General features: G+C 32.3%; 95 protein-coding genes, 2 tRNA genes, 2 rRNA genes and 1 other RNA gene (2 of these 100 cut by a window edge). 47 read left to right on the top strand and 53 right to left on the bottom strand.

What is annotated here, in order from left to right:
• From creD to FG167_RS09980, 4 genes are all read left to right on the top strand, one after another.
• Positions 1-280, top strand: the end of a protein-coding gene (creD, locus tag FG167_RS09995) for a cell envelope integrity protein CreD (protein ID WP_203458154.1). It extends 1,091 nt beyond the left edge of the window; only the last 280 of its 1,371 coding nucleotides appear in the window; the start codon falls outside the window, past its left edge; the stop codon is at positions 278-280.
• A 168-nt stretch (positions 281-448) separates the two neighbouring features.
• Complete coding sequence (locus FG167_RS09990; protein WP_203458153.1) at positions 449-757, top strand: hypothetical protein; 309 nt, start codon at positions 449-451, stop codon at positions 755-757.
• A gap of 2 nt (positions 758-759) precedes the next feature.
• Positions 760-1,137: a DUF2809 domain-containing protein gene (locus FG167_RS09985; RefSeq protein ID WP_203458152.1), complete on the top strand. Its 378-nt coding sequence runs from the start codon at positions 760-762 to the stop codon at positions 1,135-1,137.
• Positions 1,130-1,795 carry a DUF1361 domain-containing protein gene (locus FG167_RS09980; protein ID WP_203458151.1) on the top strand — a complete coding sequence of 222 codons (666 nt, stop codon included), beginning with the start codon at positions 1,130-1,132 and terminating at the stop codon, positions 1,793-1,795. The genes FG167_RS09985 and FG167_RS09980 overlap by 8 nt, the downstream gene beginning before the upstream one ends.
• Here the strand turns inward: FG167_RS09980 and FG167_RS09975 are convergent.
• On the bottom strand, positions 1,792-2,574 hold the full coding sequence (locus FG167_RS09975; RefSeq protein ID WP_203458150.1) for an SDR family oxidoreductase: 783 nt from the start codon (positions 2,572-2,574) through the stop codon (positions 1,792-1,794). The two genes, FG167_RS09980 and FG167_RS09975, sit on opposite strands and share 4 nt — an antisense overlap.
• Before the next feature lie 22 nt (positions 2,575-2,596).
• Positions 2,597-3,799 carry an NAD(P)-dependent oxidoreductase gene (locus tag FG167_RS09970; protein ID WP_203458149.1) on the bottom strand — a complete coding sequence of 401 codons (1,203 nt, stop codon included), beginning with the start codon at positions 3,797-3,799 and terminating at the stop codon, positions 2,597-2,599.
• A gap of 324 nt (positions 3,800-4,123) precedes the next feature.
• On the opposite strand from FG167_RS09970, the gene ssrA reads away from it, so the two are divergent.
• Positions 4,124-4,517, top strand: a transfer-messenger RNA (tmRNA) gene (ssrA, locus tag FG167_RS09965).
• Positions 4,518-4,669: 152 nt separating this feature from the next.
• On the opposite strand, the gene FG167_RS09960 is transcribed toward ssrA, so the two are convergent.
• Together FG167_RS09960 and FG167_RS09955 are read right to left on the bottom strand one after the other, a co-directional pair.
• Positions 4,670-5,632: a hypothetical protein gene (locus FG167_RS09960; protein WP_203458148.1), complete on the bottom strand. Its 963-nt coding sequence runs from the start codon at positions 5,630-5,632 to the stop codon at positions 4,670-4,672.
• Positions 5,629-7,938, bottom strand: coding sequence for a hypothetical protein (locus tag FG167_RS09955; RefSeq protein WP_203458147.1), 2,310 nt, complete (start codon positions 7,936-7,938; stop codon positions 5,629-5,631). The genes FG167_RS09960 and FG167_RS09955 overlap by 4 nt, the downstream gene beginning before the upstream one ends.
• Positions 7,939-8,104: 166 nt before the next feature.
• On the opposite strand from FG167_RS09955, the gene avs4 reads away from it, so the two are divergent.
• Positions 8,105-12,859 (top strand): AVAST type 4 anti-phage nuclease Avs4, encoded by a 4,755-nt coding sequence (gene avs4, locus FG167_RS09950; protein WP_203458146.1) that lies wholly within the window; start codon positions 8,105-8,107, stop codon positions 12,857-12,859.
• 13 nt (positions 12,860-12,872) lie between these two features.
• On the opposite strand, the gene FG167_RS17510 is transcribed toward avs4, so the two are convergent.
• The 4 genes from FG167_RS17510 to FG167_RS09935 form a co-directional block, all read right to left on the bottom strand.
• A complete protein-coding gene (locus FG167_RS17510; RefSeq protein WP_370568425.1) occupies positions 12,873-12,977 on the bottom strand; it encodes a helix-turn-helix domain-containing protein in 105 nt (34 codons plus the stop codon).
• A gap of 547 nt (positions 12,978-13,524) precedes the next feature.
• Positions 13,525-14,493, bottom strand: a complete 969-nt coding sequence (locus FG167_RS09945; RefSeq protein ID WP_203458145.1) for a hypothetical protein — start codon at positions 14,491-14,493, stop codon at positions 13,525-13,527.
• Positions 14,494-14,594: 101 nt separating this feature from the next.
• Positions 14,595-14,873: a helix-turn-helix domain-containing protein gene (locus FG167_RS09940; RefSeq protein WP_203458144.1), complete on the bottom strand. Its 279-nt coding sequence runs from the start codon at positions 14,871-14,873 to the stop codon at positions 14,595-14,597.
• Positions 14,874-14,958: 85 nt separating this feature from the next.
• Positions 14,959-15,156, bottom strand: coding sequence for a hypothetical protein (locus FG167_RS09935; protein ID WP_203458143.1), 198 nt, complete (start codon positions 15,154-15,156; stop codon positions 14,959-14,961).
• Positions 15,157-15,255: 99 nt separating this feature from the next.
• On the opposite strand from FG167_RS09935, the gene FG167_RS09930 reads away from it, so the two are divergent.
• The 14 genes from FG167_RS09930 to FG167_RS09865 all read left to right on the top strand — a co-directional run bounded on the left by FG167_RS09930 (position 15,256) and on the right by FG167_RS09865 (position 21,156).
• On the top strand, positions 15,256-15,747 hold the full coding sequence (locus tag FG167_RS09930; protein WP_203458142.1) for an N-acetylmuramoyl-L-alanine amidase: 492 nt from the start codon (positions 15,256-15,258) through the stop codon (positions 15,745-15,747).
• Positions 15,748-15,750: 3 nt separating this feature from the next.
• A complete protein-coding gene (locus FG167_RS09925; protein ID WP_203458141.1) occupies positions 15,751-15,933 on the top strand; it encodes a hypothetical protein in 183 nt (60 codons plus the stop codon).
• Positions 15,934-15,938: 5 nt separating this feature from the next.
• Positions 15,939-16,385 carry a hypothetical protein gene (locus FG167_RS09920; protein ID WP_203458140.1) on the top strand — a complete coding sequence of 149 codons (447 nt, stop codon included), beginning with the start codon at positions 15,939-15,941 and terminating at the stop codon, positions 16,383-16,385.
• A complete protein-coding gene (locus FG167_RS09915) occupies positions 16,382-16,870 on the top strand; it encodes a hypothetical protein (protein ID WP_203458139.1) in 489 nt (162 codons plus the stop codon). Before FG167_RS09920 ends, FG167_RS09915 begins: the two co-directional genes overlap by 4 nt.
• A 1-nt stretch (position 16,871) precedes the next feature.
• The gene (locus tag FG167_RS09910) at positions 16,872-17,393 is read left to right on the top strand and encodes a hypothetical protein (protein WP_203458138.1); all 522 of its coding nucleotides are present in this window, start codon (positions 16,872-16,874) and stop codon (positions 17,391-17,393) included.
• A gap of 9 nt (positions 17,394-17,402) precedes the next feature.
• Positions 17,403-17,906 carry a peptidoglycan-binding protein gene (locus tag FG167_RS09905; protein ID WP_203458137.1) on the top strand — a complete coding sequence of 168 codons (504 nt, stop codon included), beginning with the start codon at positions 17,403-17,405 and terminating at the stop codon, positions 17,904-17,906.
• The gene (locus FG167_RS09900) at positions 17,906-18,400 is read left to right on the top strand and encodes a hypothetical protein (protein WP_203458136.1); all 495 of its coding nucleotides are present in this window, start codon (positions 17,906-17,908) and stop codon (positions 18,398-18,400) included. Before FG167_RS09905 ends, FG167_RS09900 begins: the two co-directional genes overlap by 1 nt.
• Positions 18,378-18,626, top strand: a complete 249-nt coding sequence (locus tag FG167_RS09895; RefSeq protein WP_203458135.1) for a hypothetical protein — start codon at positions 18,378-18,380, stop codon at positions 18,624-18,626. Before FG167_RS09900 ends, FG167_RS09895 begins: the two co-directional genes overlap by 23 nt.
• A complete protein-coding gene (locus FG167_RS09890) occupies positions 18,623-18,946 on the top strand; it encodes a hypothetical protein (RefSeq protein WP_203458134.1) in 324 nt (107 codons plus the stop codon). The genes FG167_RS09895 and FG167_RS09890 overlap by 4 nt, the downstream gene beginning before the upstream one ends.
• The gene (locus FG167_RS09885; RefSeq protein ID WP_203458133.1) at positions 18,946-19,293 is read left to right on the top strand and encodes a hypothetical protein; all 348 of its coding nucleotides are present in this window, start codon (positions 18,946-18,948) and stop codon (positions 19,291-19,293) included. The genes FG167_RS09890 and FG167_RS09885 overlap by 1 nt, the downstream gene beginning before the upstream one ends.
• The gene (locus tag FG167_RS09880; RefSeq protein WP_203458132.1) at positions 19,202-19,621 is read left to right on the top strand and encodes a hypothetical protein; all 420 of its coding nucleotides are present in this window, start codon (positions 19,202-19,204) and stop codon (positions 19,619-19,621) included. The genes FG167_RS09885 and FG167_RS09880 overlap by 92 nt, the downstream gene beginning before the upstream one ends.
• Positions 19,621-20,127 (top strand): hypothetical protein, encoded by a 507-nt coding sequence (locus tag FG167_RS09875; RefSeq protein WP_203458131.1) that lies wholly within the window; start codon positions 19,621-19,623, stop codon positions 20,125-20,127. Before FG167_RS09880 ends, FG167_RS09875 begins: the two co-directional genes overlap by 1 nt.
• 52 nt (positions 20,128-20,179) lie before the next feature.
• Positions 20,180-20,521 carry a hypothetical protein gene (locus FG167_RS09870; RefSeq protein ID WP_203458130.1) on the top strand — a complete coding sequence of 114 codons (342 nt, stop codon included), beginning with the start codon at positions 20,180-20,182 and terminating at the stop codon, positions 20,519-20,521.
• A 110-nt stretch (positions 20,522-20,631) separates the two neighbouring features.
• On the top strand, positions 20,632-21,156 hold the full coding sequence (locus FG167_RS09865; RefSeq protein WP_203458129.1) for a D-Ala-D-Ala carboxypeptidase family metallohydrolase: 525 nt from the start codon (positions 20,632-20,634) through the stop codon (positions 21,154-21,156).
• Between the two features lie 480 nt (positions 21,157-21,636).
• Here FG167_RS09865 and FG167_RS09860 read toward each other — a convergent pair whose 3' ends face one another.
• Both FG167_RS09860 and galE read right to left on the bottom strand, forming a co-directional pair.
• Positions 21,637-22,602, bottom strand: a complete 966-nt coding sequence (locus FG167_RS09860; RefSeq protein ID WP_203458128.1) for a LacI family DNA-binding transcriptional regulator — start codon at positions 22,600-22,602, stop codon at positions 21,637-21,639.
• A gap of 36 nt (positions 22,603-22,638) precedes the next feature.
• Entirely contained in the window at positions 22,639-23,670 is a 1,032-nt protein-coding gene (galE, locus tag FG167_RS09855; RefSeq protein WP_203458127.1) for a UDP-glucose 4-epimerase GalE, read from the bottom strand.
• Positions 23,671-23,872: 202 nt separating this feature from the next.
• Between galE and FG167_RS09850 the strand changes: the two genes are divergently transcribed.
• Genes FG167_RS09850 through FG167_RS09825 form a run of 6 tightly spaced genes read left to right on the top strand, consistent with a single transcriptional unit; the run spans position 23,873 to position 30,727 of the window.
• The gene (locus FG167_RS09850; protein WP_203458126.1) at positions 23,873-24,871 is read left to right on the top strand and encodes a GntR family transcriptional regulator; all 999 of its coding nucleotides are present in this window, start codon (positions 23,873-23,875) and stop codon (positions 24,869-24,871) included.
• A gap of 4 nt (positions 24,872-24,875) precedes the next feature.
• On the top strand, positions 24,876-25,778 hold the full coding sequence (locus FG167_RS09845; RefSeq protein WP_203458125.1) for an aldose 1-epimerase: 903 nt from the start codon (positions 24,876-24,878) through the stop codon (positions 25,776-25,778).
• Positions 25,779-25,806: 28 nt separating this feature from the next.
• A complete protein-coding gene (locus tag FG167_RS09840) occupies positions 25,807-27,426 on the top strand; it encodes a solute:sodium symporter family transporter (RefSeq protein ID WP_203458124.1) in 1,620 nt (539 codons plus the stop codon).
• Positions 27,426-28,586 carry a galactokinase gene (galK, locus tag FG167_RS09835; protein ID WP_203458123.1) on the top strand — a complete coding sequence of 387 codons (1,161 nt, stop codon included), beginning with the start codon at positions 27,426-27,428 and terminating at the stop codon, positions 28,584-28,586. Before FG167_RS09840 ends, galK begins: the two co-directional genes overlap by 1 nt.
• A 1-nt stretch (position 28,587) precedes the next feature.
• On the top strand, positions 28,588-29,607 hold the full coding sequence (locus FG167_RS09830; protein WP_055445795.1) for a UDP-glucose--hexose-1-phosphate uridylyltransferase: 1,020 nt from the start codon (positions 28,588-28,590) through the stop codon (positions 29,605-29,607).
• Positions 29,608-29,623: 16 nt separating this feature from the next.
• Positions 29,624-30,727: a formylglycine-generating enzyme family protein gene (locus FG167_RS09825; protein ID WP_055445680.1), complete on the top strand. Its 1,104-nt coding sequence runs from the start codon at positions 29,624-29,626 to the stop codon at positions 30,725-30,727.
• A gap of 89 nt (positions 30,728-30,816) precedes the next feature.
• On the opposite strand, the gene FG167_RS09820 is transcribed toward FG167_RS09825, so the two are convergent.
• The 9 genes from FG167_RS09820 to FG167_RS09780 form a co-directional block, all read right to left on the bottom strand.
• The gene (locus tag FG167_RS09820; protein ID WP_055445679.1) at positions 30,817-32,397 is read right to left on the bottom strand and encodes an arylsulfatase; all 1,581 of its coding nucleotides are present in this window, start codon (positions 32,395-32,397) and stop codon (positions 30,817-30,819) included.
• A gap of 80 nt (positions 32,398-32,477) precedes the next feature.
• Complete coding sequence (locus tag FG167_RS09815; protein WP_203458122.1) at positions 32,478-34,157, bottom strand: hypothetical protein; 1,680 nt, start codon at positions 34,155-34,157, stop codon at positions 32,478-32,480.
• Between the two features lie 17 nt (positions 34,158-34,174).
• Entirely contained in the window at positions 34,175-35,944 is a 1,770-nt protein-coding gene (locus FG167_RS09810; RefSeq protein ID WP_055445677.1) for a RagB/SusD family nutrient uptake outer membrane protein, read from the bottom strand.
• Between the two features lie 18 nt (positions 35,945-35,962).
• A complete protein-coding gene (locus FG167_RS09805) occupies positions 35,963-39,049 on the bottom strand; it encodes a TonB-dependent receptor (RefSeq protein ID WP_203458121.1) in 3,087 nt (1,028 codons plus the stop codon).
• A gap of 39 nt (positions 39,050-39,088) precedes the next feature.
• Positions 39,089-40,975 (bottom strand): right-handed parallel beta-helix repeat-containing protein, encoded by a 1,887-nt coding sequence (locus tag FG167_RS09800; RefSeq protein ID WP_203458120.1) that lies wholly within the window; start codon positions 40,973-40,975, stop codon positions 39,089-39,091.
• 132 nt (positions 40,976-41,107) lie between these two features.
• Positions 41,108-43,459 carry a glycoside hydrolase family 2 protein gene (locus FG167_RS09795; RefSeq protein WP_203458119.1) on the bottom strand — a complete coding sequence of 784 codons (2,352 nt, stop codon included), beginning with the start codon at positions 43,457-43,459 and terminating at the stop codon, positions 41,108-41,110.
• Between the two features lie 10 nt (positions 43,460-43,469).
• Positions 43,470-44,999 (bottom strand): sulfatase, encoded by a 1,530-nt coding sequence (locus tag FG167_RS09790; protein ID WP_203458118.1) that lies wholly within the window; start codon positions 44,997-44,999, stop codon positions 43,470-43,472.
• 45 nt (positions 45,000-45,044) lie between these two features.
• Complete coding sequence (locus FG167_RS09785; RefSeq protein WP_203458117.1) at positions 45,045-46,667, bottom strand: T9SS type A sorting domain-containing protein; 1,623 nt, start codon at positions 46,665-46,667, stop codon at positions 45,045-45,047.
• Between the two features lie 11 nt (positions 46,668-46,678).
• Entirely contained in the window at positions 46,679-48,055 is a 1,377-nt protein-coding gene (locus tag FG167_RS09780) for a sulfatase (RefSeq protein ID WP_239004367.1), read from the bottom strand.
• Between the two features lie 226 nt (positions 48,056-48,281).
• Between FG167_RS09780 and FG167_RS09775 the strand changes: the two genes are divergently transcribed.
• Both FG167_RS09775 and FG167_RS09770 read left to right on the top strand, forming a co-directional pair.
• Positions 48,282-48,575, top strand: coding sequence for a hypothetical protein (locus FG167_RS09775; RefSeq protein ID WP_055445673.1), 294 nt, complete (start codon positions 48,282-48,284; stop codon positions 48,573-48,575).
• Between the two features lie 119 nt (positions 48,576-48,694).
• The gene (locus FG167_RS09770) at positions 48,695-51,427 is read left to right on the top strand and encodes an outer membrane beta-barrel protein (RefSeq protein WP_055445672.1); all 2,733 of its coding nucleotides are present in this window, start codon (positions 48,695-48,697) and stop codon (positions 51,425-51,427) included.
• Between the two features lies 1 nt (position 51,428).
• Here the strand turns inward: FG167_RS09770 and FG167_RS09765 are convergent, their stop codons facing one another.
• From FG167_RS09765 to FG167_RS09720, 10 genes are all read right to left on the bottom strand, one after another.
• Positions 51,429-52,958, bottom strand: coding sequence for a sulfatase (locus tag FG167_RS09765; protein WP_203458116.1), 1,530 nt, complete (start codon positions 52,956-52,958; stop codon positions 51,429-51,431).
• A 31-nt stretch (positions 52,959-52,989) separates the two neighbouring features.
• A complete protein-coding gene (locus FG167_RS09760) occupies positions 52,990-54,330 on the bottom strand; it encodes a hypothetical protein (RefSeq protein ID WP_055445670.1) in 1,341 nt (446 codons plus the stop codon).
• Between the two features lie 96 nt (positions 54,331-54,426).
• Positions 54,427-55,938 carry a sulfatase gene (locus tag FG167_RS09755; protein ID WP_203458115.1) on the bottom strand — a complete coding sequence of 504 codons (1,512 nt, stop codon included), beginning with the start codon at positions 55,936-55,938 and terminating at the stop codon, positions 54,427-54,429.
• 61 nt (positions 55,939-55,999) lie between these two features.
• Positions 56,000-57,529, bottom strand: a complete 1,530-nt coding sequence (locus FG167_RS09750; protein WP_055445668.1) for a sulfatase — start codon at positions 57,527-57,529, stop codon at positions 56,000-56,002.
• 5 nt (positions 57,530-57,534) lie between these two features.
• A complete protein-coding gene (locus FG167_RS09745) occupies positions 57,535-58,431 on the bottom strand; it encodes a sialate O-acetylesterase (RefSeq protein WP_055445667.1) in 897 nt (298 codons plus the stop codon).
• 3 nt (positions 58,432-58,434) lie between these two features.
• A complete protein-coding gene (locus FG167_RS09740; RefSeq protein WP_055445666.1) occupies positions 58,435-60,249 on the bottom strand; it encodes an alpha-galactosidase in 1,815 nt (604 codons plus the stop codon).
• A 74-nt stretch (positions 60,250-60,323) separates the two neighbouring features.
• Positions 60,324-61,796 carry a sulfatase gene (locus FG167_RS09735; protein ID WP_203458114.1) on the bottom strand — a complete coding sequence of 491 codons (1,473 nt, stop codon included), beginning with the start codon at positions 61,794-61,796 and terminating at the stop codon, positions 60,324-60,326.
• Positions 61,797-61,979: 183 nt separating this feature from the next.
• Complete coding sequence (locus tag FG167_RS09730; RefSeq protein WP_203458113.1) at positions 61,980-64,820, bottom strand: PQQ-binding-like beta-propeller repeat protein; 2,841 nt, start codon at positions 64,818-64,820, stop codon at positions 61,980-61,982.
• A 197-nt stretch (positions 64,821-65,017) separates the two neighbouring features.
• Positions 65,018-65,767 (bottom strand): T9SS type A sorting domain-containing protein, encoded by a 750-nt coding sequence (locus tag FG167_RS09725; RefSeq protein ID WP_203458112.1) that lies wholly within the window; start codon positions 65,765-65,767, stop codon positions 65,018-65,020.
• Between the two features lie 121 nt (positions 65,768-65,888).
• Entirely contained in the window at positions 65,889-70,010 is a 4,122-nt protein-coding gene (locus tag FG167_RS09720) for a hybrid sensor histidine kinase/response regulator transcription factor (RefSeq protein ID WP_203458111.1), read from the bottom strand.
• 872 nt (positions 70,011-70,882) lie between these two features.
• Between FG167_RS09720 and FG167_RS09715 the strand changes: the two genes are divergently transcribed.
• On the top strand, positions 70,883-71,080 hold the full coding sequence (locus FG167_RS09715) for a GIY-YIG nuclease family protein (RefSeq protein WP_203458110.1): 198 nt from the start codon (positions 70,883-70,885) through the stop codon (positions 71,078-71,080).
• Between the two features lie 174 nt (positions 71,081-71,254).
• Here FG167_RS09715 and FG167_RS09710 read toward each other — a convergent pair whose 3' ends face one another.
• The 4 genes from FG167_RS09710 to FG167_RS09695 all read right to left on the bottom strand — a co-directional run bounded on the left by FG167_RS09710 (position 71,255) and on the right by FG167_RS09695 (position 73,332).
• On the bottom strand, positions 71,255-71,644 hold the full coding sequence (locus tag FG167_RS09710; protein WP_203458109.1) for a rhodanese-like domain-containing protein: 390 nt from the start codon (positions 71,642-71,644) through the stop codon (positions 71,255-71,257).
• A gap of 12 nt (positions 71,645-71,656) precedes the next feature.
• The gene (locus FG167_RS09705) at positions 71,657-71,968 is read right to left on the bottom strand and encodes a rhodanese-like domain-containing protein (RefSeq protein ID WP_203458108.1); all 312 of its coding nucleotides are present in this window, start codon (positions 71,966-71,968) and stop codon (positions 71,657-71,659) included.
• 100 nt (positions 71,969-72,068) lie between these two features.
• Positions 72,069-72,689, bottom strand: coding sequence for a thioredoxin family protein (locus tag FG167_RS09700; RefSeq protein WP_203458107.1), 621 nt, complete (start codon positions 72,687-72,689; stop codon positions 72,069-72,071).
• 109 nt (positions 72,690-72,798) lie between these two features.
• Positions 72,799-73,332, bottom strand: a complete 534-nt coding sequence (locus tag FG167_RS09695; protein WP_203458106.1) for a TlpA family protein disulfide reductase — start codon at positions 73,330-73,332, stop codon at positions 72,799-72,801.
• Between the two features lie 421 nt (positions 73,333-73,753).
• Here FG167_RS09695 and FG167_RS09690 point away from each other — a divergent pair, with 421 nt between their 5' ends.
• From FG167_RS09690 to FG167_RS09635, 12 genes are all read left to right on the top strand, one after another.
• Complete coding sequence (locus tag FG167_RS09690; protein ID WP_203458105.1) at positions 73,754-75,160, top strand: anthranilate synthase component I family protein; 1,407 nt, start codon at positions 73,754-73,756, stop codon at positions 75,158-75,160.
• The gene (locus FG167_RS09685) at positions 75,157-75,726 is read left to right on the top strand and encodes an aminodeoxychorismate/anthranilate synthase component II (protein WP_203458104.1); all 570 of its coding nucleotides are present in this window, start codon (positions 75,157-75,159) and stop codon (positions 75,724-75,726) included. The genes FG167_RS09690 and FG167_RS09685 overlap by 4 nt, the downstream gene beginning before the upstream one ends.
• A gap of 241 nt (positions 75,727-75,967) precedes the next feature.
• Positions 75,968-76,960 (top strand): anthranilate phosphoribosyltransferase, encoded by a 993-nt coding sequence (trpD, locus tag FG167_RS09680; protein ID WP_203458103.1) that lies wholly within the window; start codon positions 75,968-75,970, stop codon positions 76,958-76,960.
• A 160-nt stretch (positions 76,961-77,120) separates the two neighbouring features.
• A complete protein-coding gene (gene trpC, locus FG167_RS09675) occupies positions 77,121-77,903 on the top strand; it encodes an indole-3-glycerol phosphate synthase TrpC (protein ID WP_203458102.1) in 783 nt (260 codons plus the stop codon).
• Positions 77,904-78,062: 159 nt separating this feature from the next.
• Positions 78,063-78,698 carry a phosphoribosylanthranilate isomerase gene (locus tag FG167_RS09670; RefSeq protein WP_055443118.1) on the top strand — a complete coding sequence of 212 codons (636 nt, stop codon included), beginning with the start codon at positions 78,063-78,065 and terminating at the stop codon, positions 78,696-78,698.
• Positions 78,699-78,718: 20 nt separating this feature from the next.
• A complete protein-coding gene (gene trpB, locus FG167_RS09665; RefSeq protein WP_203458101.1) occupies positions 78,719-79,900 on the top strand; it encodes a tryptophan synthase subunit beta in 1,182 nt (393 codons plus the stop codon).
• A 40-nt stretch (positions 79,901-79,940) separates the two neighbouring features.
• Positions 79,941-80,225 (top strand): GIY-YIG nuclease family protein, encoded by a 285-nt coding sequence (locus FG167_RS09660; RefSeq protein ID WP_203458100.1) that lies wholly within the window; start codon positions 79,941-79,943, stop codon positions 80,223-80,225.
• Positions 80,226-80,278: 53 nt separating this feature from the next.
• Positions 80,279-81,046, top strand: a complete 768-nt coding sequence (gene trpA / locus FG167_RS09655) for a tryptophan synthase subunit alpha (protein WP_203458099.1) — start codon at positions 80,279-80,281, stop codon at positions 81,044-81,046.
• 8 nt (positions 81,047-81,054) lie between these two features.
• Positions 81,055-81,519 carry a GNAT family N-acetyltransferase gene (locus FG167_RS09650; RefSeq protein ID WP_203458098.1) on the top strand — a complete coding sequence of 155 codons (465 nt, stop codon included), beginning with the start codon at positions 81,055-81,057 and terminating at the stop codon, positions 81,517-81,519.
• A gap of 7 nt (positions 81,520-81,526) precedes the next feature.
• Entirely contained in the window at positions 81,527-81,751 is a 225-nt protein-coding gene (locus FG167_RS09645; protein WP_203458097.1) for a hypothetical protein, read from the top strand.
• Positions 81,741-82,193: a tRNA (cytidine(34)-2'-O)-methyltransferase gene (locus tag FG167_RS09640; RefSeq protein WP_203458096.1), complete on the top strand. Its 453-nt coding sequence runs from the start codon at positions 81,741-81,743 to the stop codon at positions 82,191-82,193. The genes FG167_RS09645 and FG167_RS09640 overlap by 11 nt, the downstream gene beginning before the upstream one ends.
• 144 nt (positions 82,194-82,337) lie before the next feature.
• A complete protein-coding gene (locus tag FG167_RS09635) occupies positions 82,338-82,562 on the top strand; it encodes a hypothetical protein (RefSeq protein WP_203458095.1) in 225 nt (74 codons plus the stop codon).
• 38 nt (positions 82,563-82,600) lie between these two features.
• Here the strand turns inward: FG167_RS09635 and FG167_RS09630 are convergent, their stop codons facing one another.
• The 7 genes from FG167_RS09630 to porU form a co-directional block, all read right to left on the bottom strand.
• Positions 82,601-83,284 carry an SDR family oxidoreductase gene (locus FG167_RS09630; protein ID WP_203458094.1) on the bottom strand — a complete coding sequence of 228 codons (684 nt, stop codon included), beginning with the start codon at positions 83,282-83,284 and terminating at the stop codon, positions 82,601-82,603.
• On the bottom strand, positions 83,277-84,311 hold the full coding sequence (locus tag FG167_RS09625) for a M20/M25/M40 family metallo-hydrolase (protein WP_203458093.1): 1,035 nt from the start codon (positions 84,309-84,311) through the stop codon (positions 83,277-83,279). Before FG167_RS09625 ends, FG167_RS09630 begins: the two co-directional genes overlap by 8 nt.
• A 153-nt stretch (positions 84,312-84,464) precedes the next feature.
• On the bottom strand, positions 84,465-86,057 hold the full coding sequence (locus tag FG167_RS09620) for a pyruvate dehydrogenase complex dihydrolipoamide acetyltransferase (protein ID WP_203458092.1): 1,593 nt from the start codon (positions 86,055-86,057) through the stop codon (positions 84,465-84,467).
• Positions 86,058-86,060: 3 nt separating this feature from the next.
• On the bottom strand, positions 86,061-87,059 hold the full coding sequence (gene pdhA / locus FG167_RS09615; RefSeq protein WP_203458091.1) for a pyruvate dehydrogenase (acetyl-transferring) E1 component subunit alpha: 999 nt from the start codon (positions 87,057-87,059) through the stop codon (positions 86,061-86,063).
• A 195-nt stretch (positions 87,060-87,254) separates the two neighbouring features.
• Positions 87,255-87,737 (bottom strand): cytidine deaminase, encoded by a 483-nt coding sequence (gene cdd, locus FG167_RS09610; RefSeq protein WP_203458090.1) that lies wholly within the window; start codon positions 87,735-87,737, stop codon positions 87,255-87,257.
• A 331-nt stretch (positions 87,738-88,068) separates the two neighbouring features.
• Positions 88,069-89,307 carry a type IX secretion system outer membrane channel protein PorV gene (gene porV / locus FG167_RS09605; protein ID WP_203458089.1) on the bottom strand — a complete coding sequence of 413 codons (1,239 nt, stop codon included), beginning with the start codon at positions 89,305-89,307 and terminating at the stop codon, positions 88,069-88,071.
• A gap of 34 nt (positions 89,308-89,341) precedes the next feature.
• On the bottom strand, positions 89,342-93,220 hold the full coding sequence (porU, locus tag FG167_RS09600) for a type IX secretion system sortase PorU (protein WP_203458088.1): 3,879 nt from the start codon (positions 93,218-93,220) through the stop codon (positions 89,342-89,344).
• 265 nt (positions 93,221-93,485) lie between these two features.
• Here porU and gldJ point away from each other — a divergent pair, with 265 nt between their 5' ends.
• Together gldJ and murF are read left to right on the top strand one after the other, a co-directional pair.
• Positions 93,486-95,165 (top strand): gliding motility lipoprotein GldJ, encoded by a 1,680-nt coding sequence (gldJ, locus tag FG167_RS09595; RefSeq protein WP_203458087.1) that lies wholly within the window; start codon positions 93,486-93,488, stop codon positions 95,163-95,165.
• A gap of 154 nt (positions 95,166-95,319) precedes the next feature.
• On the top strand, positions 95,320-96,600 hold the full coding sequence (gene murF, locus FG167_RS09590; protein WP_203458086.1) for a UDP-N-acetylmuramoyl-tripeptide--D-alanyl-D-alanine ligase: 1,281 nt from the start codon (positions 95,320-95,322) through the stop codon (positions 96,598-96,600).
• Positions 96,601-96,784: 184 nt separating this feature from the next.
• Here the strand turns inward: murF and FG167_RS09585 are convergent.
• From FG167_RS09585 to FG167_RS09540, 10 genes are all read right to left on the bottom strand, one after another.
• Positions 96,785-96,859: transfer RNA gene (locus tag FG167_RS09585), tRNA-Val, on the bottom strand.
• Between the two features lie 467 nt (positions 96,860-97,326).
• Positions 97,327-97,404, bottom strand: a tRNA-Val gene (locus tag FG167_RS09580).
• 122 nt (positions 97,405-97,526) lie between these two features.
• Complete coding sequence (locus tag FG167_RS09575) at positions 97,527-98,744, bottom strand: folylpolyglutamate synthase/dihydrofolate synthase family protein (RefSeq protein WP_203458085.1); 1,218 nt, start codon at positions 98,742-98,744, stop codon at positions 97,527-97,529.
• Position 98,745: 1 nt separating this feature from the next.
• Positions 98,746-99,594, bottom strand: a complete 849-nt coding sequence (locus FG167_RS09570; protein ID WP_203458084.1) for an energy transducer TonB — start codon at positions 99,592-99,594, stop codon at positions 98,746-98,748.
• Between the two features lie 34 nt (positions 99,595-99,628).
• Positions 99,629-100,897, bottom strand: a complete 1,269-nt coding sequence (locus FG167_RS09565; protein ID WP_203458083.1) for an energy transducer TonB — start codon at positions 100,895-100,897, stop codon at positions 99,629-99,631.
• A 60-nt stretch (positions 100,898-100,957) separates the two neighbouring features.
• Positions 100,958-101,350, bottom strand: a complete 393-nt coding sequence (locus FG167_RS09560; RefSeq protein ID WP_203458082.1) for a biopolymer transporter ExbD — start codon at positions 101,348-101,350, stop codon at positions 100,958-100,960.
• An 89-nt stretch (positions 101,351-101,439) separates the two neighbouring features.
• Positions 101,440-102,141 (bottom strand): MotA/TolQ/ExbB proton channel family protein, encoded by a 702-nt coding sequence (locus tag FG167_RS09555; RefSeq protein ID WP_203458081.1) that lies wholly within the window; start codon positions 102,139-102,141, stop codon positions 101,440-101,442.
• A 153-nt stretch (positions 102,142-102,294) separates the two neighbouring features.
• Positions 102,295-103,704 (bottom strand): sodium:proton antiporter NhaD, encoded by a 1,410-nt coding sequence (gene nhaD, locus FG167_RS09550; protein WP_203458080.1) that lies wholly within the window; start codon positions 103,702-103,704, stop codon positions 102,295-102,297.
• A 9-nt stretch (positions 103,705-103,713) separates the two neighbouring features.
• Positions 103,714-104,940 (bottom strand): Glu/Leu/Phe/Val dehydrogenase dimerization domain-containing protein, encoded by a 1,227-nt coding sequence (locus FG167_RS09545; RefSeq protein WP_203458079.1) that lies wholly within the window; start codon positions 104,938-104,940, stop codon positions 103,714-103,716.
• Positions 104,941-105,011: 71 nt separating this feature from the next.
• Positions 105,012-106,070, bottom strand: coding sequence for an anhydro-N-acetylmuramic acid kinase (locus FG167_RS09540; RefSeq protein WP_203458078.1), 1,059 nt, complete (start codon positions 106,068-106,070; stop codon positions 105,012-105,014).
• A 91-nt stretch (positions 106,071-106,161) separates the two neighbouring features.
• On the opposite strand from FG167_RS09540, the gene FG167_RS09535 reads away from it, so the two are divergent.
• From FG167_RS09535 to FG167_RS09520, 4 genes are all read left to right on the top strand, one after another.
• Positions 106,162-107,304: an acyl-CoA dehydrogenase gene (locus FG167_RS09535; RefSeq protein WP_203458077.1), complete on the top strand. Its 1,143-nt coding sequence runs from the start codon at positions 106,162-106,164 to the stop codon at positions 107,302-107,304.
• A gap of 341 nt (positions 107,305-107,645) precedes the next feature.
• Entirely contained in the window at positions 107,646-109,112 is a 1,467-nt protein-coding gene (locus tag FG167_RS09530; protein WP_203458076.1) for an SUMF1/EgtB/PvdO family nonheme iron enzyme, read from the top strand.
• A gap of 11 nt (positions 109,113-109,123) precedes the next feature.
• Positions 109,124-110,530 (top strand): hypothetical protein, encoded by a 1,407-nt coding sequence (locus tag FG167_RS09525; RefSeq protein WP_203458075.1) that lies wholly within the window; start codon positions 109,124-109,126, stop codon positions 110,528-110,530.
• Positions 110,531-110,549: 19 nt separating this feature from the next.
• Positions 110,550-111,356: a T9SS type A sorting domain-containing protein gene (locus tag FG167_RS09520; RefSeq protein ID WP_203458074.1), complete on the top strand. Its 807-nt coding sequence runs from the start codon at positions 110,550-110,552 to the stop codon at positions 111,354-111,356.
• A 51-nt stretch (positions 111,357-111,407) separates the two neighbouring features.
• Here the strand turns inward: FG167_RS09520 and FG167_RS09515 are convergent, their stop codons facing one another.
• The 3 genes from FG167_RS09515 to FG167_RS09505 form a co-directional block, all read right to left on the bottom strand.
• The gene (locus tag FG167_RS09515) at positions 111,408-113,843 is read right to left on the bottom strand and encodes a helix-turn-helix domain-containing protein (RefSeq protein ID WP_203458073.1); all 2,436 of its coding nucleotides are present in this window, start codon (positions 113,841-113,843) and stop codon (positions 111,408-111,410) included.
• A gap of 364 nt (positions 113,844-114,207) precedes the next feature.
• Positions 114,208-114,314 (bottom strand): 5S ribosomal RNA (gene rrf, locus FG167_RS09510).
• A gap of 126 nt (positions 114,315-114,440) precedes the next feature.
• Positions 114,441-115,343 (bottom strand): 23S ribosomal RNA (locus FG167_RS09505); it runs 1,919 nt beyond the window's last position.

The raw sequence follows: 115,343 nt of genomic DNA, 5'->3' as shown, positions 1-115,343 counted from the left end.
CACCTTGCTCGTTTCCATTTCCGAACACAGTAACTTTTTAAAAGCCTATCTCATTGCAGGAATTTCGGTAATTGCACTCATTACGCTCTACTCTAAATCCATCTTAAAAACATTTAAATTCCCGCTATTTATTGGGATATCCCTAACCGCATTATACACGTTTATTTACGTAATCATTCAGTTAGAAAACTACGCACTATTAGTTGGTAGCATAGGTTTATTCCTCATACTTGCAACCGTCATGTTTGTATCTAGAAAAATAGATTGGACTAACGGTTAAGCTTTGATTATAATAATTATGGCGTTACCCTCTTTCGCAAAAGGCTTCAGAGGGTCGCGCTTTCACTACTCGCTTTTTTGTATGTCACATCAAACACTGTCTAAAAGTGTTTTATCACAAAAAGAGCTCAAACAAACCGTTCCATCCCTAACGCAAATAGTAACTACAATGAAAAATTTAATATTAACAGGAAAAATAACAGCAGCATCTAGTTTTGTAATTGGCACATTATTATTGGCTGTATATCTATATTTTGATAATCCGTATAATATAACACAAATCGGTTTAGGTTATATAATTATTACATTTTGGATAAACCTTATATTATTGGTAATCCTTATTATTTCAGCATTTGTATCTCCACGTTTTAAAATAGAAATACTAAAAACTTGTGGCATCATGCTACTAAACATTCCAATAGCATATGGATATCTTCTTTTGGTAATATGGTCTTTAGATTCGGGTAATACTTTTTAATCATGAAACTACAATACAACAAAAACTACTTCATTACTTTTATCCTACTTTTTATAGTAGAAGCTTTAATAGCAATCTTTTTAAAAGATGGATTTATACGTCATACTTTTGGAGATTATCTAGCAGTAATACTACTCTATTGTATGTTTAAAAGCTGCATTAAAACCAAGCCTTTTTATTTAGCAATAGTAGTTTTAATTATTTCTTACGGCATCGAGTTTTTACAACTCACCAATTTTCTAGAAATCACAAACCTAGACAACAACAAACTAGCAAAAATTATTTTAGGAAGTACTTTTAGCATCTCCGATCTAATAGCATACACACTAGGTTTTATTAGCATCCTCATATTCGAATTCAAAACACAAGCCTATGCATAATTTAAAATCCGTTTTATTTAGCCAATACAAAGTCCTTGCGATATTAAGCGCATCAATGTTTTTAAGCATATTCTTACTCATGATACGCATGAAAATCACACATACCTTTTTCTTCATATTCTTAATATGGAATCTATTTCTAGCAGTGATCCCTTATGCCATAACCACCTATCTCAAAAGTAAAGAGAGCACTAATAAATGGCAGCTTGCAATTTGGTTTGGCATTTGGTTACTCTTTTTGCCAAATGCACCTTATATTATTACCGACTTGATTCATTTAAAAATAAGTAAAAACCCATATTTTTGGTTAGATGTTTTAGTAATAACCTCTTTTGCATATAACGGATTAATACTTTTCTTTTTAAGTCTAGCAGATATAAAAGAAGTATTACAAAAGCATATTAGTGAAAACAAAGTAAGCTATGTTATTTATGCGCTCTTTCCACTAACCGCTTTTGGGATTTACTTAGGTCGATTTTTAAGATATAATTCTTGGGATATTTTACAACATCCAACTGCACTGTTTAAAGATATTTTAAACATGATTATACAACCAAACCAACATTTAGAAGTATGGCTATTCACATTTGGGTTTGGTAGTTTTTTAGCAATTAGCTTTCGAATGTTTCAAGTATTTCAAAAAACAGAAAAAAATTAATCCTCTCTATTCTTCTCTTGAAGTTTTCTAACAATAGAAGCTGCTGCTTTTCTTGGCATAAATCGTGGCAATACTGCCAAAAACTTATTAAAAGCACCCGGAATTGCACAAGCTTTCCCTTTAAGCATCGCTTTATAACCATAAGCTGCGACTTCTTTTGCGCAAGCCATATTAAAAGTTATTTTATTGTCTTTGCTATCTTCTGAAACCGTTTCTTGAAAATGTGTTTTCGTTGGTCCAGGACATAAAGCGGTTACCGTAACTCCAGAACCTTTTAATTCGTTTGCAATAGCTTCAGAAAAAGAAAGCATATATCCTTTAGAAGCATAATAAATAGACATTAAAGGTCCTGGCTGAAATGCTGCCAATGATGACATGTTTAATATTTTTCCAGATTTACGTTTTACCATTCCTTCTAACACTAGTTTGGTTAAATGGGTTGTGGTCATGACATGCACATGCAACATCGCAGATTCTCGTTCCCAATTCGTTTCCGCAAAAGAACCAAACAATCCAAATCCTGCATTATTAATTAGCACATCAATTGGCGCATTATCTAAATCATCCATGATTTCTTGCGCTATATTTGGAAGGCTTAAATCTTTTGTTAGTGTTATAACTTCTACTTTAAAATCACGTTCTAATTCGGTTTTAACTCTAGCAAGATTGGCTGCATCGATATCTACTAAGACTAAACGGTATGCATCTTTAGCTAATAAAAGGGTTAGTTCATAACCTAATCCAGATGCTGCTCCTGTTATTAATGCTGTTTTATTCATGTTGTGCTTTTAAATTCTGATACTATTTTCCGTCTACGTAATCTTGTAAATACGAGAACCTTTCGGTAAGTTGCTTGTTTTCTGTAATCTTAGCTCGTTTTAATATGCCTCGCTTATCTTCATTAAAAAATGCAGGAATTACGTGTTCTAAAAACATTTCGCCAAAACCTTCACTTGCATCTTTTGGTAATTCACAAGGTAAATTATCTACAGCCATAACCGTTATAGCGTCTTTTGCATTAAACGCAACTTCGCTTTCGGTTTTAGCATCATATCCGTAAAATGGATCGGCAATAGTGGATGCCTTTAAAGTGGAAGCTACTGGTCCGTCTACATCACAAGAAATATCTGCTATTAAATTAATTTTAAAGTCTGGTGATTTAGCATCTTCTCTGGTAAATAAATAAGGTGCATTATTGCCATAAAAGTGTCCCGCAATAAAGAAATCGGTTTCTTTTGCATACGGCATAAAGTTACTTTCATAACCGGTAGGGTCTTTATAAAAAGCCCATTTATCTCCTACTTTACCATCTTTACGTTTTGCATATTCCATCACATCTGCCATGACATAAACAGGCTCTGTGAATTTAGACGTTAAATACAATGCATCAGTAACTTCTTTTATTTGTAAATGATCCAATATTTCTTTTGCTCCTAAAGCTACTTTTCCTGTTCCTGTTAAAAGGATTTTAATATTTGGAAGTGTTATTTTATCTAGTTCGGCTTTTACAGCATCTAGATCTGCAAGATTTTCTACTTTTGGCAAGTTAAATAATCCGTCACGTAAACCCAATGCTCTAAATCCGTTATATGCTCCAACCAATCCTGCATAGCGTCCGAAACCTATTAATCGAGCACCACTTTGTTTTACAATGGTTTCATGATCATACATCTCGATGTTTTTTTCTAGCATTGCTAAAAGTAACTTTCTATTATATGGTTGTTTTTTTATGGTATGCGAAAAGTAAAAATATTTTTTATTGGGAATTAAATTATCGATTGGCACTTCTTTTACACCAATCATGACATCTGCATCAGACACATCTTCTGTCACCTCAAATCCTAATGCTTTATATGCGGCATCTGGAAACACGCGAATATCGCTAGACTCTACAACAAAGGTTGCTTGTGGGAATTGCGCACGAGCTTCGGCTAGTTTTTCTGGTGAGAAAACCACACGTCTGTCTGGTGGATTTTTGCGTTCTTTAATGATGGCGAATTTCATTGAAAATTTATTTTTTCATTCTCACGAAAGTGGGAATCTTATGGTTATACTATTGGATTTATTCTAATTACGAGTTCACGAATATTTGTCAGGAACATCTTGTTGGAATAATTTTTGCACTAAAGTAATAGGAATTGCGAGGTTATACAAACTTTTTAATAACTTTGCATTTGTAAACCGATGCTTTTGTTTAGGTTTGCGCGCGTTAAGGATTGCAGCGACATCCTTTTGCTTTTTTCTAGCAAAAGATATAGCGGAAAGCCTGACGCATTTTTGCCCTTAAAAGCAAAAATGCGTAACGCACTAATTACCATTACAAATTTTGGGGTCGACTGGTTTTGACAGCGAGATTAATGAAACGGTAAGCACGTCGAGTAATGAGATTATACTCGTAAATACTTATTTCAACTTTTTAAACGGCGAGAATAACTACGCTTTAGCTGCCTAATCCGAATTATAGTAGGATTAAGCCTCGGCTCACTAGGTGAGCGAGCTTTATGTCTCCGGAAAGCCTTAGTTAATGGCGTTCCATTTGAGATATCGTAAAAATTGACTATGACTGTGTAGCGCTTTGATGCACTTTCGAGATAAAAAAGATAAGTTGTAAGTGGGTTGTCTTTAACCAGCTTGCAATCGAAAACCTAAGAAAAGAATAAACGTGTAGAAAGCCCTTTGGTTACTTGTTTGGACGAGAGTTCGATTCTCTCCGACTCCACATTAAAAAACCTCAGCCTATTGATAATCAATTTGTTGAGGTTTCTTTTTTACCACGCTACCAAACATTTACTAAACTTCTCAAAAATAGTTAACAAATTGATTAATATTTGTTGATTAGAATATATCGAACTCCCTTAAAATTATAATTCAATTTTAACTTAAAGATTCTATTTCGTTAAAAATATCTTTCTTCAACTTACTTAAAGGGCGTTTCAATAGCTTTTCATCTTCATAATATGATTCAAAAAGAATGTGGTATGCTTCTTCTCTTGTGATTCCATAATTATCAAATAAACTCTTCATATAAGAATTGGAGTGATTGACACGCTTATTAATTAAGGCTTTAATTAACCCTTTATGATTAGCATTATATGTTCCCACTATATTAAAGTAATCCAAAGAACCTTCAACTAAATCCTTAATGTCTTTAGATGAAGTGTATTTAAGAGTATTAATTGATGTATCAAAATTAGTTGACTTTCCAATTAGACTTGAATAATCCAAAGGTGAAAAATCAAAATTAAAGTGCTTAACTGGGTTTAAAGTTGAATATGGATAAAATATATTATGCTCAGCATCATTCGGGTCGTCATCACCTTTAAAATGTGTATTGCAAACATTACAACTTGGAATTAGATTATAAAATGAAAGTGCTAACAAAGGGTATCTTCGCTGAGGGTAATAATGGTCAAATTCAGGAAATACATTTTTAGTAGTACCTTCTATATTGTGAGAAGTAGTATAATTCCTATTACAGTATGGACAAACATCAATTGAAAGTGCTTTAGCTAATTTAAAGCCATCGTGCTTCCCTTTTTTATATTTTCGAAACCATTTATAATTAATTATGTTTTCCAAATCGCTTCGAAGGTCAGACGAATCACCGAATTCATGAAATAGCTGTTGCTGTATTCCAATAACAGCAGGTAATTCGCTAACCAAAATTCTTGACTCATTTTCTTCCAAAAAAACAATTAATCTACGAAAAGGAATCCTTCCCATGGAATTTTTATGATTTTTATAAATCCTTTTTGCTCTTGCAACAATTTCTCCTTTCAATCCATCTTGATGCAATTTTAACGCATGACCTGTTTGATTAGTTCGAATGTTAATCATCTTTTTTTAATTTTACGTTTTAGACGTTCTATTTCTTTCTCTATTGCTTCTTTATCATTAGTTGCTTCAATGTACATTTGTCGGAGTTTATGACGTACTATTGGCTCATCGATTAACTCGATAACTTTTTTATGATATATTGGATCGTCAATTATCTTATATTCAGAATTGAAATCTTTTCCCATCTGCAAATTTAACCAAGCAATCGTTTGATTAATTTTCTTACTTGCAAAATCACCAACTAATCCACCTTCGATAAAAAAAGAATGAGCTATAAGGTCAGAAATGTTTGCCCCAAATGATTTTCTAGGTCGTTCATCCTCTGCTATATTTCCTAAAATTTTTGATTTTAAATTTTCATCTTTCTTAATATAAATTACATTGTGATTTGGGATATCTGATAACGCCAATGGGTCATGAGTTGCCAAAATGATTTGAATTTTTGGAGATATATTCTCAACCTCAGCTTCCTCAATAGTGGAATGACTATCAAGTTTTACAAAAAGCTGTTTAAAAATGTCAGGTAGAACATTTAAAAGATAACTCACATATCTTCTTTTCCATAATGGGTGAAATCCTAAATCTGCTTCGTCTAACAGTAAAATATAATTTTTTTTACGTCTTTGAAAATCATATTTATTGAGGGTAAAGCTATAAAATGCACTGAATAAATTTAATAGTGACTTCTCACCAAATGATAATCTCGCAGAAGGTGTGAATTGAAGAATTTGCGCATTAATCACAGAGTTTTCATTAAAACAGCCTATCATTTTTCTGTAAGCCTGCAATAATTCTTTGAAAGAATTAAAATTAATAGATATTAAATTCATAGTTAATACACCGTCTTTAATGTCAAAACCTTTTCTTTTTTCCACTTCTTTTAAAACATCGTAAAAATGAACAATAGAAGAAAAAAGTTTAATTGATTGCTTAAATTCACCTACAACTTGAGCTTTAATTTCAGCTCTATTATCTCTATGGCTTTGAAAGTTTAATCTAAGACCTCGTTGTAATTCATCAATAGAGCTTTGAATCTGTTTATTTAGCATTTCCGTTGTCCCAGAAATAGGTGTATTAATTCTTTTGAGCACTTTCTGAACACCATTCCTATAATTTTCAAAATCCTTTTCACCTAATTCTTCATTAATCAAATTTTCTAAAGAACTATATAGAATAGAGACATTATCTGAACTTGAAGAATTAGATAGACTTGTCAATCTAATTTTTTCGAACCTTTCTAAAACACGCATTTCTTTTTTATCCAGCTCATCATTGAAATCTAAACCATCTAATAAATCTAATGACGTATTAAAGTTTAGAACCTTCAATTCGTTCTTTACTCTCTGATAAAGATACTTGTCTATAAAAGCTATCTTGTGACTCAAAAAGTCAATAAGCTTTTCAATAAAATCTTTCTTAACTAAAAATTCTTCAAAAAGAACATCTGGCCTACCATTATATATAGTTTTCATGGAGGTTGCATCAATAACAATGTATGATAAAATATTAACCTCTATATTTTTAAAAAAATCTAAACCATTATTAGTCAAATGGTTTAGATTTTCTTCTTTTATTTCATACGTATCCCAAAGGTCATCCAGATTCTGTTTTTGGATAATTTCAATATCTCCATCTTCCTTAAAACCACCATAGGTGTTACGCAAATCCCTTTTAGACAATGGCTTTGCCGAAATAAATAATTTATTATAAAGCGGTATTTCACTGTACCTCTTTTTTAAAGCCACACTTAAATCACTACTCAAAAACAATACATTTTTTTCAATTTTATCAAAATGGTAATCATCAATAGTTTGGTTGCGTTTTGGGTTAATATTTAAGGCAGATGAAAAACTTTCAAGTTCAACATCAGGTATAGATGTATAATACAGCTTGGGTATATCATCTGTAGCAATAGAGTGTTGTTCTATGGATTTATAATAAATATTGATTTGATTTTTGATCGTAGGGTTCCCATTTTCGCCTCTTACACCTGTCCTATTATCAATGATAGGTTCTTCTCCTCCGTCATCATATACAAATACAGCTCGGCTAAAATCTCTAAATTTATTGACAATAGACATAACCGTAGTTTTCCCTGTACCATTCGCTCCGACTAAAGCAGATATGAGTGAAATATTATCACCAAAGAAATCAGGAATATGTTTTTCATTCTCGGTTAACGTCAATTCGATTTCGGTTTTCTCTTTGTTAAGTAAAAATTCGCAAGTATATTTTCCTCCGAAATTAATAGTTTGTGGCTCATCAAATAAGAAATGTTCTAATATAAAAATTGAAGCTAATACCATGGTTCTTAAAAAAAATATTTAAATTCAGTTAGATAAAATTATAAAACTAACTATAATTTATTCAAAAAAAAAACAGAATTTGTATCAAAGTATAACATCAACTAATTGATTTTCCCTATATTTATTATCTCTCCCTATATTCAAAATAACATTTTTTTAGAGCAATATGATTCAGATAAATTGGAATAATTTTAAAGCTAAATTTAATGGCAAAGAAACCTCTTCATTTGAAAGTCTTGCTTATCAACTTTTCTGTAATGAGTATGGAAATGATACGGGTGTTTTTCGATTCAAGAATCAAACAGGAATAGAAACAGAGCCTATAAATTTCGAAGGTATATATATTGGATTTCAAGCGAAATTTTATGAAACAAAAATATCTGATAATAAAGATGAAATAATTGAATCAATAGAAAAAGGTAAAAGAGAAAACCCTAAACTAAATAAGATTCTATTTTATTTGAATCAAGAATTTTCGGAAAGTTCAACAAAGAAAGTAAAAAACCCAGCTTACAAAAAAGAAATAGAAAAAATCGCTAAAAAACTTAAAGTAGAAATTGAATGGAGAGTTCCAAGTCATTTTGAAAGACAACTTGCTCTTCCAAAAAACAATTACTTAAATGACTTCTTTTTTAGCTTAGATAAGAGCGTAATTGATAGTTTAAATGAAATAAAAAATCACTCTGAAAATCTACTTAGACCTATTCAGGAAAACATTGAATATGAGAAAAATAGAATAATAATTGATAGAATATCAATTATTAATGATATCCGAGAAGAGGTTGACAAATCTGGAATTGTTATTATTAGTGGAGAAGGTGGTTGTGGAAAAACAGCAATAATAAAAGAATTTTATAACGATAATAAAGACTCATTCCCTTTCTATATTTTTAAGGCATCAGAATTTGAACTTAGTGATATTCAATTACTTTTTAAAAAACACCATAATCTATCCTTAAATGACTTTACGGAAGCACATAACAAAGAAGAAAGGAAAATAATTGTTATTGATTCAGCTGAAAAGATATCAGATTTAGAAAACCAAGAACCCATCAAAGAATTCATTTCCGCTTTAATTAAAAACTCTTGGTCTATTTTATTCACAACAAGATTAAGTTATTTAGATGACCTAAGATTTCAATTTATAGAAGTTTTCAGACTTCCGTTTAAACAAATAGGTATAAATAATTTAACAGAGTCGGAACTAATCAAATTATCAGAAGAATTCAAATTTCAATTACCGATAAATGAAAGGTTAAAAAAAATCACACTAAATCCTTTTTATCTTAATGAATATCTTAAAAATTACAATAGTATTGATAACACTATAAATTATTCAGAATTTAAAAATATTTTGTGGCTAAAAAAAATTCAAAATTCTTCTTACAGAAAACAGAATACTCATATAAATAGAGAAGAATGCTTTTTAGCTATCATAAAAGAAAGAAGCGACAGTGGTAATTTTTTCGTAAACCCAAGTGGATGCCAACCTGCAACTCTTTCACTTCTGCAAAGCGATGAAATAATTGATTATAATTCAGCAAATGGTGGTTATTTTATTACTCACGATATTTATGAAGAATGGGGATTAAATAAACTTATAGAAAGAACTTACTTACAATCTTTATCTAATAAAGATTTCGTTTCTAAAATTGGTTTATCCTTAACTATTAGGCGTGCATTTAGAATATGGTTATCAGATAAGTTAATAGAGAACCTTGATGAAATCAAGTCATTTATAGAAAATGTTTTTATAGACAAATCTATTGACCAAACTTGGAAAGATGAGACACTTGTATCTATTCTACTTTCAGATTATTCAGATGAGTTTTTTACACAATTTCACGAGTTAATTATAAATGATGAATATTCGATTTTAAAAAAGTCGATATTCTTTTTAAGAATTGCCTGTAAAGAAGTTGATAATAGTCTTTATAAGTTATTTGGCAAAGAATTAGACCTAAAGTATTTATTTACAAAACCAAAAGGTAATGGTTGGCATTCTGTTATTGATTTAATTAACAAAAACATTGAAAATTTTGACATTTCAGACTTATCATATTTAACCCCTTTATTAGAGGAATGGAATAGTAACAACAACAAAGGAGAATCGACCAAGAAAGCAAGTTTATTTGCTTTACATTTTTACAAAAAGCTACAACTAAGTGACGAGTATTTATACACAGAAGATTCAGGAAAAAAATTAGTGAAAATTATAAATCAAGGTGCTCCTGAATTAAAAGATGAATTATCGATAATATTTGATGAAGTATTAGAAAACAATTGGTCTAACCGTAGTGACCCTTATTATGATTTATGCCTATCTATTTTAAAACCAGAGTTAGAAGCATTACCTACTTTAATAGCTTTACCTGACTATATATTAAAGTTAGCAGACTTATTTTGGTTTGAACCGCCAATAAAATCAGGATTGTATAGTAGCATAGGTATGGAGCAACATTATTCAATATCAAGAAACTCTAAACACGATTATTCTACTGCAAGTGCATTACAAACACCAATCAATTACCTATTAAAATTTTCTTTTAAAAACACTTTAGATTTCATAATAAACTTCACAAATAAAACAGTTGAGTTTTATGCCAATTCTGATTATAAAGATACAATAGAAGAAATCGAAATTCAATTAACAAATGAAATAAAAGTTAAGCAATATATAAGTCAATCCTTATGGCATTTGTATAGAGGAAATGGCTCTCCTGTCACCCCATATCTATTACAATCTATACATATGGCTTTAGAAAAACATCTTTTGGATATAGCCAAAAAACATAAATCAGAAATTATTGAAAGCTGGTTGCTTTATTTAATAAAAGAGTCAAAATCCGCTTCAATAACTTCTGTTGTTGCAAGTGTTGTATTAGCGTATCCTGATAAATTATTTAATGTTGCCAAAGTTCTATTCGGTTGTCAAAAACTATTTCATTACGACACATCCAGAGCCGTTTCTGAATATCACGTTAAAAGTTTATACTCGATAGGTTATGGAATAATGTCTGAAAATGAAATATATGCTGATGAAAGAATTAAAACATGTGATGACCCACATAGATGGAATTCATTAGAAAGCTTAGCCTTAAACTATCAGTTATTCAAAAATGAAGAAATTAGTGATGAAGAATCTAAAAACAGAGCAAGAATAATTTGGGATATCATAGATAGCTTTCACAAAAAACTACCAAAAAGAGATGAGGAAACTGATAAAGACAAAACCACAAGACTTTTATTAGCAAGACTTGACAAAAGAAAAATGAATATCTCTACCGAAGTACAAGGGGACAAAATATTAGTGAGTTTAAATCCTGAAATTGATGCAGATTTAAAAAAACACAGTGAAGAGGCAGTCAAAGAGAGTTTATCTTTTATGAAGCATTCAGGACTAAAATTATGGTCAACGTACAAACTTGAAGGAGATAAAAAACACGAAAAATATGAAGAATATCAAAATGACACTAAAAAAATATTAAATAAAACTAAAGAAATTATAAATGGGTTAAAAAATGGTGATTCCCAATTTCATCTTTTTAACAGTGCTATTCCATCACTTACTTGCTCAACACTCATAAGATTTTATAGTAGTGAATTAACAAAAGATGAAAAAGAATTTTGCAAAGAAACAATACTTGAATATGCAACCGCCCCTTTTCAAGATGGATACAACTATCAAGTATCTGATGGTGTTGAAGTATCAATTTCATCTATCCCGTTTTTAATTAATCTATTTCCTGGTGAAAGTAGCAAACTCAATTCGTTATTGTTTTTAGTCTTAATGGATAATCGAACAATAAGTCATCAAGTTAAGTTTTGTAATTTTGCAATAAAGGCTTTTGCTAATCATCTATGGGATATCTCTCCATTAAATGCCTTAAAAATATTACAATGTTTTTTAAAATTCAAACCTCTATTTAATATTATTAAAGAAGAAAAATCAACAAGAGCAGATATGCCTTATAGCAGAGTAAGGGTTTCATATCAAGAAATTATAAAAGAGTTTTTCAAGCAATATGAAAAAGAATTAGATGAAGCATTTAATAAGGATTTTGAAGATATCGACTTTAAAGTTGATAATTATTCAGTACAAGATTTAGATATCATTTTTCAAATAATCCCTATTAAAACCGAAGATAAAACTTTACTTAATTATGTGTCAGAAATTGTATTGTCACTAAGTGAAAAACTAATAAAGGGTAATAGACATAGAGACCGAGATAAAAGCAGAGACAGAAGCCAAGATATTGATTCTTCATTACGATATAGATTCCTTAAAAAATACTCATACTTTGTATTATACAGGCCTGTAAGTGATATTGATAGGTTTATAAAACCATTTGTTGATAATTTTCAATCAAGTGATGAAATGAAATACTTTTTTGAGCAATTTATTTGGGCAGAAGATAAGATAAATCAGTACGAACAGTTTTGGCTAATTTGGGAACTTTTTTATCCAAAAATAATAGAATTCGGCAAAGATGAAGGAGGACATTACTATAAAAGTATTATTAAAACTTACTTATTAGCTTGGAATCATTGGAGAAAGGATGCAAAAAATTGGGTTAGCTTAAAAGAAAGAGAAAAACTATTTTACAAAAAAACTGTTAGAGATTTGGCTGAGAATCCAGCTGTATTAGATTCTATTGCTCAATTCTTAAATCAAATTGGAAGTGACTTTATAGAAGAAGGTGTATTTTGGATAAGCGATTTAGTTAGAGGAAATGAGCATAAAAAATTAGGAGTAAATACGGTTTACTATACTGCGCAATTAGTTAGAAAATATATTTATCTCAATAGAACTAAAGTAAAACATGAAATAAAAACTAAAACAGAAATTCTAATAATTTTAAATTTCTTAATCAGTAAAGGCTCGGTAAATGCATATTTATTAAGAGAGGATATATTATAACAAATTTGTCAAACTAATCACTGAAATGACCATCAAAAAAATCTTTTGGTTCAATTTCAAAATAAGAGCATATTTTTAAGAGAGTAGTAAAACTAACATCTCGGACTGCTCTTTCTATCCTGCCAAAGTTAATTCCTGTATAATTGTAATAACATGGAAGCTATGAAATAACTAAATAATGTTCATTTATTAATCAGAACTTAGTAGTAGTTTTTTAATCATGATATTTAAAAGGGAAATTGGATTTAAGTTACCCACACCCTCTCCGTTTTATGAGACCCTCATAAAATATTTTGAGTTTTTGTGTCTGTCTACCGTTAGGCCTATCAAATATAAGTCACTCAACGTTAGAACATATTAAAATCAATAGTGTAGCCACTTTTTGCATTTTTTATAATGTAATAGGTATAAAGAAACCACAAAAAACATAAATCACTAACTCTCAGACACCTATTACTCAGCACTTATTTAACTTTCAAGTAATACAATATGAATTGATACTCTTTATTTGTTATGAGCAAACAATTTAAGGGCTTTTATGTTTATTAAAAATCTAACAAAACCAATATTACAATTGAATTCACAGATTTCTCTAATACTTTCATAGGTTTTTTTTTAATGATTTATACTTTAATATACTATTTGATTTAAAACTAAGCCTTTTATTACGCCTTTAAATTACTTGAATTAATTTGTGTGCTTATTTCATCTATATATATACTTAAAACGGCACACTTTTTTAAATGATTAAGTTTGTCAATCATTAGTTTTTTTATTTCTTTTTTCAGATGTGTATCACAAGTATTTAAGGCATTATAATATGAATTTATATTCCTCCTAAAAGTATTTTTACTTTTCATCAGTAATCTATTCCAAGTCAATGGATTTAACTTCTTTTCAAAGTTCCTGAACTTAGTCTCAGATAGTTTAGGTTTTGCATGTTCATCGATTATTAAAACCTCATCAAATTCTTTTAAAATAACTTCACTTAATTTATCATAAACGGGAGTATTAAACAAATCTTGAATTGTAAATATCCCCAAGCTATTAATGTATTTTTTTCGATTACTTTTCGCTTCAAACCTAAATGTATTGGTTGACGTATAATTAGGAAACTGAATGCATTTTGCATAGGCTTTAATAATTTTATAAACATTTGTCATTCCTGATTTATTAACAGAATTACTATACCTACAATGTCTATATTTAGAATGTGTAGCAAATTGATTTTGTCCGTGATAAATAATTTGACATAGTAAATCCCTGATATCAATTAATTGTATAGGTATTACTATATTTATTCCAAATTCGATATTAATAATTTCAAGGTGTTCTAAGTCAACACAGAAAGAATTAAACACGTTTTTTAGCGTTTCTATGCAATTTGCAACACTAAAATCGTTTGCATTGTGTTCATTGCTGTTAAAGTAATAATGTGGTTTAAAACGGATGAATAAGGCGTTTTTTGTAAACTCAAATAACAAACCTCTGTATTGCTTCACCTTTTTTGTTTTGATTGTTTCGTTATCAAACAAGAGCACTTCGCTTTCTGAATGAAAGTAAAGTAATGAATGCTCCCAAAAATAGCTTCTGGTTTGCGCATTTGTAATCTTGATTTTTAGAAAATCTAACAACAGAAGAGTGTATATTTGTGAATAGGTATTACATTGTCGTAATACTGAACATTTGAACAAAATAAAAGAGGGCTTTGAACACCCTCTTTTTTGATTTTATACTATCGTTCTAATGGAATTATACAACTTTCTAGGTCAGCTCTTTTAAAATAAACTCGCTTGCCAATTCCATAAGGCAACAATTTACCTGATTTACACCAATTATGAATAGTTGACAAATCGACTTTTAAAATTGTTGCTACCTCTTGACGAGTAAGATACTCGGTGGGCTCTTTAGGTTGAAAATGAGATTTTAAATCTTCTAATTGTGTTTTTACACCATCAATAATAGCGCTTTGAAGTTGCTCAGGTGTTAATCCTATAAGTTGGACTGATTTCATAATTACGGCTTTTAAATTTGACGCAATTACATTCTATTTCCTTGACACTAAATATTAACACCAGTGTAGAAACAGTGTGTGATATTTAAAAAGACCTATCTAACATGAACTTTTCATTAATAATCTTAACATCCTTTTCTTTACAGTATTCTAAAATACTAGCCAACTTTGTTTTATTATTATAAAAGTTATGCGATGTATCATTATTATTTAAAGTATCACCAACATATTGACTTACAGAATGTTTAGTATTCAGCACATCCTTTTTAATATATTTTGACAACTGACTAACATTAATAAAATCCTGATTATTAAAAAATATCCCGTTTATCGCCTGTTAGGTTTTAGACGCTTATCCCCTATTAACTCTTAATCTAAACAGATGCAAAAAGTAGATTATCTCATAATACAAAGCACCAATACTTCTGAAGCTAAAGATTTTGACAAGGAAGTAATTATTAAACAACATACATCATCCATACGTGATGGTGGTTTTAATTGGAACCGTCCAGGCATCGATTATCTCATTTTACAAGATGGGACTTTGCAGACTATTATCGATGAAGAAAACCCGACGACTATAGATTTATGGGGAATATCACACGGTAAAAATGCAGTTACAGGTCAAGCAAAACACATTGCTTATGTGGGTGGCAGAACACTCAAGGAAGCTTGGGATAAAGACACACGTACCGATGAACAAAAACAGGCGCTTGAAGCCATTGTAAAGTTCTATATACTGCGCTTTCCAGATATCGTTATCGCTGGTTTTAATGAAATTCCAGCAAAGGCAGATGAAGACAATCCTGGGTTTGAAGTCGCAGAATGGCTGAGAGAATTAGAAATTCCTGAGCATAATATTTTCAAAGGATAGCAGATGAAAACGATACTCACTTTAGGCGTAGGTTTTTGGCTTGGTAGACAGATTTATGTCAACTATGACAAACGTACTGCACTTAAAAAAGAAGCAGCTCTTAAAGCACGTCTTCAGCAATTTCTGGAAGACAATAATTTTAGTAAAACCGAAAGTCAAAAACAAAGTAATCGCATTGTAAGATAGATTTAATGGCCATTCAAGTAAACGTAGATAATCGCATATTTTTAGTTCCAGAAGCAGACGACCCGTGTGACTTCTGGACAAGCTATTACGCGAAGCTTAAAAGCGAACTTGGTAAGGAGAATGCAAAAATGATTTGGCTCATTACTTGGAAAACTAACGGTTCTACTTCGTGTACTACAAGTCCTAATTTTAACAAATGGCTTAATCAAAATAACCTTGATGTTTCTAATATGGCAACCAGAACGATATCTGATTTATCTGAAATAGGTGGTAATTTGTTTGGACTTGGGAAGAATTTGACAAAGGTTTTATCTATTGGAGTACCTGTGATACTAGCGGTAGTTCTCGTTGGAATTATCGTATTACTGCGCAATACTTCAAAAAACGCAGACTTATCTGATGTAGCAATGTTGACACCTGCAGGTCGAGGCTTAAAACTTTTAGGCAAATGAATCTAACTCATAAAATAATAGGTGTAAGTGTTGGAACACTTTTGATAGGAACGACACTCTTCTCTGTAAGAAAGCGCAGTCGTGATGGGCGCACAAGCAAATTACTATCTGCTATCAAGGCTCAAATTCAACCTATATCAAATGGATTAATGTCTCAAAGTGCTTTTGATATTCATTTCCTCAATAAAGTATTACAAGCTGTAAATCGAGAAGTTTTGGTTTTAAAAACAAGTACTGCTTCTCGCTATGCAGACCAAATTCACAAGGCCTGGGGAAGCTGGTATCAAGGTGGCGATGATGAAGAGAAAGTGTATGGGATATTTAGGGAAATGAAGGATAAAGTTCAGGTATCTCAAGTAGCAAAAGCGTATCAAGAGACTTATTCAAAAAACCTGATTGATACACTTAAAGATCGCTTTGATAAAGATGAAATAACCATAGTGCTCAACATTATCAAGGCACTACCTAACTACAGAACAGCATAATATGGAAATATCAAAAACAGGATGGTGGATGATGGGTGGCGCTGGTGCAGCGGTTATCGGGATAGGTGTTTTTGTTACGCTTTCGCGAAAGCGTACTCAGAATAATACAAATCAAAATAACACTTCAACTTCTATTGGAAATGGCGTGCAAGTGACTACTGGAAATGTAGGCACAACCAAACAAGAACCTAACTGGAATAGTCCTTTTGATATGAATTATCTGACCGACGTTCAAAAATGGGTTGCGCCAAAAGGTATTCAAGTTTTAGATGATATTTCTGCAAAAAAGTATGCAAAAATAATCAAGGAATCTAAAGGCTCATTTAATGATGATGAAGATGCTGTAAAAAGTGTCTTCGGAAAAAAAATAAGAGATAAAACTCAAGTAGCAAGTTTATCTAAGGCATTTTATCAACTCTATAAAAAGGATATGTGGCAATATTTAAACAGTTTTTTAAGCCAAAGTGAAATGAAAGAATATGTCACAAAATACGTCAATCGATTACCAAATTATCAATCATAAAACGAATCAATGAAACAAACTAAATCTAAAGTCGCGCCATCATTTATGGCTAAGAATAAAGACCTTTTAGTCGTGGGTGGTGCAATTATAGTACTTGCTGGTGCTGCAACTGCTTATTATTTTTTTACTAAAAAGAAAGAGAAAAAGCAACTTGCAAACGCTGGTGGAACAGCGACGGCAGCATCAACTAGTTCGGGAGCTTCGACAACCTATCAATCGCCACCATTTGTTCCTGTAAATACTGGTAGTTCTTCTTCAGGTACAAAGCCAATCATTACAAAACGAGGCTACCCTATAAAAATAGGAAGTCGCCACGCAGATGTAAAAGTGTTGCAACGCTATTTAAAAATTTACAAAGAAGATTTAGGACGTAGCGGACCAAAACGTGATGGTGTAGATGGCATTTTTGGACCTAAAACATCCAGAGCTGCACAGAAACGATTAAAGAAAACAGTATTCACACAAGCTGATATCGCAGGAATGCGTAAAGCACTTGTAAGCCTTGGGAAATAATGAACGAGCAAACTATAAATAAAGGATTTCTTATTGCAGGCGGTTTACTTGGTCTAGGATTGCTGAGTTATTTGTTTTTCAGAGAAAAAGAAGAAACAACTGTAGATGCTGAATTTACTATTGTAGAAGATACTAAGCCTAATAAAACAGAAAGAACTGTAGCTGTTAAGAAAGCCATTCCTATAGTAAAGTTAAAACCAATTGTTTCTGCTCAAAAAGAAACAAAAGTAGTCGCTATTGATACCAAGGTGCTAACAGAACCAAATGATGATTTTCCTTTAAAATTAGGTAGTAAAGGAAAACGTGTAGAGCAACTACAAGTTTATCTTTTGAAGAATTATGGTGCTGCAGGAATTGTTACTGACGAGTTTAACGCAATTACAAACGAGCGTGTATTGAAATTCCTGAAAGTAGATAAAATAACAGAACAGCTATTTGAAGAACGTGATATAGCTAATCTTAAAAATAAAGATGCCAGAAAAAAGAAGTATTAAAGACCTTATAGATGGGCTTGTAGATAAAGATGGGTTAAAAACCGAAGTGACTGTCACTTTAACTAATAACACGCTAACTAAGATTGTCTTGGCACTATTAGCTTCAGGTGCTACCATAGTTATTGTCGCTCATATTACTAAAAATCTATTTCCAAATCATCAATTAACAGCATTGCAGGCAGATATTTCTGCCATAAAATCAACCCTTAAAAAACAACTAAAATGATAGAGATTTTACAACATATTTCAAATTATCTTAATAGCCTTGATTGGGCATATATACTAACCTTTATTGTTATTGCTTACGGTTTGAATCACTATCGCGCTACTGATTTTTTCTATGAAGTATTCAAGATAAAAATAGCAACACGTTATCGTGTGTTTTTCATTGGCTTAATCTATGGGATTGCACTCTATTTCATAAGAGGTTATCAATTAAAAATGATAGAATGTTTATTGCAATCCTTTGCTTTTGCTTTGGTATTCCATAAGTTGCTTTTGGAGAAATTTTTAAACAGATTGTTCCAAACCAAACCTAAAGAATAATGAAGTTTTGGAAACCTTTTTTATTAGGATTATGGGTTGTGATACTCATATTGTTATTGGTGTTCTACATCATCCCACAAGAAGAAGCTTTGAAAAGTGATACCATTGAAAAACTAGAGAAAGCAAACAAAGCACTTGAGTTAAAAAATGAAACACTTGATATAGAAATAACTAATTTAAAAACACAAGCCGATAGTTTGTCTGGACGAATATCAGAAAGCACTCAAACTATACGAAAGTTAGAAAACGAACTCGATGAAAAAATCAATAGGATTAATGTTATGTCTACTATGGACTTGCAAGGTTATTTCGCAAGATTTAAAGCCGATAGTTCAAGAAATCAATAGTACCCAATACTTCTGTTTTGACCTGAAGCAGTCTCGTTTTCTAGCTAAGCGATTAGAATATAGCTTGTATCAAGATAGTATAATAGTTACGCTCAAATTAAGAAGTTTAAAGTGGCGTCAATTAGTTCAGAAAAAAGACACTATTATTTTTAAACTTGAAACAAAGGTTGAAAATCTATCACTTGTTCAAGAAAATGACCAACTACAAATTGGAGAACTAAATCTCACGATTAAGAAACAGAACAAAAAAATAAAAAGAGGTAAGCTGGAGCGCTGGTTTTTTGGCGGTGGCTTACTTGTATTAACAGGAATAATAATAGCACAATAATGAGTATAGTAGGATATCAAAGTACGCTGAGACAGAATCCAATAGACGGTGGTAATACAGCAAATAGTCAAAGGGAAATCGCATTATCTCCCGCTTACATAAATCCGCTGATGTTACACTCTCCAGGACGAAACATCATAGCGGTTCTCAACGAGAATATTGTTATAGGAAAAGACATACGCATCCGTTCCAGAAATGCAAGAAAAGAAATTGCAGGCTGGCAAATTAGCTTGCCTGCACCTATAAACAAGAACCAACAAGGTGAGCATACTGGAACTTTGCTTAGTCGTCAAGGCAAACCATTTTATTATGCGATAGATGATGATGGTCGTGTCTTTGTTTCAGGATTCTTTGACGACCCAGAGGATGAAATTATTTTCAATATAAATCCTTATGTAGCAGAATTACCATTAAAATTCAGACCATTTCTTGATCGTGAAGCACCAACACCAGCAGAGAGAAGAGCATTAAGAAGGGCTAATGCAAATCGAAATGAAGTTAAATAACGCTCTCGCACTGCGACTGCGCTAAGCATAAACTACAGCGTAAATAAAACCTATGGATATACTAAAAATATTAGCTATTGTGTTAGGAGCTACGGGCTTCTGGAAACTTATAGAAATGCTATTGCAATATGGTATGCAAAAACGTCTTAAAAGTGCTGAAATACGTAATCTAAACGTTCAGGCAAATAGTCTTGTAGTTGAAAACTACAAATTGTGGTCTGAAAATATGGAAAAGCGCTTAAAGCAATTGGAGAGTAAGAACGCATTGATGAATAAAACGATAACCAAACAACGAGATCGTATTACAGAATTGGAAAAGTATGTAGATCAACTTGAAGCAGAAATACAATCTTATAAAAAAAGCAATAGAGATGAACGTGGACAAAGGAAATAATACACTGAACTATATTTTTGGAACTTTCATATTATTAAGTGCAGTCAAAATTGGTTCAGATTTATACTTGAGATATAAGAAAAGTAAAGAACCAATAAAAGGTTGCGGTTGTGGTAAAAAGTAACAATCAACATATCTATGTTGGATTAGGCACCTTGTCAGTTTTACTAATTGGTGCTTTTCTTGTTTACAAGAAGCAAAAATCCAAAAAGAAGCCTGTTGCAATTGTTAGTCAAGAATCTATTGACTTATCTGCTTTTGACAGTCCAGATCTACCTGGTTCTGGAAACTGTATGGATAGGCACTTAATCTTTATGCTTCAGCAACTTGAAGCTCTAACAGGTTATCCCATTTTTAGTTGGATTAACTCTGGCGCTCGTAGTCCTTCACACAATCGTAAAGTTGGTGGAGTATCTAACTCTTCCCACAAAATGCCTACTTGCAAAGCGGTTGACATAAAAGCTTACTCTACCTCTATTCGTAATAACCTAGTGCAAGCTGCTCGTGATGTTGGTTTTAAACGCATAGGTGTAGGTAGAACTTTTGTGCATCTTGATACGGATGATTTGAAGTCGCAATATGTGGCTTGGGGATATCCAAGTGGCGTACCAGCAGAAGTTAATCCTTTTGTTTAAACGTTAATGTTTTTTGACTGAAAAATGGCAGATGAAGTTAATTCAACACTAGTTCATTATTCCAAAATTTAATTTAAACTAACCGCTTTCTCAAAATGAGGCATTCCATCAACTTTACGCCCATCTCCAGTTTTCTTATTGTGCCACCATTTGGGTTCAATATGTGTTTCACTTCAAGCCTCTCTGTCTATAATTAACTTTTTTAAAACTTTAGGATGAGACGCACTAAAATTGTTCTTCTCGCTAATATCGGTATCAATATTAAAGAGTTGATAGTTTGATCTTTAGGTTTTTAAAGCTTTTTACTTTCCGTTTCTAAATCTAGTTTAAAGTACTAGAGTGAACCTTTATTTATGGAATATTAAACTATTTCGCAGGTTTTATTGAAAACTTCTTATTACACTTATCTTGTTGGAAAATGTTTTCAACTTGTTGTTTAATATTTAATCGAAGAAATATTTAGATGTTATTAATTCTTGTTTACAAAAAACAAGCTGCAATAGTTTTAGTGAAAAATGTTTTTTTACCTTCTTTTTTAATTCTCTCAAGTGCTAATTTCGCAGCCTCAACTCCAATTTCTTCAGCATTTTGATTAACAACTATTAAAGTTGGGTTGTAATTTGCTTGCTCTTGGTTACAAAAACCTGCTATGGCAATGTTTTTATTTAGCCTTTTTGGTTTTAGGTCCCTAATAACATGTATTGCTTGAACGACAGCTTGTTCTGTAATACCAAACACACCATCGATACTTAAATCATTTTTTAAAATAACTTTTAATTTTTTCTTTAAATCTTCAACATTATCTGCTATTAAACTTATACTTTTTACTTTATTATCTTTAATAGCATCATCAAAACCTTTAGCTCTTAACTTTCCATGTTGCAAACCATCTATAAGCGAAGTCATAATAATATTCTTGCACCCTTTTTCCTCTATTAAATGTTTTGTAGTTACAAATGACGTTTTATAGTCATCTATAATAACTCTATCACAATTTATTCCTTCACAAATTCTATCGAATGTTACAACAGGAATACCTTGATCTAATAATGAATTTATATGATTGTAATCATTCTTAATCTCGGCTTCTTTAGATGGACAAATAATAAGCCCATCTATGTAACCAGCAGACATGTTTTTAAGGCTTTTAGACTCTTTTTCTAAAGATTCGTAAGAAATAGAAGTAATTAGTTTATAACCGTTTTTATCCAATTGCTTTTCGATGCCAGATAAAACATTAGCATAAAATGGATTTATTATATTAGGTATTACAAGTCCAATAGTATTAGTATAGCCTTTTCTAAAACTAGCTGCAAAACTATTAGGAATATAATTACATTGTTTAGCAAAATCTCTAACTCTATCTTTAGTAGGTTTACTTATTTCTGAACTATCAGACAAGGATTTCGATACTGTCGAAATGGATAAGTTTAATACTTTAGACATTTCCGATAAAGTGGTTCTTGATTGCATCATAATATTTTATTTAGTTTCATTTCTAAGATTCTGTTCCCATGTCCATGAAGAGCTAATCATGTCTTCAAGCGTTCTATTTGCAGACCAACCTAACTTTTCTTTAGCCAAATCCGTTGAAGCGTATAGTTGTGGCACATCTCCATCACGTCTTCCCGTTATTTCGTAATTAAGTTTAGAATCTGTAACTTTTTCAAATGTGTTTATTACATCTAAAACTGAATATCCTAATCCTGTCCCTAAATTAAAATACTCGAGAGCAGTTTCTTGCTCTTTTTCAAGTAAACGTTTTACAGCTAAAACGTGTGCTTTAGCTAAATCTACTACATGAATATAATCTCTAATTGGTGTACCATCTTTTGTAGGATAATCGTTTCCATAAACCATTAATTTATCTCTAACTCCGGCTGCGGTTTGTGTAATATAAGGCATCAAGTTATTAGGAATCCCATTAGGCAACTCTCCTATTTCGCCAGATTCATGTGCTCCAATAGGATTAAAATATCGAAGTGATATAGCCGAAAAATCTTGACTCGATTTAGTGAAATCATCTAAAATCTCTTCAGCTATTTTTTTAGTATTTCCATAAGATGAAAATGGACGTTGTGTTTCGTTGTTTTCTGTAATAGGCAATGTATTCGGTGTCCCATATACTGTTGCAGATGAAGAGAAAATAAAATTATTTATATTATTTTTATTCTGAGCTTCTAATACATTTAATAAAGAATATAAATTATTCTTATAGTACATCAATGGTTTTTCTACAGATTCTCCAACCGCTTTATGTGCTGCAAAATGGATAACTCCCAAAGTATCTTTATGAGCCTCAAAGGCTTTACTTGTAGCTTCTTGATTTTTTAAATCTACCTTAATAAAGGTTGGCTTTACACCTGTAATTTTATGGATTCTAGAAATTGTCTTTTCAGTAGAATTTGATAAATCATCAAAAATCACAACTTCAAAATCATTTTCTATTAATTCAATAGCTGTGTGAGAACCAATATACCCACAACCTCCTGTTACAATAATTTTATTTTTCATATGTATTCGTTTATTGTTTTTTAATGGTCACATGCTGTTCGCTATTTATCATTTCTCTTAATGGTGGACTTATAAACATGCTCGTTTTATAATAAATCAATTATATAATCTCAATAGATTGCTAAATTAATAATATTTATTAAAATACACGTACTAGTACCTACCAGTTTGTTTATTAAAAAAATAATTATATATTTGACCAATGGGAATTGTAACTATTAAAGAAAAGTCGGGTATACCTAAGTACAAACAAATTGTAGCTTCTATAGAAGATGCTATAATAAATGGTACCATAAAAAAAGGTGATAAACTACCTTCTTTGAATAGTATTAAAAACCAACACTCTCTATCAAGAGATACTGTACTTACTGCTTTTAACGAGTTAAAAACACGAGGTATAATACAGTCTATAGTAGGTAAAGGCTATTATGTAAATAGTGTAGATATAGACATAAACCAGAAAGTGTTTTTATTGTTTGATGAGTTTAATTCTTTTAAAGAAGATCTATACAATGCTTTCTTAACTGGTATGGGAAAAAATGTTCAAGTTGATATTTTCTTTCACCATTTTAATTATGATGTATTTAATAAACTTATTAATGATAATGTTGGAGATTATAGTCATTATATAATTATGCCTGCAAACCTTAAAGAAACAGAAAACATTATAGATCGCCTTCCAAAAAATAAAGTTTATATTTTAGACCAAACACACAAGGAATTATTAAAATACCCTTCAATACATCAAAATTTCAAGAAAGATATCTACCAAGGTCTTGAATCTGGTTTAGATAAAATAAAAAAATACGAAAAAGTAATTCTATTGTACAGCAAGTCTCGTCAACCAAAAGGGCTTTTAGATGGTTTTAATCTATTTTGTACTCACCATAATATTAAAAATGAGGTTATAGATACTTTAAATGATAGAGTATTATCTGATAAAGAATTATACATCATTTTAGATGATAAAAATTTAATTAGAATAATAAAAGCTATTAAAGAAAAGCACTTGATTTTAGCAAAAGATATTGGCATAATATCTTATAATGATACACTTCTAAAAGAAATAGTCGAAGGTGGTATTACAACAATTTCGACCAACTTTAACCTTATGGGTCAACGTTTGGCAGAAATGATTTTAAAAAATGAATTTGCGCAAGTCGAAAATCCAAATAGTTTAATCTTAAGAAAATCTTTATAATAGTTTGTACACAATAACGCATATAGAAAACAATAATTTAAGTTTTATAGAACTTACAAGCCCAGATAATGTTTCAAAAGTTAGTATTTGCCTTACCCAAGGTGGACGTTTAAGTACATTTTTATTTAATAATATTAAATTGCTTGCAGACTATAAACCTTCATCTTATAAAAATAATTACGCCTCTTCTATCCTATTTCCATTTGCAAATCGCATTAAGGATGGCAAGTATAGTTTTAATAATAAAAACTATCAATTAGAGTGTAACGAAGTAGATAAAAATAATGCATTACACGGTTTGGTTTTCAATAAAACTTTTAGTTCTATAAAAAAAGAAATAACTCCTAACCATGCCTCAATTACCATACAATATAAAAACAAAGGATTAAATGAAGGATTTCCCTATAAATTCAACTTACAATTAACTTATACTTTAAATAAAAACGGGCTTGATTTAGTAGCAAAAATTATAAATGAAGATCAAAAATCCTTCCCTTTTACTTTAGGGTGGCATCCTTATTTTTTGAGTTCAGACTTAGCTAAAAGTACAATTAATTTTAAAAGTAAACTGAAATATACTTTTGATGAACAACAAATTATTAACGGTAAAAAACCTTTAGATTTTAGTCTGCCTTACAACCTTAAAAATGCTAAATTAGATGATGGCTATCCTCTTGAATCTAATAAGGTTGAGTTTATTACACCGGAATACAGTTTTAAAATAAAAACGTCTTCAAAATACACCTTTTTACAAGTTTACACACCGGAAGATACTAATGTTATTGCTATAGAACCTATGACTGGTGCTGCTGATAATTTTAATAATAAAATAGGATTACAGATACTCGAACCAAAAAACAAATATAAAGTTGAATGGAACTTAATTATTGATCCCACAAAAAAATAAAACCTAATACTAACTAAACTAACAAATTATGCAATTCTTAACATTTTTTGGATTTACTGTTCTTGTAGCCGTAATATCTTATCTAAAAACTAGAAATACAGACGAAAGCTCGTCTGATGGTTATTTTTTAGGAGGACGAAGCCTAACAGGTATAGTAATAGCAGGCTCGTTACTATTAACTAATTTATCTACAGAGCAAATTATTGGTTTAAACGGTCAAGCCTATGAACAAGGAATATTAGTAATGGCATGGGAAACCATAGCCGCAATTACAATGGTAATTATAGCTATGTTCTTGTTACCACGTTATCTCAAAGGAGGAATTACAACAATACCACAGTTTCTTGCAAGCAGATATGATAAAACTACAAAAGCAATTGTATCTGGACTTTTCTTATCTGGTTATGTTACAATTTTTTTACCTGTGGTTTTATATACAGGAGCATTGGCAATAAATACAATGTTTGATATTCCTGAGGTATTTGGTATATCCAAAGGTGCATCCCTATGGTTAACAGTTATTGCTATTGGTGTAATAGGATCTATTTATGCTGTTTTTGGAGGATTAAAGGCAGTTGCAATCTCAGACTCCATTAACGCAGTAGGTTTAATTATTGGTGGTTTAATGATTCCATATTTTGGATTGTGCTATATTGGAGATGGAGATATGTTTCTTGGATTAGATACTTTGGTTAATGCACATCCAGAAAAATTTGATTCTACCGGATCAGAAGATTCTTACGTCCCATTAAGTACTTTATTTACAGGTATGTTATTAGTTAACTTATTTTATTGGGGAACTAATCAAGCAATTATTCAACGTGCACTTGGTGCTAAAAATTTAGCCGAAGGACAAAAGGGACTAGTATATGGTGCTTTTCTGAAAATTCTTGGGCCTTTAATACTAGTACTACCTGGAGTTATTGCCTTTTACATTTTTAATGGTAGTTTAGAAAAACCAGATTTAGCTTATGCTGCTTTAGTAGCAAAGGTTTTACCTAAACCATTAGTTGGCTTTTTTGCAGCTGTATTATTTGGAGCCATTTTAAGTTCTTTTAACTCTGCATTAAACAGTTGTGTTACTTTATTTGGTATAGATATTTATAATGAATATATAAATAAAGAAGCAACAGAAAAACAAATAGTAAAGGCAGGTAAATCTTTTGGTATTTTTCTAGCCATATTAGCTATGATGGTAGCACCATTTATAGCAAATGCCGGAAGTGTTTTTGAATACTTACAAGAAATTAATGGTACTTACTCTATTCCAATTTTAACAATAGTTGTTGTTGGCTATACTACAAAATTTGTGCCTGCTATAGCTGCCAAAGTTGGTTTGTTTTCTGGTGTTATTCTTTACTCTATAAGTCAGTTTTTAATAAAACCTACTTTTAATGTTGTAGAAATGGTTGATGGCGTTGAAACAGTAACAGGAAATACATACCCACACTTTCTTCATATTATGGCAATTCTATTTGTATTAAATATAATAATAATGCTAATAATTGGTAAACTTTCACCTAGAAAAGAAGAATATGTATTACAATATTCGGAAGAAGTTGATATTACACCTTGGAAATTTTTAAAACCAATGGCTATAGTAATTTGTACAATTGTTTTAGGAATCTATATATATTTTGCGAAATAATGAATAAGAAATTAGTTAAAGAAGTAAAGCAGAGTTTTAAAGAGCACTTTAGAACAAAACCTCTTATTGTATTTTCACCAGGTAGAATTAATCTTATTGGAGAACATACAGATTATAATGATGGCTTCGCATTTCCTGCTGCAATTAATAAAGGTATAGCACTTGCAATAAGCAAAAGCACATCTAATGTTAGTAGCGTTTATGCATTAAATAAAGAAGAAATTTACGCATTTGATACTTCAAAAATTAAACCTTTAGTAGATGGAGGTTGGAGAAATTATGTTATTGGTGTTGTTGCTGAATTACAAATGCTAGGCAAACAAATTGGAAACTTTGATAGCGTTTTTGCTGGTAATATTCCTGGAGGAGCCGGTATGTCGTCTTCTGCTGCCTTAGAAAATAGTTTTGTTTATGGATTGAATGATTTGTTTGATTTAGGCTTAACTAAACACCAAATGATATTAGTATCCCAAAAAGCCGAACACAATTTTGCTGGCGTAAAATGTGGCATCATGGACCAATACGCAAGTATGTTTGGTATTAAAAAAAGTGCATTGCTATTAGATTGCAGAACAGTAGAATCTGAACCTTTTAAAATAGATTTTAAAGATTATAAATTAATGCTTATTAATACAAATGTTAAGCACGATTTATCTGAAAGTGCCTATAATGATAGACGCGAAGTCTGTGAAAGAGTTTCTGAATTATTACATCTTGATGCCTTAAGAGATGCTTCGAAAGAAGATTTAGATAGAATTAAAACAGATATTTCAGAGGAAGACTATCAAAAAGCATTGTACGTGATTAATGAAAATAATCGTGTAAAACAGTTTTCTGAAGCAATAAAAAAAGATGATATAGAAGCTTTAGGAAATTTATTATATCAATCTCATGAAGGTTTAAGTACAAACTACAAAGTAAGCTGTAAAGAATTAGATTTCCTTGTGGACAGAGCCAAAGAAAACACTAATGTTCTTGGTGCTAGAATGATGGGTGGCGGTTTTGGTGGCTGTACTATTAACTTGGTGAAAAAAGACGAGTTCAAAAAATTTAAAAAAGAGGTCTCTAAAAGATTTAGAGCAACATTCGAATATGATTGTTCCGTTTACAGTGTAAAACTATCAAGAGGAACACAAATTGTTAAAAAAGAAAACAACTAAGATGGATACAAATTTGCAAGACTATTCGCATAAGCGATTTAATATACTTACGGGAGAATGGGTTTTAGTTTCACCACATAGAGCTAAAAGACCGTGGCAAGGACAAAATGAAGATGTGTCCAACGAAAAACGTCCAGCACACGATCCAAGTTGCTACTTATGCGCAGGAAATACTAGAATTAATGGAGAAGAAAACCCAAAATATGAAGACGTCTTTGTCTTTACTAACGATTTTGCTGCCTTACAAACAACCTCTCCAAAATTTGCTGTAAACGAAGGTTTATTTAGAGCTGAAAGTGAGCAAGGTATCTGTAAAGTTATCTGTTTTAGTCCAGATCACTCTAAGAGTTTAGCAGATATGGAAGTTAAAGACATTGATAAAGTTGTAAAAACTTGGCAAAAAGAATATACCGAGTTAGGGTCTAACGACATGATTAACTATGTTCAGATTTTTGAAAATAAAGGATCTGTAATGGGTTGTAGTAATCCACATCCACATGGTCAAATATGGAGTCAGTCTACATTACCAAATGAAGTTGATAAAAAAGACCAACACCAAAAAGCATATTTTAGTAAAAATAACAGCAGTTTATTAGGCGATTATTTAAAACAAGAATTAGAAGCTAACGAGCGTATAATTTATCAAAACGACCATTTTGTAGTATTAACACCTTTTTGGGCTGTATGGCCTTTTGAAACTATGATTGTTCCAAAAACACAAAAAAGGAATATTGCAGAACTATCTAATGAAGAAAGTTTGGCTTTTGCTGATGCCATTTCTAAAATTACAGTAGCTTACGATAAATTATTTGAATGTTCTTTTCCATATTCTAGTGGTATACACCAATCTCCAACAAATGGAGAAGCAAACAACCATTGGCATTGGCATATGAGTTTTTATCCACCTTTATTAAGAAGCGCAACTGTAAAGAAATTTATGGTAGGTTACGAAATGTTTGGTTCACCTCAAAGAGATATAACGGCAGAACAAGCTGCTAATAGATTAAAAGATTTATTATAATACAAAAACATAAACATTGAAAAAAGCATTAAACCCTTTCTTATTTATTTTCATTCTATTATTAATAGGCTGCAAAGAAGACACTAAAACCATTAAAAAAGAGAAAGTAATAGTTACAACAACTAAAGATGCTGCTCCTACGGAAGCTACAGTTAAAACTCCTGAGGGAATGTTATGGGTGCAAGAAAAAATATTTTTGCAAGGAGGTAAAGATTCCGATCAATATGCAATGCCAAGAGAAAAACCATCTCATAATGTAAAAGTTGATGGTTTTTTTATTGATGTTACGGAAGTAACCAACAAACAATTTAAAGCTTTTGTTGATGCTACAAACTATCTAACTGTTGCAGAGCGTGAAATTGATTGGGAGGAAATGAAAACACAATTACCAGAAAACACTCCAAAACCACATGATTCTATACTACAACCTGGTAGTCTTATTTTTAATAAAGATGTAAATGCTGTAGTAAACATGCAAAACTATGGGCAATGGTGGACATGGAAAATTGGAGCCAATTGGAAACACCCGCAAGGTCCTGATTCTTCTATAAAAGGACAAGATAATTACCCAGTAGTCCATGTAGCCTACGAAGATGCACTAACGTATTGCAAATGGGCAAATAGACGTCTACCAACAGAAGCTGAATGGGAGTCTGCGGCACAAGGAAAAAATACAGATGCTATTTTTACTTGGGGAGACGATCCACAGTTATTAAATAAAAATGCAAACACTTGGCAAGGTACATTTCCAACTATAAATAATCCTATTGACGGATTTAAATATATATCTCCAGTAAAATCTTATGATCCTAATTCGATTGGTTTATATGATATGTCTGGAAATGTTTGGGAAATAACTAGTGATTTTTTCAATACTAATTATTATAAAACCTTAACAGATAATGAAATTTTAGATAATCCTAAAGGAGCTTCAAAAACATATACAGCAACTAATCCTTTTGTTACTGAGTATGTTATTAAAGGCGGTTCTTTTTTATGTAATGCTTCTTATTGTGCAAGTTTTAGAATTTCGTCAAAAATGGGAATGAGTCCAGATTCTGGATCGGACCATATTGGTTTTAGAACTGTGGCTACAGTAGACATGCTATCTCAAAAATAATAGCTCTTTTACTTTTATAGCAATAGCTTAAAATTCTTTTAATTAAAAACACTCAATTCTATAAGTAGAATTGAGTGTTTTTTTTGTTTTTATCTAAAGATAACTTCCTTTACATTTCTATCATATCCTTCACCTCTTAAGGATTCAAATATTTGAAGTAATTCTTCTAATTTTTCAGGATTTGATTTTGCTAAATTATTTTGTTGGCCTGCATCTTCTTTTAAATTATATAATTGAAATTCTGGTAAATTACCCACTTCTATCCCAACTTTTTCTCTAAAATTCTTGCCTTTATAAGGCGGAATCATTAACCAATCTCCATGACGTAATGCTGTTTTTCCTGTGGCTTCAATAATTAGGTTTTCTCTTCCTATTTTAGATTCTCCCATTAAAACACTTAGAAAATCTTTACTATCTGTTGTTGTATCTTCTGTACCAACTAACTTAGCTAAAGAAGCTAATAAATCCATCTGACAAACAACAGCGTCAGAAACACCTGGATTAATTTTCCCTTTCCAATACGTTATAAATGGTACACGCGTACCTGCTTCAAAAATACTATACTTACCTCCTCTTAATCCACCACTAGGATCGTGCTTTCCTGTTTTTTCTACTGCATCATCATAATAACCGTCGTTAAGTACTGGTCCATTATCGCTAGAAAAGACAATTAATGTATTTTCTAAAAGGCCTTCATCTTTTAAGGTTTTCATAAATTCACCAATACACCAATCTGCTTCTAAAATCACATCACCTCTTGGTCCTAATCCAGATTTACCAGCAAATCTAGGATGTGGTGTTCTTGGTACGTGTGGTTGTTGCATTGCATAGTATAGAAAAAATGGTTTATCCTTATGTGTTTTTACGTAATCTTGAGCCTTTACTAAAAAATGGTCTGCCATATCTGTATCTGTCCATTTAGCAGCTTCTCCACCTTTCATATAACCAATACGACCAATACCGTTTACAATACTGTTATTATGGCCATGATGCCATTTCATATCTACCATTTCAGGATTAGAAACCGCAGTTGGCTCTCCTTCAAAGTTCTCTTTGTAACTCACAGAAATAGGGTCGTTTTTATCTAAACCAACTACATTTCCATTATCTATATAAACTGTTGGTACACGATCTTGTGTTGCTGCTAAAATGTAAGATTCATCAAAACCAACCTCATTAGGTCCTGGAGAAACACGCGCGTTCCAATTTACAACTCCGGTTCCTAAACCTAAATGCCATTTACCAACAATTGCAGTATCATAACCTTGACTTTTTAACATTTTTGGTACTGTTTGTTGCTCTGTACTAATTAACAAAGGAGCGGTTCCTGGAAGGATTTTTGCTTTCTTATTTCTCCAAGGATACATACCAGTAAGTATTGCATATCTACTTGGCGTACATGTTGCTGAGGATGCATAACCATTAGTAAATTTTACACCTCCAGAAGCTATAGCATCTATGTTTGGAGTTTGTAATTCTGTAGCGCCATAAGCGCTTAAATCTCCATAACCTAAATCGTCTAAATAGATGACTATAATGTTTGGTTTATTAATAGCGCTTACTTTTTCAACCTGCTTTACTTCTTCTTTGTTTTTATCAGATTTACAGTTATTAAATAACACTACTGAAACTACTAATACTATCTTAAAAATATTATTTCTTATTGTCATATTCCAACACCTTTATTGACGTTAATATAAAAAAGACATGGTATTCCGTCCTTTTACATCTGTTTTTTTAATACACAAAATTATAATCTTGGCTCTATAATTAAGAAATCGAACTTATCTATCCACATTTTTTGAACTTGAGCATCATTTTGACTAGCATTTCTTATGTTAAGATCTATCCTACCAGAATCTATACCTGTAGTCGTTTCTAATGGAAGCTCTACTCTAACCCATTCTCCTCTAGGAGTTGTACTAAGGTCAAAATTAAGAACAGGACCACCTTGTAAATTATACTGGATATTTGTCATAGTATTACCAACTTCCATAAACACCCATACTGTTGGCATGTAGGTTACTTCAGTAATACCATCACCCAATGCAACTCCGTTTAAATCCACAAAACTGAAAGCTCTTAATCTAGCATTATTAGGAATACCTGTATCTGGTGTTTCAAACTTCATAGAGCTATTACCATCAAAAGCCATAGATTCATCTCTAAAATAATATACTGGTCCTGCAGCATTATCTGCATTATGAACAGCAAGATATCCTTCTGTATTTGCCTTAGTAAATTGATTACCTTCAGTATTCCATGGAACTTCATAGCCTAAAGTTTCAGGGTTCAAAACACCTTCAACCAGCATCTCTACCATTTCTGGTCCAAAACTTTCTAAAACCCTTGAATCTACAGACACTATATTTCCAGCTGTGTAAGTAACAGTGATTTCATCAGAATTGAATATTGGTTCTGATAACACTAAATCGATTTGCGTAGCATCATCATTATTAACTGTTGCAGATTGAACAGGAATGTTTTGATTAAAACCTGTTTCAGTATTTATAACATTTACTACAAAATTACCTTCTTCACTTGACAATGTTGCAATTTCTCCTGTGACTTTGAAAGAAAGAACTTCTATTGATGATTCTGTTATATCTGTATTTAATACAAAAGGTTGTGTAGATGGTATAACTTCTATTTTAAGAGGAATTAATTTAGTAGCTTCACCATCTGGTTTAGCGTTATCTGTTCTTTTTGAAGTCATGCTACCTGCAGTATAGTTACCTAATCCATTGTATGATAAGTTTACAGACTCTCCACCACTAGTATCCATGGATCCTCCATTAAAGTTCCAAGTTCTAGCATCAGGATCTCCTGTTATTGTTAAATCTATATAAGTCAATTGTTCTCCAGCTTCTAACGTTATGCTTGGCCATGACGCAGCATTAGCTTCACTAGGCATATCTGCTTCACTTATTGAAAGTATTTCATCTGTACCTTTCATAACTTTAAACATAGGTTTAATGTCGTCGAAAACCGTTACTGTAAACACTTTATTTACTTTCCATACACCATCACTAAAAACAGATTCTGCAACAGAATCTCTAAAGGTGTTTCTTAGCTCTATTTCTTTAACTCCTGGTTGTCTAAAAATAACATTAATATGATTTTGACTAGATGCTAATGGTCCTGCAGAAGATATAAAATCTGTATAAATTGTATCTTGCTCTGCATCAAAATCTCCATTTAATAAATTTGTACCTGATGGTATATGCCAACTATGCGTTAATGCATTTTTAGACACATCCCTAAATCCCACATAATCGTTTAAAGCTGAAACGTAATCAGATTCTTCAAAACCTTGAGTTGTAGTCCATAATAGACTTGAAAAATCGCCATAAGGTGCTTCATAATCATCCTTTTCACAACTAACTATAAACGCCAGTATCAATGCCGAAATAATAAATATTTTTTTCATCTTTCTTCTTTTTAAAATTAGTTTGAAACTGAATTGTTACTTAATGTTTCACTTGTTGGTATTGGAAAATATCCATTAGTATAAAACTGTGCAGCTCCTGTATATTCTTGTACCAATTGTGGATCTTCTGTTGAATCTGGACTCACACCTGCTTGTACTAAAGAACTACTTCTTGATAATGTACTAGATGTTTCGTCGTCATAATAATCATAACCTATTACGTAAAACGATTGTGTAGATAAATTGTTAAATCTATCACTAGCAACGTTCCAACGTCTTAAATCTACAATTCTAGTTGAAACACCTTCTACAGATAATTCTAATGGACGCTCTACATACATTAAATGATCCATAAGAGAATCTTCTGTGTATGGTGTACCATCTGCTAAACTTACATTAGCATCTAGTAATTGTAATCCCCAACGTTGGCGAATAGGGTTTATTAGATCGATTGCTCCACTTATATTATTGTCTCCTTTTAGTACAGCTTCTGCGTACATTAAATAGACATCTGCTAAACGATTCATGATTACATTTTTACCAGACTTCCAACTTGTTTCTCCTGTATCATTTTCGTTAGCTGCAATATCATGATTAGTATATTTTTTAAAATAACCATATTTTCTTTGCGAGCTACCAAAATTTTGCGCTATAGCTGCAGATGGTTGTAGGTAGTACTCTGTGTCTTGATCGTTAACGACTGCTATCATTGCAGAAGATCTAAGTGATACACCTCTAGCTCTTGGTAAAGATGTTTCTCTATCAATTACTGTATTTCTTGGATCAGACATGTTTAATGGCTCGTTAGCATAAGCATGAATCAACCATGCCGCTGCTGTAAATTGTTGATTAAAACTAGAACCTCCTGCATCTTGTGGCGCAGAGAATCTACCATTTCTCATATTAAAACTTTCTTCATCAAACTGCGATTCTTCCAATTGCTGATCTACAGTATAATTAATTTCTAAAATAGATTCAGAATTAAAATCTCCAGCTTCTGTAAACATAAGACTAGCGTCTTGAACTAAAGCATAACCATAAGGCCCATTAATTACATCATCGAAATACGTTTTTGCTATTTGATAATCTGCTGGGTTTTGAGATGCTGAATATAAATAACTTGTTCCCAAAATAGTAGCTGCTGTACCTGCTGTTACTCTTGTTTTCTGAGGAAATGTGTTTGGTAAATTTTGGTAAGCAAATACTAAATCGTCTCTAAAAAATGTCATTACTTCTTCTGAAGTACTTAATGGTTTAGAAAAATCTGCTTGTGTTGCTGGTATAACGTCTCTTATTACTATACTTCCTTCATTATATAATGCATGTAAATAAAAGTGAGCTAAGCCTCTAAAAAATCGAGCTTGAGCCATTTGTTCTGTCCAACGGTCTGCTGCTTGTAAATCTTCACCCATACTATTTAAACCATCCATAACTTGATTGGCTCTCCATATTACTTGATACAACGCATCCCAACGTTGATTTATAAAATCATTATCTTCATTAATAACGTGCTCATAAATATTTAATGCATCAGCTCTAATATTTCCAGATCTAATCCCTGGAAAGGCCATATCTGATCGCCAAGATTCTTCTCTAGCAGATACAATCCAAGTATTTAACATGGCTCCATAAACTGAAGTTAATACTGTTTCTGACTCGTCTAAATTTTGAAAAAAGGTGTCTGCCGAAATTTCATTTGGGTTCGTCTCTTCAAGATAATCTTCGCATGATTGTACTATTGCTAGGCAAAAAACAAATGCTACTATTTTTATTAAATATGTTTTCATTTTTCTAAGTTTTTTTGATTAAAAAGAAAGTTTAACTCCTAAACTATAAGTTGACGAAATTGGATATCTTGATTGATCGATACCTCTTCTTGCTACGTTGTTACCACCTACTTCTGGATCATAACCATCGTAACCAGTAATAGTAATTGGGTTTTGCCCGCTTAAATAGACTTTTAATTTAGTCAATCCTATTTTATCGCATGCTTCTTCAGGAAGAGAGTAACCTAAAGTTACTTGTTTCAATCTTAAATAGTCTCCATCTTCTAACCAGTAATCTGTAGTTCCTGCATAGTTTGGATGTTCTCTACCTCGACCTTGAAACGAAGGAATATTAGACGTAGGATTATCTGGTGTCCATTGATTTACTAGGTCTTGATGACGTTGCCAACCGTACATAGCTGCTTTATTACCATTTAAAATCTCGGCTCCTGATGTACCAAACCAATTCATTGAAAAATCGAAACGACCGATATCCCAATTAAAATTAATTCCATATTCAAAATCGGCTAATCCACTACCATGGTATGTTCTATCTTCACTAGTAATATTTCCATCACCATTAGAATCTACATATCTTAAATCTCCAACTTCTGCATTGGCTCTTGAAGGAAATTGTCTATAGAGATCTCTTTCTGCTATATTTTTAATTGTCCCAGATGTTTCATGTAAGAAAAATGCACCTGCTTCATAACCTTCCGCAATAACAGTTGTTGCATATAAATCGCTATCACCACTAATTAATGATGAATTACTATTATAAATTATACCATCACCAGCTACTTTAGTTATTTCATTATCGTTAGTAGTAAAAGTTGCACCTATTCTAAACTTACTTTTTCCTATAGATGCTCTATAATTAGCTGCTAACTCTAAACCTTTGTTAGTCATATTACCAACATTTAATGTTAGACTTGGATCATAAATGGCTCCTGAAGAACCTGGTAGTGTTACTGGAAATAACATGTCTTCTTTTTTAGTTATATAGTAATCTGCAGTTAAGGTCACCTTATTTCTAAAGAATGAAATATCAACTCCTATATTATTTGATATTGAAGTTTCCCATTTAACATCTCTATTAGCATAAGAACGTATTGCTGATCCAAAATCTACAGAACTATCATTTTCACTAAAAATATAATCTGCAAATGGTGCAATAGTACTTGCAAATTCATAATCACTAAAACTATCGTTACCTACTTGACCGTGACTTAATCGTAGTTTAAATTTATTAACCACTTTCTTTAAAGGTTCCCAAAATGGTTCGCTAGACACATTCCATGCAGCAGCTACAGATGGGAATGTTCCCCATCTAAAGTCTCTACCAAATCTTGATGAACCATCACGTCTCGCTAATGCAGATATAATATATTTACCATCGTAATTGTATTGTATCCTTCCTAAAGTACCAACTCTTTTAGTTGTATAATCAAACCCACTTCCTACATTCTCATTCAAAGTACCGCCATTTAAAACGGTAATTGCGTTATTTGACACACCATTTATAGAGGCGAAAAACGTCTTATTATTATCTTCTTCTAATGTAACTACGGCTTGAGCCGAAACACTGTGCTTCCCAAATTCTTTCTTAAAATCTAGACCAGCATCCCAACTAAACTTTGTGGTTCTTGTTGCCGTTTCTGTTACTCCATTTAAAGTAGGATCAGATTCGGTTGTACCATCGTCAATATTAAATAAATCGAATTTTGGACGAAAAACACTTCTACTATCATTTGTAATTGAGGAACCAACATTGGTTATAAAATCTAAATTCTCCACTAGTTTACGTCTAATTCCTAAACTAACATTCGTTCTATCTCTATTGCTATCATCTTTTCTTTTAAGCGCTTGTCCTAACGCTATTGCTGGTGTTCTAGTTCCTCCAGAGCTATTTACAACTGCAACATCAGAATCTGGATCAATTTCAGGAAAATAGGGCCTGTATCTACTAGCAGTTACTATCAATCCTTCACTTGCTCTTCTTCTATTTTCGTTGGTAGTAGCTATACTTCCATTAATTTTCCATTTATCGGTATTGTACTGTGCTGAAATACGTCCATTATAGCGTTTAAAATTTGAATTGACTAATGAACCATCTTGATCATACAAACTTCCCGAAGCATTATAAGAGAATTTCTCTGTTCCTCCAGATAAATTTAAATTATACGTTTTTACTTCGGCAGCATCGACTAAAACATAATCTTCAAAATTATTATCGTTACCTAACCACTCTGGGTTATTAACTGTAGCTGGATCTATACCTCCAAAATAGTTGGCAGTATTAATTTCATAAAACAGTTGATCTGTTGTATTCATTAATGGTGTACCAGCGCCAAGAAATTGTTGACCATAATTATAGTCGAAATCTACACTCATTACGCCATCTCTACCAGACTTTGTTGTTATTAATATTACACCAGCTGCACCTCTAGAACCATATACTGCAGTAGATGCAGCATCTTTAAGTACATCTATTGTCTCTATTTCGTTAGCTGCCAATCCTGGATCTCCAATTTGTGGAATTCCATTAACAACAAACAATGGTGTATTACTTCCACTTAAAGAAGTAATCCCACGTATTTGAATATTTGATGCTTCTCCGGGTTCTCCAGAACTTGCAGAAACACTCACACCGGCTATTTGCCCTTGTAATCTAGATGCAATATCTGAAGCTACAAACTTTTCTATATCATCGGCTTTCACTCTATTTACAGCACCTGTTACTTCTTTCTTTTTTACCGTTCCATATCCTACTACTACAACTTCTTCTAAGCTTTCTGCGCTTTCCTCCATAGACACATCTAAAGTACTACTAGTTACTTTTATAGTTTTAGACTTTAATCCAATATAACTAAATTCTAGGATATCGCCCGTTTTAGCTTTAATGGAGTAATTTCCATCAAAATCAGTAGCAGCACCAGTAGAGGTACCTTTGATTATAACAGATACTCCAGGTATTGGGAATCCGTCTTCAGCACTAGTTACTGTTCCTTTTACTTCTGTAACATTTTGAGCGAATCCACTATTGGATACACAAAAAATTAGTAAAACTAAAAGAACCAAGCGCATTGCGGAACTCTCTTTTTTAATTGTTAGTTTGTGTTTCATACGATTATTATTAGTTGTTTTTATTTAGTTTATTAGTTTTTATTTAAATATTAAATTTGGCAATGATTCATCTGTTTTTAATACAACAGTAGCTTTTCCTTTATAGGTGTTATTTTCTAGTTTAATATTTTTTGAAGCTACTATGCGTATCGCTGGGTTTTTAGGGTGAAGTTGAGAAAATGTACCAGAATTGTTTATTGTATTATCTTTAAACACCAATCCATCTGCATTTGTAACTTCCAAAATCAAATTATCAAATTGATTAAAAGTATTGTTTGCAATTTCAATATTCTTAAAAGCAATATTCTTATTATCATCATCTGTATCAAAACGAATAACACCTCTATCTTTTCCGCCATGTTGGCAATCTTGAAATATATTTCCTCTTATTACAACATTGGCTCCGTTACCAGATTCGTACCAATGACCACTTTCTACAGGTATTAAAAGGGCTTCCATTTCAGTACTAAAAAAATTATTTTCAATAACCGTATTTACAGGATTAGAAATTAATAAACCTCTAGCTCTATTATTCTGAATTTTACAATTCTGAACTAGCAAATCTGGATAACCATCTAAGTTTTCTACTAAATCTCCTGGTTGTACATCTTCAGGTAATTTTTCGTTTAGCGTAATAATTTGATATCTATTATTAATATATTCTATACTTTTTATTGTAGATTTTTTATAAGCGAAAAAGGACTTACTCAGCCTTACAAATCCTAAATTATCGTTTGGCTCACCAATAACAAAGGCCTTTTGTTGATGATGCCCCATTCTTACTCCTATTCTATAATCGTCTAAAACATCTACAATTTTTTGATACGTGCCATGAATATTTGAAGCATCGTCTAATTGATTTTCGAATGTGCAATTTTTTAAGATTACCTGACCTCTGCAACCAACAAAGTGAGTAGCATCTGCAGTTGTTGAAACCATACGACCTTGAGAAGGTGTAACATTAAAATTATCAAGAATTAAATCTGAAGAGTTTTCTGCTATAATCCCCATACCTCCAGCATGGTGTACGTTTACATTTAAAGCATTAAAACCATCTGTTTGCGTTACTCTAAATGCTGGAGAGACTCTATTTAAACCTTGTTCTCCTTTCATAGATAAGATAAAACCAATTGGTGGCATTTTTTTAGTATGACCGTGGATTCTTATTAAACCCGGTTTTAATTCTTCGGCAGTTACCCGATTTTCGATACCTATATCTTTATAACCAACATCGCGTCTATCGTATTCATACTTATAGTTAACCTTATCCAGATTTCGCTTTACATCCGATTTCTTTTTTGTGGTAATACTTGTATAAGCTTCGGTATTAAAAGCAATTGCCTTTCTTTCTGGATCGTATAAAATAGATTGCCCAATAGTATGTTGGTAGTATTCTTTGACAAATACTAATTCACCATTTTTTATATAATAAGGGTACTTAGCATCTATTTGCATATCAAACGTTTTATTTACTGCATCATTTGCAACAATTAAACCTTCACTATGAAAAGACTGAAACCAATCTATAGATACATTTTTTATACTTATATTTTTACTTCCTTCAATTAAAAATGGAATCATAACGCCATGAAAAATAAAAGTTGAACCTTGACCATCTATTGTCAAGTTTTCTATATTTAATAATGGAAAAGGCGTATTTACCATCAAATCACCATGGTTAGAGATATAACTAAACTTCTCGAAACCTTTATCTGGATAAAAGTGATATGTTCCTTTTTCGAATGTAATTTCTGAAATAGGATTGTTTTTATACTGAAGAATTCTAGATACCAAAGCTGGTGTTGCATCTTCTTTAATACCTAAACCAAATGCAACAACTTCAGCTACCGGAACTGCTTTACTAAAACATCCTAAATTTAGGAATGAAACCGCTATAAAAAGTAATATGATACTATTTTTTGACATGGATATTTAAAGTTGGTTTGTAACAATAGTTAAATTTCAGTTAATTATATAAAGTCCTTGTCTATATGGGTAAATCATATGTCCTTAACAGTAAATTAACATTCAAAAATCCTATACCAGGGTTTTATCGGGCTATTCTATACTAAACTCTAAATGTCCTTTTAAGTCTCCTGAACTTGCAGATACACTAATATTTTGCTTTTTATTTCCTAATTTTAAAACTGCTGTTGCAATACCTGCTTCAGCTTTAAGACTTCCTAAATTCATCACTTTAGCTTTCCCTTCAATATTTAAAGTAATCGTTTCAGAAAACTCTGGATTAACCGTATCGTTATTATCAATAGCAGCAACATATAGAAACATAGTATCGCTTTGACCCGCAGTTGGCGCTTTTCCACTTTGGTCTAACCATACTTTTAGTTTTGTAGCTTTTTTCGGAGTTTTTACAATATCCTCAACTACTTTTTTGCCATCAACTAAACCAATCGCTTTTAAAGTGCCAGGTACAAATTGTTTTAAATTAAATGTAAATGGTGGATGCTGTAAGTTTGTTGAATTTATATCTGTATCTGGTTTTTGCGTCGCAATCAAATTATCATTAACATACAATTCTACTTCTTCTGCATTTGAATATACTTTTATTTGATTTGAAGATTTCTCGTTCCAATATGTAGCCAATTCTAACATGGCCCCATTTTCTGAAATATCACGCTGACTTTGATAAAAATAGTATGCAAATTTTGGTAACCTAAATAAATCCATTAGCCCAGAACGTTCAATATCATCATGATAACCACGGTTGTAATCGTACATTACCCAATAACTATCTGAATAATGCCTGTTTATACTTAAATTATCATTGTGAGCTTCTTGTACATTATAAGCTTGACGATTCATTCGTTCTTCACCAAAACCACGAGCTTGACGACTACTCATTTCCACACGCATATCGTTTGCTAATTCATCTTGATTTAAACCTGCATTTTTAGAGTGGTATTCCCAATCTCCATACTCTGACACTGTAACTGGCATGTCTTTATAAGGATGTGGTCTCAGGATTCTGTGTTGACGTGCTTCTAAATAAATATCATAAACATCGTCTTTCCAACCACAAGAATATACGTTTTTACCAGGATATTCTTCATGTGCAATGTTATGTAAACCTTCCATAAAATACACAGGCATTTCTTTAGTTTCGTTTAATGAGACTTCCCAACCAATTACAGAAGGATGATTTCTATCTCTACGCACTAAATTTCTTGCAGATTTATAACAATAATTTCTAAAATCGTCGGTATCGTTATAAAATTGCCATCCCATTATAGCATCCATAACCACCAAACCTAACTCATCACAAGCATCCATAAATGCTGGCGATTGTGGGTAATGTGATAAACGTACATAATCAAAACCACCATCTTTTATTTTTTTTGCATCTCTATACTGTGCATTATCTGATAAAGCATAACCTATAAATGGATATTCTTGGTGACGATTTACACCTCTTAAAAATGTTTTCCCTCCATTAATGTGAAGTTTATGCTCGTTATCAAACGTAAATTCTCTTATACCAAATCGTGTAGTTTGTTGATCGATAACTTTACCGTTATGCATTACTTTAGTTTCCAAACTATACAAATTAGGATGTTTTGGCGACCATAACTCTGCATTAACAATGGTAATTTGTTTTGATAATTCTAAATCTTTTTCTGCTTCAATATTTAAGTCTGAAGATGTAGTCTCTTCAACTACTTTACCATTTCTTAAAATGGTTTGAACCAATTCTATTGATTTTGAATCTTTATATTCATTAATTAAATGTGTTTTAATATTAACTACAGATTCCTTTTTTGATACTTTTGGGTACGTAATAAAAATGCCTCCTCCCGCAACTTTATTTGCTAGAATAGGGTTTGAAATATAGATTTTATCCTTTGTAAACAGATTAGCTTTTCTATACAAACCTCCATACATATTAAAATCTAAACGTTTTAATGGTTTTGGTCCTGTTACAAGGTTATCCGTATTATCTAAACGGATAGCAATTACATTTTTTTCTCCAATTTTTACGTATTTTGAAATATCTACAATAACCGGTAAATAACCACCTTGATGCTCATTTACTTCAATACCATTTATGTACATTTTAGAATAATTCATAGCAGCCTCCAGCTCTAAGAATATTTTTTTATCGATATTACTTTCAGGAATTGAAAGTGTTTTACGATACCAACATATACCCTGCCACTGGTCGTTTACCGTTAAAGGCTCTATATTAGCTGTATGTGGTAAACTAACCGTTTCCCAAGCTGAATCATTAAAATCTACAGTATGAATTTTACTATCTAAATCTTTAGATTCCTCTACTTTACTAAATTTCCAATCTTCATTAATGGCTGCTTCTTCTACAACATTAACTTCTTTACAAAATTGAAAAGTTATAACAACAACTACCAATAATAGTACTATTTTTAAATATTTCATCTCCGCTTTTTTATTTTTGAATCTTTAAATAGTTTTTATAAGCAGCTCCCCATTTTTTAAAACCTACTTCTTTACCTGCTTCCATTTGCTTCTGAATTTCTGGATGCTCTGTTTTTATCCATTTAACCAAACCAATAGTTTGGTCCATATTTTTTGGATTATAAATAGTACTAACAGGTTTCATTTTGATGTCAAATTCTAAGGTTTTCATTCTTAAATCGACTAACAAATCTTTATTACCAGGGTTATTAGCTAAGTTTACTAATTCAAAAGGATCAGTTATTAAATTATATAATTCTTCTTTTGGTTTAGAATCTTGAAAGAAGAAAGCCTGTGCTTTTGTTAGTTTTCCTTCTTTATTTAATTTACGCATAACATGAACAGCAGGTCTATAAAACTCAAGATACGCTTGATGTGCATCAAAAGGAATTTCTGGTTTATCATTTCTTATGTATTTCCACTTACCAGAAGTTATTCCTCGAGATTTTTCTGGAATTTCATCCCATAAATCTCGTGCTCCATAGACATATTCTCTATTGAAGTTTTCATTGAACATAGGTTGACCTGTCATGTATTCTGGAATATCTACACTAGCAAAATCTAAAATACTTGCTGTTATATCTGTTGCACTCACAACATCTTTTCTAACTTCACCACCTTTAAATTGTTCTGGATAATAGACTATTAAAGGAATACGTAATCCTGGATCGTGTAAGTAACCTTTACCACGAATATTACATCGTCCATTATCGCCTATAAAAATAACAATGGTATTCTCTGCCATTCCTTTATCTTCAAGTTCTTTAAAAATCATGCCGACTTCATTATCCATATATTCGATTTGATCTAAGTATTTAGCCCAATCTAATCTTACAGCAGGATGATCTGCCATATATGGTGGCATCTCAACCGTGTCAGGATTTACTGGATGTTTTGATTTATTACGAATATCATCCCACCAATCTCCTCTATGTGTTACTTTTAACTGAATTTGAGCAAAAAATGGCTCATCAGCTTTCTCAAAATTATCGTATTTATCAAACAGACCAAATTGCGTTTTTCCGTCCCACTGACCAATAGCTTTATGTTTAAAATTGACATCAATTTTTCGTCCTTGACTCATAACTGCATGGTTACCTAAGATAGTAGTATAACCCGCCTCTCTTAGTTTTTGGGTTACCGGAGTAAATTGAGAATCCAAAGGAACATCTCTATTACTACGATGATGGTGCGTATTTGTTTTAACTTGGTGTGTACCAATTATCATTGCCGATCGACTTGGCGAACAAATAGGATTAGTTACAAATGCATTATCAAACCTAACACCTTCCGCAGCCATCTTGTCTAAGTAAGGCGTTTTTACATTTGGTAATCCGTAGCATGCCAGATCTGTGCTCATATCTTCTGCCATAAGCCAGATAATGTTGGGTTGTTTTTTTTCTACTATAGGGTCTTCTGTTTGGGATTTTGATTTTCCACACGCTGTAAGTAATAAACTTAATACTATAATAAAAAGGATGTATTTTATATATATTTTCATAGACTAAAAACTTATGTTCAAAAATTAAATTTTATGGTTGAAGCATTAATTAATTACAACTTTCTTCACCATACCAGTTTTACCAAATTTTAAAATATAGACTCCATTACTTAAATGCGAAACGTCTATTTTATTTTGTGTTTGCAATTGGTAATTACCTACCTGTTTTCCATGAATACTATAAAACTGAACAGTTCCACCTTCCATATTATTTAGTAGTATAATGTTTAAAATATTAGTTGTTGGATTTGGATAAATAACGATACTTTCTAATGCAAGATTAGTAACTGATAGTGTTCCATTTTCTAATGGATTTCTAGGATTAGGTGTATTTTGATAGCCATTAGGTATAAAAAAGTTTACTCCATTTACAGACTCATTACAAACCTCATAATCATCAATACTACTCTTAAAAATAGCATTTAGAGGCAAATAATGTGCTGCAATATTATAACCAATAGCAGTGACCTCTGTATCTGGAAAATCTAAAGGGTAGTATCCTGATCTATCTTCTTCACTAAGTACTGCACCTGGAGAAGGCGCCGTTCTGCTTTCTCCATCTGTGTTTAAGGCTGATGCTACACCAATACTTCCAGATCTTTCCACTCTTAACTGACAAGGAATATAACGCAATCTAGAATCTCTCATTTGAGCATTTTGTCCAAAAGTTGCGGTTACATTTCTAATTTTAGAAGTCTCATCAAAAGAACCTGGTATTAAACCATCTGTCTCTTGTGTATTTGTAGCAAATCCAGCAGCCCAAACCACAGCCATTTCGCAGCTAGTTGCAGTAATATTTTCAGCATTAAAATATCCTTGACTTAAGGTGTGTGGAGACAATTGCAAAGCACTTTGTCCATTGGTACATGCGATATTTCTAGCCCAAATATTATCTAATTTTATATCATTAAAATTATAAAGCTCTGTGTATTGTAATAAGTTGAAGCCTGTTTCTAGTCTGAGTGTAGCACCACCAACCGTTGACAAATTTCTAAACAACAAATTTTTACCACCTTGTGTTTGTACTAATCCAAAGCCATAATGTCCATTGGTCATAGATATGTTTTCGATAATCCCACCATTAGGAATGCCTCTAATATTATTAATTCTTGTGCCTGATGCTGTAGATGTGGTCGTGTAATTACTACCAAAAGCTAATGAAGAAAACTCAGTATAATTATCTATTATATTAAAGTTAGAGACTTTAAAATTGCTACAATATTTGAAAGAAATAGCTCTTATCCTGATGGTAGCTGCTAATGCTGTAAAATCTATAGTAAAATTACCTCCAATACCAATAAGACTAAAATTATTTATTCCGGTATTTAAATCTGCATTAAACAAAGCATTATTTGCCGAAGCTGAAGGATTAAATGGTAAAAACGTAACACCAGAATTAACTTCAAGATGCACATTAGACCGTAAATTAACTTCCAAAATTCTATAAATCCCTGCGTTAACAATTACTTTTCCACCACCTGCAGTATTTACAGTATTAATAGCGTTTTGAAGTGTTTGCGAATCGTCTCCCGTTCCTCCAGATGCAGAAATAGTTTGTGTTTCAGCTCCTATAGTTGGATTAAAAAATGTGTTATCTAAAGGTAAGGTTTGCGAATAAACATTTGTAACCAACAATAGACCTATAGTGATTTTTAAAAATGATCTCATCTCGTTATTATTTAGTATTCCGGCACTGCTTCAGCTTCCCATGCAGCAATATTCGTTTTTAATTCTTCTTCAATTTTTAATCCTGTTCCAATTAAATTGTTTTGTTCGCTAATATCTTCAGCAACATTAAAAAGTTGAAACTTTCCGCTATGGTATTTTATTAATTTCCAATTCCCATTAATAACTGCTGCATATTGGTCTTCATAACTTCGGAAGAAGTATAGACTTCGGTCTTTAATAGTTTCACCTTTTAAAATAGGCATTAGACTCACGCCTTGAATGTCTTTATTATCATATTTTTCTCCTGAAGCTATTTCCATTAACGTTGGATATAAGTCTATAGATTGTACAGGAATATTTGTTTCTGTGTTTGCTTTTGTTATACCTGGATAGTTTATTAACAATGGTACTCTTGCGCCTCCTTCTCCTAAAGCGTTCCCTCCTTTTTTACCTCCACTTAATGGCGCATTTGTATAAGCACCTCCTTGATCTGACATTATTATAATTACTGTATTATCGGCTATTCCTTTAGCTTCTATTGCTTCTCTAACACGACCAACAGATTCATCCATCGCTTCTACCATAGCAGCATGATGTGCGTATTTACCTTTTAATCCTGCATCTTGATATTTTTTCAGTAAATCTTTTCTACCTACAGATGGTCCATGCACAGAATAATACCAAAACGACAACATAAATGGTTCGTCTTTATCATAATCTTTTATAAAGTTGACTGCACCATCCGTCAAAATATCTGTAAGGTAGTCACCTTCTTTAAGTCCAGATTTTAAAAATCCTTTTGGATCGTCTTTAGCTTTAAAAAACGGATAGTAATAACTTTTTGGATGCCCAGCATCCGTTGTGCCAAAATCTGCATCAAAACCTTGGTCTGTCGGATAGCGACCTTGATGGCCTAAGTGCCACTTACCAACAAACATGTTGTAGTAACCAAGCTCTTTTAAACGTTCGGCATACGTAATCTCTTCTAATGGTAAGTAATTTCGAGATGGACGTTGCACAGGATCTTTAGGCCATAAATTATATTCTGCACCTGGATTTCCTGGATCAATTGCAATATGTCTTGGCATACCTAACCTAATGGCTTCCTTTCCTGTTAAAATAGACAATCTGCTTGGACTACAAGTTGGTGTTGGTATATATGCACGATTAAAATCTAAACTCTCCTTTTTAAACTGATCTAGATTTGGTGTTTGAAATACATCATTACGATAACCAATATCCGACCAACCGTAATCGTCTATAAATAACAAAATGATATTTGGTTTATCAAGACTTACAACTAGTTTATCTTCCTGACTTTTACAAGAAAACAAAATCATAGTAAATAGCACAATACTACTTTTTATAAATACATTTTGGATGGTCATGTGGCTATAACAATTAATGTTTAATGTAAATATCGAATGAAACTACTAAAAAATTGTTGTTATTGGTTTAGAAAATGTCTTTAGCAGTAAATTTTATAAATCCACTGTTGATGGGCTTAAAAAATGGCTCTTATTTATCTAAGCGTACATTTTATTTACCTACAAAAACATATTCTGGTACAATCTTAGATATATTTATACTATAATTTTAATACACTTAAAAAAAATGAAATACTTAAAAATAACATTGGCAGTAGCAGCATTATTTACTTTTTCTCAAACTTATGCACAGGATATTGACACTAAAGTAGAAAAGCAATTTAATAAGGCTGACGCAAATAGTGATAAGTCTATTAGTTTAGAAGAATTAACTGCTTTTTATCAAGGAAAGGAAAATAAAAAAGGTGAAGCATTTGATGCAGCAAAAATTTTGAAAAGAAAAGATGCTAACGAAGATGGAGCTTTGTCTTTAGTTGAATTTGCTACAAAAGGAAAGAAAAAAGGAAAGAAGAAAAAATAGCCTCAAACAATTAGTCTGCTAAAAGTCAAAACCGTTTGTGTTTTGACTTTTTCAGTTTAGCTTAAACCATTTTACTTTGACTTAGTCCAAAGTAAATTACATGTATACTCAACCAACCAATGCAGCAAACCAAATCTAAAATATTATTGTCTCTTATTACTTTTATAATAAGCATAACATTTACATTTGCTCAAGATAATATTGCTATAAAAGGTAAAATTCTTGGTTATGGTCAAGAACCATTAGAATACGTATCAGTAGCTGTTTTACAACAAAGTGATTCTACTTATGTTAATTCTATAACAACAGATGTTAATGGCGATTTTAGCCTTTACGACCTTCCTAAGGATTCCTTATTACTTCAACTAAACTATATTAGTTATAAGCCTTATTTTAAAAGTTTCGTTTATAATAATGAGCTTATAGATTTTAATACTATTACACTAGAAGAAGATAATAATGATTTAGACGAAGTGGTTATTACTGTTTCTGCTCCTATTCAAATTAAAAACGACACTATAGCTTATAATGCTAATTCCTTTAAAGTCAATCCCGGTGATAATATTGAAGGATTATTAAAAAAACTACCCGGAATTGAGTTAGATGCAGACGGAAAAGTACTTGCGCAAGGAGAACCTATAGCTAGAATTTTTGTGGATGGAAAAGAGTTTTTTGGTGGTGATCCTTCCATTGTATTAAAAAATTTATCAGCAGATGCCATTTCTAAAGTAGAAGTTATTGACAAGAAAAGTGATGAAGCCGAACTCACTGGGGTAGATGATGGTAATAAGGAAGTGGTTATTAATTTCACTTTAAAAAAATCTAAAAAGAATCGTGGCTTCGGGAAGCTATCTGGAGGACTAGGGTTGGATAGTCGCTACTTTGGTAATTTAAATTACAATCAGTTTTCTTCAAAAACACAATTTTCTATAATTGGCAAATTCAATAATATTAACGTTACAGGTTCTAATATTCAAAGTTTTCTTGAAAATGCCGATGGTATTGATGACGACTCTGGAGAGGATGAAAATAATGCTAAACGAAGTAAAAGTTTAAATGGCTTCTTAACTACTGCAGTTACAGGTATACATATTGGTCATGAATTTAAAGATAAAGAATCTTTTAATGCTGATTATTTCTTCAATTTTTCAGACAATGATGGTGTTTCAAATTCTAAACGTATTTCTTTCTCCAATAATAATAATAATAATTTTGATTATAACTCACTTAATCAAAATGTAAAAACTATAAACAAACATAATCTTAATTTTAATTACATTAATAAAGCGTCTAAAACAAAAAGTCTAACTATAAAAGGTCGAATTACTTCAGACAAAACATTTACAGACACCAATAGAGACGAAACCTATATTAACGATTTAGGAGCATTAGCAACAACAAATAATCAAAAATTTAATAACGATTTTAAAAGAACATACGGTAATTTAAAAATTGACTATTACCAACGCTTAGCAAAAGTAGGACGAAGCTTTAAGGTTGGTTTAAATACAAGATTAACTGATTTAACAAAGAACAATAATCAGAATACATTTAACATTAGAAACATTGGCAATACTAATGAATCGACACGAAATATTTCTGCTTTAAGAAATGAAGCCTTTAATACCTCTATTATAGATTTCAATTTTAAATATACAGAACCGATAGCCAAAAATCATTACTTAAAATTAGACACGTATTTTACAAATAAAGTTGAGAAAGAAGACGTTAATCAAACAAGACATACTCAAACCACAACTAGTACAGAAGATACACTTGCTTTTAAATATGCTACTAAAGAGTTAAGTGCTCAAACAAGGCTTGGCTATAGTTATAACAATAAAAAATTCAATTTTTATTCTGCTTTAGGTATGCAAGATCTTAATCGCTCTTATGGTGTGGTTACGGAAAACTCAATACGAAAAAACAAATATTATTTTAATCCTATTGTATTTGCGCAATACAAGCCAAAAAGAGGGTATAAATACAGGATAAATTATAGTAAATCTGTTAAAGCACCTAATTCTTCGCAAAATTCTACGGTAATTAATGATTTAAATCCTAATTTTATTAGAGTTGGAAATCCAGATTTAAAACCCGAAAAACTGCATAATTTGGCACTACTTGCTGTGCTAAATAATTACAAATCTGGTGTTAGCTTTTGGTCCAAATTTCAATATCAATATGCTACAAACGCTATTATACAAAGCATATCTATAGATGATAACTTTATAAGAACAAGAGGTTACAAAAATGAAGGTAATAGAAGATTGCTAAATGCCAACATAAGATTTAGTAAAAAAATTAAAACTTTAGGGTTGCGCTACTCCCTTAAAAACAACACGAGTTATAGCACGACAAATTCTTTAATTAATCAAACTCTTAATGAAGTTACCTCGCAAGATTATAGATTTAGTACACTTATTGAAAATACCCGTAAAAACAAAATAGATATTAAAGTTGGTACCGAATATAGTATTAACAACACCTCTTTTTCTATAGAACAAGATTTGAATAGAGAATACTCCAAACAACAGTATTTTACTTCTATAGATTACAACTTCACAAATCAGTTGAATGTTAACTCACAGTTTGATTATATTCTGTTTTCTGATGATGCCTTTTCTTCAAATCAAAAATTATCACTTTGGAATGCAGCAATATCTTATTCCTTTTCAGAACAAAGAAATAGTATTGTAAAATTAGTACTTATAGATTTACTAAATAAAGATGTGGATATATACAGAAACAGTACAACAAACTACTTTGAAGAAACTACGTCTCAAAGTTTAGGTCGCTATATTGTTTTAAGCTATACTTACAAGTTGAATGGCTCTGTAAAAAAATCTTAACTTATTTTTTAAACTGATCATACTCTGGGTTAACCTTCGCGTTTTTAAAACGAGGTCTGTCTTTCCACAAATTATAAGTTGCTTCTAATTGCGCTGCATCTTCAGGATATTGCCCTTTATCATCCGTTTCTTTAATCCAGTTTTCTAATACATCTCTATGTTCTTTAAGAATTGTAGCAAATTCTAGATTAGTAGCAAGATTGTTTATTTGATGTGGATCTGCTTTTAAATCGTATAATTCTTCAATAGGTCTTACTCCAAACCAATGTTCTGCTTGATATGGTGTTAGTTTTCCTTCTTTGAAAGCCTTTTTTAAATCTTTTACAATTGCTTTTTTATCTCTGTAACCAGCTTGCATCATTGGTCTGTTAGGATAAAAGTTTTTAATATATCGATAATCTTCAGAAACTACAGTTCTAATTCTATCAATAGTATAATCGCAACGATCTCTTGCTCCAATTACATATTCTTGGTTGCTAAACGTTTCTGAAAATAAATCTTGACCATCTAAATACTCAGGCATTTTGGCTTTCCCCATAGCTAAAGTAGTTGCCGAAATATCTAAAAGCGACACTAAATCGTTTCTAATTGTTCCAGATTTTAAAGCTGGAAGATTTCCTTTAATCATTAATGGTACTAACATACCACCTTCGTAACAAAATTGCTTGTGACGCAATGACACTGGACTTCCGTGATCTGAGAAAAAGAAAATAATAGTGTTTTCTAATTCGCCATCTGCTTCTAATTGTTTTAAAATGGTTTCTACATTAACATCTGCACCACGATTGGCATTATAATGATCTGTCCATGCACTTTGCTGTGATGGAATGTTTGGAAAATATGGAGGAACAGGAACGGCATTATCAGCTAAAACTTCTCCTTCTCTAACGTATTTAGCATGCGCTTTTCCTCCATCTATTTGAATTTGTCCAAACCAAGGTTGGTTTTTATCTGGTCTTGAACTCCAAGCATCTTGGGTTGCAGACATTTTATGCTTAGGAAAGTTTCCTTGCCATCCATTCATTCCTGGTTTATAATCGTCTTTTGTACTTACAGTGTATAAATCTCTTCTATTGTAATGAAAATTATAATCGTCTTTTCCATTATTAAAGGTGAAATATCCTGCTTCTCGCATCAATTCAGGTATTGTTTTCATGCCATCAGGCAGATTTATACGTAACGCTTCTGGCACAACCACATCTGGCACTCTACTAGACCTGTGGTTATGTGTTCCAGTTGTTGTTTGCATAACCCCAGTAATTAATGCCGAACGTGCTGCAGAACATACAGGAGCTGTTGTGTACGCACGATTAAACAGTACACCTTCTGAAGCTAGTTTATCTATAGCAGGTGTTGCATTTTTATTAATTGAATCACCATAACATCCCATAAAAGGCGATAAATCTTCCGCAAAAATCCAAAGAATATTTGGTTGCTTTTGTTCCTTTACTTTCTCTTTTTGTGTATTACACGAAAAAAGCATTGAATTAATAACTAAAAAAAGAATTAATTTATATGATGTAATTTTCATTATTTACGTTTTTTATTTTTATCCAGTTGTACTAGCAATTTATTTTCATACTGTTAATTATGTAATCTGCTCCATTTTCAAAATCATCGTTAGTTATATTAATATTTTCAATATTAACCTCATAACACCCATCTTCACATCCACTTGCTTGGCTTGAATTGTCTCTAAAAACACCAATGGATTTACCTGATTTACTTTCTTCATCTACATTCCATGGACTATCAATTATAATCTGTCTATCCACACAGTTAAAAAACGGATAATCTTTAGATTTTATTTGTGCTCCATTTCCACCTGTACACGTAATATTCCCAACGTAAGACAAATTGTTAAAAGTCCCAATATTATCTAATGTTCCTGAATTATCTAAAAAACCAGCAGCCAAACGTACTGCATAAGTTGAATTGATTGCCACAATATTTTCTACATCCACACGACCTTGATCTACTCTATGAGGAGAAAATGTTAACACACCATCACCAAATCGACCTATTATATTACGACCAACAACATCGTCAACAGTTAATTGATTGTCCATATTAATGGTTGATACACCAGTTTCTACTCTTAATGTACTTCCACCTTCACCATCAAGATTTTTAAACAAAATTGTTATTCCTGCTTGAATTTGAACAATCCCATATCCAACATGACTATCTGTAGCTATAATATCTTTTATAATGCCATTGTTAGAAATTTCATCTTTGCTATTACTATCTGATAGATTTAACACAATACTCGAAAAAACAGAGTTAGTGTCTTCAATTTTTAAACCAGACATTTGAAAATTATGAGCATAACTAAACTCAGCTACTCGCACACCTCTATAATCTCCTGTTGGAATAACCACTGTAAACCATGTGCTTGAATCTACGCTATTTTGTTGGCTATTTGTAATCGCTGAATTTTGAACCAAAAACTCGTTTCCAATGTCGAAAATATTTAAGTTTTTATTTAAGGTATTTCCGCTTAAATCTGGTTGAATAATAACATCTGCATCAAATTTAAGTTGCACATTCGATCTTAATTTTACATCAAGTAAGTAATATGTTCCTCCTGTAATTTTAATTATTCCACCACCTGCATTTGAAAGATTTAAAATTTCTTGATTTAGCAAATTACTATCTGCTGCGCTATGGATACCACTTAGTTGTAGTGTGGTTTCGCTATTAGGAATGTTATCTGTATAGAAACGATCTTCGTTATCTGTTAATCTGGGAAAATTGTTTTGTTCTACCTCTTCTTCCTCTTCTTGTACAATTTCTTGTTGTGGAGCAACTTCGTCTTTAGAACAAGATGATATACTTAAACACAAAGAAAAAAATAATATTTTAAAACCAAAAACGTGATAATTCAATTTCTTTTTAATCATAATAAAACTAATTTTTAACTAAGATAATATGACAATAGATAAATAATGTGCTTCTCGATTTATTCAATGTCTCCTAGAATAAATACATTTTGTTTTTTATTCAGTAACGTACCCTTGTTTCGCCTTTAATCCAGGCTCATCATACTTGTTTAATTGTTTAAACAATTCTGTTTGCATCATTTTTGCTATTTCTGAATACGCTTTATCGTAGTAAAAGTTTATTAGCTCATCTGGATCTTTTTCTAAATCGAATAAATACGGTTTCTCATTTTTATCAATAACCAATTTATAACGATCACTAACAGCTGTTACCCACCAACCACCTGACTTGGCGTAATATGTAATTCTATCGCTATTTACTACTTTTTCTGAATTTGTAAAATCTTTAGAAGTATCTAAACCATGAAATTCCACATCTGTTTTTACATCCATCAGGCTTAATATTGTTGGTGTAAAATCTACATTTGTATATGCGGTGTTAATCACTTTTTCAGATGGTATTTTTTTAGGATAACGAATCAAAAATGGAATTCTAGAAGACGCTTCATATGGCACACCTTTATTTCTTCGGTTGTGTTCAAAAAACATATCTCCATGATCGGAAGTGAAAATAATTATGGTGTTCTCTACTAAATTATTATCATCCAAAAATTTAAGAATACGTCCAACACTATCATCGATATGACTCACCATTCCAAAATATTGCTTTAAGGCATTTTTTTCTTTATTATTTTCAAAAGATTTACTGCCAATAGTTTCGTTCTTGGTTTTATCTGTTGCCCAAGATGGTTTAATGGCTGTGTATTCTGGCGACATTGTTTTTGGTGCTTCAATCTTTAAATCCTTGTACATAACATCGTAAGGCGGACGCGCAACATCTGGTGTGTGCGGATCTGGAATAGATAACATGATAGCAAATGGTTTGTCTTTATCGCGCTCAAGAATTTCGAGTGTTTTATCTGTAAAGAAGTCCGTTACATGAATGATTTCTTCCTCAGGTAATTTAGCCGCGACTTTTTCATTAATTCCTGTTATAACGGAACCGTCTTTAGAAAGTTTGAAATATGGTGCATGACCACCACGCATCATAAAACGATTGTCTTCAAATCCTGCTTTATACTTTATTCCGAAACTATATTTATCATGACCTGCCAAATGCCATTTACCAACATAAGAAGTGGCATAACCTTGGTCTCTTAAAATGGTTGCAAAGGTTGGAACATCCTCACTTAAATGTAATCCGTTTTTTGGAGCACCAGTTGCTTGTGGATATAAACCTGTTACCAAAGATGCTCTTGAAGGTGTACATACTGGTGAAGCAGCATAATAGCTTGTGCTTATAGCACCTTGACTTGCCAATTTATCAATATTTGGTGTCGTGGTATTATTCCCTTTTCCCCAAACAAAAGCTTGCTCTTCTGATAATAATTTTTGATACGCACTTATGGTTCTAAAATTATGCTCGTCTGTATGGATAATGATAAGGTTAGGTTTCTTTTTAATATTTTTCTCTGTTGTTATGGTTGTTTTATTTCCTTTTTGTGCATTACAAGACAATACCATGAAACAACAAACGAAAACTGATAATTTTAAAAACTTTGAATTCATATTATTCTAATTTTACACAAGATTATGTTCTTTTGACTTATAATTCTAAAATTGGTTTAATTTAAAACTCTAAAACAGAATTTGGTGGTAAAGGCACGTTATTTGCTTTTCGCCATGCTACTAATTCCGACAGCAATACTTTAGATTTTCCTAACTCCATTTCTGAAAGGTTTTTACTTTCTGAAGCATCATTTTTCAAATTGTATAATTCTAATTTTCCATCAGTTAAAAATTGAATTAATTTATAATCTCCTTTTCGTATTACAGAACAGGTTCCGTGTTTATAACGACTTGCCAAATGCCAAAATAATGGTCTTTCGTTAAGTGATTTATCATCACTTTTAAATAATGGTATTATTGAAGCTCCATCTAATTCAGAACTATCGTAATCTTCCGTTTTAGATAAATCCATTAACGTTGGAAAAATATCTAAAGCAGTTACCGCAACATCACTTCGTCTTGGTGTTACTTTTTCAGGCCAGTTCACTAACATAGGTACTTTTATTCCACCTTCGTAAATATCGCCTTTTGCACCTCTTAATTGCTTGTTTGCACTTGCCATCCTGTGGTAACCATTATCTGATGTGAAAATGATAATAGTATTTTCTCTTAGACCACTTTCATCTAAAAAATCTAATACACGTTTTATATTATCATCAACAGACTCCACCATTGTAGCATATTTTATGGCTAAATCTCTTAGTTTAGCATTTCTACCAATACCTTGACCTAAAACAGAATCGACAGGTTTGTTTTTATATTTCTCGTACAAAGCGTCACTTCTAGACCTAATGGCTCTGTGGACTGCGTAATAATTTAAGTTGATTAAAAACGGTTCGGTTTTATGCGATTTCATAAAGTCAATAGCCTCGTCTGTTAATCGGTCTGTTAACCAATCATCATTTGCCTTTTCTCTTATAAATGGATTACTAAAAGGTGCCCAATAACCACCAGCAACACTTTTGTAACCACCTTCCTCAAAACCTGGATCACCTCTAAAAGTACCTCCAACATTTTTTATAAAACCACGTCCTTCTGGATAATATTGAGCAATTTCCGGTTTTTTATGTGTTTCTACCCAAGAATAATCTCCTGGTTCTGGTTGTGTTAGTTTTTGTTGAAACGGAAACGGCATGGCTAATTCTTTTTCAGGATATGGGCCAACGATATGATATTTTCCAATATGAATAGATTTATAACCAGCTTCTGCTAAAGGTTCTGCATAGATTGGATGTTCTTTTCCGACTGTCCATCGTGAAAAAATATTTTCTTCGGCTGTTCCTTTTTCTAAAACCGGAACGGTATAAACGCCTGTTCTAAACGATTGTTTTCCTGTAAAAATTGCAGTTCGAGATGGAGAACAAGTTGGATACATGTAGGCATTATCTAAAACTAAACTTTCTTTAGCAAGGGCATCCAAATTTGGTGTTTGAAAATATTTAGAACCGTTAAATCCGACATCTGCATAACCCAAATCGTCTACTAAAACGAAAACAATATTTGGTTTTTTAAAAGTTTCAACATTAGAAGATTTTTCCGTTTTACACGAGAAAAAAGCAATAATTATTACAAGTAGTAAACCCTTTTTCATTTTATCTATTTGTTTAAAATAATTAATTTCTCTCCAAATGCGATTCCCAAGCGTCTTTGTCCTTCTGCATTGTAATGCACATTATCTGTATGTTTTGGATAATCGCTCCAATTAGCATCTGTCGTTGTTTTAATAATGTCTGCGTTTGCATCTAAATTAACAACATCCTCCATTGCTTTTCTTACCATTGCAGGCCCTAGTTTTTTAAACTTACCATATCTAGAGTTAATTTGTCCGATAACAAATGGCATATTTTCGACACCAAATTCATCTCTATAACTTTGGGCTAATAGTTTTAGATTTGCTTCATAGGTTGTTGCGCTAATCTCTTTAGCCGCATCGTTTTCACCTTGCATCCAAGCCAAACCAATAATTTTATAGGTTTTATTTTGAGTTTCTAATGCTTTTAGATTGGCCCTAACATCTTGAATATGCATATTATAAAGCTTAATATTTTGTTTCTTTGGTTTTTCAACAGCTTTTGCTTTTTCGGCTGTCCAATTAGGATTCCAAGCGCCATATAAAGCCGTTCCGCCTTGTGAACATTTTATTAATAAGAATTCTTGGTCAGGATTATTTTCAGCTAAGGTTAAACCTATAAAAATTTCTGGCCCAAAGCGTTTTGTAAACTCATATTTTTCTGATGGTTTATTATCATAATAAGATAATGGTTTTGCCTTACCACCATTAAAACTTAGTGAAACTCGACTTGAAATCTTTTCAATTCTTTTAATTTCTGAAGGATCTAATTGATCAAAATCTCCTGCACCTTGCATGTTTGATTGTCCTGCTAATAAAACGACTTGCACCTCTTTTTTATCCTCAGTTTTAGTTTCAACATTCTTTGTTTTACATCCTGTAAAAATGAATACCATTACAAAAATGAAAATATATTTTTTCATCGTTTATTTTTTTAATCCTTTATTGCTATTAAACTTTAATGTCTTTTGTGAAACCGCATCTGCTTTCAATACATTTTTGGAATTACCTTCGTATGTATTATTACTAATTTCGACATTATTACAATTAATTAAATCGAACATAAACGCATCAGGATATTGTTGTTTTTCAGTAAAGGTTTGTTTAATAGTATTGTTTCTCACTATTAATCCATCTACTCTATCTGCCCAAATAATTCGGTTATCGAAAGTTTCAATGGTGTTGTTTTCAAAGATTATATTTCTATCGTAAAGCACAGAATCATCAAAGGTTTTGCCTAGTCTTGGTGACACTTTTAAAATGGCATGTTCTGCGCCACCATAAGCGCAATGGATAAATCTATTATTTCTAATTAGCACATCTTCGACATTACCAGACTCGTACCAAAAAAAAGTTTCTCCTCGTAACATAATTGAAGACATCATTGATGACAAATCATTGTCTTCAATAATTATTTTCTTTGGTGTTTTAATAATAATATTTCTTGCCCTATGATCCCTAATGGTATTTCCGCGCATTGTAAAGTTTGGATTCCATGTTTTATTTTCTAAAATATCTCCTACTTTCAAATCTGTTGGGATTTTGGAAGTAAAGGTTAAATCTGTATAATCATCATTAATAACTTTAACTTTTGTTACAGAATTGGTTTCTCTTCGTTGCGGATTTGGTTGTTTAATAAACCAAACCTCATCATTAACTCCTGCAAACTGAAATCCCTTTTGCTGTTTGTGCTTTAATGCAACTCTCACCGTTTTACTATCGATAATTTTATCTACTGCTACATAGGTTCCATGGACGTTTGTACCATCGTCGTACATACCTTCTATTCGGCAATTTTCTATTAAAATATCACCTTTACAATTGGCAAAATGTGTAGCATCTGCAGTTGCAGATATCATTCGGTCTGAACCTTCTCTTATATAAATTCCAGAGTTTATGATTTTAATGTTTTCCGATCTTTCAAACAAAAAACCCATTCCTAAAGCGTGATGAATTATTACTTTATCAAATACAATGTCTTTTGAATTTCTGGTTAAAAATGCAGGTGCGTATCTATTATTATCATGATCACCTTTAGATTGTAAAATAGAACCTACGCGAGGATAATGTTTTATTCCTTTAACGTAAAAACGCAATAATCCGTTTGGTTGTTTTTCAACAGAATCTGGATGTAGAGACATGTCCCAAGCACCATAATCGACTGCTTTGGTTTCTTTATTGTGTGATAATGTGCTTCCTAATTCTGAATAGCTAAAACCATTAATATTTGGAAATGTAATTTTACCTTTTTTTAGTTCCCAAGAAAATCCTTCGGTATATGGTTTTAAATCGAACCATTCTTCGGCTTTATTAATTTCAATAATATCACCTTGAAAACTGAAAGGAATATCCCAATCTATAACAATATTGCTAACTCTAATTTTATTACACTCCTCAAAATCGAAAGGCATGGCTTGTCCATTAAAAATAAATTCTGACCCATTTCCTTCAATTTCAACAGAGTTAAATCCATCAAAATTGAAAATTATTTTTTTGAACCCATTACTATGATTTGTAACATACATGTACTTACCAATAGCGTAATCTGTTTTGAAGGTGTAAGTGCCTTTTTCGAAAACAAGTTTGATATCTTTTTCTTTGGCGTTTTTAATAGCTTCTCGAATTGTCATTGTCATGTCTCCTTCAGAATGAACTATGTCAATAATTTCCGTAGCGTTTGAATTACATGACATTAATAGACTGAAAATGATAAGTAGACTGATATGTTTAATTTTTTTCATATTATATTTTAACGATAAACTATTTTTTTCTAAAATACCTTACAGGTTTTGGAAACCTGTCAGGAAAAATAAACTTATAAATTCACTCCACTTCCTTGTAAGGATGCATCATGACTCCACATAATCATCCAAGGATCTTTAGTTTTGGTTTGAAAGGCTTTCATTTTGGTTTGCATAGTTTCTAACACCTCTTTAAAAGCTTCATTTGTTGCTAGATTATTAGATTCGTTTGGATCTTTACTTAAATCGTATAACTCAAACTCTGGTCTGAATAAATAATCTTTTACTTTTTTAGGTCCAAAATACTCGATGTCATTTCTGTAAATAGCTTGCCATGTAGACGACGCCCACAAATCTGATGCAAATGGGTATTCTAGTTGGTAAGCTATGTTCCAAATAAGTTTATAATTATCACTTCTTACCACACGCATTGGGTAATACATGGTAATTTCGTGGAATGTGTGTGAGGCATATATTTCGTCCCAACCTTCAACTTTTTCTTTTCCTATAACATCGTTAAAAGAATTTCCGTGAAATTTATTTGGCTCAAAATCGACCTTAGCCATATCTAGAATGGTTGGTGTTAAATCTACCCAAGAAATCATAGCGTCACTAGTAATTCCCTTAGCATCTTTAGTTGGGTCTTTTATAATACATGGTAATTTAATTCCTGGTTCGTGCACTGTAGTTTTTGCTCCAGGAAATGCCATTCCGTTATCAGAAATATAAAATACGATTGTATTTTCTGCTTTACCAGTGTCTTTTAACATTTGCATTAATTTTCCAAAACCTTGATCTATACGCGATACACTTTGGTAGTATTCTGCAATTTCTTCTCGTGTTTGTTTGGTGTCTGGTAAAAATGCTGGTACTAAAACATCTTCAGGTTTATAAGTAATAGTTTCAACATCTTTATAGCCTTCTTTTTTGTTTCCAAAACTGTTTGGCGCATCCCAAGGATCGGGAGTAAATGGCTGACCTCTATGTGGATCGTCTGTACAGAAATATAGGAAGAATGGTTTGTCTGAGTTTAGCACATCTGCACATTGTTCTGCCATTTCAACGGTGTTTCTTGGATCTGCCTCTAATACTTGATTAAAATGATATACTTTTTCTGGTGCAACATGATATTTTCCAATTCGAGCTGTTTCATAACCAGCTTTACTAAGTAATACGGGAAGTGATTTAATACTATCATAAGTACTAAAATGATGATAATCGTGTACATGCCCATAAGAACCTGTAGCATGACCAAACTGACCAGAGAGAATAACAGAACGACTAGCAGCACAACTTGCGCTGGTGCAATACGCGTTTGTAAATTTGGTGCCTTCTGCAGCTAACTTATCTAAGTTTGGTGTTTTGATTATAGGATTTCCATAAGCTCCTAATGCATCCGTCCCGTGGTCGTCTGATACAAAAAGGATAATGTTTGGTTGATCTCTATTGTTCGTGTTATTTACAGCTACTTCCTTTTGCTTGGTATCACAGCTATTGAAACTGATAATTATTGCAAGTAGAATTATTTTGAAACTATATGTTTTCATTTGGTTGTTTTAAGAGATTTCTAATGAAATAAAAAGCCGGAATAGCGTAATGTTATTTCGGCTTTAATGCTGAATCTATTTAGACTAATTCATTAGTATTTAAAATGTTCAATAAATTAAGTAAAACATTAGGTGACATTTGTATTTACTAATACATAAAATGTATCTATCCATACGAATCCATTATAATTCCTTTTCAAGCTCAATATCAATAAAACGAAAACCACCTAAAGGGATCTCAATTTTGATTTCAGAATCTGTATTTACTTTAAATTCTTCATTATTCAAAATATCTTTAATCTTTACTACTTTAATGTTATTAATTTTAACTGTAGCTGTCTCTGCATTAGGATTAATGTATCCATTCTCTACAATAGTTAATCGTAAATGTTTAGGTCCTGTTTGTGCTACAACCCAACCTACGTTTCCAGAAACTGATAATGGTAGTTTAGATGCGCTATTTATAATATCCTCTTCAATAACCTTATAATACTCACTTGGTTTGTAAGTGGTTTTACCATCTGGTGACATATAGTTTTTACCATCTGTATGGTATTCTTTCATAATATTTTTATACCAAGGATGTATATTTTCTACTAAAGGTTTTCTAACTGCTTCTTTGTCTGCAAAAACGCCGTTTTGAGGTGGTGTTATTAATACCATACCATTATTATACTTCGGAATAAAATTTAAGCGTCTCTCCTTTGCTCCTGCAGCATACCTTGAAAAATCCCATTCGGTTAAAGGTGCACCTGGCCAAGTCCCATTTAATCTACTAAATGCAAAGTCATCTAAATTATCTCCTTCCTTTTTAAAAAACGTTAACCATTTTACATTGCTTGAGCTTGTTACGTACTCTTCATTAGGATTATTAATACTTAAATGTACAGGCGAAAAACTTAAAATATCAGAACGTTCTGGAACGTATAATGCACCTTCGGCTATTAAATCCCAAAGTAAACTCATATACTCTTGATCTACTGGAAAGTTATCGATATACTGTGCACCACTGGCAATAGAATATACCATGGTTCTTAAAAAATGGTTTGGCAACGTTTGGTTAGAATGCTGACGTAAACGATCAAAACTAGTATTATCTCTAGCTCCACGTACACCCCAACTATCTACAGATCCACTAGCCCAAAGTCCTAGTCTTGAAGTAAAACTTAGCTCCATAGACTTATCTGTTGTTTCCTCCATTGCAGGCACAAATACGTTTGCATATTTACCAGAAACTAAAGGCTTCCACATTGGCATGTAAACATCTGCTTGCCAAAACAAATGCTTGTTACGCATGTACAAATTACCATTTCTGGTCTTAGCATGATTTGCTAAAGGCCAATACATTTCATTCATAACATATTTAAATTCCTCTGAAGCATCAACAACTTCTGGGTAAATTAATACTGTTTTATTTCCATTGGCAAAATCCATACCTTTTTTAGTAGTTTCTACTTGATACATAAATGGATCGTTACCGTGTCCTCCCCAATATGAAATACCTTTACCATTAGATTTTTGATGCTTTTTCTTAATAATCTCTAACACTTCATCTTGAGATAAAATATATTTCATTCTGCGGTCACGCTTATTTCTATATTTCTCACTTGTCATTGAAGAACGATCCCATTTTTCTTTATCAAAGTTTCCTCCCGTTAAGAAAATTGGATTATTATATTTAGCCTCAATTTTATCAATTTTTGCTCCAACACCTTGCTTTTTTCTATTTTCTGACATGAAATATACTGGAGCAGATTCTTTTTGATATGAAGGTTTTTTAAAGCTTTTTAAATTTTGTTTGATATCTGCAGAATTAGATAGAATCTCCTGTATTTTACCTGGTGGATTCAATTTTTTATAATCGCTTTTCCAATCGTTATTATCAAAATCAATAATATGAACAGCACTACCTCCACTTTGTGCACTAGCCAATATTACTTTGTTAGCATTAGGATCTTTAAACATATCATTAAAAGAAAATCGTGTTGGTATTACTTCCGCATTACCTTGCGGTTCTCCAATATTAGAGAGAACTATATTACTTCCAAATAAAGCCATATAAGCTGGTTTACCGTTGTTATCTATAACTTCTGGTTGTATAACACGATACATGCCTCTTTTCAAAGATTCTTTATCTTTAGCTTTACTTAAATCTTGAACGCTTTGATTATTAGGGGCTTTTATATCCATAATACGGAACGTCATTCCTTTAGCTTTAGCTCCAGTACGTCCTAATAAAATTTCACTACTACCATCTGCATTAGCATCAACAACTCTTAAGTCTCCATAAGGTCCACGTTTTTTTACACTAACAGTTTCAAAAGGCAACTTGTCTAAAGGGTTAAATAAATAGATTGATCCATCGCCATTCATACTATTTTGAACACCATTAACAATTAAAATGTCTTTTCCATTAAGCTTTCCTGGTCTTAAAAAATTGGCAACATGTAAACCAGATGGAGGTAATTCTTTATGTGAATTACCAAATGGTTTTTCTATAGAATATGTTTTTGAAGCTATTTCGTTTACCAATTCTCCTTTTGGAGATACGTAGTAAAAACTATTATCGAAACCACCACAAACCACATACGCTTTGTTGTCTTTATTAACAACACATACTGAATACATTGGTGCGTCATTCTGTTTAAATTGCCAAAGTAAATCACCTTTGTTATCTAAGCAGTACACAGAACCATCTGCATTGGCTGCTAAAATTTCATCGTTACCATCATTATTAATATCTGCTGCCCAAATATCATGGTTCATATAACCAGATAGTTTGTTTTTCCATAAAATATTTCCACTATAACTTACTGCTACAATAGTTCCTTCATAACTAGTTGCTGCTATATAGGTTTGATTTTTGTTTACTGCAGTTCTTACTTTGGTAATTGTTAAACCAGTTTCAATGCTAAGTAAACCTTGTTCTGGATTTTTTGCTATTTGCTTGCTATCTTGTGCAGAAGAACAATTAATTAGCGTAAGTGAAATTACAATGAAACAGAAATGTTTTAATGTTTTCATGTTGCAGGATTTTATCATTCGTGTTGTTATTATTTATGAATTGAACATATGGTTTATTACTGTAAATATCTTATTACAAATTGCGATTAATGTATGCTGAAATAAATATAATGTCTTTGTGAATAATTCTAGACTAAAAACAACAAAAAGACCGCTAATAAGCGGTCTTTTTAATAAAACATAATATTTAAAGAAATTTACTCTTTAACAAATCTCTTTGTTGCAACTCCTTTATTAGATGTCAATTTAATAACATAAACACCATTAGATAGTGTAGATACATCTAAAGTATTTTTAACTGTATTAGAAGATATTACTTCTTTACCAAGTAAATCGTAAACAGCTACATTGCTAATAGTATTATTAGTAGAAATGTTTAATATGTTTTTTACTGGATTTGGGTACAAGTTAAATGCACTTAATGTGTTTTCTTCTATACTTAAAGTACTAGGGTCTACAATCTGAATTCGGTTAACCTCTATTGATCCACCATCTAGATTACCAGCTGTATTTACAAAACGTAATCTTAATTGAAAACTTCCAATCCATGTTGTGCTTCCTGCAGGAACATCAATTTGGTAAGATTGTTCAGCTATGTCTGCAGCAGTAATAGCTATTGTTTCTATAGTGGTTACACCTCCAGATACCGTTTGAAGTACTAAACTATTAGCATTAGAGTTGTTTTTAAAATCAAGAAGAACAGTTGTTAAAGTAGTTGGATTACCAATATCATTAGCACTTTTTCTAAGCTGCAAGTTACTTCCTCCACTGCCTGTTGTTGCTGTTAAAACACCTGTAGTTGCAGAGTGACTTGATGAACTACCTGGACCGGTTACTGAAAAACCTTCATCGTCAGTATCGAATGTGTAATCAATTTGAGCAAAAGATGTAGTACAAACTACAAGTGCTAATGCCATAAATGTTTTTTTAAGTAAAGTTGTTTTCATAATATTTGTTTTAATATGGTTATTAATTAAATCAAATGTATTTATGAATAACAAAAAACATGTTCCTTATGGTTAATTGTTTGTATTTATGAGTAAATTTATACAACTATAAGCAAAGTAATTAGTAATTTTTCTTTGACTCTGAGGCATACTTTCCAGGAGATGTTTCGTACTTCTCCTTAAAGACTTTAGTAAAATGTGTTCTGCTTTTAAAACCCGTCATTGTAAAAACTTCGTTTACAGATAATCCTTTTTGAGCTAAAAGGTCTGCCGCTTTTTTAAGTCTATACATTTTTAACAACTCGAAAGGCGTTTGATTAGTAAGTACTTTTACTTTTTGATAAAAGTGTGTACGATTAAGATATAATTCTCTAGCAAGATTATTTAAATCGAATTCTTGATTATCTAAGTTTTCTTCAAATAAGCTATAGAGTTTTTCTAAAAATGCATTATCATTTCTGTTGTTCTTATTATTCTCTTTAGTTAATGGAATACCAACTTGATAACGCTCTCTTAGTTGCTTTCTAATGGTTAATAATGATTCTACATTAGTAATTAAATGCTGAACATTAAAAGGTTTTTTAATATAAGCATCCGCTCCATCTCTAATGCCTTGAAGATGGTCTTCTATGTTTGTAAGTGCTGTTAATAAAATAACAGGAATATGACTAGTTTTTAAATCTGATTTAATTCTTAGACATAGGTCTAATCCGTTCATTTCTGGCATTTGCACATCACTAATTACAATATCTGGCCACTCATTTTCCATGGCTTCAAAACACTCTTTACCGTTTCTAAATGATTTTACCACAAAATAATTAGCGAGTAAATTAGAAACAAAATTTCTCATCTCTAAATTATCTTCAGCATAAAAAATAACAGAATCTTTAAAATCTCCAGAACTAACAATATCTAACGCTGTATTTTCCTGAATAATTGTAGAACTTACAGATACCTCTTTTTCTTTTGGTAAATCTATTTCATCCAACACATCTGTAGGTAGATGTTTCTTTACTATTGGTAATCGAACAGTGATAGTTGTTCCTTCGTTTTTAATACTATCTGCAGTAATAAAACCGTAATGCATTTCTACTAATCGCTTTGAGAATGCTAAACCAATTCCGGACCCACTAATATGTGTATTATCCTTATTTTGCGATTGATAAAAACGTTCGAAAACATGCGCCAGATCTGCGCTATCTATTCCTTTTCCTGTGTCTGTAACTTTTAAAATTAAGTCTTTGTCGTTTTCTTTGGTGTACTCTACCTTTATTAAATCGTCTGTACTTGTATACTTAAAAGCATTATTAAGTAAATTATTAAATATTTTTTCTAACTTATCTCTGTCAGCTGAAACAATAGTTATAGAGTCGTCACCAATAAACTCTATTTGCTTACTGTCATTATCCGCCAAAAACTTAAAATCTACAATTATATCTTTAATAAAAGTATCAAAATTAAATCGCGAATAGTGCATTTTAAGCATATTTGCATCTGCTTTTCTAAAATCTTGAACCTGTTCTATTAACTGTTGTATTTTTTTAGACTGCCTTGTTATTAAATCTAACTTTTCATTAGCATCTGGATTATTTCTAAAAGATTTTTTAAGTAAATCTAATGGCCTTGAAATTAGCGTTAAAGGTGTTTTAATTTCGTGAGAAATATTTGCAAAAAACCTTAATTTGGCTTCATTAACTTCTTCTACTTTATCTTTTTCAAATTGTTCTATTTCTACCTTATGATTTAAGCTTTGAATTTTAACAATAACCCGAACAATAGTATATGCTGCAAGTAGTCCTAAAAAAGCATAAACCAAATAAGCTAAATTAGTATTCCATTTTGACGGTTTAATTTCAATATTCAAGGTTTTTGGTTCTGTCCAATCGTTTAATGAATTAGAAGCCATGACGCTTAATTTATACGAACCAGGTTGTAAACCGTTATAAGAGATTGTTTTCTGGTTTGATGGCACCTCTATCCATTGCTCGTTAAAAGGGAGTAATCGGTACTTTATACCATGGTTTTTTGGATTTAAAAAATGTAAACTTGTAAAATCTATAGAAAAAACATTTTCGTTATGCTTTAGGGTGATTTTATCAACTTCAGAAATACTTTTAGAAAGCAACACTCTTTTATTAATAGTATTTCCCGGAATAATTTTTTTATTGAAAATTTTAAAATTTTCGAATGTAATCTTCGGAAGTGGTTCTGCATTTGGTACATCATTTGGATTAAAGCTAATAACCCCATCAAGACCAGACAACAATAACATACTATTTTCTTGACGACTAGAAGCATACCAAAAGTCCTCAAAAGCTAAGCCATCTGAATTATTGAATTTTCTAAATTCTCTTTTTTGAGTATTAAATAAGTTTAAGCCAATATTTGTAGCGACCCACAAATTATAATTATTGTCGTAAACTATACTTTTTACTACATTATTAGACAATCCATTTTTTTCTGTAAACGAAATAAAAGTTGGTGTTGTATTAGAATTTAGCACTTTACAAATTCCACCACCTTCTGTACCTATCCACAAGTCGTTATTAGGTAATCTTATTATTGAAGTTACAAAGTTACTAGAAATAGAATTTTCGTTTAATTTATCATGTGTAAAAGACTCTATAGTAGATGCTTTTACTGATACGCCTTTATTATTTTCTATTTTAATTAAACCTTTAGACTGTGAGCCTACCCAAACAAAATCATAAACAGGATCTGCATAAACACGTCTAGTAATTAGAGTTGTTTCACCTTTAAAAAATTTATTATCACTTAATTTTTCAAACGTTTTTAATGCATTATTGGCCTTTAAAACAATTTTATAGACATTAGTATTAGATGCAATCCATATATTTCCAAATTTATCTTCAGTAAATGATCGTAATGCAAAATTAGTGTTGTTGCTAAAAACAATACCCTCTACTTTTTCTATAGTCTTGCTTCCATTAGTAATTCGTCTTAATCCATTTTCATCTCTAAACCTTAACCATACATTTTCTTTAGAATCAACATATACTGCTGATATTAAAGACAAATCGGTTTTAGAAATTTGAAATGGGAGCCTTTCAAACGTATTACTTTGGGTGTTTAATATCGTTAAACCTCCAAGAGAAGAAGTTAAATAGACTCTATTTTTATCGATTGAAGTAATATGAGTCACGCTAGCTGAACCTAAACTAGTAGTAAAACTAGAGTTAGTACGAAAATTACAAAACGGATTTTTATTGGTATCAAACCTATATACACCTTCATTAAAAGTTGAAAACCAACAATTATTATTTGAAGTTGACATTAGACTACTAGCTCTTAAAATAGGTAAACCGTCATTAAAAGTTTTTATATTAAAATTGTCCTGAGATTTAAAATTCTCAACATCTTCAATAGAAATTAAACCTTTATTTAAAGTACCTAACCACAAGTTGTTTTTTGTATCTACAACAGCACTATTAAACTGGTAGTCACTTAAATCTTTACGTTTTAAACGGAATGATTTATCTTTAGAATTCTTATTTTTTTCAATAATAGCGACACCATCAAAAAGTGTAATAAGAAAAGAATTATCATCAAGTTTTGTAATAGAATTACTATAAGTAATGTCTTTCTCTAAAATATTTTTAAATGTTTTGGCTTCAAAATCAAAAACCAGTAAACCTTGTGAAGTACTAATTAAATAATTAGATTTATCAACTTGCAAGCCTTTAAAAAAAGTAAAATCACTTTTCTGTTCTGGAACATAATGACCTATAAATGTGTAATCCTTGCTATTAAAAACAAACAAGCCATTACTTTCTGTTACACAAATACTTAAACCATTAGTCTTATTAATGATTATATCTCTAATTTTTAAAGATTGAAAACCAGCCTTACTTAATGCGTGAGATGTAAGTTTTCTATAATTATCTAGATCATATTCATAAATTGTAACGCCTTCATCTGTTCCGATCCAAATATTATTTTGTGCGTCTTGATTTAATGCTCTTACTCTATTACTTGTTAGAATATTATTATCTACAGTGTTCTTAATTGTTTTTAGCTCGTAACCATCATACTTATTAATACCCTCGTAAGTACCAAACCATAAAAAACCTTTAGAATCTTCTAACATTGAAGTTACTCCATTATGAGCCAAACCTTGGGTTATTGTTAACTTCTGAGAATAGTTAAGAGGTGCTTCTTGAGCAAATAAGCAAGAGACAAAACACAGAATCAAAACAAATACTATGAAGTTTTTATTAGCCATATGCAATTTTATTATACTATAACAATCAACGAAGATTTCTGTTTATCATGGATGGCTAAAATTAACAAATTCAAACAGTTTTACTTAATAAAAAACAATTATTCACTCAAGTTCTTAAAATTAGAAAAAATATGTGATTAATTATAGATTTAAATTGATAGTCTTTTCAAAATGTACCACACTATCTTCATTCAATTCCACGTCAATCGTAATATAGTGGACTTGCAACAAAAAAATAGACATTGAGTTGAGAGATTATAATACATATCTACTTCTAACTATATATCCTAAACTAAGTGTTAAATCGAGTTATCAAAATAACATAAAAGTTCAAACCTTCAACTCATTAGTTATAAACAACTTATTGTTAATTTTTGATTTCAAGGTTAAGACCCTAAAACCCCTTTAAATACTAGTATTTAATAGGGTTAACAGCGTTCTAGTGACCCAAATAGGATTCAAACCCATACTAAACAGGTCATAGGTTAATTAATAATTGCATTAATATCTTCATTTAAAAAGTTCGAACTCTGTCGCTCGACTTCCACAACACTCACAACTGCGTTGTGAATGAAAACAAAAGAAATCCGTCAAGTTTGCTTGAACGGATTTCTTTGTTTTTAATCCTCTGTCTTGTAAAGACAGGCAGTTGTAATTGCACCTTTTAAGTCACTAGAGAACAACAAAGTTATTCTCTCCGACTCCACCTTCGCCCTACGAAGCTTCATTTTTTTTTGAAGCGAAGTAGGGCTTTTTTATGTTTAATTCTTATTGGATATTAAATCTTTAGGGCTTCGGTGGACTCGTCCATCTTTTTGATAAAGTTTCAAAATTAAAGAATCGAAGCAGAATACTTTCCTTAATTTAGAGATATGGAATTACCTTATGCTGTTTATATTTTAAAATGTAATAATGAAACCTATTATACGGGTTTTATTACGAACATCAAGAATAGATTAAAAGCACATAAGAATAAAGAAGTACATTATACAAAAGACAAACTTCCTGTTGAGTTAGTTCATTTATCTCAATTTATAGACAAACAAAAAGCTTACGATTTTGAACGCTAGTTAAAAACGGGTTCTGGAATTGCTTTTAGGAATAAGAGGTTGATTTAAAATTTAAATATAAACTAGAACACAAAAAATCATCCAATTTGAAAACATAAAAAAACCAGAGAAGTTAATTTCTCTGGTTTTCTATTATAATTTATTAAATCGGCCAAACTATTTCTGGACAGCTCATTACTTAACAGCCAACCCTTCATGTTTCCATCGGGATATGCCGCCTTCTAAATCGTAGATTTTAGTAAATCCTGCTAGTTGTAGTTTTTCAGCACATTTAGCACTTCTTCCTCCAGACTTACAATATAATAATACTGGTTTATCTTTATCTAGCTTTAAAATATCTGCATCAAAAGTAGGAGAAAAGAAATCTATATTCTGAGCTGTTTCTATATAACCACTTTTAAATTCCTTTGGAGTTCTTACATCTACCAACTGTATTTTATCCATTTTTAAAAGTGCCTGCATCTCTTGGGTAGATACCACTTCAATATTCGTTTTATCTGTTTCTTTACAGCTAAAAACACTTAAAGTTAGTACTGTAATTAATAGTATGGATAAATGTTTCATTGGTTCTTATTTTTATTTAGTTACGTCTCCCGTCCATTCATTAAATCCACCAAGTAGATTGTGTGCCTTTTCTATACCAAGTTGATTCATGATTGCACAAGCTTGTGCACTTCTTCCTCCCGATCTACAATATACGTAAAAGGTCTTAGTTTTATCTAAGGCCTCTACTTTACTCATGAATTCTTGCGGCTGATAAATGTCTATTACTATTGCATTTGGTATAATACCTTCGTCTGTTTCTTCTTCTGTTCTAACATCTAATATTACTGCATTTTCATCTTGCTGTAATGCTTCTTGCCATTCTTGTTGTGTTAAATCTGCCATTTTTTATTTTTTTACAAAATTAAGATTTCTTTATTTAGTAGACGAAAAAAAATCCGAAGTATTACTACTTCAGATTTTTTTTCTTCATTTTAAGTGTATTTTACACTTTAATAGAACATCCAATTGCTCTTGTTTGCTTTTCTTTAATTTCTTTTCCGCTTAATAAAGCATCCACTGCATTCTCCACATACTTTTTGTTTACAGCAGCTTCGTCTTGATAATTATCATCTATTGCTCCAATATACTTTACTTCGTTTCCTTTCTTCGTTTTTTGAAGAATATAAACGTGTGGTGTTTTTGTTGCTCCGTATTGCGGATATATTTTTTGTCCGCTATCCATTAAATAAGGAAACGTAAACCCTTTTGCTTTTGCTCTTGCTTGCATAGCCTCTAATCTATCTCCAGGTTTTACATCTGGATTATTAGGCATAATAGCAATTACTGGATATCCTTTATCTGCATATTTTTTATTTAATGCTTCTACTCTATCTTCGTAGGCAACTGCATACGGACAAGTATTGCATGTAAAAATCACAATAAATCCTTTCGATTCCTTAAAATCTGCTAAAGAAACCATTTTACCATCTATATTTTCTAAAGAGAAGTCTGTTGCTATATCTCCAACTTGGTAACCTGGATTTAAATTCGTTTTATTTAAAGTGAATGCACTTACAAGCAATACTATCACTAATGCAGAAACTATTTTAATGGACTTTTTCATAATTATTATTTTTGATAAATTTATTTATTGCAAGGCTATCTCCTCCAATAGGTTAACGTTTTTTTTTATTGTCGTTTTCGCTTAAAGCGGAATTAAAAGGTGAAAATTTCTAATTTAGGAATTTATCCACTTCCGTTTTTAACTCCTCATAACTAAAAGAACGTTCATAAAACGCACGTTTATCTTGGTTATAAATCAATGTTGCCGGTATTGCTCCAGACCATTCTTCGCTTACCTTAGGAATCCATGCATTAGAATCCGGGTCGTTTAAGGCAACCACTTTAGATTTTAATTTATTTTTCACTATAAATGGTATTAATTTTTTATCGTATTGTTTCGGAAAATCTAAACTTACCAATAATACTTCTACATTTTTACTTTTATAAGCTTCCTTTATTTCTTCAAAATGAGGTAACTCTTTAATACAAGGAGCGCACCAAGTTGCCCAAAAGTTTACAACATAGGTTTTATCGTCTTTAAGATTCAAAAACTTTTCCAATTCATTAAAATTATATACTTCCAAATCTGGTTTCTCTATACTAACATTCTGCTTTTCTAGATTAGAAGAAACCTCCTGCGTTTTATTTTCTTGTTTACAACTTACAAGTAAAATAAAGGCGACAAATAAAACTCTTAAATTCATAATCATAAAAATATACATTACAAAAAGAAGCACAAGTGCCTTTAACAAAAGTTTAATTGGACTTTTATATTTATTAGCGCTTTAAAACTAGCTAGTAACGAAAATATTTTTTAACTTAGAGCTAACTAAAATAATGTTACTAGATGAGATTCGATTAATAGCCAACAATTACTCTTTACAAACTAGTAACGATACAAACTACCATGAAAATGGTAGTTTTTTTTATAAAACATTGGTAGTTTATATTTAGATTTATATCTTTGACCTAAATTAATAACAATTGAGCACAATTTTAAATAATACTTGGTGGTGGAACTCTCGAAAAACAATCTTCGTGAACTAACGCTATACCGTATATTTAACCAAAATATCAAAAAAGGCTTGTCATTCACGACAAGCCTTTTTTTAATTTATAACCTTAATGAAAACATTCAGTCTTTATACACATCACAAAAAAATATTAGCAGATACCATTACTCCTGTTAGTATTTATCTTAAAATAAGAGATAAATATCCTAACAGTATATTGTTAGAAAGTAGTGATTATCATGCTAACGATAATAGTTTCTCCTATATCTGTTTTAATCCTATTGCGTCTATTAAAGTCGAAAACGATGAGATAGAACAACATTTTCCGGATGGAAGTTTCAAAAAAAACTACACCAAAAACGTTTCTGTTACCGAAGAAATTCACAAATTCACACAACGTTTTAAAGTAAACTCAGAAGAGAAATTTAAATTTATTAATAATGGTATTTTTGGATATACTGCTTATGATGCTGTTAAGTATTTTGAGGATGTAGAAATTTCAAAAAAAGAAAATTCTATAGAAATTCCAGAAATATATTATGCTGTATATCAAAACATCATAGCAATTAATCACTTTAAAAACGAAGCTTATATTTTTGCGCATTGTCATGATACAGAAAATAATATAGACGAAATACTGCAGCTTATAAAAGCGAAGAATTTTGCATCGTATAAATTTTCAAAAAATGGAGATATTCATTCTAATCTTAGTGATGAAGAATATAAATCGCATGTAGAATTAGCAAAAAAACACTGTGCACGAGGCGATGTATTTCAACTAGTGCTTTCTAAAAAATTCTCACAAGATTTTAAAGGGGATGAATTTAATGTATATCGTGCTTTACGAAACGTAAACCCTTCTCCTTACTTATTTTATTTCGATTATGGCGATTTCAAGATTTTCGGAAGCTCGCCAGAAGCGCAATTAATAGTTTCTAATGGTAAAGCAGAAATTCATCCAATTGCTGGTACTTTTAAACGTACTGGAAATGATGAAAAAGATGCAGAATTAGCAAAACAACTTGCCGTTGACGATAAAGAAAATGCAGAACACGTGATGCTAGTGGATTTAGCTAGAAACGATTTAAGCAGAAACGGAAGCCAAGTAAAAGTAGAAACCTACAGAGAGGTTCAATTTTTCTCCCATGTCATTCATTTAGTTAGTAAGGTGATTGGCGAAAAACACAAAAATGTTTCTACCATGCAAGTGGTTGCAGATACGTTTCCTGCAGGAACTTTAAGCGGCGCACCAAAACATAAAGCCATGCAACTTATTGAAAAATACGAAAAAACGAGTCGTTCTTTTTATGGAGGAGCTATTGGTTTTATGGATTTTGAAGGTAACTTTAATCATGCCATTATGATTCGAACCTTTTTAAGTAAAGACCATCAATTACATTGGCAAGCTGGTGCCGGAATTGTTTCCAAATCCAGTCCAGAAAACGAATTACAAGAAGTATATAACAAATTAGGTGCATTAACAAAAGCTATAGAAATAGCAGAAAAAATTGACCGATGAAAACAAAAGTATTAGTAATAGACAACTACGACAGCTTCACCTACAATTTAGTGCACTATTTAGAAGATTTAAATTGTGAAGTAACCGTAAAAAGAAACGACAAACTGACTTTAGAGGAAGTAGATGCTTTTGATAAAATTGTACTTTCTCCAGGTCCAGGAGTTCCAGAGGAAGCAGGTTTATTAAAACAGATCATAAAAACATACGCACCAACAAAAAGCATTTTAGGTGTTTGTTTAGGACAACAAGCTATTGGAGAAGTTTTTGGAGGAAAAATAATTAACCTAGAAGAAGTGTACCACGGCGTTGCTACCAATATAAAAGTAACCGTGGATGACGAATCTTTATTTGAAGGATTAGAAAAAACATTCCCCGTTGGTAGATACCATTCTTGGGTTGTAGATCCTAATTTACCTGAAGAATTAGAAGCGACTTCTTTAGATGAAAACGGACAAATAATGTCGCTACGTCATAAATTTTATGATGTTCGCGGTGTACAATACCATCCAGAATCGGTTTTAACACCTAACGGAAAACAGATATTAGAGAATTGGGTTAAAAACTAGTGTTCAGTATGCAGTTGCAGTAAGCAGTACTTACTCCAATGAATCTTGAATATAAAAAGGAAGATAAGGTGTCACTTCGAGTGATTTTTGAAGCATGAAAAAATAGTATCGAGAAGCTTTATTAGTTCTCTATACCATTGCAATGAAAAACTGAAATCACTCGAACGGACGAAAAAAAAATAACAAAAGATCCATTTAAAAGATTTCCGCTTTCGCGGAAATGATAAATAAAAATTTATCAATGAAACAAATATTAAACAGACTAATAAACCACGAAAACATCTCTACAGAAGAGGCGAAACAGGTTTTAGTAAATATATCAAAAGGCGATTATAACCAAAGTCAGATTGCATCTTTCTTAACGGTGTACATGATGCGAAGCATTACCACCGAAGAATTAAAAGGATTTAGAGATGCATTACTTGAGTTGTGTATTCCTGTAAACTTATCCGATTATAATGCCATTGATTTATGCGGAACTGGTGGAGACGGAAAAAACACCTTCAACATTTCTACACTAGCATCCTTTGTAACTGCTGGAGCTGGCGTACATGTTGCTAAACATGGTAATTACGGTGTATCTTCGGCTTCAGGATCTTCAAACGTAATGGAAGCTTTAGGTATAAAATTCTCAAACCAAGAAGATTTTTTAAAACATTCTATTGAAACAGCAGGAATATGTGTTTTACATGCACCATTATTCCATCCTGCCATGAAAAATGTGGCACCAATCCGTAAAGAACTAGGCGTGAAAACCTTTTTTAATATGTTAGGACCAATGGTAAATCCTTCGTTTCCTAAAAACCAATTAGTTGGTGTTTTCAATTTAGAATTACAACGTATTTACGGCTATTTATATCAGGAAACAGACACCAATTATAACATTGTACATGCATTAGATGGCTATGATGAGATTTCATTAACTGGGAATACTAAAATTATTTCCAAAACCTCAGAAAGCATGTTAACGCCAAAAGACTTAAACGTAATACAAATTAGTCAAAGTGATATTTTTGGTGGCGATACCGTAAAGTCTTCTGCAAAAATATTTTTAAATGTTATAAAAGGAAAAGGAACCGAAGCACAAAATAATGTGGTTTGCGCCAATGCTGGATTAGCAATTGCGACGGTAAAACAAATAGATCATCAAACCGGATTTGAACTAGCAAAAGAATCACTACTAAGCGGAAAAGCAAAAGCGAGTTTGGATGCATTGGTTGCATTGAGTAAATAGGTAAGTTTAAATGTCACTTCGAGTAATTTGAGAGGTACGAACAAATTGTATCGAGAAGATAATATGTTCTCGATACAATTTCGATAAAAAAAATCGAAATCACTCGAACTGACGAAATACAGTATAATAAAATAAATTCCCATTTTTATGGGAAAAAAATATGGATATATTAACCAAAATAGTAAAAGATAAACGCATCGAAGTTAACCTTCGCAAGCAACTAATTCCTACCAAACAATTAGAGCAATCTATTTTGTTTGAAAGACAAACCATTTCCTTAGCAAAAAACTTAAGAAATAGCACTACCGGAATTATAGCAGAACACAAGCGTCGTTCGCCATCCAAACAAGTCATCAATCACGATTTAAACGTTTTTGATGTTGCACAAGGATATGAAGATGCAGGAGTTTGCGGCATGTCTGTTTTAACCGATGGTAAATACTTTGGAGGTTCTTTAGACGATTTACTTACCGCAAGAGCAAGTTGTAATTTACCTTTGCTTCGTAAAGAATTCATCATAGACACCTATCAAATTCTGGAAGCTAAAGCGTATGGCGCAGATGTAATTTTATTAATAGCAGCCATTCTCACCAGAGAAGAAATTAAGCAGTTTTCAGAATTTGCAAAAAGCGTATCTTTAGACGTGCTTTTAGAGGTTCACAATGAAGAGGAATTACACAAATCTATTATGCCTAGCCTAGATATGTTAGGTGTTAATAATAGAAATTTAAAAACGTTTGAAGTCAGCTTAGAAACTAGTAAAAAACTAAGTGCATTAATACCTAACGATTTTGTAAAAGTATCTGAAAGCGGAATTAGCTCTGTAGCAGCCATCAAAGAGTTACAACCTTATGGCTATAAAGGATTCTTAATTGGAGAAAACTTTATGAAAACAGAAAACGCTGGCGAAAGCGCAAAACAATTTATTGAAGAATTAAAGTAATGTCTCTTCGAGTGATTTAGGTTTTTATCGGAATTGTATCAAGAAGCCAAAATGTATCAAGAAATGATACCATTTGTCCAAGACAAAAAATATATTAAAAAAAGTAATAATCAAATTAATTAAGAAGCGTGGTGAGATTCCCGCTTTCGCGAGAATAAAATGAAACTAAAAATATGCGGAATGAAATCCGAAAACAACATTTTAGATGTTGCAGAAATACAACCAGACTATCTAGGTTTTATATTTTATGAAAAATCACCTCGATACCTAAATACCGAAATTCCTGAATTACCAGAAAGCATTGAGAAAATTGGAGTTTTTGTAAATGCATCGCTCAACTATATTGTAGAAAAAATTGAACAATATGATTTACAAGGTGTACAATTACACGGCGATGAATCTCCAGAATTTTGCGAACAGTTAAAGGAATATGATGTATTCGTTATAAAAGTATTTTCGGTAAAGAATCAATTCGATTTTAGCGTTTTAGAACCTTATGAAGATGTTTGTAAATATTTCCTTTTCGATACCAAAGGCAAAGAACCAGGAGGAAATGGATATCCGTTTAACTGGAATGTATTTAAAAAATACCCTTCTAAAAAACCATACTTCTTGAGTGGCGGAATTGGGCCTGAAGAAATAGAACCTTTACTATTATTCTTAAAGCGTCCAGAATCCGATTTATGTTGTACTCTCGATTTAAACAGCAAATTTGAAAAATTACCAGGTGTAAAAGATCTTAGTAAACTAAAAGAATTTAAACACCAATTGGCTATTAACAACTATATCCGTTAGGAATAGAATATTGAAAAACCATGAATTATAATATTAACGAAAAAGGATACTACGGCGAATTTGGTGGTGCATACATTCCAGAAATGCTGTATCCTAATGTAGAAGAGTTACGTCAAAACTATTTAAAAGTGATGGCAGAACCCGACTTTATAAAAGAGTTTGACCAACTTTTAAAAGATTATGTTGGTAGACCTTCTCCGCTCTATTTTGCAAAACGTCTTTCTGAGAAATACAACACGAAAGTGTATCTAAAGCGCGAAGATTTAAACCATACCGGAGCGCATAAAATCAACAATACCATCGGGCAAATTCTAATGGCACAACGTTTGGGCAAGCATCGTATTATTGCCGAAACCGGAGCAGGACAACATGGTGTTGCCACAGCAACAGTTTGTGCATTAATGGGCTTAGAGTGTATTGTGTATATGGGAGAAATTGACATTGCAAGACAAGCACCAAACGTTGCTAGAATGAAAATGTTAGGCGCAACGGTTATTCCTGCATTATCAGGAAGTAGAACCCTTAAAGATGCAACTAACGAAGCTATTCGCGATTGGATTAACAATCCGGTAGACACACATTATATTATTGGAAGTGTTGTTGGTCCGCATCCATATCCAGACATGGTAGCTCGTTTTCAATCTGTAGTTTCCGAGGAAATTAAATGGCAATTACAAGAACACGAAGGCAAAACACAACCCGATTATGTAGTCGCTTGTGTTGGTGGCGGAAGTAATGCCGCTGGTGCATATTATCACTTTTTACAAGACACAGACGTCAAACTAATAGCTGTAGAAGCTGCCGGTTTAGGTGTAGATTCTGGCGAAAGTGCTGCAACTTCGGTATTAGGAAAGGAAGGTGTTATACATGGTAGTAAGACCTTGTTGATGCAAACCAACGACGGACAAATAACAGAGCCATATTCCATTTCAGCAGGATTAGATTATCCTGGTGTCGGACCAATGCATGCCCATTTATATAAAACTGGTCGCGCAGAATTTATTGCGATTACAGACGATCAAGCGATGAAGGCCGGATTGCAATTATGTAAGTTAGAAGGTATCATTCCTGCTATTGAAAGCTCGCACGCACTTGCTGTTTTCGAGCAGAAAAAGTTTCAACCAGAAGATATTGTGGTGCTGAGTTTATCTGGTCGTGGAGATAAGGATTTACAGAATTACATCGATTATTTTAAGTTTTAGTTTTTCATTTCCGCGAAGGCGGAAATCTCATTAATTATAAATGGATTTACATTACGTATACATATTAACTAATAAAAACCATACGGTTTTATATGTTGGTCGATCTAAGCAATTAAAGATAAGACTGAATCAGCATAAAAACAATAGTTTAAAAACTTTTACAGGAAGATACAACGTAGATAAACTTGTCTATTTTGAAACTACTAAATATGTAAACAATTCTATTAAAAGAGAAAGACAAATAAAGAAATGGAATCGGGAATGGAAAGAAAATTTGATAAATGATATGAATCCAGATTGGAACGACTTATCCGATTTAGTATAAACAAATATTTAAAAGATTTCCGCCTTCGCGGAAATGAAAAAAAATATCATTCAATGAACAGAATCAATCAGAAATTACAAGAAGACAAGAAATTACTTTCTATATACTTCACAGCAGGTTATCCTAGTTTAGAAGATACAGCAACTATCCTACAAAACTTAGAAAAAAGTGGTGTAGACATGGTAGAAATAGGATTACCATTTAGTGATCCTTTAGCAGACGGACCAACTATTCAAGCGAGTTCTACACAAGCTTTAAAAAACGGCATGACTACCGAAGTACTTTTTAATCAGTTAAAAGATATCCGTAAAACCGTTTCTATTCCGTTAATTATTATGGGATACTTCAACCCAATGTTGCAATATGGTGTAGAGGCTTTCTGTAAAAAATGTCAAGAAGTTGGTATCGACGGATTAATAATTCCGGATTTACCGGTCGATGTATATAACGACGACTACAAAGCTATTTTTGAAAAATACGGATTAATAAATGTGTTTTTAATAACACCACAAACTTCTGTAGAACGTATTAACTTTATAGATTCTATTTCCAATGGTTTTATTTATATGGTAAGTAGTGCAAGTGTAACAGGAAGCAGCTCTGGTTTTGGAGAAGAACAAACGAGTTACTTTAAACGTATTGCAGATATGAAACTTAATAATCCGCAAATTATTGGTTTTGGAATTTCAAATAATGAAACCTTTACACAAGCAACTTCGCATGCAAAAGGTGCGATTATTGGTTCTGCATTTATAAAACACCTCACTAATAAAGGAGTTAATGAAATTGATAGTTTTGTGAAAAACATACTAAACAAATAGAAAATCCAATGGACAACATTACCTATAGATCGGCTACATTAGAAGATTTACCTACGCTATTAGAATTTGAGCAAGGTATTGTTTTAGCAGAACGACCTTTTGATGTTACATTAAAACCAGATCCGATTAGCTATTATGATCTGAAAGAATTAATCCTTTCGAAAACAGTAGAAGTACATGTCGCAGCGCATAACAATGTTGTTATTGGCTCGGGATATGCAAAAATCATGGATTCTAAACCATATCACACACACGAACAACATGTGTATTTAGGCTTTATGTATGTACATCCAAATTATAGAGGTCAAGGTGTCATTCAAACCATTACAGAAGCTTTAAAAACTTGGGCAAAAACCAATGGCGTTTATGAAGCGAGATTAGACGTATATCACGATAATGCACCAGCAATTAGAGCCTATGAAAAAAGTGGTTTCATTAAAAATATGGTAGAAATGAGAATGTCTCTTAAATAAGAAAATTATGAAATTACTAAACGATTGGAAAGTAATAGCTGTACTTTGTTTAACATTAGGTTTAGCTCCTTTTGTACCAGAACCACATATCCTTGGGAAATTAAAATGGATTATTGGAGGAGCTGAAGGTATGCAGCTTATGGATTGGTTTGATGTGATTTTACACGGCTTCCCTTTTATATTGCTTATTCGATTAATTATTTTAAAACTTCTTTCAAAAAATGCCGCTTAACATCGTACTCATAGAACCAGAAATACCAAACAATACCGGAAATATTGGTCGATTAGCATTAGCTTCTGGATCCAATTTACACTTAGTAAAGCCTTTTGGTTTCGAAATCACAGATGCGCGTTTAAAACGTGCCGGATTAGATTATTGGCAACACCTCAACTTACATTACTACGATAATATAGAAGATTTTCTTTCTAAAAATAAAGATGCGGAAATGGTATTTTTATCTAGTCACGGAATACAGAACCATTGGGATATTGCATTTCAAGATAATATGTTTTTAGTCTTTGGAAAAGAGTCTGCTGGATTACCTAAAGCTATTACAGAAAACAATAAAGACAAGTTATTTAAAATTCCTTTATACAGTGAACATGTAAGAAGTTTAAACTTAGCAAATGCAGTAAGCATTGTTGTTTATGAAGGTTTACGTAGTTTGCAGTAAGAATAAAGCTTGGCTTTCTAACAAAAATCAGCTAACTTCGTTTAACTTCTGATATAAGTAACTAAAATAAATTTTCACATTTTATTTTATCAGTTCAACAAAAGTCTAACGCCAACTCTGGTTTTATCTTAATAAATTATAATTATGAAATTAAACTTATTGTCTTGTGATGCACAGCGACCAGATAAAAGAGCGATAGCCAAATGTATAGCAGAAGTTTCTTCTAGCATAAGTGAATCTTTAGCAAATGAACTAACAGACATACTTCTAGAAGGTGATGCTGTAGATATTGAGGTACACGATAAAAACTCTGGTTCGGCTTTACGATCTTTACGTAAACTAAGTATTGACTACGAAATCATAGAATAAATAAATTATCTGTAATATCTTTTCCTTGCCCCTATAAATTAAGGTGTAGAATTGGAAACCTGTAGCATTTTTCCATTATATAATTTATTGCCTGTAAGCGCAAAGTCGTGAATATATGCTGCCATTTGTGCAGCTGTTGTTGGTGCTTGATAATCTGGAAAAGCTTCTTTTAACATTTCGGTTTGAACAGCCCCTAAAGCCAATACATTAAATTGCGGACCTGTTTCTTTATATTCTTCGGCAAGCAGTTCTGTTAAGGTAATCACTGCTCCTTTACTAGAGCTATATGCTGCAAGTCCAGGAAATTTCATACTCCCTTGAACGCCTCCCATAGAACTAATAGTTACCACATGACTTTCTTGTTTCATAAATGGTAAAACAGTTCTAGTCATTTCTGCAACACCAAAAACGTTGGTTCTATAAACGTTTTCAAAATCTTCCATTGTCGTTTCGGCAAAAGGCTGATTTAATAAGGTTCCGGCATTATTAATCAAAACATCTACTTGCTTCCATTCGGTTTCAATAAATGCCGCTACTTTTTTATAGTCTTCCGTTTTTCCTAAATCAAAAGACATGGAAGTAATATTTTCAAAATGTAAATTATTTACGGGTTGTGCATTTCGCGATAACGCCAATACATTATGTCCTTCATTTGCAAAAAGGTGTACTAATTCGAACCCAATCCCTCTACTTGTTCCTGTAATTATTATGTTTTTACTCATCTTTCAGTTTAACTTCTTTAGTTGGTGCATTCATCATTCCTTTTAGTGCAGGAATCATTTTATTCATAAAACTAGACATGTGCTCATAATCCATTTCGCTAGCCTCATCATCTACATGATGATAATATTCAAAGTTTGTAAAATCGAATGTTGAAATAGCATGTGCAGGAATATTCAATTCATTATAAAATGGAAAATTATCCGATCTCATAAATAAATTAAACTCCTTAGCTTTCGGGAAAAACCCAATGATTTCTTCACCCGCATATCGATTTAAAGTTTCGGCAAAATTAGAGCGTTCAAAGCCACTCATATATGCCATCACATTATCTGCTGTTCTTGGAACGCCAATCATTTCAAAATTAATCATGGTATAGGCATTTAATCCCGCTTCCTTAAGTCTTTTTGCTAAATGCGCAGAACCTTTTAACCCCATTTCTTCCGCAGAATAAAGTGTCACTAAAATACTGCGTTTATTAGTTTTTGTTTTAGCAAAATAAGCAGCAAGTTCCATTGCCGCTATGGTTCCTGATGCATCGTCATTTGCTCCGTTAGCAATAATATCTCCATCTACTTCTTTAGCAAAACCAATATGGTCATAATGGCCACCTAAAATAATATATTCGTTTTTTAATTTTGGGTCATTACCTTCAACTACTCCAACAATATTAAATCCTTTTATAGTTTCATTATTGGTTACGCCATCTTTACTTTCTTTTTTTACGATTTCAAAATCATCTCTATAAGTTTCAAAGTAAGGTTTGATATTATTATCTTTTAAGAACGTTTCTATAAACAAAGCAGCTTTTTCAATACCAACACTTCCTGTTGCTCTTCCTTCTAGTTCATCGGAAGCCAAATACTCCATACTTTTTTGAATGGACTCCAAAGAAATGGATGCTTCTATAGGTTTTACATTATGGGATAGCATTGCACTTTCTGAAGTAGATTCTGTATTGGTAACTACTTTTGAAGATCCACAACTTAAAATGGAAACTAAAATTAGTAATGCTAGTATTTTTCTCATAGTTATTCCCTTGAAAATGGGTATTTCGTTTAGTTAACAATATTTAGAGTTTAAAGATAAAAAACCTAACTCAAATAAATGAATTAGGCTTTTGTTTTATTGAGATTCTTCGATTGTACTCAGAATCACATGTTATGAAATGCAAACTATGTTTTAAACTAACATCGTTACAGGATTTTCAATATACTCTTTTAAAGTTTGTAAAAACTGTGCACCAGTTGCTCCATCTACTGTTCTATGGTCACAAGCAAGTGTTAATTTCATGGTATTACCAACAACTATTTGTCCTTCTTTAACTACTGGTTTTTCAACAATATTTCCAACAGAAAGAATTGCAGAATTAGGTTGATTAATAATAGATGTAAAACTTTCTATACCAAACATTCCTAAGTTAGAAATTGTAAAAGTACTTCCTTCCATTTCATCTAAAGCCAGTTTTTTATTTCTTGCTTTACCAGCATATTCTCTTACGGCTGCACCAATTTGTGTTAAGCTTTGCTCATTAGCAAATTTTACGACAGGAACTAATAAACCATCTGGTACAGCAACTGCAACACCAATATGTACATGGTTATTTAATTGCATTCTATCATCAAACCACTGTGAGTTTACTTGCGGATGCTGTTTTAATGCTAAAGCACATGCTTTAACAATCATATCGTTATACGATATTTTTGTATCTGGAATAGAATTGTATTGCTTTCTAAATGCCATTGCATTTTCCATATCAAACTCCACATTTAAATAGTAATGTGGCGCTGTAAACTTAGACTTCGCCAAGTTTTTAGCAATTGCTTTACGCATGTTTGAATTTGGTATAGTATCAAAATCTTCTTGTCCTGTTGGTACAAATTTACCAACCGAAGTAGTAGCTGCTGCAGGTGTAAAGTTTTCTATATCGCGTTTTACAATTCTTCCCTTTTCCCCAGAGCCTTGTACTTGTGATAAGTTTATTCCTTTTTCATCTGCCATTTTCTTGGCTAGCGGAGAAACGAATACGCGTCCATTAGCATTTAAATTAGCGTTTGAAGTCTGAATTGGTTTCGATGCTTCCTTTTTAGGAGCTTCTTTTTTAGTTTCCGAAGGTTTAGGCGCTTCTTCTTTTTTATCTGAAGTACCTGGTGCATTAAAGTTTTTGGCAATTTCAGAAACATCGGTTCCTTTAGGGCCAATTATAGCTAAAAGTGAATCTACTTTAGCAGAATCTCCTTCGTTTAAACCTATATATAATAAAGTTCCTGATTGAAAAGACTCAAACTCCATGGTTGCTTTGTCTGTTTCAATTTCGGCAAGAATATCTCCTTCTTCAACAACATCACCAACTTTTTTCAACCAAGTAGCAACAGTACCTTCTTCCATCGTGTCACTTAATCTTGGCATAGTAACTACTGTTACACCTTCAGGAATTGCAACATCTGTTGCCGATTCTGTTTTTGTTTCTGTTGCAGGTTCTTCTTCTACTTTCTCTTCGGTTTTTGCACCTGAAATTATTCCAGAAATATCTTCTCCTTCTTCACCAATAATTGCTAAAAGCTCGTCTACTTTAGTAGTTTCGCCTTCTTGAACTCCAATGTACAATAAAACACCTTCGTGAAAAGACTCAAACTCCATAGTAGCTTTGTCCGTTTCAATTTCAGCTAGAATATCTCCTTCTTCAATTTTATCTCCTACTTTTTTAAGCCACGTTGCAACGGTACCTTCTTCCATCGTGTCACTCAGTCGAGGCATATTTATTATTTCTGCCATAGCTTATAATTTATGTTGTATAAATGGATAATCTTCTTGTTCGTAAACGACATCGTACATTACGCTTTTGTCTGGATATGGAGATTCTTCTGCAAATTTCTCACATTCATTTACTAATGTTTTTACTCGCTTAGCAATAGCTGCAATGTCGTCTTCTGTAGCGTACTCTTTTTCTAAAATAACTTCTTTTACTTGCGTAATAGGATCTATTTTTTTGTATTCTTCTACTTCGTCTTTTGTTCTGTAATGTTGTGCATCACTCATAGAGTGTCCTCTATAACGATATGTTTTTAATTCTAAAAATGTTGGTCCGTCACCACGACGAGCACGTTCTAGGGCTTCGTCAAAAGCTTCGGCAACTTTTATTGGGTTCATACCATCTACTGGTCCGCAAGGCATTTCATAACCTAATCCTAGTTTCCAGATATCGGTATGGTTAGCTGTACGTTCTACAGAAGTCCCCATAGCGTACCCATTGTTTTCACAAACAAAAACTACTGGTAATTTCCATAGCATTGCCATGTTAAATGTTTCGTGTAAAGAACCTTGTCTAGCAGCTCCATCACCAAAACAACAAATAGTTACAGCGCCAGTTTCGTGGTATTTATCTCCAAAAGCCATTCCTGCTCCTAAAGGTATTTGACCACCAACAATACCATGACCACCATAAAAACCTTTTTCTTTAGAAAAGATATGCATGGATCCACCAAGACCTTGAGAAGTCCCTGTTGCTTTACCATAAAGCTCTGCCATTATGCGTTTTGGGTCTACACCCATTCCAATAGGTTGCACGTGATTTCTATATGCAGTAATCATTTTATCTTTAGAAAGATCCATTGCATGTAAAGCTCCTGCTAATACTGCTTCTTGACCATTATAAAGGTGAAGAAAACCTCTTACTTTTTGTTGAATGTATACTGCTGCTAGTTTGTCTTCAAACTTTCGCCAGAATAACATATCTTCATACCATTTAAGGTATACTTCTTTGGTGATTTTTTGCATTGGTAGTGCTACTTTAAAGAAATTATAAAAATTGTTTTTTTTACCAAAATTGAATTGGCATTTGCTGCTTTCCTATATTGAAATATTTATAAAAATAAATTTTCAAAAATAAGTTGCACTAACAAAAGTAATACTTTAGTTAGGAATAAAAAAGGCTGAAAATCGTAAAGTTTTTCGAAATCGATTTCGAAAGGTCTATAGAACCGATTTATCAAATACTAAAGGTAACAAATTAGCAAGGGAATTAGATTTTACTACTTTTCCTGTTTCTCCCATAAAATAAAGTTCTATGGAATCCTCTTGTTTTACTTCGTATTCTGCAATGGCTTGTCTGCATGCTCCACAAGGTGGAATTGGCTCTGTAGTTTTATTTTTTAAAGACCCTGCTACTATTGCCATTGTTTTCATGGCAACGCCAGGATATTTTGCTCCTGCGTAATAAATAGCGGTACGCTCGGCACATAATCCAGATGGATACGATGCATTTTCTTGATTACTTCCTGTTACTACCTCTCCATTTTCTAATGCTATTGCAGCACCAACAAGAAATTGAGAATAAGGTGCATAAGCATTTAATCTAGCTTCCATTGCTTGCTCCATTAACGAAGCAATGTTTTTTGGTAATTCATTAAAATCATCAAAAACAGTTAGGGTAGATTCTATTTTTATTTCTTTCATCTGTCTATTTTTATTCTTTTTAATATATAAAGACAATACCAAATAATCTTTTCTACTAGGATTACGCTTTTAGTCTTGCTATTTATATGGTTTAAAGATATGAAACTGTATTATACCAAAAGAATTTTAAAATAATCGATTAAAATGGCTTCTACTTCCTTTAAATTATATTTTAAAATAAAGCTATGCTGCCTACATTTCTTCAATTTCTAATTTATTTAAAGAGAAATATAAATCAAGTTTATTATCAATCCTTTTAAAACTCATTTGTTATTAGACAAAAAAACTATTGCTTTTGGCAATAGTTTTAATGGTATTTCTATAATTAATATTAATATTCTGTATACGTATCTGCGCCAAGATTAAAAGCTAGAGAAAAACGCAATGTATTTTCTAAAGGACTTGGCACTTTAGATGCACCGAATAAATACGATAAATCTACAGTTACGGAACTAAATTTAAACCCTGCACCTAGAGCAAAATACTTTCTTGCTCCTTTTTCTTCAGCCTCGTTAAAATATCCTGCTCTAAAAGCAAAGGAGTCTTGATAAGAATATTCTGCACCAATGGCATATGTAAATTCTTTAATCTCTTCACTAAAACCTCCTGGAGCATCTCCAAAAGATTGAAACATACCAGAAATAAAGCTTACATCTGGATCTTTACCATCAATAATAACAGAAGTTCCAGGATTTGTTTCCGTTGTTTCTTCTCCATCGTCATATTGCCCATTTCCATTATCATCTACATAGTTATATTCTTTTCCTGTTACTGGAGGCGTTGGCACTAATAATTTAGTAACCTCTCCTGTTACGGAAACTTTATTGTAATCGTCTAATATAAAATCGAAACCTCCCCCTAAACGTAAGGTTGTTGGTTGAAAGTTTTCTACGCCAGCTTCTGAGTATTTAAATCTTGGACCAATATTTTGAATGGCAAAGCCTAAACGCGTTCTACCGTTAAAGCTATCATATGCTTCTTCTTCACTTTGGTAATATCCTGAAATGTCTACACCAAAGGTACTTGCTGCTTCTGCATCTGCATCATAGTTAGTTAATCTCAAATCGGAACGAATATATCTCATCCCAACAGACATGGAAAATTGCTCGCTTAATTTTAATGCATAAGCTGCATCAACAGATAATTCATAAGGTTTTTCAATATAAGGAATAGACTCTTCTGTTTCAACGAATTCAATTTCACCTAAAGAGAAATATCTTAAACTTGCAGAAAAGGCACTTCTCTCATTTAATTTATTATAATAGGTTAAGTTTCCTAAGAAAATATCATTCACTAACTGACTTAAATATGGCGTATAACTTACACCTACTCCTTGTGCATCTGTAGCAAATGCGTATTTAGACGAATTCCATTGTTGAGAATACGTATCTACAGATGTTGCAACACCCATATCCCCCATTCCTGCTGCACGTGCATCTGCTGCTATAAGCAAAAATGGCATCCCTGTTGTTATCACCCTAGAATCGTTAGAATCTGCAATTACAGTAGTTTGGGCATTTATTTTAGCAATTAATAATAAGCATGCTATAGTTAAAATTGACTTCTTCATTTGGTATCTTTTATTTAACAAATATAAATTAATATTATAGTATTACAAGTTTCTCTATTTTTTCGACCTTTTTATTTAGGGTATTTGAGCGCACGGTTAGTTTGTACACATAGACTCCTTTACCTATTTTGTCTCCAAAATCGTCTCGTCCATCCCAAACAATATCTCTAGATAAAGCAGATGCTCCTTTACCACAACATTCGGATGTATTGGTTTGTCCGTTTAATGTTCTTACTAACTTCCCCGAAACAGTGAATATCTGTACTAAAACGTCTAAAGGCTCTGAACTATTGTGATTAAACCAAAACTCTGTATAATTTACAAAAGGATTTGGGTAATTTAATACATTTTTAATTACTAGTTTTTCATCTTCATCATACACCACAAATTGAATTTCTTGTGTAGATGAGTTATTATAAACATCCCAAGCTTTAAGTGTTAAGGTATGTAAACCTGGTTCTAACTCTCTAAAAGGGTAATTTACTAATCCTTTAGTATAATCATCCACTTCTGTTTGATAATAATCATTTAATACAAAAGGGTTTGTTTCGTCTCCATCTATAATTGCAACAATATCATGACCAATACCGCTGGCAGTATTAATTCCGTTTTCGTCTTCTAATTTTACTAATAACGAAGGAGATTCATTGGTTATACCACCAGAAACAAAACTTTCGTCATTCATATAAAGTATAACTAAAGGCCCCGTATTATCTTCTGGTGCATCCGCATTGATTCCTCCTATTTTAATAGTTCCTACACTTGCTCCTGTTTGGTCTTGAAGAAATGGAATTTCGGATTTCGCATAAAAACTCGCTTTACCAAAACCTACCGGAATACCAATATCTTTAGGCACTACAAAGTCGAACTCAAACAATCCATTGGTAATTGACGCTTGTCCTCTAAAAATGATTTCACCAAGTGTTTTAAAATCCAAATAAATTAGTTGACCTCCATCACTCGTTCTATCATTTCCTAGAGTTCTTCTTTCTATTTCTTTATCATAAATAGTTGTCGATAAAATGCCGTTATAGTTTGTTAGTACATTACCTGCGACATCGGTTACCTCCCCTGATAATTTTACATGTCCTAAAGCTTCCAAAGTATCTGTTTCGTCTTCTATAAGTACATCATTAATTTTAGTTAGTCTTATATTAGGTTTAGCAAAGGTTAATTTCATTGCTGGATCTCCAATAAAAAACACTAATCTTCTTTGTGATATATTAGAAATTGAAGGATCGTTTTTTGTTAATCTAAGCGCTTCGGCAATGGAAGGATATTCATCATCTTCATAATCATCTGTATCATTATAAGAAAACATATATTCTCCTAAAACTTCATTAAAAGTGATACCTACACTTACAAAAATTTGTCTTGTTGTAGTTACTAAAGCTGTCGCACCTCCTGTTGGATTCCAAAAAGTATATTCTCCAGCTGTTGGTCTGAACGGGTTATCAAACCTAGTATATTCACAGGTTACCGTAACGAAACAATTTAACCTACAAACATTATTTAAATCTTGTGCATCTGGCTTTTCGAAAATATGTTCATGCGCAAGTCCATCTTCACCTCCATGACCAAAGTAATTAACTACTAGTGCACCATTTTCTATAGCACTAATTAGTGCCTCATTTACCTTAGGATAACGATTTCCACCTGCTGAAGCTTCCTGTAAATAAGCATCAGAATGTATTTTTATTGGATTTAAAAACGGCTTCTTTTCAGCTATCGTATTCGCTAATTCATCGGTGGTTTCTTGAAGTACTCTTTCCCAGGATTCGTCTACATCATCAGACACCACTACAAAATTATTTCTCCAGCTACCATAACTTGCTTCATTGTGATAGGATATAATTTTATCTACAACCTGTTTTGCTTGTTGCGATGAGTTTACTAGAATTCTACCAACAGCTATATCTAGTTTTTCTGAAGGTTCCATGGTTCCTTCATTTTCATCCATCATTCCATAAAAGTCATCAGAAACAAAAGAGTTTGTTAAATTAAAACTTTCTATTGCGTGCCAAGAAGGAACAACATTCGTATTGTTTGGGAATCTATCTTTATAATCTATAGATCCATCACCAAAAAGGCATAAATATTTTATTTTATTTTCTGGTGTACTTGCATTATCGTAAATATACTTGACAAAATTCCTAATAGCACCTATGTCTTGATTGCCAGTACTAAACTCCTTATATATATTATCTAATGTTTCTACTTTTACATTTAAACCATATTGTTGTCTGTTTATATCGGCAAGTCTTTCCGCTTGGGTTAAAAGGTAACTAGGTGTTACAATTAAATAATCTATATCTTGAAAATCTCCTTGATTATTTAAAAAGATGGTTCCTTTTAAATCTTGATTTGTTACTGAAGTACTAGCATCTTTTTTTGGCTGATATACATCTGCATTAGTTACAACAGCATACTGTTTGAAACTACCTAAGGTCGATGTAAAACTTAAACTTGCACTTGCATCTGTATTAACGACTGTAGTAATGTTATACCTGTCTGTAATGTCCCAAACTTCGGAAACATTTGTAGCATTAGTTAATGTATACCTTCCAATTCCTGAAGTTTGAACCACTTCATTATTTTTGAAAACAAATTGATTACCAGAAAAATTTAATGCACGAGTTGCCTCTATTGAAATATAATCTAAATACGCATTAGAGCTTGGGATACCACCGTTATCATAATTTAGATTAACAGAAATTTCTGAAGAATTAAGATTTATATTTCCATTAAAGTCCGCTTCAACAGCAAGATTCGGACTTCCAACTTCCGCTATATTTAAGTTTGTTACGGCATTCCCATTTACATCTATTTGCATGCTTGAAGCCGATTCAGCATCTGAAGCAACTAGTACTTTAAGTACTGCTGGCACACTGGAAACTAAATCCGGAAAACTAAAAGTGAATGTTTTACTGCTTTCAATATCAAATTTATCACCAAACCATCTTCTTCCTACATTTCCTAGATTATGCTCATCTACTTCATGAAATTGATAATCTTGAAATTGATTAATTTCTAAATCAACAATACCTGTAGGTTGAATAAAAGGTTGCACCCTTTTACCTTGGCCATTACTTATGTTTATATAAAAGTATGTTTTATCTGTATATAAGTTTAGGTTGGTTTTACTTTCATCATCATATCCCCTTGGCCCTCTTGCATAAAACAAAATATAATCTTCATTATTAAATGTTCCATCATTTTCACCTACAACCCGTATGGCGTTTTCTTTAATGTCAAAATGCTGTTCGGCAGCATTAGAATAATGTATCATTTCTCCTCCATTACCAAATAATTTAATGTTTCTAGGGTCAACACTATTCACATTAACACCTAAAGAACTTAAAAAGTTTTTTGAAATTTTAAATACCCCAGTAGTATCTACATAAAATCGGTACCATTCCCCAGAACTCAAAACAGAATTTGTAATTGCTACTTTTGAAGCATTAGAAAATCTAGAACCATTACTATTCTTATAATTTACAGTAAACGATGTTATTTTTTTATATACCCCGTTTTCCTTAATTATAGGAGAAACAATTAAATAAGCATTACGCTTATCTCTAGCTATAGAATTAGACAAACTATATTTTAACTTATTAGGAATCGTTTTAAGATCTACACCTTTTAAATCATTTAATGCTATACTAGCGTAACTTACCTTAGATAAAGTTACAGAAGTCTCATTAATAAGACTAGAGGTTTTCCATTGTGCTACAAACTGTAAACCATCCTTTAAACTATAATTAAAATGCTCTGTATCAAAGGAAGGAACCTCTATAGAGAATTTTTCGTTGGCTATCGTTTTATAGTCTTGCCAAGTAATTTTAAATGTTTGCTGCTGAGCAAACATTAAAAACGGCAATAGAATTGTGAGTATAAGTATTTTCTTTTTCATTGCATAAATAACGTGAATAATTGTATGTTATTATTAAAAATCAAACAATTTTAAAAAAACCAATCGAAAGTACAATACTATTTTATAAAAATGTTCGTTATTAGCATTACAAATGAACGATGAAATTATAAAAAACATCGTTATAAGGTTTAATAACTAGGGTGAACTGCAATTATTTTTAATCAATTTTTACAATTTATCTTGTAGTATTGGCTTTAATTCTTATATTGCGTCACTAAATTAACAAGTAGCTTACTTTAAAAGTATGAACATGAAAAAAGTAGTATTATTATTAATCTTAGCAGTATCTGTAACTGCAGTTAGCTGTAAAAGATCTAGTTCTAAAAATACATCTAGAGCAACAGGTTGGAAAATCAATTCTAAAGAAGGTGGTTTCCAATACAATGAAAAATTTAAAGAACAGGAAACTGCTCCTGGATTAGTTTTTGTTGAAGGTGGTACATTTACCATGGGTAAAGTACAAGATGATGTAATGCATGATTGGAACAACACACCTAATCAACAACACATTCAATCTTTTTATATGGATGAATCTGAAGTTACAAACTTTATGTATTCAGAATATTTATATTGGTTAAAATCAACTTATCCTCCATCAGAAGAAAACTTTAAAGCAATTTATAATGGTGCAGCTCCAGATACATTAGTATGGAGAAACCGTTTAGGTTATAACGAGGTTATGACAAACAATTACTTGCGTCATCCTGCATATGCAGAATATCCTGTTGTTGGAGTTAGCTGGATTCAAGCAGTTGAATTTGCTAACTGGAGATCTGACAGATATAATGAGTTAAATTTAGAACAAGCTGGTTGGTTAACTAGAGATGCTAAATTAACAGCGACTGCGGATGCTAACTTTAATACAGACACTTATATCAATGCGCCAACCCAAACATATGGTGGAAATGATAGTATTATTAATCCAGAAAGATCAAGACGTCGTGTTCAAACTACAGCGACTGGAGATACTATTAACAAATACGCTACAAGAGAAACTGGTGTAATTTCACCTATGTACAGACTACCAACAGAAGCAGAATGGGAATATGCTGCTTTAGGAATGTCAGATATTAGAAGTTATAACACATATAGAGGAAGAAAAAAATACCCTTGGAGTGGACAATACACACGTACTGGTAAACGTAAAGTTCGTGGTGACCAAATGGCTAACTTTAAACAAGGTAAAGGTGATTATGGTGGTATTGCTGGATGGAGTGATGATGGAGCAGATATAACCAAACAAGTAATGTCATTCGCACCAAACGATTACGGTTTATATGATATGGCTGGAAACGTTGCAGAATGGGTTGCCGATGTTTACAGACCTATTGTAGATGATGAGTTTAATGACTTTAACTACTATAGAGGAAATGTCTATACAAAAAACGCAATTAATGATGATGGAACAGTAAAAATTGTTACTTCTGATGAAATAGTATACGATACTTTATCTAACGGAAAAATTGTAGCAAGAAACCTTCCTGGTGAAATTGCACAAGTTGGTGTAGATGAAAACGAAACATACTTAAGAACGAATTTTGACAGAAGTGATAACCGTAACTTTAGAGATGGTGATAAACGCTCTTCTAGACAATATGCAGATTCTTTTGATGAAGAAGAAGGAACTGAAGATGAAAGCTCAGAAATAACAAGAAAAATGTATAACTCACCAAAGCATAATGTAGAAACAGATTCTACTGGAACTATGATACGTGAGTATGACCAATCTACTAAACGTACTTCTTTAATTAATGATGAAGTAAGAGTTTACAAAGGTGGTTCTTGGAAAGACAGAGAGTACTGGTTAGATCCAGCACAAAGACGTTACTTCCCACAAGATATGGCTACCGACTATATTGGATTTAGATGTGCAATGTCTCGTGTAGGTTCAAAATCTAAAGGAAAACAAAAAACTAAGAATTAATAATTCTTTTATAAAATAAAAAAAGTCCTGACAATTGTCAGGACTTTTTTTTATACATTTATTTTATGAAACGAGCATGTTAAAAAATGTTATCGCTTAAGGGAATAATTAGTAGCGAACAGCATGTGACAGTAAAAAAGAATAAACAAAGCACATGAAAATAGCACAATTACACAAGCTGTTCTTACAAAGTAATACCGTAAGTACAGATACAAGAAAAATAAAAAAAGACAGTATGTTTTTCGCTTTAAAAGGCGATAATTTTAATGGGAATACTTTTGCTAAGCAAGCACTAGAAAATGGCGCTAAATTTGTTATAATTGATGAAGAAACATATCATATCCATCCGCAAACCATACTTGTCGACAACGTTTTAAAAACACTACAAAAATTAGCAACCTATCACAGAAATTACCTAAAAGTTAAAATCATTGCTTTAACAGGTAGTAACGGAAAAACAACCACCAAAGAACTAATAAACGCAGCACTTTCTCAAAAATATAAAACGGTAGCCACAGTAGGTAATTTAAACAACCATATTGGCGTTCCTTTAACCTTATTATCTATGAACACCAATACTGAAATTGGTATTGTAGAAATGGGTGCAAATCATTTAAATGAGATTGACTTTCTATGTAATATTACACAGCCTGATTATGGCTACATTACAAACTTTGGCAAAGCACATTTAGAAGGCTTTGGTAGTATGGAAGGCGTAGTTAAAGGCAAAACAGAATTATATAATTACTTACTAAAAAATAACAAGCATGTTTTTTTTAATGCGGATGATGCTATTCAAGTTGAAAAACTAAGCAGTTCCAATAAAAAGTTCGGATTTTCACAAACTAATGCAGCATACTACAGGATAGAACTTTTAGAGGCAAATCCTTTTGTAAAACTAAAAGTGGAAGATTATACCATCAACTCTAACCTAATAGGTGCATATAACTTCACGAACCTTTGTGCCGCAACTAGTATTGCAAAATATTTTGATATCCCTTTAAAAGACATCAAAACAGGAATTGAAAATTATATACCACAAAATAATAGGTCGCAAATCATTGAATTAGGAAACAACAAAATAATACTAGACGCATACAACGCAAACCCATCAAGCATGCAAGCGGCATTGACAAATTTTTCTAATTTAAAAGACGATAACAAAATTGTTATTTTAGGAGATATGTTTGAATTAGGAACGGAAGCCGGAAAAGAACATGAAAACATAGCGCAATTGGCTATCGATTTAAACTTTGACATAATATATCTAGTAGGTGCAAATTTCTTTAACACGGAAACAATTTCTAATAAACTGCATAAAAACATCTCTTTTGAAGCATTTAAAAACAGTTTTGAAAAACCAGAAAACGCAACACTTTTAATAAAAGGATCTCGCGGAATGGCTTTAGAAAGAACTTTAGATCTCATGCAATAGTATTATCTATTTATAAAAGCATAAAACAAAAAGCTTCTCTTAAAAGAGAAGCTTTTTTTATTGGTAACAAGCGCTTAAAAATCTGTAATTCAAAAACGCATATATTATATAAGAAAGTGCTTCTAACTCCGTTCTTTTTAAAACAAAAAATCCTGACACTTATGTATCAGGATTTCTTTTAAAGTGGGCGACAAGGGATTCGAACCCCTGACCCCTTGGGTGTAAACCAAGTGCTCTGAACCAACTGAGCTAGTCGCCCGAAATATTTTTGTTAGGTTTCGGTAACCTATACTCTAAACTACTTTTGTCTTGAGTCCCTTTTAACAGGACTGCAAATATACACCTGTTTTTGGATTCTCAAAAACTTTTTACAACAACATTGCTACTTTATTAAAAAAAAGAATGACTATCTAATAGGTAAAAATCTCTTTACAAAGGAAAAGACATGTAATTGCAAGTCTTTCAAATATTTAGGAAATAATTTTATAAAACTTACAAACGACAGCTTATTACTTCATAAATGTGAAGGCATAGATTTATCAGGAGTTTTAGATATCTAGCAACAGTATTACCTATTTTAAATTCTTTAAAACTAAAGTAAACCTAAATTAAATGGGCAGTATTACTTCGCTTTACTGTCTATTTATTTTCGAGAAAAGAAAAACTTAAATACAATCTTTATAAAAACAAAAAATCCCGATACATAAGTATCAGGATTTTTATTTTTGGTGGGCGACAAGGGATTCGAACCCCTGACCCCTTGGGTGTAAACCAAGTGCTCTGAACCAACTGAGCTAGTCGCCCGAAATATTTTTTTTAAGGTTTCGGTAACCTTATCTTTAATCGCTTTTGACTAAAGCCCTATTGTTTGGGATTGCAAATATAGATTAGTTTTTGGATTCTCAAAAACTTTTTTAAAGTTTTTTTTAAATAATTTCTGCAACTACAAAAGTACTCCCTCCAACATAAATAACATCGTCTTTTCCAGCCGATTTTAAAGCTTGTTTATATGCTTCATTTACAGAATTATATACGTTTCCAACATAGTTTTTTTCTTTAAAATAGCTGAACAACTCTTCCGCATTTTTTCCGCGAGGAATATTTGGTTTACAAAAATAATAAGTCGCCTTTTTAGGCAAAAGAGCAATTATCGAGTCCAAATCTTTATCATTTACCACTCCAAAAACAATATGAAGTGCATCACAATCCTCTTCGTGTAATTGTTTCATCACATAAGCAAGTCCTTCTTTATTATGAGCCGTATCACAAATAACCTTTGGGTCATCTTGCAAGGTTTGCCATCTTCCTTTTAAACCTGTGTTTTGCACTACCTTTAGTAATCCTTCTTTAATATGGTTACTGGTAATCTTCCAACCTTGTTTTTGCAATAGGGTTATGGTCTGTAAAACTGTTTTTATGTTCTTTTCTTGATAGCTTCCTTTTAAGTCGCTTTTAAAAATTTGAGAAACTAATTGATCTGCATAATATATTTTGGAAGAAGCTTCCGCTGCAATACGATTAAAAACGGTTTTAGTTTCGTCTTGTGTTTCGCCAATAACAACAGGAATATTCTTTTTAATGATTCCTCCTTTTTCTTCCGCAATAGCGGGCAAGGTATTTCCTAAAAACTGGGTATGATCTAATCCTATGTTTGTAATTACAGAAACTTCTGGAGTAATAATATTGGTAGAATCTAATCGTCCGCCTAAACCAACTTCTATAATGGCAATATCTACTTTTTGTTTTGCAAAATAATCGAAAGCCATGCCAACGGTCATTTCAAAAAAGGAAAGGGAATGCTTTTCAAAAAATGTTTTGTTTCGTTTAATAAAACCAATTACAAACTGTTTGCTGACTTCTTTACCATTAATCTTAATACGCTCTCTAAAATCTTTTAAATGCGGCGAAGTGTATAATCCAACCGTATAACCAGCTTCTTGTAATATAGAGGCTAACATGTGACTTGTAGAACCTTTTCCGTTAGTTCCAGCAACATGAATGGTTTTAATTTTAGTTTCTGGATTCTTTAAATGTTTTGCAAGGATTACCGTATTACTTAAATCTACTTTAAATGCGGTTTTACCTTGTTGTTGATACATTGGTAGTTGGGAAAACATCCAATTTACAGTATCTTGATATGTCATTTTATTGCCCTAAATTGAAGTTAACTTTTACAAAACCTACTTGTTTTGCCGGTGCTTTATTGTCTGCTCGCCATTTATGAGATAAGGCGATTTTTTTTGCTGGTTCTAGCAAACAATCTGCTGTATTTGTGGTTCCTTTTACTCCTGCTTCTGCTTCCACTACATTACCACTTCTGTTTACTACTATTTTCACAATGACCATTCCAGACTCATTACAGTCTTGTTTAAATACTTGTTTAGAAGGTTTCCCTCTTCCGTTTAGGCCATAACCTACTCCTCCATTTCCAGATCCTGTGTTTCCAAAATAGCTTGGCGCATACGGATCGCCATTTAATTGTCCTTTGTCTCCTGCTTTGTCATCATCACCTTCACCTCCGGTTTCACTTCCTTCGGAGTTACTAACTCCACCAATTAGAGCATCTAACTTTTTCTTTTTCTCTTCTTGCTCCCTTTTTTCTTTTGCAATTCTATCTGCTTCGGCTTTTGCTTTAGCATCTGCAATAGCTTTAGCTTTTTTTACTGCGTCTTTTTGTTTTTGTATGGCAATAGCTTCTTCGGTTTCTTGGGTTAAAACTTCTTCTGTAGCTTCTGTAGCTTTTGTAGGTTCTGCTTCAGTTGGCACTACTTCTGCTGGTCGATCAATATTTAAATCTTCCGATTTTATTGGTTTTGTAGGTTGTACATTACCACTTCCAAAATCTGTAGTACCAAAATTTACAGCAACACCATACTCTTCTGGAGGATCCATATATTTTGGACCTACCACAAAAATGAGCAATAACACGATTAACGCTACAAGCGTTGTTATTTTTGCCGAATCTTTTTCGTGTTTGGTGTTAAAGTATTTCATTTAAATTTTATTCTTGTACTACGAAGAAAACAAGTTATTCTTTTAATTTAATTCTAATTGGCAAGCCATAGGAAACTGTTACTGGACTACCTTGTTGCATACCTGGTTTCATTTTAGGAAGCAATCTAGTCACTCGTTTTGCTTCTGCTTCTAATTTAGGATCTGCAGCTCTTGCACCGATACTTACCACATTACCTGAAGTATTAATTTTAAATGAGATATTGATTTTTTGAACCCCAGTTAAATCTGCAGCTAAGTCCGTATCAAAATTATTCATGATAAACTCTTTTATTTTATCACTCATACATTGTTTTCTAGTCGCATTAGTTCCGCCTTCACAACCCGGATAAATTGGTACATTCTCAATCAATGCAAAGGAAGTTTCACCTCCTCCAGCATTTGCTTTGGCTTTAGCTGCCGCATCTGCTGCTGCTTTAGCTTCTCCAGCCGCTTTGGCATCCGCTGCTGCTTTTGCCGCGGCCCTAGCTTTTGCTTCCGCATTGGCTTTTGCCTGTGCTGCCGCTTTAGCATCTGAAGCTGCTTTTGCTTTAGCCGCCGCTGCTTTAGCATCTGAAGCTGCTTTTGCTTTTGCCGCCGCTGCTTTTGCGTCTGCTGCTGCTTTGGCTTTCGCTTCGTTTTCTTTTTTTAATTTTTCTGCTGCTTCCGCTTTTGCTTTAGCTGCTGCTTTATCTTTTGCATCTTTGGCTTCTTTAGCCTCCTTTGCATCTTTAGCTTCTTTTGCTTCCTTTGCCGCTTTTGCCGCTTTTGCTTTGGCATCGGCTATTTCTTTTTGTTTTGCTTCTTTTTCTGTTTTTAAACGCGCTGCTTCTTCTGCTTCCTCTTTTAATATTTTTTCTGCTTCCGCTGCTTCTTTTTTAGCATCTTCTTTTTCTTTAAGCGCTTTTTCTTCTGCTGCTTTTTCTTCTTTTAGTTGCTCTTCTTTTAGCAACTCTTCATTAATTCTCTCTTCCTCTGCTTTGGCTTCTTCTTCCGCTATAGCTGCTTCTTCTGCTTTCGCTGCTTCCTCTGCCTCTTCGGCTTTTGCAGCTTCCTCCGCTATTGCTTCTTCATCAATTTCATTTTCTGTAGGTTCCTCAGGGGATTTTTCTTCTACTATTGGTTTATTAGGCTGTACATTTCCTCCAGCTGGGGCAGCACTACCAAAGTTTATTGCTACGCCAAATTCTTCTGGTTCTTCCTGATATTCTTGACCAACTACAAAAAGCAACAAAACAAAAATCAACATTATTAATGTTGTAATTTTCGCAGAATTCTTCTCATGTTTGGTTGTGAAATATTTCATATACTTATAATCGTTGTTACACTTACAATTGCAATCTGTATGCCAAATTACACGAATAGATTATTGTGATTTTACTGCAAGTGTAGACTTAATTTTATTTCTATTAGCAATGTCCATTATAAAGACCACGTTTTTCATTTCAACATCTTGATCTGAACGAATGGTAATAGATGGCGAATCTGTATCTCCTACTTTTGCTAAAACTTCTGCTTCTAAATTTTCTTTAGATACTTTTTTCATATCTACATAATAATTTACATCTTTATCTACACTAACAGATACGTTTTTAGTTTGGGTAGTTTTACTACTAGATTTTGGTAATAATAAATCTATAGCTTCCGCCGAAACCAATGTAGATGCAATCATAAAAAATATGAGCAACAGAAATACGATGTCTGTCATAGAAGACATATTAAACTCTGGTGTTACTTTATTTCTTCCTCTTAAATTCATATGTATTTATTGAAAGGATTAAAAAATTTAATACTAATTTATTCATCGACTTATAGAACTTTTCCATTCCAATAAACCGCGAAAATATTTTATACTGGCTCGTTTAAGTGATCAAGAAACTCTAAAGAATTAGCTTCCATTTGATACACTACTTTATCTGTTTTCACCACTAAATGATTATATGCTACATAGGCTATAATTCCAACAATTAGTCCTCCAACTGTAGTTGTCATTGCGGTGTATAAACCATCCGCTAGTGTTTTAATATCTATAGAACCTCCGGAATTTGCTATTTCGAAAATAGAAAGTATCATACCTATTACAGTACCAAGAAAACCAATCATTGGTGCTGCTCCAGAAATAGTAGCTAATACACTTACGTTTTTTTCTAGTCCGTAAATCTCTAATCTTCCTGCGTTTTCAATAGCTGTATTTATATCTTCCAACGGTTTCCCAATTCTACTTATTCCTTTTCCTATTAACCTAGAAACGGGAGAGTTTTGTTGTACACATAACATTTGTGCTGCATCCACTTTACCATTAGAAACATGGTCTTTAATTTGATTCATAAAATTTGCATCTACTTGTGACGCCGCTTTTATGGCAAATAATCTTTCAAAATAAATATAGATAGCAACGATAAGTAGTACAAAAAGCAAGGCAATAATTACTATTCCTGCTGTACCACCACTAGATATAAGTTCTATTATGGAAAGTGTTTTTTTAGCAGATTCTCCATCTACTAATAATTCTGCACCTTCTTGTGCATCTTGTAATATTGTATTTAACATAAAAAAATTGTTTTGACTAATGTATTAACGTTGATATTTTTACTTAAGTATAATAAAGATTTTTAAAAGAATCTTTATTATAGATTCCTGCTTTCGCGAGAATGACAGTTTTAATGGAATCCTCGAATAAAAAACTCGAGAATTATCTTTTGATTAAAATAAAGTTCTTGTAACCATAAATGCGGCAGCTCCAACAAGGAAACCAATTAATGCCAACCAAGATATTTTTTTCACATACCAAAAGAAATCTATTTTTTCCATTCCCATTGCAACTACTCCAGCTGCAGAACCGATAATTAACATACTACCACCTGTTCCTGCAGAATATGCAATAAAGTGCCAAAGTTCATTATCTATAGGTTCATGAAACATACCTAAACTTGCTGCTACTAAAGGTACATTATCAATAACCGCAGAACCTACACCTAGTAATAATACTACTAAATCTGAAACACCTCCATTTGGTTCATACGCGTAATGCAATTCCGTTCCTAACATAGGCATAGAGTCTTGTAAAGATTCTGCAAAACCAAATAATATACCTAAAGATTCTAAAGCTGCAACAGCCATTAAAATTCCTAAAAAGAATAAAATACTTGGCATTTCTATTTTAGATAATGAATGATGTACTGGACTATGGTGTGCGTTTGCATCACTTTCTTCAGCATCATATTCTGTTAAACTAAACTTAGAATTACTATAGATTTCGGCAAAAATGGCAACAATACCTAAAGCCAACATCATACCAACATAAGGAGGTAAATGCGTCACGGTTTTAAAAACTGGTACAGAAACAATTCCTGCTAAACCAAGGTATAACATAGTTGCACTATACTTACTTTTAGGTTTCCCTGAATCTTCTTCTACCGTTTCTAAATTCCCTTTGAAAGCAGGTAAAAACGAAGCTATAAAAGTAGGAACTAACATACATAATAAGGATGGAATAAATAAGTAACCTATTAAATGTCCGGTAGTCACTTTTTTACCAATCCAAAGCATGGTTGTTGTAACATCACCAATTGGAGACCATGCGCCACCAGCATTTGCCGCGATAATAATTAAACCTGCATACCAAATACGAACATCTCTATCTTTTACTATTTTTTGAAGAATAGAAATTAAAACGATGGTTGCCGTTAGGTTATCTATAATTGCAGAAAGTACAAAAGCAAGAAAAGCGAAAATCCATAATATTTTAGATTTCTTTTTTGTTTTAATAAAGCTTTTAATAGTTGAGAATCCATCAAAATAATCTATAATTTCTACAATGGTCATTGCTCCTAAAAGGAACACTAAAATTTCTGCTGTTTTACCTAAATGGTGCAACAGTGTTTCTTCCATCATGTGCATTTTTTCTTCATGGCCAAGCAATCCAAAGTTATCTAATAAACTATGTTTTGCAGAGTCAAACCATTGTGGAAAACTATCGATTCCTAAAGAAATTAAAGCCCAACTAATAGCCATCATGACTAATGCAGGAATAAGCTTATCTATTTTAATGCTATGTTCTAATGTAATCGCTAAATAGCCTAATACAAATACTAAAATAATTACTGTTTCCATAAAATTGTGTTATATAAGTTGGCTTAATGCAATTTCGAAAGCGGTTGCACTAATTCCTGTTTTTGATTGGTTTTTATTGTGTACATTTTGAATTGCTTTTTTGATGATTTCTGAAGTATCATTAAATATAGCTTCATCAGTCATTTGCACTTTACGTTCCATAAAGTAAGCAAAAACCCTTGCCATACCACAATTCGATATAAAATCTGGAATAAGACTAACGCGATTATCGGTATGTTCCATAATAGAACCAAAAAAGATTTCTTTATCTGCAAAAGGTACATTTGCACCACAAGAAATAACCTCTAATCCAGTGTTTATCATTTGATCTATTTGATCTTGTGTAATTAGTCTAGAAGCTGCACAAGGTGCAAATATTTGTGTTTCTAGCGACCAGATTTTATCATTTATTTCTTCAAAAGGAATAAGCTTATCTGAAACTAATGTGTTTCCATCTTTATTTAAAAACAATTCAGTGATTTCTTCAAAAGAAAAACCATCTTCTTTTATTAATCCACCAGCACGATCTATTATACCAACAACTTTTGCTCCCATTTGTGAAAGGTAAAATGCTGCTGCAGAACCTACGTTACCAAAACCTTGAACGATAGCTTTTTTACCGACAACAGTTCCTCCATAAATAGCATAATATTGTTTAACAGCTTCGGCAACACCAAAACCAGTAATCATATCTGCAATGGTATATTTTCTAGACACGTTTGGCGAAAAATTCGGATTTTCAATCACTTTAATTACACCTTGACGTAACTGTCCAATTCTATTAATTTTATCTGCTTCCGTTGGTTTAAAGTGCCCGTTAAAGACACCTTCTTGCGGATGCCAAACACCACTTTCTTCCGTAATTGGAATTACTTCATGTATTTCGTCCACGTTTAAATCGCCTCCTGTGCCATAATAACTTTTAAGTAAAGGCGAAACTGCGCGATACCAACGTTCTAAAACGCCTTTTTTTCTTGGGTCACTTGGATCGAAATTAATACCTGATTTTGCACCACCAATTGCTGGTCCAGAAACGGTAAATTTAACTTCCATAGTTTTTGCAAGAGACAAAACCTCATTCATATCCAGCCCTTTACGCATTCTGGTTCCTCCTCCTGCAGCACCTCCACGAAGTGAGTTTATGACTGTCCAACCCTCTGCATCTGTTTCCGCATCTTTCCAATTAAATACAATTTCAGGTTCTTTATTTTCGTACTTACTAAGTAAATCTTTCATTAATTTGGTTCGTTGTTAGTGTTAACAAATATAAAAAACAAAAAGTGCTTTATATTATATTTATATTTTTTTTAAGGAAGATAAATTTTTCCTGAACTATGATCTTGTTTCGCTCCTGTTACACTTGCTAAACAATTTATTTCTTCTCTCATTTTTAGAACTCCTAAAAACCCAAAAATTAAAGCTTCTTTAAACTCTATAATTTCTTTAGAAGGTGTAATAAGATTTATTTCCTTGTTATATAAAATTCGAGATAAAAGATAGTCATTATATGTACCGCCTCCAGTTACTAAAATAGTACTTCTAATATTAACATTTTTTGCTATTTCACTTGCAATATGTTCTGTAAATGTGCGAAGTACATCTGCTTCTTTTCGTTTTGAAGCTTCTAATCTTGGAGTTATTTCTTTTTCAACCCATTCTAGTCCTAAAGATTTTGGTGGTCTTTGTTTATAGTATGGCAAATTTCTTAATTCATTTCCTAAATTTAATAAATAGGTTCCAGATTTTGCAATTTTACCTTTATCATCATAAGGGACACCTAATTGATTTGCGTATTTATTTAATACTATGTTTACCGGACAAATATCATAAGCTATGCGTTTTTCATTTTCTGAAGAAGAAATATTTGCAAATCCTCCCAGATTTAAACAATAGTCATATTCAGAAAATAATAATTGATCACCAATAGGTACCAAAGGAGCACCTTGACCTCCAAGAGCTACGTCTTGCTCTCTAAAATCGCAAACCACTTTATTATTCGTTAAAGTAGCCAGTTCTTTCAGATTTCCTATTTGATAGGTTAAAGCCTTCTCGGGTTGGTGCAATGCGGTATGTCCATGAGAACATATAGCATCTATACTTTCAATATTATTTGCTGCAATAAAAGTATTAATTACTTCTGCTAAATATGCCGTGTAATGAATGTCAATCTGCTGTAATTCTTCTAAAGAATTAGACACTAAACCTTTAAGCGTTTGTAACCATTCTTCCGTATAACCAATGGTTGTACAGCATTCAATTTTAAATTTCCAAGAGTTTTCAAAATTAAAAGTGATGTAAGCTAAATCCATTCCATCTAATGATGTTCCAGACATTACGCCAAGCACTTTATATTCATTTTTTATCATATTTGTAAAAATAGTAATCTCTATTGAAAATATGCTATTAAAAAGTTATATTTGTACTCATTTTTTATCATAAAAACATTTAATTAGAACTATGGATTTTAGCTTAACAGAAGAACATATAATGATTCGCGATGCAGCTCGCGATTTTGCTCAAACGGAATTACTTCCAGGAGTTATTGAACGTGACAATGCACAAACTTTTCCGCAAGAATTAGTAAGGAAAATGGGAGATCTTGGTTTTATGGGAATTATGGTAGATCCAAAATATGGAGGAAGTGGAATGGATGCCATTTCTTATGTATTAATTATGGAAGAACTTTCTAAAATTGATGCCTCTGCTTCTGTAATGGTTTCTGTAAACAACTCTTTAGTTTGTTATGGTTTAGAAGCTTATGCAAATGAAGATCAAAAACAAAAATACTTAACAAAACTTGCTACTGGAGAAGAAATTGGTGCCTTTTGTTTAAGTGAACCAGAAGCTGGTAGTGACGCAACTTCGCAAAAAACTACTGCTTTAGATAAAGGAGATCACTACTTAATTAACGGTACCAAAAACTGGATTACTAATGGTGGACGTGCAGGAATTTATATAGTAATTGCCCAAACAGATAACCATAAAGGTTCACATGGAATTAATGCTTTTATTCTTGAAAAAGGAATGCCTGGTTTTGATATTGGACCAAAAGAAGATAAATTAGGAATTCGCGGAAGTGATACACATACTTTACAATTTAATGATGTAAAAGTACCTAAAGAAAATAGAATTGGCGAAGATGGATCTGGATTTTTATTTGCTATGAAAACCTTATCTGGAGGAAGAATTGGTATTGCTGCTCAAGCATTAGGAATTGCTGCTGGTGCTTACGAATTAGCTTTAAAATATTCTAAAGAACGTAAAGCTTTTGGTACAGAAATTTGTAACCATCAAGCGATTGCTTTTAAATTAGCAGATATGCATACCGAAATTGAAGCTGCACGTATGTTAGTTATGAAAGCTGCTTGGGATAAAGACCAAGGAAATAATTACGATATGTCTAGCGCAATGGCAAAATTATATGCGTCTCAAGTTGCTATGACACATACAGTGGAAGCGGTTCAGATTCACGGTGGAAACGGTTTTGTAAAAGAATACCATGTAGAACGTTTGATGCGTGATGCTAAAATTACTCAAATTTATGAAGGTACTTCTGAAATTCAAAAAATTGTAATTTCTAGAGGTTTGATTAAAGGGTAATCATTTATATACCTATCTAAATAATAGTACATTAAATAATATAAAACAGCCTTACAAATTAAATTTGTAAGGCTGTTTTTATGTTTAAAAAAGTAAAATAGAACCATATATACAAAATTGAATACCAGTTATACAATTATAAAACTATTTCCTAAAGGATTCTCATACCTTTAAAGCGCTGTTAATCAGCATCTAAAAAACACCCCCCTATTTACTTAATAAAGTAACATTTATTAGACCTCTAAACCTATTTTAAAAAATTATCCAAGGTTAATTATGTTAACCTTTCTTTTAGAAGGCTATTAAATATCATATAAAACTATTAATCAAACATTAAAATCATGAAAAAAATTATCTTTTTATTTGCATTTGCATCCTTTCTACAAGTAAAAGCGAACAACATCCAAGTGAATAATATATCACTTGAAAATCTAAATGAAGTATCCAATTGGGTAAACGTTGAATTTGATCTCTTTTGGGAGAACTCTTGGAGAATTAGCTCTGGTCCATCCAATTGGGATGCAGCTTGGGTATTCATGAAATATAGAGTTAATAATGGAACTTGGACTCATGCAATATTAAGCCAAGCCAACTCTACTCCTGCAGCTGGGGCAACCATGGAGGTAACTTCTGATGGTATTGGCGCTTTAATATATAGAGATGCTGATGGAAGTGGAAATGTAAACTTCCTAGACAACCAAATTCGTTGGAATTTCGGTTCTACAGACACTAATGATATTATCGACATACAAGTATTTGCTGTAGAAATGGTATATGTCCCTGAAGGTTCTTTTTACGTTGGGGGAACTACTGGAGATGAAGCTAATAAATTTCACTCTGGAGGTTTTTCTACAGCATCTTCTTTTCACATACAATCTGAAAATGCTTTAACTATTGCAAATACTTCTGGAAATTTATATTACACAGCTACTAATGCAAGAGGAGGAGATCAAACTGGAACTTTATCTGCTTCCTATCCTAAAGGGTTTAATGCATTTTATGCAATGAAATATGAAACTACAGAATCGCAATGGTTGGGTTTCTTTAACAGTTTAACGGAAACTCAAAAAACGAATAGAGATATTACAGATACAGCTCACAAAAATAGTGATGCCGTTGTAAATAGGAATACCATTTCATGGACAGGTGGTTCTGCTAGTGCAACTACTACAGCTCCAGATAGACCGGTATCCTTTGTAAATGTTGCAGATATAAATGCATATATGGATTGGACAGGCTTACGTCCTTTATCCGAATTAGAATACGAAAAAGCATGCAGAGGTCCTATCTTACCCAAACCAGGTGAATTTGCTTGGGGAAGTTCCAATATAGCAAGTAATGATTATACTATTGTGAATTCTGGATTTTCAAGTGAACGTGTTACTAACCCAGAAACAAACTCTGGTAATGCTATGTACAGCCTTACGGATGGAACTATAAATGGACCATTAAGAAATGGAATTTTCGCAGCAAGTGCAGTAAACAATAACAGAGAAGAAACAGGTGGAAGTTATTATGGAATAATGGAACTATCTGGTAACCTATATGAAAGATGCGTAACTGTAGGTACTGCGCAAGGAAGAAGTTTTACTGGTTTACATGGAAATGGTATTATTGGTAGTACTAGTGGTAATGGAACCGTTTCTAACTGGCCTAACAGCACTACAGGAGATGGTTATAGTTTTCGTGGTGGTAGTTGGTTAAATGGTGCTGAATATATAAGAATTTCAGATAGATATGATGGAGCTTCTGTAATTTCAGGAGGAAATAATCGTCTTGGGTTTAGAGGAGCAAGAACAGCACCTTAATATATAGAAAGATGAAAAAAATATTTTTAATCTTATCTTTTATAGTATTTCAATGCACACAGATATTTGCTCAGTATAATGGTGGTAATGGCGATGGTCATGATAGTGAAACAAATTTAAATACTACACTGACTAATATTTCGCTTGCAGTATTATATGAAGGTTCAAACGGAGATGGCTATGGCAGTAAAATATTATTAAGCACAACGCTAGAGAATATTGTACTAACCGCATTATATGAAGGTAGTAATGGTGATGGTTTTGATAATGCTATTTTAGTGAGTACTACATTAGAAAACGTTTCGCTTTCTGTTCTTTATGAAGGTAGTAATGGTGACGGATTTGACCAGGAAACATTACTTAATACAACATTAGAAAATATATCGCTTACTGTTCTTTATGAAGGTAGTAATGGTGATGGATTTGACAAGGAAACATTACTTAATACAACATTAGAAAATATTTCGCTTACTGCTCTTTATGAAGGTAGTAATGGTGATGGATTTGACAAGGAAACATTACTAAACACAACACTAAATAATTTATCACTTGTAGTACTTTATAATGGTGGTAATGGCGATGGATTTAATGTTGCTCAAGAACTTGTTTATCTAGATCCTAATCAAATAGTGGATTTAAGATTAAATATAAAGTTATTTCTTCAAGGTCCTTTAATTAATCCACCAAATGCTAGTTTAATGAATGATGACTTACGTGTAAATGGATTTATTCCACTTATGAGTCCCTATCCTGATATGAGGTTAATAAATAACTCCTCTGTTTTAAACAATGGAGGTGCATTAGGAACTGGATTATCTAACGACGATATTGTAGATTGGGTTTGGATTGAAATTCGAAGCGATATGGATAACACTTTTATTGTAGATGATAAATCTGCTTTATTACAACGTGATGGAGATGTTGTAGATATAGATGGTTTATCCAATATATATTTAGAAGGATACACGGATCCTTATTATATAGTAGTGAGACATAGAAACCATTTAAGCGTAATGACACAAAATCCAATTGCTTTGTCGGTATCCCCAACTTTTATAGATTTTACGAATAGTGCTACAGCAACCTTTGGTAATAATGCGCAAATTTCATTATTGTCTGGTGCTAATGCCCTTTGGGCTGGTAATGTAAATGGAGATAGTCTTATTCAATATTCTGGAACAACCCCAGACGCACCAAGTATTTTATCTGAAGTGCTCAATGATCCAGGAAATGTATTAAACTTTCCAACTTTTTTAGCTACTGGTTATAATGTTCATGATGTAGATATGAATGGAAATATACAGTATACTGGAACAACTCCAGATACCCCTTTCATCTTACAAAATGTATTAGCCCATCCTGAAAATGTATTTAATTTTAGTACCCATCAAATTAAAGAACAATTACCAGAAAATTAAATTAAAAAAAACAATTATTATGAAAATATATACATTATTATTTCTCTTTTACTTATTAACGTTACCTATTAATGCACAAGAGGGTTATACCTATACATTAACAGATAATGGTAGTTATAACTATACTATTTCTGCAAGGCCAAATATTAGTTCTTCAGATTTTGCAACATTAGTGCAAAGTTATGGATTTACAATTATTCTAACAGATGGAATAACAGCAACTATAACTTCTTCGTTGGGTAATGGAGCTAATGCCACTTATTTTGATGGTACCAATGTATCACAACCTTCCATAGATGGATATTTAATTACAGAAACTTTAGGTAGTCTTATTGCATTACCATCTCCTTCAAGCGGATTAGAGACACCAATGGTTAGCATTCAAGTAAATGGAGCACCAACAAATGGAACTATTAGCCTTTTAGCTAATGATTCTGTTTTAGCTACGACTATAACTCCTTTAGTAAGTTTCATGCAAGCGGATATGATTGATGATTCTATGTTTCTTTTTACAAATGTAGTAGACCCAAATGCTTCCGCTTTATCGGGAACAAGTTCTTATAATTTTGATACTCTAGACATTGAAGATAATGAAATGAGAACATTTTCCATGCATCCTAATCCAGCAACTAGTATTGTGAAAATTGAAGTACCTGAAAATCTTATTAATTACAAAATAGAAATACATGATACTTTAGGTAAACAAATTTCAATTTCTGTAACTCCAGAAAACACGTTTAATGTGAGTAAACTATCTACAGGAATGTATCTTGTAAGTATAAAAACCGAAGGAAATAAAATCACCAAAAAATTAATAGTTAAATAACTACAAACATGTCTAGATAATAAAAGCTTTAAAATTTAATTTTTGAAGCTTTTATTTCTTTAAATCACCTAACACCAATCGTATTTCACCATACGTGTACTTATCGTCTATTTGATGTTTTAATTCAGAAATATTTTCAAACTTCTGTTTTGGAATAATTTTCTTCAGCTCTTTATAATGCTTTTCGGAAATTAAATCCAAAATTTTAACTTCACCGGAATCTAAAAAACTGGCTAAATGCCCAGCAATGGTATTCACATTTAAATCCCTTTCCATAGCGATTTGTTCGATAGCTTTTCCAGATTGGAATAATTCTAACGAGGTTCTTTTGGTATCTCCTTTTTGTCGTTTTGGCGCTGGCGCTTCAAAAATCTCTGCATTTTTAGAAGTTTCAATATCATTTTCATCGCAATAGTCACGAATCACTTTTAAAATTTGGCTTCCATATTTTTCCACACGTGTTTTACCAAAACCATTTACTTGTAGTAATTCGGTTTTATTGGTTGGTAAGGTTTCACACATTTCATATAAAGACTTCTGATTGAAAACTTGATAGTGAATTAATTCCTTTTCACTAGCAATCGTGTTTCGTAACTCACGAAGCAATTCAAACAGTTCCACATTAGTAGTTCCATCTATAACCGCTTTTCTAGGTTTCTTTGGTGCCTCTTTTGCTAAGAAAACAGATTTAGCTCGTAATTCTAGAAATGGCTTTACCTGAAAGCCCTCCGCTAAACCAGTAAAATATAATTGTTTTGTAGCTAATAATTCTTCAAATAAATCTAAAGCTTTGGTAAAGTCGCTTTCGACAGCCTTATTATCTGTGGCAAAACCAAACGTCTTATAAGGTTCAATAATCTTAGTGGTTACTTCTATTTTGTAATAGGCTAAAGCCTTTACAAAACGTGCTTGAATTTCTTTACTCGATTCTGGAATTTGCGTAACTTCAGAAAGATCTCTAAGCTGTGCTTTAAAACCATTCGCAACTTTAAGTAAACTAGCAACACAGTCTTTGATAGAAACTAAAGGGGCTTCTACATTTCCTTCTATGATTCCTCTATTTTTATAATACACATCCAAAACACGATTCACAGGATACAGAAATTTATAGAAATCAAAAATTTCAGAAATCAAATTTAGTTGAAATTCAGACTTCGATTGATTTAATATAGCTTCGTCTGGCTGGTTTTCTTCCGCTGTTTTATTAAACGAAATCACATTACTATCGCTAATAATCTGACTGGAATTAATTTTACTTTTTAAAACCAAACCTTCCAAACTCTTACAACGACTCAACGCAACATAGGTTTGTCCGTGCGCAAAAGCACCTTCCGCATCAATGATAGCTTTCTCAAAAGTTAAACCCTGACTTTTATGAATGGTAATGGACCAGGCCAAACGCAAAGGCATTTGGGTATACGAACCAATTTTATTTTCTGTAATCGCCTTGGTTTCTTTATCTACATCGTAATTAATGTTTTCCCAAATCTCTGGAGTAGTGATAATATTAAAATCGTCATCCGGACATTTTACAACCACTTCGTCTTTATCTAGTAAAATAACCTTTCCTATTTTACCATTAAAATAACGTTTCTCTGTAGAGCTGTCATTTTTAATAAACATCACCTGAGCACCAACTTTCAAGATGAGCTCTTCTTTATTAGGATAAGAAAACTCCGGAAACTTCCCTTCTACCGAAGCGTTATACGTTACCTTCTTTCCTTTTAATTTCTCTAATTCTAAATGATTGGTTCGCTCTGCTTTGTTATTATGTGTAGTTAATGAAATATATCCCTCATCTTCGGTAGGCGAAAAATCTGGTTGATATCTTTTATTCAATTCATCTGCCGAAGCCTGAGATAAAGTATTGGTTCTAATCTCATTCAGAATATCTATAAACTTCGGGTTATCCTGTCTGTAAATATGTTTTAATTCTACGGTTATCGCATCGCTTTGTTGATAGGCAAGACTACTAAAAAAGAAAGCATTATTATAAAAAGGTTTTAATAACTGCCATTCATTCTCTTTAACCACTGGAGATAATTGTTGTAAATCACCAATCATTAACAATTGCACACCTCCAAAAACTTGATCTCTATTTCTAAACCTTCTTAGCGTTTTATCGATACCGTCTAATAAATCGGCACGAACCATACTAATTTCATCAATCACTAATAAATCCATAGACTTAATAATATTGATTTTGGTCTTCCCAAATTTTCTATTAAAACCACCAGAACCTTTTAAATCTTCGTTAGGTAAAATAGGTCCGAATGGCATTTGAAAAAACGAATGAATGGTAACCCCTTTTGCATTAATAGCAGCTACCCCAGTTGGCGCTACAACTACCATTCGTTTTAAAGAATTCATCTTTAACTTATGCAAAAACGTTGTTTTACCGGTACCTGCTTTTCCTGTTAAAAACACATTTCTGTCCGTGTTATTCACAAAATCCCAAGCTAAATCTAATTCCTTATTTGTTGCCATTATTCCTTTTTCAATACAGATTTTGAAGATAAATAAAATGATTAGTTTTTATGGCGCGTTTTTAAGAAAAATAAAAACCACGCTATCCGCTATATCTTTTTTTAATGCGGAACTATATTCCGTATATCACCATTTAGACGATATTATAATTACTTATTTAATTATAGGTACTAATAAAAAAAGGATGCCGCTGCTATCGTTCGAGCAACTTTGAACCATCTATTTAGCTAAATATAAATATAGAATATTTTCTACAATTAAACAATAAAAAGTTTCTTCAACATCATCCAGTTTTAACCATAATTTTCTGTTGACATTACCGCAAAAAAAAATCCTCAACAAATAAATGTTGAGGATTCTCTAAAAAAGGCGACGACCTACTCTTCCACAATGTAGTACCATCGGCGCAAATGGGCTTAACTTCTCTGTTCGGAATGGTAAGAGGTGAGCCCCATCGCTATAATCACCTTAAGCTTTGGTCCCGCATTTGTTGCGGGATTTCTTTTTAGTAGCCTTTACGGCATATAAAAAGATAAATATCTTAACATATTGAAAAAATTACATGAATGTATTGTATGTACTCTAAAAAAACAGGCGTACAATAAGCCTATGGGTTATTAGTATCACTCGGCTATGACATTACTGCCTTTACACCTATGACCTATCAACGTAGTCATCTCCTACGACCCTTTAAAGAAATCTCATCTTGTGGTGGGTTTCGCGCTTATATGCTTTCAGCGCTTATCCCTTCCAAACGTAGCTACTCTGCAATGCTCCTGGCGGAACAACAGATACACCAGAGGTTTGTCCATTCCGGTCCTCTCGTACTAGGAACAGATCCACTCAAATTTCTAACGCCCACAGTAGATAGAGACCGAACTGTCTCACGACGTTCTGAACCCAGCTCGCGTGCCACTTTAATGGGCGAACAGCCCAACCCTTGGGACCTTCTCCAGCCCCAGGATGTGACGAGCCGACATCGAGGTGCCAAACCCCCCCGTCGATATGAGCTCTTGGGGGAGATCAGCCTGTTATCCCCGGCGTACCTTTTATCCTTTGAGCGATGGCCCTTCCATGCGGAACCACCGGATCACTATGCTCTACTTTCGTACCTGATCGACTTGTAGGTCTCTCAGTCAAGCTCCCTTATGCCATTGCACTCTACGCACGATTACCAACCGTACTGAGGGAACCTTTAGAAGCCTCCGTTACTCTTTTGGAGGCGACCACCCCAGTCAAACTACCCACCAAGCACTGTCCCTTCGTTAGAAGGTTAGACTCTAGATAAGCAAAGGGTGGTATTTCAACAATGACTCCACAACGCCTAGCGACGCCGCTTCAAAGTCTCCCACCTATCCTACACATTACTTATCCAAAACCAATACTAAGCTATAGTAAAGGTGCACGGGGTCTTTTCGTCCCACTGCGGGTAATCGGCATCTTCACCGATACTACAATTTCACCGAGCTCATGGCTGAGACAGTGTCCAGATCGTTGCAC

It is taken from the genome of Lacinutrix sp. WUR7 (genome assembly GCF_016864015.1).
GTDB lineage: Bacteria > Bacteroidota > Bacteroidia > Flavobacteriales > Flavobacteriaceae > Oceanihabitans.
Note: the sequence above shows the minus strand (reverse complement) of the source record. Positions and strands in the feature narration are given on the sequence as shown.

Coding starts and splice junctions, on each gene's coding strand:
- FG167_RS09695 (WP_203458106.1), bottom strand. CDS start 73,332: ATGAATTTAAGAGTTTTATTTGTCGCCTTTATTTTACTTGTAAGTTGT.
- FG167_RS09840 (WP_203458124.1), top strand. CDS start 25,807: ATGCAATTCTTAACATTTTTTGGATTTACTGTTCTTGTAGCCGTAATA.
- FG167_RS09645 (WP_203458097.1), top strand. CDS start 81,527: ATGAAATTACTAAACGATTGGAAAGTAATAGCTGTACTTTGTTTAACA.
- FG167_RS09960 (WP_203458148.1), bottom strand. CDS start 5,632: ATGATTAACATTCGAACTAATCAAACAGGTCATGCGTTAAAATTGCAT.
- FG167_RS09755 (WP_203458115.1), bottom strand. CDS start 55,938: ATGAATTCAAAGTTTTTAAAATTATCAGTTTTCGTTTGTTGTTTCATG.
- avs4 (WP_203458146.1), top strand. CDS start 8,105: ATGATTCAGATAAATTGGAATAATTTTAAAGCTAAATTTAATGGCAAA.
- FG167_RS09630 (WP_203458094.1), bottom strand. CDS start 83,284: ATGAGTAAAAACATAATAATTACAGGAACAAGTAGAGGGATTGGGTTC.
- FG167_RS09810 (WP_055445677.1), bottom strand. CDS start 35,944: ATGAAAACATATTTAATAAAAATAGTAGCATTTGTTTTTTGCCTAGCA.
- FG167_RS09915 (WP_203458139.1), top strand. CDS start 16,382: ATGAATCTAACTCATAAAATAATAGGTGTAAGTGTTGGAACACTTTTG.
- FG167_RS09540 (WP_203458078.1), bottom strand. CDS start 106,070: ATGATAAAAAATGAATATAAAGTGCTTGGCGTAATGTCTGGAACATCA.
- FG167_RS09570 (WP_203458084.1), bottom strand. CDS start 99,594: ATGAAATACTTTAACACCAAACACGAAAAAGATTCGGCAAAAATAACA.
- FG167_RS09780 (WP_239004367.1), bottom strand. CDS start 48,055: ATGACCATCCAAAATGTATTTATAAAAAGTAGTATTGTGCTATTTACT.
- FG167_RS09930 (WP_203458142.1), top strand. CDS start 15,256: ATGCAAAAAGTAGATTATCTCATAATACAAAGCACCAATACTTCTGAA.
- FG167_RS09555 (WP_203458081.1), bottom strand. CDS start 102,141: ATGTTAAATACAATATTACAAGATGCACAAGAAGGTGCAGAATTATTA.
- FG167_RS09830 (WP_055445795.1), top strand. CDS start 28,588: ATGGATACAAATTTGCAAGACTATTCGCATAAGCGATTTAATATACTT.
- FG167_RS09670 (WP_055443118.1), top strand. CDS start 78,063: ATGAAACTAAAAATATGCGGAATGAAATCCGAAAACAACATTTTAGAT.
- FG167_RS09955 (WP_203458147.1), bottom strand. CDS start 7,938: ATGGTATTAGCTTCAATTTTTATATTAGAACATTTCTTATTTGATGAG.
- FG167_RS09690 (WP_203458105.1), top strand. CDS start 73,754: ATGAAAACATTCAGTCTTTATACACATCACAAAAAAATATTAGCAGAT.
- FG167_RS09895 (WP_203458135.1), top strand. CDS start 18,378: ATGCCAGAAAAAAGAAGTATTAAAGACCTTATAGATGGGCTTGTAGAT.
- FG167_RS09985 (WP_203458152.1), top strand. CDS start 760: ATGAAACTACAATACAACAAAAACTACTTCATTACTTTTATCCTACTT.
- FG167_RS09515 (WP_203458073.1), bottom strand. CDS start 113,843: ATGGCAACAAATAAGGAATTAGATTTAGCTTGGGATTTTGTGAATAAC.
- FG167_RS09625 (WP_203458093.1), bottom strand. CDS start 84,311: ATGAGAAAAATACTAGCATTACTAATTTTAGTTTCCATTTTAAGTTGT.
- FG167_RS09740 (WP_055445666.1), bottom strand. CDS start 60,249: ATGAAAAAAATTAAACATATCAGTCTACTTATCATTTTCAGTCTATTA.
- FG167_RS09800 (WP_203458120.1), bottom strand. CDS start 40,975: ATGTCAAAAAATAGTATCATATTACTTTTTATAGCGGTTTCATTCCTA.
- FG167_RS09860 (WP_203458128.1), bottom strand. CDS start 22,602: ATGTCTAAAGTATTAAACTTATCCATTTCGACAGTATCGAAATCCTTG.
- trpD (WP_203458103.1), top strand. CDS start 75,968: ATGAAACAAATATTAAACAGACTAATAAACCACGAAAACATCTCTACA.
- FG167_RS09745 (WP_055445667.1), bottom strand. CDS start 58,431: ATGAAAAAATATATTTTCATTTTTGTAATGGTATTCATTTTTACAGGA.
- porU (WP_203458088.1), bottom strand. CDS start 93,220: ATGAAAAAGAAAATACTTATACTCACAATTCTATTGCCGTTTTTAATG.
- FG167_RS09900 (WP_203458136.1), top strand. CDS start 17,906: ATGAACGAGCAAACTATAAATAAAGGATTTCTTATTGCAGGCGGTTTA.
- FG167_RS09715 (WP_203458110.1), top strand. CDS start 70,883: ATGGAATTACCTTATGCTGTTTATATTTTAAAATGTAATAATGAAACC.
- FG167_RS09880 (WP_203458132.1), top strand. CDS start 19,202: ATGAAAAAATCAATAGGATTAATGTTATGTCTACTATGGACTTGCAAG.
- porV (WP_203458089.1), bottom strand. CDS start 89,307: ATGAAGAAGTCAATTTTAACTATAGCATGCTTATTATTAATTGCTAAA.
- FG167_RS09770 (WP_055445672.1), top strand. CDS start 48,695: ATGCAGCAAACCAAATCTAAAATATTATTGTCTCTTATTACTTTTATA.
- FG167_RS09905 (WP_203458137.1), top strand. CDS start 17,403: ATGAAACAAACTAAATCTAAAGTCGCGCCATCATTTATGGCTAAGAAT.
- FG167_RS09790 (WP_203458118.1), bottom strand. CDS start 44,999: ATGAAAATATATATAAAATACATCCTTTTTATTATAGTATTAAGTTTA.
- FG167_RS09700 (WP_203458107.1), bottom strand. CDS start 72,689: ATGAAAAAGTCCATTAAAATAGTTTCTGCATTAGTGATAGTATTGCTT.
- galE (WP_203458127.1), bottom strand. CDS start 23,670: ATGAAAAATAAAATTATTGTAACAGGAGGTTGTGGGTATATTGGTTCT.
- FG167_RS09795 (WP_203458119.1), bottom strand. CDS start 43,459: ATGAAATATTTAAAAATAGTACTATTATTGGTAGTTGTTGTTATAACT.
- FG167_RS09805 (WP_203458121.1), bottom strand. CDS start 39,049: ATGAAACACAAACTAACAATTAAAAAAGAGAGTTCCGCAATGCGCTTG.
- FG167_RS09525 (WP_203458075.1), top strand. CDS start 109,124: ATGAAAAAAATATTTTTAATCTTATCTTTTATAGTATTTCAATGCACA.
- FG167_RS09725 (WP_203458112.1), bottom strand. CDS start 65,767: ATGAAAACAACTTTACTTAAAAAAACATTTATGGCATTAGCACTTGTA.
- FG167_RS09545 (WP_203458079.1), bottom strand. CDS start 104,940: ATGAAAGATTTACTTAGTAAGTACGAAAATAAAGAACCTGAAATTGTA.
- FG167_RS09885 (WP_203458133.1), top strand. CDS start 18,946: ATGAAGTTTTGGAAACCTTTTTTATTAGGATTATGGGTTGTGATACTC.
- FG167_RS09815 (WP_203458122.1), bottom strand. CDS start 34,157: ATGAAAAAAATATTTATTATTTCGGCATTGATACTGGCGTTTATAGTT.
- FG167_RS09560 (WP_203458082.1), bottom strand. CDS start 101,350: ATGAATTTAAGAGGAAGAAATAAAGTAACACCAGAGTTTAATATGTCT.
- FG167_RS09520 (WP_203458074.1), top strand. CDS start 110,550: ATGAAAATATATACATTATTATTTCTCTTTTACTTATTAACGTTACCT.
- FG167_RS09870 (WP_203458130.1), top strand. CDS start 20,180: ATGGATATACTAAAAATATTAGCTATTGTGTTAGGAGCTACGGGCTTC.
- FG167_RS09990 (WP_203458153.1), top strand. CDS start 449: ATGAAAAATTTAATATTAACAGGAAAAATAACAGCAGCATCTAGTTTT.
- FG167_RS09910 (WP_203458138.1), top strand. CDS start 16,872: ATGGAAATATCAAAAACAGGATGGTGGATGATGGGTGGCGCTGGTGCA.
- FG167_RS09925 (WP_203458141.1), top strand. CDS start 15,751: ATGAAAACGATACTCACTTTAGGCGTAGGTTTTTGGCTTGGTAGACAG.
- FG167_RS09730 (WP_203458113.1), bottom strand. CDS start 64,820: ATGAAAACATTAAAACATTTCTGTTTCATTGTAATTTCACTTACGCTA.
- trpA (WP_203458099.1), top strand. CDS start 80,279: ATGAACAGAATCAATCAGAAATTACAAGAAGACAAGAAATTACTTTCT.
- FG167_RS09980 (WP_203458151.1), top strand. CDS start 1,130: ATGCATAATTTAAAATCCGTTTTATTTAGCCAATACAAAGTCCTTGCG.
- murF (WP_203458086.1), top strand. CDS start 95,320: ATGAAAATAGCACAATTACACAAGCTGTTCTTACAAAGTAATACCGTA.
- FG167_RS09710 (WP_203458109.1), bottom strand. CDS start 71,644: ATGAAACATTTATCCATACTATTAATTACAGTACTAACTTTAAGTGTT.
- FG167_RS09850 (WP_203458126.1), top strand. CDS start 23,873: ATGGGAATTGTAACTATTAAAGAAAAGTCGGGTATACCTAAGTACAAA.
- FG167_RS09975 (WP_203458150.1), bottom strand. CDS start 2,574: ATGAATAAAACAGCATTAATAACAGGAGCAGCATCTGGATTAGGTTAT.
- FG167_RS09620 (WP_203458092.1), bottom strand. CDS start 86,057: ATGGCAGAAATAATAAATATGCCTCGACTGAGTGACACGATGGAAGAA.
- FG167_RS09875 (WP_203458131.1), top strand. CDS start 19,621: ATGAGTATAGTAGGATATCAAAGTACGCTGAGACAGAATCCAATAGAC.
- FG167_RS09765 (WP_203458116.1), bottom strand. CDS start 52,958: ATGAAAATTACATCATATAAATTAATTCTTTTTTTAGTTATTAATTCA.
- FG167_RS09650 (WP_203458098.1), top strand. CDS start 81,055: ATGGACAACATTACCTATAGATCGGCTACATTAGAAGATTTACCTACG.
- FG167_RS09640 (WP_203458096.1), top strand. CDS start 81,741: ATGCCGCTTAACATCGTACTCATAGAACCAGAAATACCAAACAATACC.
- FG167_RS09890 (WP_203458134.1), top strand. CDS start 18,623: ATGATAGAGATTTTACAACATATTTCAAATTATCTTAATAGCCTTGAT.
- FG167_RS09720 (WP_203458111.1), bottom strand. CDS start 70,010: ATGGCTAATAAAAACTTCATAGTATTTGTTTTGATTCTGTGTTTTGTC.
- FG167_RS09920 (WP_203458140.1), top strand. CDS start 15,939: ATGGCCATTCAAGTAAACGTAGATAATCGCATATTTTTAGTTCCAGAA.
- pdhA (WP_203458091.1), bottom strand. CDS start 87,059: ATGCAAAAAATCACCAAAGAAGTATACCTTAAATGGTATGAAGATATG.
- FG167_RS09635 (WP_203458095.1), top strand. CDS start 82,338: ATGAAATTAAACTTATTGTCTTGTGATGCACAGCGACCAGATAAAAGA.
- FG167_RS09735 (WP_203458114.1), bottom strand. CDS start 61,796: ATGAAAACATATAGTTTCAAAATAATTCTACTTGCAATAATTATCAGT.
- trpC (WP_203458102.1), top strand. CDS start 77,121: ATGGATATATTAACCAAAATAGTAAAAGATAAACGCATCGAAGTTAAC.
- cdd (WP_203458090.1), bottom strand. CDS start 87,737: ATGAAAGAAATAAAAATAGAATCTACCCTAACTGTTTTTGATGATTTT.
- FG167_RS09575 (WP_203458085.1), bottom strand. CDS start 98,744: ATGACATATCAAGATACTGTAAATTGGATGTTTTCCCAACTACCAATG.
- nhaD (WP_203458080.1), bottom strand. CDS start 103,704: ATGGAAACAGTAATTATTTTAGTATTTGTATTAGGCTATTTAGCGATT.
- FG167_RS09705 (WP_203458108.1), bottom strand. CDS start 71,968: ATGGCAGATTTAACACAACAAGAATGGCAAGAAGCATTACAGCAAGAT.
- FG167_RS09775 (WP_055445673.1), top strand. CDS start 48,282: ATGAAATACTTAAAAATAACATTGGCAGTAGCAGCATTATTTACTTTT.
- FG167_RS09685 (WP_203458104.1), top strand. CDS start 75,157: ATGAAAACAAAAGTATTAGTAATAGACAACTACGACAGCTTCACCTAC.
- FG167_RS09760 (WP_055445670.1), bottom strand. CDS start 54,330: ATGATTAAAAAGAAATTGAATTATCACGTTTTTGGTTTTAAAATATTA.
- FG167_RS09785 (WP_203458117.1), bottom strand. CDS start 46,667: ATGAGATCATTTTTAAAAATCACTATAGGTCTATTGTTGGTTACAAAT.
- FG167_RS09820 (WP_055445679.1), bottom strand. CDS start 32,397: ATGACAATAAGAAATAATATTTTTAAGATAGTATTAGTAGTTTCAGTA.
- FG167_RS09530 (WP_203458076.1), top strand. CDS start 107,646: ATGAAAAAAATTATCTTTTTATTTGCATTTGCATCCTTTCTACAAGTA.
- FG167_RS09535 (WP_203458077.1), top strand. CDS start 106,162: ATGGATTTTAGCTTAACAGAAGAACATATAATGATTCGCGATGCAGCT.
- FG167_RS09565 (WP_203458083.1), bottom strand. CDS start 100,897: ATGAAATATTTCACAACCAAACATGAGAAGAATTCTGCGAAAATTACA.
- gldJ (WP_203458087.1), top strand. CDS start 93,486: ATGAACATGAAAAAAGTAGTATTATTATTAATCTTAGCAGTATCTGTA.
- galK (WP_203458123.1), top strand. CDS start 27,426: ATGAATAAGAAATTAGTTAAAGAAGTAAAGCAGAGTTTTAAAGAGCAC.
- trpB (WP_203458101.1), top strand. CDS start 78,719: ATGAATTATAATATTAACGAAAAAGGATACTACGGCGAATTTGGTGGT.
- FG167_RS09970 (WP_203458149.1), bottom strand. CDS start 3,799: ATGAAATTCGCCATCATTAAAGAACGCAAAAATCCACCAGACAGACGT.
- FG167_RS09940 (WP_203458144.1), bottom strand. CDS start 14,873: ATGAAATCAGTCCAACTTATAGGATTAACACCTGAGCAACTTCAAAGC.
- FG167_RS09660 (WP_203458100.1), top strand. CDS start 79,941: ATGGATTTACATTACGTATACATATTAACTAATAAAAACCATACGGTT.
- FG167_RS09750 (WP_055445668.1), bottom strand. CDS start 57,529: ATGAAAAAGGGTTTACTACTTGTAATAATTATTGCTTTTTTCTCGTGT.